Source organism: Balneola sp., assembly GCA_002694685.1.
Lineage (GTDB): Bacteria > Bacteroidota > Rhodothermia > Balneolales > Balneolaceae > Gracilimonas.
Genome location: NZMW01000002.1, coordinates 173014 through 259039, shown reverse-complemented (window position 1 = coordinate 259039; position 86026 = coordinate 173014). Strand labels below are relative to the sequence as shown.

Below are 86026 nucleotides of genomic sequence, written 5' to 3'. Positions count from 1 at the left end.
AGCTGACCCTACGCTCTTGGTCATTCTGTAAAAAGAATTGAACAAGCTCTCGCTCGCACAAACAATCTGATCTATACTTCATTCATGTCTAAGAACAAATGTCACAAGTATTTTTCGTTTTTGTGACAGAAACCAAAGATAAGATTAATTTTACTTAGATGTCAACTTTATCTTAATAAATCTTCAACTTTTTTTGACATCTTTTCGGGTATAGTCCTTTGGCAAATCTATACCCGAAAGAAAAAGCCTTTAAATACATTTAAAGGCTTTTTAAAATATACTGGTACCTAAATTATTTTTTTTCTTCAGCAGAATCTTCTGTTGCTTCTTCATCAGCAACTACGTTATCAGCTTCATTAGCTGAATCTTCAACTACTTCTGTATCTTCTGCTTTTGCAGGCTCTTCTTTCTTCTCTTTAGTAGATTTCTCGTCTACTGAAGTTGTAGGAGTGTTACTCTTTCCTGCACGTCGAGTCTTTTTCTTGCCGTCAGAAGCTGAAGAGCTTCCTTCTGGCTTAATGTCGTTATAATCTACTAACTCTACGATTGCGATCTCAGCGCCATCACCTTTTCTATAGCCGGCCTTGATAACACGAGTATAACCACCTGGGCGATCCTTACTCTTTGGACCTACTTCAGTAAACAGCTGCGTTACTGCTTCTTTATTCTGCAAAGAAGAGAATACTTGCCTTCGATTATGATGAGTGTCTTCTTTAGCTCTGGTAATTAAAGGCTCAACAAAACCACGAAGTTCTTTAGCCTTAGCAAGGGTTGTAGTAATTCTGTGCTCTCTTATTAAAGCCATTGCAAGAGATTGCATGGTGACTTTACGATGAGCAGCTGTCCTGCTTAATTTTCTACCTTTTATTCCGTGACGCATGATTTAAATTCCTTTATACTTAGTCCAAATATTTTGATACGTCCATCCCAAACTCAAGATTCTTCTCTTCGATAACCTCAACTAATTCACTTAGCGATTTCTTACCGAAGTTTCTGAATTTAAGAAGGTCTTGCTCATCGCGAGATACTAACTCTCCAATAGAATTAATGTTCGCTGACTTAAGACAGTTATAAGCACGAACGCTAAGATTGAGATCTTCAATACTTGTTCTCAACAGATTAGCAACTCGCTGCTTCTCAGCATCAACTTCTTCTTCTTCTTGTGTGAATGGCTCTTCGATTTCTTCAGTGATGAATTTCTCGATATGCTCTTTAAGAATTTTACCAGCAATGGTAAGAGCTTCTTTTGCATTAACGGATCCATCAGTTTCAATATCCATTACCAGCTTTTCGTAATCAGTACGCTGACCAACACGAACGTTTTCTACATTATACTTTACTGACTTAATAGGTGTGAAAATAGCATCGATAGGAATTAGATTTACATCTTCCTCTTCTACCGACATCTCTTCAGCGGGAACGTAGCCTCGCCCACGACCTACTTTAAGTTCAATTTCCAACTCAGCATCATCAGCAAGGTTGGCTATTACCAAGTCCGGATTCAGTACATCGTACTCAGCAGTAGCATCATCAATATCCTTCGCAGTTAATTCACCTTGTCCACTTTTAGAAATGTGAATTACACCAGAACTTTGCTCTACTTGCTTGAATCGAACTTCCTTAAAGTTAAGGATGATTTCATAGACATCTTCCTTCACTCCTTTAATACTTGAGTATTCGTGATCAACACCATTAATTTTAACGGCGTTGATAGCAATACCCGGAAGTGAAGAGAGCAGAACTCGTCGGAAAGAATTTCCTATTGTTACACCAAAACCTCTTTCAAGCGGTTGAAGAACAAACGTACCAAAATTGTCGCTGTCTTCAACAACGTTAAGAGTTTCAGGCATCTGAATGCTGTAATTGCTCATAATAAGATCTTAAACTTTTATAATTACTTAGAATAAAGCTCAACAATAAGCTGAACGTTTATATTTTCAGGTATCTCTTCCATAGTAGGAACATAAAGCATCTTACCTGATCTTGACTTCGGATCTGTTTCAACCCATTTGTATTTGTTTCTTGATGATCCGTCTAAAGCATCTTCTATAACAAGAAGGTTTCTCGATTTAGGACGAATTGAAACAACATCACCAGGACTCATTTCAAAGGAAGGAATATTAACTACTCCTCCATTAACAACAATATGCTTGTGTGTTACAAGCTGACGAGCCTGACGTCGGGTTCTTGCAAAACCCATTCTAAAAACAGTATTGTCTAAACGACTTTCTAATGCCTGAAGTAAATTCTCACCTGCAACGCCATCTTTGGCTGAAGCTGATTTAAACAAATTACGGAACTGCTTTTCGAGCAACCCATAAGTGTATTTTGCCTTTTGTTTTTCTTCAAGCTGAATAGCATACTCAGATTTACGATTAAATCTTGAGCGGCCGTGCTCACCAGGTCCGTAGGGCTTACGCTCTAAGGCTTTACTTGGTCCAAAGATTGGCTCTTTGAATCGTCTGGCTTTTTTCTGTTTTGGTCCTCTATATCTTGCCATTATACAATCTTCTTACAATTAAACTCTTCTTCGTTTCGGTGGTCGGCATCCGTTGTGTGGTAGCGGAGTACGGTCTTTAATGGAAGTAACTTCCAAACCTGAACTAGCCATTCCACGAACCGCTGCTTCACGTCCTGAACCAGGACCTTTTACAAATACTTCTACTTTTCTCAAGCCCATTTCGTGAGCTGTTTTGGCAGCAGTCTCGGCACTCAATTGCGCGGCATAAGGAGTATTCTTACGTGAACCCTTAAACCCTTCTTTACCGGCAGATGACCAAGAAACAACGTTCCCATCAGCGTCGGTTATTGTTACAATCACATTATTGAATGTAGCTTTAACAAAAGCCATCCCATTGGGATCACTTAGTTGTTTTTTCTTTTTACGCTTTGCAGCTAAAGATGCTTTTGGTTTTTTATTAGCCATGGGTTATCTCAATTTCTGTATTATTTAACGGCCTTCTTCTTACCGGCAACCGTTTTCTTTCTACCTTTACGTGTACGTGCGTTGGTTTGAGTACGCTGGCCTCTTACTGGAAGACCACGTCGGTGACGAACACCTCGGTAGCTACCAATCTCGATCAAGCGACGAATGTCACCATTCACTTCACTTCGAAGCGCACCTTCAACTTTATATTCTTCGTCGATAAGAGTACGTAGCTTACTTACTTCTTCATCTGTCCAATCCTGAACTTTGGTATCTTTATCGATATCCAAACCTTCAAGTATCTCAGCTGCTTTAGAGCGGCCAATTCCATAAATGTAAGTAAGGCTGATTATGCCTCTTTTTTGTTTTGGTAAATCTATTCCAGCAATACGTGCCATATAAGTACTCGGTTATTCGATTAGCCCTGACGCTGCTTATGGCGAGGGTTTTTCTTGTTAATCACGTAAAGTCTTCCTTTACGTCGTACAATTTTGTCGTCTGAACTTCTTTTCTTTACTGATGATCGCGTTTTCATGACAACCTCTTTATTTATATCTGTAAGTTATTCTTCCTTTAGATAAATCATAGGGCGACATTTCTACTGCCACTCTATCTCCCGGGAGAATTTTAATGTAATACATACGCATTTTACCTGATACGTGAGCCAATATCTCATGCCCATTATCTAATTCCACACGAAACTGTGCGTTAGGTAGTGCTTCTATTATTTCTCCATCTTGTTTTATCGGCTCTTGTTTAGCCATAATACAATATGTTGTTTTGATTTTTTTCCGAGAGCTCAGCAATATAATCAAAAGTGCTGAGAATTTCAGCCTTTCCTTCACGAATTACAATATCGTGTTCGAAGTGAGCGGCTAAACTCTCGTCGGCTGTAACTACTGTCCAGCCATCGTTCAATGTTTTTGTTTTCCAAGAACCCATTGTAATCATAGGTTCAACTGCGAGAGTCATTCCTGATCGGAGTCTCTCACCTTTTCCTTTTCTTCCAAAGTTGGGTACTGAGGGATCTTCATGCATTGCTTTTCCAATCCCATGGCCAACTAATTCTCTAACTACTCCGTAGCCTTCATCTTCACAGTGTGTTTGAATGGCATTCGCCAAGTCTCCCATTCTGTTACCATGAACGGCTTTTTCAATCCCTTTATAAAGAGATTCTAAAGTAGTTCTCAATAATTTCAAAGCTTCCTCATCACATTCACCAACTGCAAATGTGTAGGCATGATCACCGAAGTATCCATTCTTTTCAACTCCGCAATCAACAGAAACAATATCGCCTTCTTCTAATTTTCTTTTACCCGGGATTCCATGTACCACCTCTTCATTTACTGAAATACAAAGTGTGGCTGGGAATTGATTCCCTTTAGGACCATAACCTTTAAATGCAGGTCGTCCCTTTTCTTTAGCAATATATTCTTCTGCAATTCTGTCGAGCTTTCCTGTTTCAACACCTGGCTCAATATGTTTCCCAACTTCAGCCAGAGTCCTTGAGACAATAAGCGCACTTTCGCGCATTTTCTCAATTTCAGATTCGCTCTTCAGGTATATCATTTACGCTCTTCGACGTCCTTTAATTCTACCTGTTTTCATAAAGCCATCATAATGACGCATCATTAAGTGACTTTCAATCTGCTGGAGTGTATCTAATGCTACACCCACAATAATTAACAAACTTGTTCCTCCATAAAAGAGGGCAAAACCAGGAGTAATCCCGAACAGTCCTACTGCAATTGCAGGAAGGATAGCTACAAAGGATAAAAACAAAGAACCTGGTAGTGTAATCTTGGTCAAAATATTGTCAATGAACTCAACGGTTTGTTTCCCTGGACGTACGCCTGGAATAAAACCACCTTGTCGTTTCATAGTATCGGCCATTTCTTTTGGATTGATGGCGATAGCTGTATAGAAAAATGTAAAGAACACACACACGAAAAAGAATACAATCGAATAAGTGAGTCCTGTAAAGTCAACTGACCACTGCGTCAAAAACTGAACGGTTTGGTTATCCGGAAAGAAAGACCCAATGGTACTTGGTATAAACATGATAGACTGTGCGAAAATAATCGGCATTACACCTGCAGCGTTAACACGTAAAGGAAGATACTGAGTGGTACCGCCGTATACTTTACGTCCAACAACTCTTTTAGCGTATTGCACAGGAATTTTACGAGTTCCTTGTGTCAGCATTACAACAGCTGCAATCACAAGTATTAATGCAGCAACTTCAATAATTACTAAAATCGCGTTTGCGCTGGTAGTTACTTCGTTATAGAAACTAGCAGGCAGTGCAGCGATAATACCAATCATGATTATCAAAGAGATACCGTTACCAATACCTCGCTCACTAATTCTCTCTCCCAGCCACATTACAAAAACAGTACCAGCAGTTAGAACTACCATCGCTGTAATCACAAAAAAGAATTCATTTACAACAATAGCCTGGGGTGCAGTAGCCATCAGGTTTATAGAAAATCCGATCGCCTGAACCAAAGTAATACCTACAGTACCATATCGTGTTAAACGGGTGATTTTGCGCCTTCCTTCTTCCCCTTCACGTTGAAGCTTCTGAAAATAAGGTACCACAGCACCCATTAGCTGTATAATAATTGCAGCAGTAATGTACGGCATAATCCCCAGGGCAAATACACCAGCCCTCGAGAATGCTCCTCCCACAAATAAATCGAAAAGGCCCAGCAAACTACTGGCTGCATTTCCGGAATTATTGATAAGCTGGTTAGCATCAACACCTGGAAGTGTGATGTAACTACCTACCCGATAAACCATTAAGATTCCAACCGTATATAGAATACGATTCTTAAGATCTTCGATTTTGAAAATATTGCGGAAGTTTTCTATCAGACTCATTCGCCGTCTATACTATTAGTTTTGCACTAAAGTTAATGATCCACCAGCTTTTTCTACCTTCTCTGTAGCAGACTTGCTTGCGGCGTGCACTTCGATTTCAATTTTTTGTTCTAAATCACCACGTCCAAGAAGTTTTACAGATTCGCCTTCGCTAGCCAATCCTGCATTTATAATATCTTCCAGGGATATTTTGGTGTTCAATTTTCCGGCTTCAATAAACTCGCTTACAGTATGCACGTTAATTACACGGTGCTCTTTGCGGTTTATATTTGTGAAACCGAACTTAGGTACACGGCGTTGTAGTGGCATCTGACCACCTTCAAACCAAGCTCTTCTTTTAAAACCAGAACGTGAACGCTGTCCATTGTGTCCACGACCAGATTGTTCTCCGCGTCCTGAACCTTGACCACGACCAACACGCTTAGTGCCTTTCTGATTTGGTACCGGTGCTTTTAAATTACTTAAGTCCATCATCAATTCCTTTAGATATTATCCTTCAAATACTTTGTTGAGAGAAATACCTCTTCTCTGTGCAACTTCAACTGGATCAGTCAATTCTTTCAGTGCTGTAAAAGCTGCCTTAACCATGTTGTGTGGGTTTGAAGAACCCTGTGATTTAGACAGAATGTTGTGTACACCAGCTACGTCAAGAAGTGATTTAACGGCACCACCTGCGATTACACCCGTACCTTCAGCTGCCGGACGTAATAAAACTTTTCCAGCACCAGCTTTACCAACAATAGGATGGTAAATACTTTTAGTCTTTGTTAAAGGTACGCGGATTAGGTTTTTCTTGGCGTTATCAAATCCCTTTTGGATAGCATCAGAAACTTCGTTTGCTTTTCCAAGGCCATGCCCACAAACTCCGTTGCCGTCGCCAACTACTACAATAGCATTAAAGCTAAAACGACGTCCACCTTTTACAACTTTGGCAACACGATTTACGTGAACCAACTTCTCTTCAAGGTTTAGGTTTGCAGCAGGTATAGATTGTTTTCTTCTTATTTTAGGCATTGTTTATCCCAATTCAATTAAAAGTCTAATCCACCATCGCGGGCGCCATCAGCGGCGGCCTTTACGATGCCGTGATATTTGTAACCACTTCGGTCAAATACCACTTTATTAATTCCTTTGTCCTGAGCTAATTTGGCAATATCACTGCCAGCTTCTTTAGCATTTTCCACACCTGTATCAGCTTTTGATGCTGCAAGAGTGGTTCCTGCCATATCATCAACCAATTGTAGGTATGTGTACTTATTACTTTTGAAGATGCTAAGTCTTGGACGCTCGGCTGTACCTTTAATGGTAGACCGGATACGACGCTTGATCTTGTTTCTTCGCTCAGTTTTTTTCTGTTGTCTTTTATCCATTATTCAAATCCTCTATTTAGCAGCTGACTTACCGGCTTTACGACGAACTTGTTCGCCCAGATATCTGATACCTTTACCTTTATAAGGCTCTGGTTTTCTGAATGATCTGATTTTAGCTGAAACTTGGCCCACCATTTCTTTATCAACACCAGAAATGACAAGGATCGGATTTTTACCAGATTTGGTATCCACTTCCATGTCAACACCTTCAGGTGGTACAAAGAATATTGGGTGAGAATAACCCAGGTTAAGTTCTAACACATCACCGTTCATGGATGCGCGAAAACCAACGCCAATGATTTCTAATTTTTTTGTATAGCCTTCCGAAACACCTACTACAGCATTGTTAACTAGAGCTCTGAATAAACCGTGAAGAGCTCGGTGCTCTTTCTGATCTGTTGCTCTTTTAATGAGCAATTCATTCTCGCTTTTTTCAATACTGATATCAGGGTGAATACGGAGCGTATTGGTTCCTTTATCGCCTTTGAAAGTTGCAATGTTATCAGCGTTAATACTGAACTCAACTTTCTCAGAAATAGGTACCGGTAAATTTCCAATTCGTGACATAGTTCTAAAAACTGTTTATTAATAAATGGTGCACAAAATCTCGCCGCCTACATTCAGCTTGCGAGCTTCTTTATCGGTCATTACACCTTTTGATGTTGAAAGAATTACAATGCCCAAGCCGTTTTGAGAACGTGGAACATTATCTCCACCTTCATAAACTCTTAAACCGGGCTTTGAAAGTCGTTTCATGCTACGGATGACAGGGTGGCCATATGAATCATATTTCAGAAACAAACGGATCATTCCTTGTCTGCCGTCTTCAATGTCAATGTATTTTGAGATATATCCTTTGTCTGCCAGGATTTTGGTCATGGCTCGCTTCAATTTAGAAGCGGGAATATCTACTCTGCGATGCCCGGCTTGTTGGGCATTCCTAATTCGTGTTAAATAATCTGCAATAGGATCAGTCATCGATTCCTTAGTTAAATTTACCAGCTTGCTTTTCGAACGCCAGGAATCTTACCAGCTAAGGCAAGTTCACGAAATTTGATTCGTGATATTCCATATTTGCCAACATAACCACGGCTTCTTCCCGTGATACTGCATCTATTGCGAACCCTGGTAGGGCTAGCATCGCGAGGCAGTTTTTGAAGGCCTTCATAGTCGCCAGCTTCTTTGAGCTTACGACGTTTTTCAGCGTATTTTGCTACAGTTTCTTTTCTTTTTTTGTTACGTGCTATCCAAGCTTTCTTAGCCATAATACAATATCTCTTAGTTTCTCGTTACAAATGGCATTCCAAAATGCTTAAGCAGTGCATAAGCTTCTTCATCAGTCTCGGCGGAAGTTACAAATGTAACATCCATTCCGTGTACTTTTGAAACCTTATCGGTATCTATTTCCGGAAAGATTGTATGCTCTTTAATGCCGAGGGTATAATTACCCCGACCGTCGAAGCTTTTATCCGGTACTCCCTGGAAGTCACGAGTTCTTGGCAAGGCCAAGTTTACAAGTCTATCCAGAAATTCGAACATGATTCGCTGACGAAGGGTTACTTTACAGCCAATTGGCATTCCTTCACGAAGTTTAAAGTTCGAAATAGATTTTTTCGCTTTGGTAGTAACTGGTTGTTGACCAGTTATTGCAGCTACGTTGTCTACAACCGTATCCAAAATCTTTTTGTCGGTTATAGCGTCACCTACGCCTACGTTAATTACGATTTTTTGAAGTTTGGGTATGGCCATTGGGTTTTCATACTCAAACTCTTCGCGCATTTTATCGCGAATTTCATCTTTGTACTGTGTATATAATCTTGCTTCAGCCATTGCTATCTAATCTGCTTTATTTATCCAACATTTCGCCACTTGTCTTGGCATAGCGAACCCAACGGCCATTGCCGTCTTCTTCAATTCGCTTACGACCAACACGGGTAGGCTCGTCAGTAGAAGGATCAATAACCATCACATTAGAAATGTGAACAGCTCCTTCTCTTTTCAGACGTCCACCTTGTGGGTTGTCTTGGGTTGGCTTTTCATGATGGGTTTGCATATTAATTCCCTCAACGAGTACTCGCTCCTTTTTTGGGAAAACCATCAATACACGGCCTCTTTTTCCTTTATCGTTACCGGCAATTACTAAAACTTCGTCGCCTTTCTTAACGTGTAATTTCTTCTGTTTATTGAACCTGCGTGGCATACTCTAATTCCTTTTTTAAAGTACTTCCGGTGCTAGCGACACGATTCTCATGAAGCTTTTTTCACGAAGTTCTCTAGCCACTGGGCCAAAGATACGTGTACCTACCGGTTCTTGATCTTTGTTAATTATAACCGCAGCATTTTCATCAAAACGGATGTAACTGCCATCCTTTCTGCGGAATTCTTTTTTCGTTCTAACAATAACGGCTTTTACTACTTCGCCTTTTTTGACGTTTCCACCAGGTATTGCTGTCTTGACAGATGCGGAAATTAAATCGCCTACTCGTGCATATCGTCGTCTGGAATCTCCCAGAACTTTAATACACATCAGCTTTCTAGCGCCGCTGTTATCTGCTACATTTAATGTCGTTGAAGTTTGAACCATCGCTAATTCCTAATTCTCTTTCGTTACTTAGCTTTTTCGACGATTTCTACCAATCGCCATGATTTACGCTTTGATAGTGGTCGGGTAGACATAATATGCACCTTGTCACCGATGTTTGCTTCGTTATTCTCATCGTGTGCCATGTACTTAGTAGTCTTAGTAATATACTTTCCATAAATGGAATGCTTTACCTGACGATCTACTGCGACCGTTATGCTTTTGTCCATACGGTTACTAACCACATGTCCAACTCGTTCTCGTCTTCGGGCTCTTTCTGTTTGTGCCATAGTTTAAATCCTTTGCTTATTCAGCACTACTTTTTTCATTAATAACGGTTTCCAATCTGGCAACCTCTCTTCTGTGATTTTTAAGTCGTGCCGGATTTTCAAGTTGTCCGGTTACTGACTTAGAAAAACGAAGATTTTGTAGTACATCACGCTCATCTTTCAAGCGAGCTTGTAATTCAGTAATTGTCAAGTCTCTTAATTCGTGTGCCTTCATCTTATCCTCCCTGATAGTCTCTTCGAACTACGAACTTAGTTTTAATAGGTAGTTTGTGCGAAGCACGTCGAAGAGCTTCTTTTGCACTTTCCTCATCAACACCGCCGATTTCAAATAGAATTCGGCCGGGTTTTACAACAGCTACCCAGTGATCCAAAGCACCCTTACCTTTACCCATACGGGTTTCAGCTGGTTTGCTAGTCATTGGTCTGTCAGGAAAAATTCGAATGAAGGTCTGACCATCTCGTTGCAACGATCGTGCAATTGCGATACGGCAAGCTTCAATTTGGCGTGAAGTTATGAACTTCGGCTCAAGTGCTTTTAGTCCAAAATCACCAAAGTTAATAATGTGGCCACGTTGCGCATTGCCTTTCAGCTTATCGCGATGTACACGGCGTCTCTGAACTCGTTTTGGTTCTAACATCGTTTCTTATTAACTGTTTTTATTAAGATCTGTTTCTGTTTCTGCTGCGACGACGACTTCTTCTACCTTTGTCATCTCTGCCTTTTCCTCGGCCAGAGTCAGAGTCTTGTCGAGTCTGAGTACCTGGAGTCAAATCAACATCGCCAATAATTTCGCCTTTGAAAATCCATACTGTTACTCCAATTGAACCATAAATGGTGTTTGAAGTAGAAGCTGCATAATCAATATCTGCACGAATTGTATGTAGTGGAACTTGCCCTTCTTTGTATTGTTCAGTTCGGGCCATTTCAGCACCACCAAGTCGTCCGGCACAGCGGACTTTAATACCTTTAGCGCCCATTCTCATAGCAGATGCGATGGCAGTCTTCATTGCTCTACGGAATGAAACACGTGCCTGTAGCTGCTGTGCAATATTTTGAGCTACCAAACTTGCATCCAATTCTGGACGTTTAATTTCACTTACGTTAATCTGAACTTCTTTGCTGGTGATCTTCTTAAGCTCTTCGCGAAGCAATTCAATTTGCTCACCGCCTTTCCCAATAATAACACCGGGTCGGCTTGTTCTGAGCGTAAGCAAAATTCGCTTTGGGGTACGTTCAATAATAACGTTTGAAAGACCGCCGTTGCGAAGTCTTGTATGCAAATATTCACGAAGCTTTTCGTCTTCTATGATGAGTGCCGGTTGATTTTCTTCCGAAAACCAGTTGGAATCCCATCCTCGAATAATGCCTAATCTAAAACCAGTCGGATTTGTTTTTTGTCCCAAGGTATTGTTCGTTTATTCGTTTACACTTTCTTGATCACGCGGAGCCACTTTAACAGTAATGTGGCATGAACGTTTGTTAATACGATGAGCTCTACCCATCGGTGCTGGCTGAATTCTTTTCAGCGTTACGCCTTCATCAACATAAATCTCCTTAATAATAAGGTCTTCATTGTCGAAGCGCTCTTCCTGAAATTTATCTCTTAAATTCGCAGCTGCAGACTTAATTACTTTGATAACATCTTCTGCAGATGCTTTTCTAGTAAATTCTAGTCTCTTAATCGCTTTTTCTACTGTTTCACCACGAACGGCATCAGCAACAAGGCGTACCTTGCGAGGTGCTCTCCTCAAATGCTTTTGTATTGCTCGTGCTTCAAATACTGGAGTATCCATCTCTTAAATCCGATTAAATTATTTAGCTGCTTTCTTCAATGGGTGGCCACGGAATGTACGTGTAGGTGCAAATTCACCTAACTTATGGCCTACCATATTTTCAGTTATAAACACAGGGATAAATTGCTTTCCGTTGTGTACTGCAAGGGTTAATCCCATAAAATCAGGAGTAACCATAGAACTACGTGACCAAGTTTTGATCACTTTCTTGCTTCCACTTTCATTAGCTTCATCAATCTTACGCTGAAGCTTGTAGTAAACAAAAGGCCCTTTTTTCAGTGAGCGTGGCATACGTTATAATTATTTTTTCTTAGTTTTTCTTCTTCTTACGATGTACTTGGAAGACAATTTGTTACGATTCCTTGTCTTCTTACCCTTAGCGGATTGTCCCCAAGGTGAACGCGGATGTCCACCAGAAGCTTTTCCTTCACCACCACCCATTGGGTGATCAACAGGGTTCATTGCAACACCACGAGTTTGTGGTCTTCTACCTTTCCATCGGCTTCTACCTGCTTTGGCAATAGTCGTGTTCATGTGGTCAGGGTTACTTGTCTGCCCAACGGTTGCGTAGCAAGAACCTAAGATTAAGCGAACTTCACCAGATGGAAGTTTAATGCTTACATACTTTTCTTGCTTACCAAGCAACTGAGCACCAGTCCCTGCACTTCTGCAAAGAGTACCGCCTTGGCCAGGCTTCAATTCAATATTATGAATGAAAGTACCTGGAGGCATTTTCATCATCGGGAGTGCATTTCCTAAATCAGGAGCAGCTTTTTCTCCAGAGACAATGGTGTCTCCAACTTTCAATTTATTTGGTGCAAGGATGTATCGTCGTTCACCATCAGCATAAGCTACAAGTGCGATTCGTGCAGATCGGTTGGGATCGTACTCGATGGTTTGCACTGTTGCCGGCACATCAAATTTGTTACGCTTAAAATCGATAATACGATATCGGCGCTTGTGCCCTCCGCCTCTGTGGCGAGAAGTGATACGTCCATGTCTGTTACGTCCACCAGTATTATGTTTTCCAGCCAATAAAGCTTTTAAAGGCTTATCAGTTGTAATTTCATCGAATACAGGAGCAATCCTGTGTCGAGTTCCTGGTGTAATTGGTTTTAATTTCTTAGTAGGCATTATTCTCTAATCCTTAAATTTCAGCAAAGAAATCAATTTCGCCTTCTTTGACCGTTACAATGGCTTTTTTCCAGACCTTAGTTCGGCCTCCTTGGTAACCACTTCTTGTATATCTGCCTTTTGGTTTAGAAGGCATGATTAAAGTGTTTACTTTTGCCACTTTTACTCCTGGATAAGTTGCTTCTACAGCTTCTTTAATCTCAGGCTTTGAAGCGTTCTTCACTACTTCAAACGTATATTTTCCTTCTTCCTGAAGACGGCTTAATTTTTCAGTAATTACTGGTTTTATAATAACACTCATGCTGCGGCCTCTTCAGTTTTTCCTTCAATACTATTTTCAAGAGCTGTTAGCGCACTTTCCTGAATTACAAGCACATCTGCATTCATAATGTCATATGTGTTAGGCTTATAGCCTTCTAAAACTTTAACTCCAGGAATGTTGCGGGCAGACTTATAAATAATCATGTCTGTTTCGCCAGTCAGGATCAATGCTTTCTTACCGGAAACCTCAAGAGCAGATAACATATCAGCTACTTGCGAAGTTTTAGGCTCATCGTAAGAGAAATCTTGTACTATTACGATAGCTTCGTTTCCTGCTTTCAAAGTAAGTGCAGATTTGCGAGCAAGCTGACGAGTTTTCTTATTCATCTTGAAACTGTAATCGCGTGGTTTCGGTCCAAAAACCGTCCCCCCTTTTCTCAATAAAGGAGATTTAATATCACCACGTCGAGCATTACCAGTTCCTTTCTGGCGGTACATTTTCTTTGTACTACCAGTTACTTCACTACGCTCTTTAGTTTTAGCTGTACCCTGACGCTTGTTAGCCATGTGCCGACGAACATCTTCATAAAGAACAGTCTCGTTAGGCTCGATGGCAAAAATAGCATCGCTGAGTTCAGCTTTCTTACTGCTTTTCTTTCCGTCTATTTTATATATATCTAATTTCATGACTAGTTGTTAACAGACGCTTTGTTATGAATTTCTACGTATCCGCCTTTTGCTCCGGGAACAGATCCGGTAACCAAAACAACATTTGAGTCTTCCAGAATTTTAGCAATGCTAAGATTCTTAATCTTAACTCGCTCGTTTCCAGACTGACCAGCCATTCGCATTCCTTTGAATACTCTGGATGGGTCAGAAGCATTACCAATAGCACCAGGTGCTCTTAAACGGTTATGCTGACCGTGAGTAGCATCGCCAACTCCAGAAAAGTTATGTCGTTTTACAACACCTGTAAAACCTTTTCCTTTGGATATTGCCACTACGTCTACGGTGTCGCCAACACTAAATACATCACTAATGTTTAGCTCATCACCGACATCAAGTCCTTCAGGAATAAAATCTCTAAACTCTACTACTTGATGTTTTGGTGAAACACCTGATTTAGCGAAGTGTCCTTTTACGGCTTTACTTACATTCTTTGGTTTACGATCAAAAGCAGCTAACTGTACAGCACTATAGCCGTCTGTTTCTTCTGTTTTGATCTGGGTAATAGCACAAGGTTCAATTTCAATAACAGTAACCGGAATATTCCGACCAATGTTATCAAACACGCTTGTCATACCAACTTTTTTTCCTATCAAACCACTCATCGTGTTCGGGTCCTTTAAACTTTAATTTCTACATCAACGCCGGAAGGTAATTCCAGCTTCATCAACGCATCTACAGTTTGTGATCCGGTTGAAAGAATATCGATGAGGCGCTTATGAGAACGATACTCAAATTGCTCACGTGATTTCTTATCAACAAAAACGGATTTATTCACCGTAATGATGCTTTTACGAGTGGGCAGCGGGATTGGTCCCGATACTACCGCACCAGTAGATTTCACAGTCTGAATTATCTTTTCAGCTGATTTATCGATCAAATTATGATCGTATGACTTCAATTTGATTCTGATTTTCTGTTGTGTTGCCACGATCAGATCCTTAGTCTAAGATTTTAGTTACCACTCCGGCACCGACGGTACGGCCACCTTCGCGTATCGCAAAGCGTAATCCCTCTTCCATAGCCACTGGCTGGATAAGTTCTACACTTAGTTTCACATTGTCTCCCGGCATTACCATCTCAACGCCGTCAGGAAGCTGACAAGCTCCCGTCACATCGGTGGTTCGGAAGTAAAACTGTGGGCGGTAGCCTTTGAAGAATGGCGTGTGTCGTCCACCTTCATCCTTGCTCAATACATACACCTCACACTCAAACTGTTTGTGAGGAGTGATTGAACCTGGCTTACAAAGTACCATTCCACGCTGCAGTTGCTCCTTGTTAATACCTCGAAGCAGAATACCTGCGTTGTCACCGGCTTGTCCCTGGTCGAGCATACGACGGAACATCTCAATACCGGTTACCACGGTTTTCATCGGATCTTCTACGATCCCTACAATTTCAATTTCATCATTGAGCTTCAGCACGCCACGCTCGATACGTCCGGTGGCTACCGTTCCTCGTCCGGTGATAGAGAATACATCCTCTACCGGCATCAGGAATGGTTTGTCTACGTCACGCTCAGGCGTTGGAATCGTCTCATCCACCGCTTTCATCAGATCGATAATAGCTTGCTCGTGCTCGTCTTCGCCATTCAGCGCGCCAAGAGCAGAACCCTGGATTACAGGAATATCATCGCCATCAAATTCATAGGAAGACAACAGCTCACGAACTTCCAGCTCTACAAGCTCAAGAAGTTCTTCATCGTCTACCAGGTCTACCTTGTTCATAAACACTACAATCTCAGGTACACCTACCTGGCGGGCAAGCAAGATGTGCTCACGGGTTTGTGGCATCGGGCCATCCGTGGCTGCTACTACTAATATAGCGCCATCCATCTGAGCCGCTCCGGTCACCATGTTCTTCACATAATCAGCGTGACCCGGGCAATCCACGTGGGCGTAGTGACGCGCGTCCGTCTCATATTCTACGTGAGCCGTTGCAATGGTAATACCACGCTCGCGCTCTTCCGGTGCATTGTCAATATCTGCAAACTGTTTGGCCACACCACCATACGTCTTCGCCATTACGGTCGTAATGGCCGCCGTCAAGGTCGTCTTCCCGTGATCTACGTGTCCAATCGTGCCCACGTTCACATGGGGCTTATTCCGTTGAAAGGTCTCTTTTGCCATGATTACTTAATTTTATCTTAGTGTTTAATTTCTTTTATGTTTGACTTTCGATGATTTCCTGAGCAATTGCCTCTGGAACTTCAGTGTAGTCATGGAATTCCATCGAATATACTGCACGACCCTGAGTCGCTGATCTTAAGTCAGTTGAATAACCGAACATTTCTGAAAGTGGTACATGAGCTTTAACAACTGAACCTTCATTATTCGAGTCCATACTCTGCATAATTCCACGACGACTATTCAAGTCACCGATTACATCACCCATGTACTCTTCCGGGGTAATGATTTCTACTTTCATTACAGGCTCAAGAATTTTTGGCTTAGCTTTACGAGCTGAATTTCTGAAGCCAAGCTTGGCACATAACTCAAAACTTAATTGATCAGAATCAACATCATGGTAGGAACCGTCATAAAGACGAACACCGATGTTTTCTACTGAGTAGTTAGCCTGAATACCACCGCTGAGTGCTTGCTGGAATCCTTTCATTACTGAAGGAATAAATTCACGAGGAATATTACCACCTACAATTTCATTAATGAAAATAAATCCTTCTTCACGAGTAATTCGATCTTCATTACCATCGTAATCCTCAAAATCTTCAATTGGACCTACTTCAAAAGAGATATCGGCAAACTTACCACGTCCACCAGTCTGTTTCTTGTAGATCTCACGGTGATCAACTTTCTTAGAAATTGTTTCACGGTAAGATACCTGAGGAGCACCTACGTTCGCTTCAACTTTAAATTCACGACGTAATCTGTCAACAATGATCTCAAGGTGAAGTTCACCCATTCCAGCAATAGTTGTCTGACCGGTTTCATGATCAGTTTTAACCTGGAACGTTGGATCTTCTTCAGCTAATTTTTGAAGTCCTGTAGAAAGCTTTTCACTATCTGCCTTTGTCTTAGGCTCAACAGCCAATTTAATTACAGGCTCAGGGAAAGTGATTTGCTCTAAGATTACCGGGTGATCAGGATCACAAAGTGTATCACCTGTATGCACCTCTTTAATACCAATTACGGCTGCAATATCGCCGGCTTGGATATAATCTAAATCTTTTTTGTCGTTGGCATGCATCTCAAGCAGTCTACCAACACGCTCTTTATTACCAGTTGATGAATTAAAGGTATAAGAACCTTTTTCAAGTCGACCAGAGTACACTCTCACAAATGTTAACCTACCTACATAAGGATCGGTCATAATTTTGAAAGCAAGAGCTGAGAAAGGCGCATTTACATCTGGAGCCTTTTTAATCTCTTCTTCAGTTTCAGGATCAATACCTTTTACTGGAGGAATATCAAGCGGGTTAGGCATGAAGTCCAATACTTTATCAAGCAGTACCTGAATTCCTTTATTCTTAAGTGCTGTACCACACATTACCGGTGTGATATCTCTTGAAATAGTAGCCTCACGAAGCGCGTCAACAATCTCTTCTTCAGAAATCTCCTCTTCCATGAGGTATTTCTCCATAAGCGCATCATTCTGATCTGAAACAGCTTCGAGTAACAACATTCTGTACTCAGCAACTTTCTCTTTCAGGTCTTCAGGAATGTCAACTACTTCATAAGTAGCACCTAATGACTCATCATCCCAAACAATAGCTTCCATTTTGATAAGATCGACAACACCTTTAAAGTGCTCTTCCTTACCGATTGGAATTTGGATTGGTACTGGATGAGCATTCAATTTCTCATCGAGTTCCTTAACTACATTGTAAAAGTCAGAACCAGTACGGTCCATCTTATTTACAAAAGCCATGCAAGGCACGTTGTATTTATTAGCCTGACGCCATACCGTTTCAGACTGAGGCTGAACAGCTCCAACTGAGTCAAGCACAAAAACCGCACCATCCAATACACGCAAAGAACGCTCTACCTCTACAGTAAAGTCAACGTGACCAGGAGTATCAATAATGTTAATTCGGTGATCTTTCCAGATACAGTGAGTAGCAGCAGAAGTAATAGTAATACCACGCTCCTGCTCTTGCTCCATCCAGTCCATCGTTGCCGCACCGTCATGAACTTCACCCATTCGGTGACTTCTACCGGTATAAAATAGAATTCGCTCGGTCACGGTTGTTTTTCCAGCATCGATATGCGCCATGATACCGATGTTCCGCGTACGGCGAATCTTATCTAAAATTTTTGGGTCAGTTGCTGCTTTTGTATCAGACATAATACTTATTAATCAATAATCTCTTTTAGAATCTAAAGTGAGCAAATGCTTTGTTAGCGTCTGCCATACGGTGCGTTTCGTCTTTCTTACGAACTGCCCCGCCTTCATTGTTTGATGCGTCCATCAATTCACGCGATAGGCGAATCGACATCGACTTATCATTTCTGGAACGAGCTGCACGGATAATCCATCGCATCCCAAGAGCTGTTCCTCTTTCCTGGCGAACTTCAATAGGCACCTGATATGTTGCTCCACCAACACGGCGAGATTTAACCTCTACAACCGGTGTGGAATTCTGTAGTGCATTTCGGAATACATCGATTCCTGTTTCGCCAGTCTTNTCTTCAATAACTTCAAAAGCCTGATATACAATCTTGCGAGCAACATTCTTTTTACCGTCTCGCATCAGGTTATTTACGAAACGAGTTACGAGCTTATCCTCAAAAATTGGATCCGCTTGTACATCTCGTTTTTCTGCTGTTTTTCTACGCATGCTCGATTAATCTTAAATTCTTAGTGTTACCCTTTTGGCTTCTTGGTGCCATACAAGCTACGGCTCTGAGTTCTTCCCTCAACACCCGCAGTATCTAATGTTCCTCTAATAATATGGTATCGAACACCGGGCAAATCTTTTACTTTACCACCTCGGATCAATACAATACTATGTTCCTGTAAGTTGTGACCTTCACCCGGAATGTAAGCCGAAACTTCAATTCCGTTAGTCAAACGTACACGAGCTACCTTACGCAATGCCGAATTCGGCTTTTTTGGCGTAGTTGTATAAACGCGAGTACAAACACCACGCTTCTGCGGACAATTTTGTAGCGCAGGAGCAGTTGTTTTACTTACTTTGCTTTTTCTACCTTTTCGTATGAGTTGATTTATTGTAGGCACTGTTCAATTATTTGGTTATTGCCATCGAATCGAGAGCTTGCAAATATAGGGTACGATGAGGTATAAATGCAAAATATTTATAGAGATTATTTCCTATTTATTCCTACTCCATCACAAATACCCCCTAAGAGTTAAAAAGAACCACAAAATTCGATCTATAATTTATAGATCGATATATAACAATATATCAATTGAAATTAACTGATTTATCCGGATTGAGTTCAAAAAGGCTGGAAGCTTTAAGCAGCGAAGGCATTCATTCTGCAACCGATCTACTGAACTTTTTTCCCCGCCGTTTCCTAGATCGCAGTAATACCCAGAAAATAAAGCATCTTGCTGGTTCCGGTGAAGAAATAACGGTAGCAGGTAAAGTCACTACCATTAATATGGCGGGCTATGGCAGAAAAAAGAGGCTGGAAGTTACCATTAATGACGGCTCAGGTGATGTCAAGGGAGTCTGGTTCAGAGGCGTGGGTTATTTTAATAAGTTTTTTAAGAAAGGTGATTTTGTCGCTTTTTATGGAGCTGCAAAGAGATATGGCAGCTCCATTTCAATTGCTCACCCAGAAGTTGATAAGATCTCATCCGACGATGATCTCGATTCTTTTTCACGAATTTTTCCAATCTATCCGGGAAGCAAGGCTTTGAGTAAAGCTCGCATCACCAGCAAATTGGTTCAGAGCTGGATGGAGCAAATACTCAATAAACTAAACCCCGATGAATTTTTGCCGGATTCATTGATTTCTGAAATGAAGCTCCCTCAACGACCCGAAGCTTATCGCATGATTCATTTTCCAGAGACTCACAATGAACACAAAAAAGCCCTTAACCGCTTTAAGTTCGAAGAGCTGTTCTTGTTCGAGCTGAGTATGGAAAAAATCAACTACACGGTCAAAGAAAGAGCTAATGGCCATGTTTTTAATGAAACCGGAACTTATACCTCCACTTACTTCAATGAGATTCTGCCCTTCGAATTAACCGATGGACAAAAGTCTTCTTTAGGTGAGATTAAAAAGGACGTTCGCTCTGGCAAACAAATGAATCGACTTATACAGGGAGATGTAGGCGCCGGAAAAACCATTGTGGCCATTGGTGCAATGCTTATGGCTTTAGATAATGGATTTCAAACAGCTTTTCTTGCTCCGACAGAAATTCTGGCTGAGCAGCATTACCGAACACTTACTAATCAACTGAAAGGGCTGGATGTAAATGTCCGGCTTCTCATCGGTTCACAAAAAAAAGCATTACGCACAGACATTCTAACCGACATTGAAGGCGGAAACTGCAATATCGTAGTAGGAACACATGCAATTATTCAGGATACCGTTCGGTTTCACAACCTTGGCCTTGCGGTGATTGATGAGCAGCATCGGTTTGGGGTAAAGCAACGATCTGAACTGCTTAATAAAGGAAGTCATCCACATATGCTTGTGATGAGCGCGACCCCTATTCCCCGTTCACTCGCCATGACGGTTTATGCTGATCTCGATGTCTCTGTTATTAAAGATTTACCGGCGGGAAGGAAACCAATCCGAACGGCGATCCGGTCTCAAAAGAAAAGAGAGGATGTATATCGGTTTGTTGAGCAAGAAGTTAAAGATGGAGGGCAGGTCTATATCGTTTATCCACTAGTTGAAGAATCTGAGGCGTTAGACTTAAAAGATGCAACGGCCGGTTTTGAAAAACTCAAAAAGCAGTTCCCTGATTTCAAAGTAGGCCTCATCCACGGTCAGATGAAAACCGAAGAGAAAGATGGAGCAATGCAGGCCTTCATAAAAAATGAAATTCAGATTCTAGTCTCCACAACGGTTATTGAAGTTGGGGTTGATGTACCCAATGCATCTATTATGATTATTGAACATGCTGAGCGATTTGGTTTATCTCAACTGCATCAGCTGCGTGGGAGAATTGGCCGAGGCGAACGTCAAAGTTATTGCATCCTGATGCCGGATGTTAAAGTGAGCAAGTCCGGAGCAGTTCGGCTTAAAACCATGGAAGAAACGAATGACGGATTTCGAATCGCCGAGGCAGACTTAAAACTTCGCGGCCCCGGAGATTTCCTGGGCACCAAGCAAAGTGGCCTGCCTGATTTCAAATTTGCTGATATTGTTGAGGATCAATTCCTGCTTGGCCAAGCCAAAGAGAAGGCAATGGAATTATTAGGTGAAGACCCACAGCTTCAATCTCCCCAAAACAATTCACTGCAAAAAATATTCTCACCCTACTTTAAAGAAAAGGTCAAGTTTTATGGCATGGGATAATTCTTCAAAAGAAGTTCAAGAACTTGAAACGATTGTTTAAGTTTCACGTAGGTTGTTGAACTTCAGGAAATATGAATTCACTCTAGAATATTGAAGCGAGCACTGTTTACATATCATATCTACACGGCAATATTTCTTGTATTGCTAGTACCTGTTTCTACATTCGCCGGTACTGTAATCTCAGATACAACTAAAGGTGCTGTTAGCCAAACCCTTTCCCTTAATACAGCCGAAACCGAAAATCTGGAACCTTATATGACTCGCGAGTTTGTTCTAAGCGGGCCGGGTATTCTGAGAGTTTCTACACTTGCAGGTAATATTGAAGTTGAGCGAGTTCCAGACAGTAGCAATGTACGGGTTGAGCTCTATGTTGACCGTGGCTACGCATTTTGGTCCAACACAAAGAGCCTGGATAACTATCGAATTACAATGCTCCAGCGGGGAAATGAAGTTCTTGCATCTGTAGAACAGAAGTCAAAAGAAGCCGGCTTTTTCAGTGATCAAATGACATTTTCTTATAAGATTTATGTTCCTAAAACTATGTCTTCTGAAATAAGCACTTCCGCCGGTGATATACTAATCTCAGGAATGGAAGGTCAGCATATGATAAAAACGGGCGGCGGAAAACTTACCATAAATAAGATTAGCGGTAAGCTCGGTGCCTACTCGGCCAGCGGGAACATTGAGATTTCATCTTCTTCAGGGACACTTTATGCACAAACCGAAGCCGGTAAGCTATCTGTTCAAGATAGTCAGGGTGAGATCAGGCTTAAGACTAATGCCGGAGATATAACAGCGCAGCGTATTTCCGGATCTATGCTTGCCAGAACAAGTAGCGGTAACATTAGCGCTAACTTTCTTACTGTTTCTACGGGCATCAGCTTTGATGTAAACTCTGGGAATATTGACCTCACTATTCCAAAAAAAGGGTACGACCTTTTACTCAGAGGTTCAGACATCGAGATTTTTGATGGAGAAAACTTCTCTGGGACTCGAAATAAAACAGAGGTTCGGGGCGCTCTGCGAGGAGGCGGAGCCACTATCAATCTTATCACTAAATCTGGGGAAGTAACCTTAGATCTTGAAAACTAAGAATTAATTTTGGGGCTACTCTTCAAACATAACAAAAGAAACCGATTGGCGAGCTCTCTCCTCTTTGCTCTTACTGTCTTTTGCTGTTTTTATACTCCACAGAATGTTTCGGCTCAAAACTCCAAAGACGCGACACTCCTCACCCGCTCTCAACTTTCCAATGCAGATGGAATTATCTATATCACCGACTCCTGGAAGTTTCAGGTTGGTGATAACCTTAACTGGGCATCACCAAGTCTGGTTGACTCAAGCTGGCAAAATGTTAGCACCTACCTTGGTCCTTCCGAATTACCTTTCATAGAGTGGGAAGGCGTTGGGTGGTTTCGAATTCACTTTAAAGTTGACTCAAGCCTGGTGGACATTCCCCTTGCCTTACTAATTGAACAACATAATGGTGCCTCTGAAATTTTCCTGAATGGAGATCTCATTTATTCGTTAGGTGAGATGGACTCTTTCAACACAGAATTTTCTCCTTACAGAGATAGCCGCCCAAGGCCATTGGTTTTTTCTGATACATCAACACATGTATTGGCAGTTCGTTACGCAAACCCCAATGCGCAGACTTTTAATGATTATGGCTTTACGGCAGGCTTCCGGTTTTTAATCGGTAATCTGAATTTCCACATCAATGCTAAGCTTAATGAGACTTCAAGTACCCTTTGGACCAAGACATTTTACGCAGGGATACTGCTTGCCTTTACCATTATCCATTTTCTGTTATTTGCCTTTTATCCAGCGGAGAAGCGAAATTTATATTTTGCCCTTTTTACCGGTTTCCTGACCCTCCTCACTTTCACCCTTTTACAAGCTGACAGCACCACTTCTCCATTGTCAGCTATAACCTATTACCGTATTTCACTGATCGCCTGGCTTCTTACTATTATTTATGCTCTGCGATTTTCATACAGTCTTTTCTATGAAAAAGTACCGAGAGCATATTGGTTTTTCCTGGGAATAGGTATAAGCCTTGCCGTTGCCACCTGGTTTAACGCTCAAAACCTGGATGTATTCAGGGAGCTTTTTGTCGTTATCACTTTAATTGAAATTTTGAGGGTTCTTATTTCATCATCCTTCAAACAAAAAAGTGGAGTATGGATTATTGGAACCGGGTTGATCATATTTGTTGCCGGAATTATGTACACCGTTTTAGCTAATCTGAACATATTCTCCGGAGATCCTACTCTCGGAAACTTGTACGGTTCAGCTGGCCTAATTCTTGGGATGTCGATTTACTTATCAAGAGAATTTGCTCGTACGAATAAACGTCTTCAGCATAAACTTGTAGAAGTGAAGCATTTGTCAGAAAGATCGCTTCAGCAAGAACGCATCAACAAACAGAAAGAGATTGAGCGAAAGCTCCTAGAAGCTGAAAACACCCGAAAGTCCAATGAGCTGGAGGAAGCACGAACATTACAATTGTCAATGCTTCCCAAACATGTCCCCGAAAGTAACTATTGGGATATTTCCGTGTATATGGAGACAGCTCAAGAAGTAGGTGGAGATTATTATGACTTTGCATTCGATAAAAACGGGACGATGTCTGTTGCTGTTGGAGATGCAACCGGCCATGGTATGAAAGCGGGCATAATGGTTGCTACCGCCAAGAGTTATTTCCATACTCTGGTTAATGAGTATGACAACATTGAAATGTTGCATAGAATGTCTTCAGGTATTCAAAATATGAACCTGAAAATGCTTTACATGAGCATGCTTTTTCTAAAATGCGATAAGCATTCAGTTCAATATACAGCAGCCGGGATGCCACCGGTACTCCATTATGATTTAAAGACCCAACAAGTTTCAAGGCATCTTCAAAAAGGAATGCCCTTAGGTACATCTGTCAACTTCCCCTATCAGCAAAAAGACATTAACATAGATCCGGGTGACTCTTTGTTAATTATGAGTGATGGACTGATGGAGCTCTTCAACAAGAATCGGGAATTATTGGGGATAAATCGTATTGAAAAAGTATTTCGAGAAGCTGCCGAATTATCATCAGAAGAGATTCTAAAAGCCATTACTGATCTTTCCGAAGAATGGAGAGAAAACCATCCACAGGAAGATGATATCACTGTTATGATTTTGAAGGCAAAAAATTTCTCCGATAACTCATAACCTGCAACTTAGGTTATAATAAATCGTATGTTTACCTGAATTTTTTTTGGAAAACCTGTCATGATTTCAAGAGTCCTATTTTTTACTATTCTTTTCTCCCTGGCCGGGGTGTCTCTAACATTTGGTCAGTCTAAAGAAAGTGATCCTTTCAAAAACGATCCCTTCTTCTCTAAACCTCTGGATGAACTCCTTGGGAAGAATAAAGACGATGCTATTTCAGACACTACTTCTGTTTCCAATTCCAAAGATGAGGACCTTGAAATAAAAAGTTATGTGTCCCGCATTAATTCGGATGGTGTAGATTTTGGTGGAGCTCTTGAAGCAGGTCCCTATAATTCGAATTCTCTTTATGGTTCGTATCCCGTACTACCCATGATTCATTTTAATAGAGTGAATGGGTTTTTCCTTGGAATTCGTCAGGAACGTATGCAGTGGTACAACAAAAATGACCTTCTTGGCATAAGAAATATCAACCCTCACGGAATGTTAGGATATTCTTTTGGGCAAAATGAGTGGCAGTATGAATTAGGTTTGGAAAGATACGTTGGTTTTAATGACAGGATATTAATTGGGGCTGAATTCTATAACGCTACTTCTACTGACGATTATTGGCGAGCCGGCCTCACTGAAACATCACTTACTTCCTTTTTTGCCGGTTATGACTTCTTGGATTATTATAAACAAAAGGGTTGGGGAGCTTATACTTTATTCCGTACTGATCGCTTTTTTGAAGGAGGGCTTTCATACAACGAAGAACGTTTTAACAGTTTAGATAGAGCTTCAAGCTTTGCCATCTTTGGACCAAATGGACGTTACCGTAATAACCCGCCTATTGAAATCGTAAATGGCTCTCCTGTTGATACTTTAAACATCTCAAGTTTATCACTGTCGGGGGCATTTAATCCCAAGCAGTTATTACTTACCCGGCACTTCACATTTGGCTTGTCAGGAAAAGTAGAATTTGGCGATCCAGGGTTTGCCGGCTCTGATTATTCGTACACCAAATATACTGCCGAGCTGATTTCTTATTTGAACTTTGAACCGGGTGGCATCTTGAAATATCGACTTATGGCAGGTAGCATTACCGGGGATGCACCGCTAATGAAAGAATTCCAACTCGGTGGGCCAAGCACACTTAGAGCCATGCCTTTCAACTCTATTCCGGCAAATGGATTGAGTGGAAATAAGATGTTGTTAAGTAATGCTGAAATCCAATTCGGCTCTACCGATTACAGCTCCGGTGATTGGATTGACTTCGATGACTTCTACTTAAGCCTCTTTCTTGATTCCGGATGGGCAAATAATCATACCGGAGAAAATACCGAAATCATGGACGGCTTTTCTGAATTCAGCATTTCTGACCTCGAGCATAACGGAGGAATTGGTCTTGGTACCGACTCCTTCCGATTTGAATTAGCTTGGGATCTTCGAAACACCAGTCGGGCACCAGTGTTGTGGTTTAGGCTAAATCCTACTTTTTGATGATAGTAGTATTGAGTAGTGAGATATGAGATGATAGATTTAAGATGATAGGTGTAAGATTTAACTTCTGTACCCTAACACATCTTTTATCTCATGTCTCACTACTAACATCTAAATACTACTAAACTCCCGCCTTCTGCTTTTCAGCTCTCTTTCGGTCGTTATGGTCAAGATACGTTTTACGGATTCGCAGAGCTTTTGGCGTTACTTCAAGTAGCTCATCATTGTCAATAAATTCTATGCATTGCTCAAGGCTCAGCTTCTTAGCTTGACTGATTTTTACTGAATCAGCTGTTTGAGTGGCACGGTGGTTAGTCAGGTTTTTCTTCTTAACTACGTTAACGACCATATCATCGCTACGCTTATTCACTCCAACAACCTGGCCCATATAAACTGGATCACCGGGCTCTACAAAGAACTCACCTCTATCCTGTACTCCTTCAAGGGCATATCCCGTTACATCACCCTGCTCCAGTGCAATTAATGCACCACGGGTACGTCCGGGAATTTCTCCGGCGTAAGGCTCGTAGCCATCAAACTGCTGGTGCATAATTCCAGTACCACGGGTTTCGGTAAGCATTTCGCCACGGAAACCAATCAAACCACGGGAAGGAACTCTAAACTGAATTCGGTTATTCTCTCCTTCCTGGCTCATGGAAGTCATGATACCTTTTCGCTTTTGGAGGTTGTCAATAACACGGTTACTGAAATCTGTTTGCACGTCTACTACTACTTCTTCAACCGGCTCGTGTGTAACGCCGTCCACTTCTTTAAATAATACTTCAGGACGGGATACTGAAAATTCGAATCCCTCACGACGCATTGTTTCAATAAGAATGGCCATTTGGAGTTCACCACGTCCCGAAACTTTATAGATGTCCGGACTCTCTGTTGGCTCTACTCGCATTGCTACATTTGTTCGGGTCTCACGATATAGCCGATCTTTCATTTGATTAGAGGTTACGTAATCCCCTTCTTTTCCGGCAAAAGGCGAATTGTTTACCCGAAAGTACATTGCAATGGTAGGCTGATCAAGATCCACATACTCGAGTGGTTTCATATCAGAAGTATCGGTTAGTGTGTCCCCGATATTAACTTCCTCATACCCAGCTAAAGCAATGATATCTCCAGCTTGTGCATTCTCCACCGGTTCACGCTGAAGTCCATTAAAAGTGAATAGCTTGGTGGCACGGGCTTTTTCTTTAACTTTTCCCTTTCCATCCATCAATGCTACTTCCTGATTGATTTTGATGGTCCCTTGCTCAATTCTTCCGACCGCAATTCGTCCAACGTAGTCATTCCAATCGATGCTGCTAACCAGCATTTTGAATTTTGATTCAATGTCTTGCTCAGGAGCTGGCACATGCTCTACAATCTTATCCAACAATGGAGAAAGATTATCATTGTCGTCTTCCAACTCTTCTTTGGCAATACCATCTTTAGCAATGGCATATAGTACAGGAAAATCGAGCTGTTCGTTGGAAGCATCCAGCATCACAAATAGATCAAAAATTTCATCTAATACTGCATCGGGACGTGCATCCTTTCTGTCAATCTTATTGATGACAACAATTGGTTGGAAACCAAGACTTAGTGATTTCCTAAGTACAAATTTCGTTTGAGGAAGCGGACCTTCAGCTGCATCCACTAATAGTATAACCCCGTTAACCATTTTCAGAATACGTTCAACCTCACCACCAAAATCAGCGTGACCAGGAGTATCCACAATATTAATTTTTGTGTCTTTCCACTTAACAGCGGTATTTTTTGAACTGATGGTAATCCCGCGTTCTTTCTCTAAATCGCCGGAATCCATAACCCGGTCTTCAACCTGCTGGTTCTCTCTGAAAGTACCGCTCTGTTTTAGAATTTGATCTACGAGCGTGGTTTTGCCATGATCTACGTGGGCGATGATGGCGATATTTCTTAAATCTTGTGACATTAATTTGGGATATTTGGAATGAAATTCTCTTCTTGAATACAACTTGTGAAGTGTTACTCCACTATGTTTACAGAAAAGTTGCAAGCCTTAAAGATACGGCTATTTTGGTCAAATCCGTATTAATTAATTGAGAATTGTTTTAACCTAAAAGCATCATTTAATTCTTTTATGATATCATCTATACTTTGGCTCATTTTTGGACTCCTCCTACTAATCAAAGGAGCAGATTGGCTGGTTGACGGGGCTTCATCTTTAGCTAAAAAGTTCAATGTATCTGACCTGGCCATTGGGTTAACAATTGTAGCCTTTGGGACCTCCGCTCCGGAACTCGTGGTAAATGTGATGAGCAGTATTCAGGGGCACCATGAAATTGTGTTTGCTAACATAATAGGCAGTAATAATTTCAATCTGCTTGTTATACTTGGTATCTCCGGCTTAATCACTCCCCTTGTTGTGCAGTCGAGTACTGTTTGGAAGGAAATACCCCTTTCTCTTTTCGCTGCCATCCTTTTATATATTCTAGCCAATGACTTTTGGGCTGCAGATTCCTTCAGCGTTTCCCGTTTTGACGGATTCATCTTTCTCACGTTGTTTGTAAGTTTCTTGTATTACGTATACAAACAGCTTTCTTCTGATCCTTCCGAAGTCCCTTCAGAAAGCAAAACCTATTCCCAGCTAAAAATCTGGGGCTTTATTATAGTTGGACTGGCAGGATTGGTTATTGGTGGGCGATTGGTTGTCAATAACGCTATCGAAATTGCAACTGCTTTGGAAGTAAGTGAGAAAATCATTGGCTTGACGATCATCGCTGCAGGTACTTCCCTACCAGAGCTCGCCACATCTATTGTAGCCGCAACTAGAAAGAATGTAGACATTGCGGTTGGCAATATTATCGGCTCAAATATCTTCAATATCTTTCTGATCCTTGGAATAAGCTCATTGGTCAATCCTATTCAATACAATCCTTCGTTTAATTCTGAACTATATTTACTCGCTGCCGGAACATTATTCTTATTTATCGCGATGTTTACAGGAGAGAAAAAAAAGTTAGACCGATGGGAAGCTGGCGTTCTGTTAGTGATCTTTATTGGCTACACCATTTTTCTTATATCTAACGGACTTTGATAATAGCACTTCTCTGGTCGGCGCAAGTTAAGATAATACCCTTCACATCATCTACATCATATTTCTACATATTGGAATAACTTTTTATGCTAAAATTCTTGGATTATGCCACGACCAAAGTCAAAACAAGAGTTAGAAGAGCTTAGTAATGAGAATTTTTCAAGGCTATTAGGGTATATTTCTACCCTTTCAGAAGAAGAGCGAAACCAAGAATTTCCACCCGGAACTCTAAATCGCAACATACGCGATATACTAGCCCACCTTCATGAATGGCATTTAATGATGCTGAATTGGTATGAGATAGGTATGAGTGGCAAAAAGCCTGAGATGCCAGCAAAGGGTTATACATGGAAAATGACTTCTGAACTGAATCATGAGATTCAAAAGAAATTCAGTAGTACTCCATTGACTGAAGTTGAGTCTTTACTAAGAACGTCTTTTTCCAACCTTCAAAGCATTATTAATAAACACACAAATGAAGAGCTCTTTGACAAGGAAAGATATTCGTGGACCGGATCAACATCGCTGGGGGCATATCTGATTTCTTCCACATCAAGTCACTATGATTGGGCACTGAAGCTAATTAAGAAGTGCAGAAAAAATCTCTAAATAAAAAAAGGAGGGCATCGCTGCCCTCCCTTTTCTCTGAGGTTATAATTCTATTAATCCAGAAACGTAACTTTCCCTGTTTCTAAATCATAGAAGGCGCCGGCAATTACCACATCGCCGTTTCTTTCAAGCTCTGCAATTATAGAGCTATTCTCTCTCATCTCTTCAATAGTGTGTTTTACATTATTGTTGACGACCTCGGTCACGTAATCATCGTTACCGGTTGATCGGTCACCATCATAGTTTTCGGTCATTTCAACAGCAGGCTTAATCTTTTCAAGCATTGCAGTGATGTTTCCCATTTCTACTCCGTCGATAGCAGCTTTAACAGCACCGCAGCTTTTATGCCCAAGCACTACTACTACTTTAGAACCTGCAACAGCAGTTGCAAATTCGGCACTTCCAAGGATGTCTTCATTAACGAAGTTCCCAGCCACACGTGCTACAAAGATATCTCCAACACCCTTGTCAAAAACATTTTCAACCGGAACCCGGCTATCTACACAAGCAAGAACAATCGCTTCTGGATATTGCCCTTTTGCTGTGCCTTTTACCTGAGCCTGGTAATCTCTTGGAGTAAGGTCATTATTTACAAAACGCTCGTTTCCTTCTTTCATGCTTTGTAAGATCTCCTCAGGAGTTAATGCATCCCGAGTTTCACTTGTCATTACATCACCGAAAAGGTTTTCTTCCATCGTTCTGTCTTGTTGGTTTTCGTTATTTGTACATGCTGTAATAGCAAAAGCTAAAATTGCTATGGGTAATAAATTTCTTAAAAGATCTATGGTTTTCATGGTCCTGAATTATTCTTATTGGATATTTGAAAGCCATCAAAAGGATCAAAAAAACCTTATCCTTTCCTAAGTAATTATAAGCACGGATTGTGTTGCGTACTCTTATTTATAGGTACGTTAATACAATACCGGAAGCTATAATTCTAAAGATTGACGGCGATTTTAGACGGGTATTCAGGCCAAGTCTGGTGGAGGCGTTAAAACCTGAGATGTAAACAGCCGAAGGGTAAGAAATGGATTCGCTAAAAACTTTTTATCGGAATAGGAAATAACTGTATATCCCAGTTCATGCTCAATCTCATCTTCGCTCCCTGGTTCTTCTACAATGTCAGGTGTAGGTATGGAAGGTCCGGAAGCCATAACGGTGGCCGGATTCGCTGGTATTAACCAATCGAATTCATGCATCATCGAAAATGTTAAAAACAACATTGTCGAAAATACTACCAGCAATATGTATGGCTTTTGGGTTGTCATGATATATAATTTTACCACCTAACTCTGCCGTTTAATAAAGCGTTCCCAAAAAAATACAATCTTCAAAATTTCTCTAATGTCAAGAGCAGGAACGTTTTCAAGCTGCTACTAAGTTATGAAACCAGCGTTTAATTTTTTAAAAAATTTTGTCAATGCGATTATCAATTTTACTGTTTTTCTATCTTATTTTCACTGCCCAAACATCTCTTGCACAGTCCACCGGATCTATAGCAGGTGTTGTTACGGATGCTAAAACCGGGGAACCTTTGATTGGGGCAACTGTAATTTTGGAAGGCACGAACCTTGGCGATGCCACTGACAGAGATGGACGATACAGAATCTCAAATATCCCGGCCAACTCGTACAATATCATAGCTTCTTATGTTGGGTTTGTATCGCAGACAAAGTTTAACCTGGTAATACGTTCGGAAGGTAATGCAGACGTTAATTTCCAGCTAAATGAAGACGTAAATGAACTTGATGATGTAACCGTAACGCCAAACCCATTTCAAAAAGAAGAAGTAACTCCCCTCTCTATTCAGAAATTCAGTCAGGAAGAAATTGCTTCCTATCCGGGGGGAAATAATGACATCGCAAAAGTAGTACAATCTTTGCCCGGTGTTTCCGGATCAGTCGGAGGCTTTAGAAATGATGTAATTATTCGGGGTGGTGCTCCCAATGAGAATATCTATTTTCTTGATGGAGTCCCAATTCCCAACATCAATCACTTTTCAACACAGGGTAGTGCAGGCGGCCCTGTTGGCTTGCTCAATGTCTCCTTTTTTGAGGGAGTGACACTGACGGCCAGTTCGTTTGGCGCTGAATACGATAACGTACTTTCCGGCATCCTTCAGTTTAACCAGCGAAATGGAAATTCACAGGAATTTACTGGGAACCTAAGAGTCGGTTCAAGTGAAGCTGCGCTCACTGTGGAAGGCCCGCTTTTTAAAGGGGAGGAAGACCGGGCTAAAACCACATATATCGCATCTGTCCGCCGTTCGTATTTACAGCTACTCTTTCAAGCAATTGGCCTGCCTTTTTTACCGGACTATTGGGATTATCAGTATAAGGTGAATCACGAAATTGACCGATATAATAGAATCTACCTAACAGGTGTTGGCTCGATTGATGATCTTGCTATAAATGAATTGGATGACTTTGATCCCGAACAGGAAGCCACCCAAAACCAAATCCCCGTCATTACCCAAAATAGTAATACTGCAGGGATTGGCTGGAAGCGACAGTTCAAAGACAATTCCGGATTTATGGAAACCGTCATCAGCAATAATACGCTGGGCAACAGCTTTTTCCGTTATGATGATAACGTGAACGAAACCGGGCTTTATCTTAAAAATGAATCCCGCGAGACCGAAACTCATCTTCGGTATAACGCTACTAAATTTATGGGAAATTGGACGTATTCAACAGGTTTCCAGCTTATCAACTCTGATTATTCAAATGCTACTGAAGACTTGGTTAATAATCGACAGTTCGAAACCGATCTCAATTTCTTCCGATATGGAATATTTGCTCAAGCCTCATCGAATGCTTTCAACAACCGACTTACATTTTCTTTGGGAGCAAGAGCCGATGGTAATTCATTCAGCAACACGGGCAATGAACTTTATAGAACACTAAGTCCACGAGCGTCCATTTCCTATAAACTTACGGAAGATCAAAACTGGACAGCAAATGCCTCAGTTGGCCGATATTATAAAATTCTGCCTTACACTACACTTGGCTTTAAGGATAATAATGGCAATTTCACCAATAAAAATGCGGACTACATACAAAGCGATCATGCCGTATTAGGGCTCGAATATTTAATAAATAAATCTGCAAGAGTTTCGGTGGAGGGTTTTTTCAAGAAGTATGATGACTACCCAATATCCACCACCGACAGTGTATCGTTAGCTAATAAAGGCGGGGGTTTTGAAGTTTTTGGAAGTGAGCCCGTCATAAGTCAAGGAAAAGGCAGAACGTATGGCGTGGAGCTCTTATACCAACAAAAATTCACCGGAAAGTTTTATGCTGTAACAGCTTTTACGTTCTATAAAAGTGAGTTCACTAATCTGTTGGGCAACGATTATGATCCGGCAGTTTGGGATAATGGAGTTCTTATCTCATTACTGGGAGGTTACAAATTTGGCAATAACTGGGAAGTCAGCGGACGGTACCGTTACCTTGGGAAAGCCCCATATGCGCCGGTCGATCAGGAAGCCACGTTAGACAATTATCCGGCAGTTATTTTAGACTACAACCAATTGGGCTCTGTTCGCCTTGATCCCTTTAGTCAACTAGACATCAGAATTGACAAGAAGTGGAGCTTTACGAATGTTAGTCTCGATGTATTTCTTGAAATTCAAAATGTACTTGCCCAAACCGGCCCTTCCGAACCGCGCTATGGATTAGATAGAAATGAGAATGGCGAAATTATTACGCCCAGAAATTTGGTTCGTGTTGATTTGACTCAGGATGCCAGTGTCTTGCCCTCAATTGGTCTTGTGCTTAATTTTTGATATTTCCAGTTTCAACACATATTACAGCTCATCCGAATTTCAATAGTAAACCATACATACTACCATGGATCTTAAAATAGCCGAAAATCACTTTCTAATCTGTGGGGCTTCAAGTGGGTTTGGACGGGCAGTTGCAGAACGGCTGCTTCACGAAGGAGCTCATATTATAGCTGTTGCCCGCAGAGAAGAAAAGCTGGATGAATTGAAGAGTTCACATCCTGACAAAGTAGAAAAAGTGGTTGGGGACTTATCAGACCAACTAACGTTAACCGAAATTGAATCCTTAATTTCAGGACAACAAATTCATGGTGTTTTAATTAATGCCGGTGGACCTCCTGCTCTTTCAGCTATGGAAACTACGCTAGATCAATGGGATGAAGCTTATCAGTCTGTACTTCGCTGGAAAGTAGATCTTACAAAGAGACTTATTCCTCACTTCAAAAAAGAACAGTATGGTCGAATTTTATTTGTTGAAAGTCAGTCTATAAAACAACCCATTCCTTCTTTGGTATTAAGTAATGCATTTCGTGCAGCTGTAGCCGGCTTTGCCAAAACCCTTGCCCTTGAGATTGCAGAAACAGGAATCACCGTAAATATTATAGCACCTGGATCACACGAAACCCCTGCTATTGACCGTGTTATTAAGAAAAGGGCTGAGGACTCTGGAAAGAGTTTTGATGAGGTTAAAGCTGAACTCGAGAAAAGTATTCCTGTAGGAAGAATGGGGACCGGTGAAGAATTTGCTTCGTTGGCGGCTTGGTTGTTATCCCCTCATTCCGGTTATGTGACTGGACAGACCATTAGCCACGATGGTGGAAATATTCAGGGGCTTTTTGGGTGAGCTACTCAAAATAACCGCGCTTTTTCTAAGCTCATCCTTGTCGATGTTGAGTATTGTTGTCCTCGAATTACATAACATCTTTATCCCACATCCGACGCTTTCAGAATGGAGTACAAGCTCGTAATCAACCGCTCCGACGCAGAGCGTGCGGAGCGAGGTACAAGGTCATCCTGAGCGAAGGTATGTTGAATTAGAGTTGGGATGTGCTGTGCGAAGGATCTTTGCCACAAACCAATTGGTAAACATTTCGTGGCAAAGGTTCTCCACTCCGCATCCCCTGCGTTCAGAATGACACGGATTCAAAATGCAATTTTGGTCATTGGAATTTGGAGCTTGGGATTTAGTCCTTACTAACCCTCTAATTCAACACCGTGAAGTAGGCTACGGCTTTAGGCTGAAAACTTCGGAGCCGAAGCTGAAACTGCTCAGCTGTTTGCTCAATGTCCGGCGTTACAAAACCGGTTTCGTCTTCCAGTATTTTTGAATACGGTACATAAACTTCATAAGGTCTGACCTTCTCTACTTCAGCAAACTGCTCAATGGGAACATCGAACTTGATGGTAACAGACGAAGGATTGTAGTTCACATTTTGCCCTCTCGGAAGACCTCGGGTTCTTATATAAACCGTAGTTTCGCCCTCCGTAAATTCAGACACGTTTGCTTCATATGAGATCTGTGTTTCCGAGAGCTCAATCACTCCCTCAGAATCTTCCAGACCTAATACGGTAGAAATATCTTCTCTTACACCTGAAAGCTTCAGCGTATCCTGAACTTCCCATTCAGTGATGTCACTAATTTTGGATTGAGCCCCGGTTACTGTAATGCTGTCCGGACTAAATACCGGTTCTCCAACCAATCCATATCGGTTTTGAAAAGTAATGTCGGTATTAATTTTAACCGGTACTTTTTTAGACACCTTGGGCTCCATATTAACGGAAAGCAATAGGGGTTGTACTTTGGCAATATCTATATCCTGCAAATAACTAAGCCTTTGGCGCACCTGATCAAATAGATTGATCTCACTTTCTTCGATATTGATGACAACAGTCGGCGGGTCGTTGTATAAATTAAGCAATTGCCATCCATCCCCTGAAACCCCGACTTGCACAAACTCAGGAAGGTCTTCCGTCAGCGCCATGCTTTCAGGAATATTTCCTGGTTCCACCGGAATGTTGATATTAATGCTAAAGCTGCCGTTCAAATTCACAATAAACCACAGAGAAACAGCCATGATATAAGCTGCGATAAAGACAATGATTTTTTCACGACGGTTAAAACGCGCTTCCGTTTCCTCAGCACCGGGCTTGGTTCCGGGTATAAGAAAGTTCTTAATGCGTTTCACAATTTCGTTATCTGTGATTTCAGCCATAGCCGAATATAGATGCAGGATTAAGGTTAGTCAACTAGCTGCGAACAATGATATCTCCGATTACATCACCTTTCACTTTTGAGTTCAGCTTTTTGGCAATACTAAATCGATTTCCATGAATTTCGTGTCGCCACGATGGATGCTTAACGCGCATAACCAGTTTATTACCCTCAAAATGGAGGTCTTCCACTTCAGATGCCATCCTTTTACCAACAATATCTTCAAAAGCAGATAAAATCATCCCCTGCTTCAATTTCTTTTTCTGGGGAAATTTCTCCAGAAAATCTTCTAGAACAGAACTCAGGGATTTGGGCGGATCGAATCTCATTTTCTAACCTCGGTTATTTTTCCATCTTTCACTTCATAAAAACGATTATTCACCCCATCAAAGTCAACATAATCTTCAAAGGGAATGGGATTTGCTGAAGTTATAAATATTTGACCTTTATGTTGTTGAAGTGCATCGAGTAAAATTTCGGTTTTTTTAAGATCTAAATCACCGAATACATCATCCAGCATCAGTATAGGGAGATCGTCCAGCTCATCTGAGTAATAATGCAGCTGAGCCAGTTTCAAAGACAGCTTGAACAAACGGTGCTGCCCTTGTGAACCAAACCGGCGAAGTTCAAATTCATCCAGATAAAAAATAACCTCATCCCTGTGTGGACCTACTGAAGTGTACTCCCTATCTATTTCTTTGGGCTGAACTTTTTCCAGCTGTTCATAATACTCTTTCTCAATAGCTTTAACATCCGTACTGGGTTCGCAGAAGGTCTGGTACTCTAAATTTGTGGTCAAGTCCATTCCCGATACCATCGCATAATCTTTGGCGAGATACTCTTTCAGGTTCTCGAGTACTTCATGGCGCTTTGCTACAATTCGTGAGCCAACTTCCACGAGCTGGACATTCCATGGTTCTAAATACGCCTCCAACACTGAAACCGGGCCACGGTACTCCTGCAATAGCGAGTTCCGCTGTTTTCTGACTTTCCGGTACTCAATCAAATCACGGAGATAGGCGGGCGAAATCTGGCTTATGAAAGAATCGATAAACGAACGCCGCTCTGCAGGTCCTTCCAGCGTTAGCTTCTTATCATCCGGAGTTAGAGTTACAACTGGTACCATTCCAATTAAATCAGAAAGGCGTTCAAGTGGTGAATCATTTACGAAAATCTTCTTCCCGTCTCCTCTGGAGTATGAACAAGCTACATCAAACTCAGAACGAATCTGACCTTCAAAATGGCCATTAATCATAAAGTAACTCTCATCCTGATTAACCACATACATGTCGGTATTGGACACAAAACTTCGAGACATACACAGATAATGGATGGCATCAATCAGGCTTGTTTTGCCTGAACCATTCGGGCCTGTAATTACGTTGAGGTTCGGCGCCCAGTCCACCTTTGTGCTCAGGTGGTTTCTAAAATTTGTGAGTTCTGTGTGAGTATTTCGCATACGCTACATGGTACGCATTCTGAATGTTTTAAGCAGACCCATTTCCCATAAAAAGAGCCGACTTTTGCTAAAAAAGTCGGCTCAAAAAGTTACCGTAATTTAAGTATGTACTAAGTTAGAGCGATTTCAAACCCATTCCTTACAAAATATTTTTTGATCTACTTTGCGAGGATCATTTTTCTGATATAAGATGTGCCATTTACATCTAATCGGTACATATAAATTCCGCTCGAAAATGTAGATGCATTCCAAACTTCTGAGTAGGCTCCGGCTTTCAAAAAGCCCTCTTTTAATACTGAAACTTCCCGCCCAATTACATCAACGATACTTAGGCGGATATTAGCATTCTCTGCCAGCTCAAATTTAATGGTGGTCACGGGGTTAAATGGGTTGGGATAGTTTTGAGAGAGTGATACATCACTTGGCAATTCATCTCCTTTCTCATTAGCCACACTTACTCCATTTTTAGAACCCGGAGTACCGCCATAAGCAGTAGAAACAGCCCAGCTTTCGGGCAAGGCATTATCTGAATCAGCACTTCTCAGTTCAAGGGTATATCCCGTGCCGTCTGCTTCTTCCGGCCATGGAGCCTCATCATCATATTCAACTTGATCAACCAAAGCGCCGGACTGATCAAAAATCCGAACCTGATCACTTCCACCTGCAAGGCCAAAATCCATATCTCCCAGTAATGATTCTCCCAAACTCAGGCTGCTGTAAACAGCCTCAAAATCAGCTTTACTCTGGGTGACTACGAGATGCCCTCCCCCACTAATAATAGTATTTTCGGGAAACTCGAACTCGTGAGTATCATCTTCGTCTTTTAAAACCCACCCCCCAATATTTATCTCGCCAACCGATTTGTTGTACAATTCAACCCAATCCTGAGGATCATTTTCATCTTCGGCGTTGTACATTATTTCGTTGATAACAATATCTGTGTTATTAACCGTACTCTCCTCAAACTGTGCTGTAACTGAAGGCGCTTGATTTGACTGAACCTCAATCGTCCGCTCAGAAGAACTGATATCTCCCGTCCATCCTACAAACTTGTATCCAGGTTTAGGAATGGCTTTAAGCTTTATGGGCACATCCTGAAAATACTTCCCATTCCAAGGGTATGAACTTGGCTGGAGTCGATTAACCCGAACTACACCCTGCTCATCTCCCGACACATTTACCCTCACAATGTTTCTTTCACCAACCCCAAAGAATGAAGTGATATGGGATTCCACAAAGCCTTCACGGCGATCTGCAAATTCCCGCAGCACCTGAACGTTATTGTTCCAATTATCGATAGAGCCACCCCACCTCTGCTGATGCGCTGCCATCTCGTTTTCGATTTGCTCAGACAGTGAATCAATGACTGAATTTATAATTGGCGCGCTGAATGAATAATTCAACAAATCAGCATAACGGTTTATAAATTCATGTTGGAATGAATCGTTTTCAAGGAATTTCCTAAACATATAAGTGGACCAGGATGGATTTGGCCAACCGGGACCATTGGGGTCCGTTGCAAATTGAAGCATGTTTTGTTCGTAATTTTGTCCGTACATACTAAAACCAAAATCAGTGTCATAAATGATCCACCTCCATTGGGCACCATTCTTCCGTTCTCTCCAGTATCTCAGATTATTGCCGGGCCAATCAGTGTTAGAAAAGAAGGTTTGAGCAACCATATAGTCGATGTAGCTCTCCAATTCTACCTGCTCTGCAACTTCTTCATAATCAGCCTGAGATTGCATATTCGCATTCTGAAGGGCATTCATAAACTCGTTGTAAGCTTCGGTTCCGCCATGTTTGGCTTCGCCATTATTTTCAATCAAATCAATATCATCAATATCTACATCGTGATTTGAAGCTATGAAATGCTCATTGATCTTTTCTCTGATATTCTGAATGCCCCAGTATTCCCCATTGATGTACATCACTGCAGGTTCGTAGGCTTGGTAATCAATTTCCAGCCCTTCAATCAATGTTTTCATGAGTGCATCTCGAAACTGAGTGTTATTGAAATCGTTTCCTGAATTCCTCAAAACTATAGACTCAAACGTTTCAATTTCTTTTTCCCTGAACAAAGGGTACTCTAGTTCGGGAGTGCCGTAATCACCTCTAAAAAAAACAGACAGTGATTTCTGTGGCTGAGTACGGCTGCATCCACCAAACATTCTGGCCCCTGCATTTTCACCAAATGCACGATTTCCCTGCTCATCAAACAGCTCTATATGGATAGGGATCTCCCAATCCTGATTCCAGTTTGCAGGTCCGTTGCTGCAATTTCCTGTTATACCATTCGTGCCTTGCACATAAATCCCGGAGTCATCACTCCAAAGATTATCCGGGTCCGTTACTACTGAGATAACAGGAAGGTCATGGGTCCGATCAATGATGAACGTTTCGGTAACTACCTCGCTTGGAATTTTGCCATCCTCTACCGCTCTTAGGCGAATTGTAGTTGTTTCACTTATTGATATCGGGGATATCAGCACGCGCGATGAAGTTGTAGGAACAGACCCGTTTGTTGTATAGTAAACATCTCCGCCAGGATCAGAGCCTAATGCTACCTCTACACTTGATGAGTAAAATCCTCCTGACTTTGATAAACTAGGGACCGCAGTCCGAGCCTGAAAAAATTCACCTGAATTTTCTTCCATAGGACTTGGCGAAGTAAAAATTCCCCAGCCATTTTCTGCTTCACCATTCCGGCCATACGATTCTCCGGCTAACAGTTCCGGGACTTCAACCTGATCTACTACACTTCCCTCCGGACTCGTTAAAAACACAGTTTCTCCAGATGAACTGATTTTAAAATTTGTATGGGGATAAGCGATCTCAAAAGCGTCAAGTTTAGTTTCGGTAGCAACTCCTCTGGAATTATCAGGAGGATTCACATACGCCAAGCTTAAAAATGGAATCAGAGAAAGGTCGGATGATCCGGTATTAAAATTATGCACCTGTATGGCTAAAACATTCTCTCCAGGCTGGAGCAGACTTTTATAATCATCAAGGGAAATAGGTTCCAGTTCACCGCCTTTAGCCAATATTGGTTCTAGAAAAGTAGAAGAGCCGGCATCAAATGCTAATGGTGCAACTCCTTCTATATTTTGGCGTGAAACTTCCTCCCCGTTTAAATAAGCTACATACCCGTCATCGAAATCTATGTGCAATAGCATCCGACTTATATTTTCAGTATCGCTGATCGTAAACGGCGTTCTTGAAAATACAGACATAGTACCTGATGGAATCTCGGTGGCGTCATCCCCATCTCCAAAACCAATTCCAAAAGGTCCATTTTCCCAGCTTTCATCATTGAAATCCACATCTACCCAAGAGTTACTTACGATAGATGTAGGAATCAGATATTTAGTTTCATCATTTTCTCGGATGATTGTTTCCCAGAAAGCACTATAGCCTTTTCGGTCTTTATCGGAAGCATAAACCAGGTGATAAGATCCGGGTTCAATAATTACTTCGGGCATCTCCCATTTGAATAAATTTTCGGGATCATCAGAAACTCCGTATCCGGTTAAATCTACAGCCTCCGAACCGGAATTATAGAATTCAACCCAATCAGGGTTGTCTCCATCTTCATCAGCGATTCCTCCTGAGTTACTGGAAACCAGCTCGTTTATAACGACCTGACCAAAGCCAGACCCAACAGTGATAAAGAAGAATAGAGTATTTACCCAGAATAATTTGAAGCGAGATGATATGCTGATGTTCATTTCTAAAAAGGCTTATTAGGAACTTCTGTTACCTTAATATAGCCTAATTTCCTAAAAACAATCGGTAGAAAAATCCGCCCTTTCTTGACGAAATCTTATTGTTTGCCTTCGAACGATTAGCTTTTACTTTTCTATTTACCAAACACCTTTGGCATAATAATGACTCAACATTATCGCTTAAATATTTTTCAAGTATGGCTGTAAATTTCAGCAATGTATTCTTGAATACTATCTAAACCGATTTCAGCTTTCTTTTTCTTCTGAAGGCTGAAATTGAAGCGCCTACTCCTGCAGAAGCAAACAAGAGCCCGAATAGAATCACAAAGATGGAAATGGCCCAATTGAATATTCCTTTATCGATGATGGCTTCATTTGGATTATCGGGCTGATGCAAAACCTCTACATGTTCTCCTCTTCTGTAAGAGGGAGGGCTACTACCAACATCATGGGTAAACCTGATTGCTTTAAAAGTGCCTGCAGGCGAATATTCAACAATTGGGTAGTAGGTATAGCCATCATCACTGCTTCTTTCCTCAAGATCTACAACTACACCTGATGCCGGTACTGCTGTTTCTAGAAAATGGTAGCGTTCAACCCCCAGATATATTCCCAAAGCAACAACACCAAGGCCAACAAGGGTGAATATTGGACCGATAATCTTCAAGTCCCCTTTTTGATTCGTACTCACTTCCTGCATCCTGGCAGGCTCTCTTATTATTTCTTTCTCGTCTATCTCTTCCTTCTGATTGCTTTTTAAAACCTCGGTAAACTCATCCACAGAATCGATTCCTTTAGACTTCAAAACCCTTCGGAACGACAAAGCAATCAGCACAAATACACCCAAAGAGTACAGGACATTCCATATTGAAAAATTAAACATAGCCAGGAACACAGAGCAGAAAATCCCTCCGAAAACCATCAAAAATACCCCTACAAAATAAGGCATGTTTGATTTGAGGCGTGGCGTTTTACCTGATATATAAATTACTTCTACCGTCTCTCCGATTTGATATTGCGGACGCCCGGAACCATACCGACCCGTGAAATCACCAAAGTAACTTTCAACAACAGGTTGGTAGGTCTTGTTTCCCTTCGAGCCTTCTTTGACTTTAAATCCTGTTACTTTTCCAGTCGTCTCCAAAGCGATACGTACATACCTGATGTGATCAAATATCAGGTAAGCCCCGAGAAAGAGCACGAAGCTTCCGATAAGAAAAAATATGATTTCCATACCCACATTTAATAAAAGGGCATAAAAAAAGCCATCACAAAATGTGATGGCTTTGGAAGCTTAAAGACTTATGCTTTTATAATCCAAAAGCGTCATGCCCTAAGAAAATAGCAGAGTCGCCCAGTTGCTCTTCAATGCGAATCAACTGATTGTATTTGGCGATTCGGTCAGTTCGGCTCATAGAACCTGTTTTAATTTGACCTGCATTTGTAGCTACCGCAAGATCTGCAATTGTTACATCTTCCGTTTCTCCTGATCGGTGAGAGATAACAGCAGTATATCCATTTTTATGTGCCATCTCAATCGCATCCAGTGTTTCTGTGATGGTACCGATTTGGTTCACTTTGATAAGGATGGAGTTGGCAATACCACGCTCAATTCCAGTAGCCAGACGCTTGGTGTTGGTTACAAAAAGGTCATCACCAACAAGCTGTACTTTATCGCCTACAGCCTCTGTTAGCTTTTTCCATGCATCCCAATCATCTTCTGCCAGACCATCTTCGATGGAAATAATTGGATATTTATCTACCCATGTGCTCCAGAATTCAACCATGGCATCGGTATCTTTTTTAGAACCGTCACTCCACTTAAATTCATATAAACCGGTTTCAGAATTGTAGAATTCTGATGCAGCAGGATCCAGTGCAATCAATACATCTTCTTCAGGAACATATCCTGCTTTCTCGATCGCGGTTAAAATAACTTCAACAGCTTCTTCATTTGATTTCAGGTTCGGAGCAAATCCACCTTCATCGCCAACTGCTGTACTATATCCTTTGTCAGAAAGAACTTTCTTCAGGTTATGAAATACTTCGGCTCCAACCTGCAGTGCTTTGCTGAAAGATTCAGCTCCGGCAGGCATAATCATAAATTCCTGAAGGTCAACACTGTTATCAGCATGTGAGCCACCGTTAATAATATTCATCATTGGGAGCGGCATCACTTTGGCATTCACGCCACCAACATATCTCCATAAAGGCATTCCCAAATCTTCAGCCGCAGCTTTAGCACATGCCATTGAGACACCTAAAATTGCATTAGCTCCCAGCTTGGCTTTGTTCGGAGTTCCATCTAATTCAAGCAGCAGATCATCTAAGGCAACTTGATTAAAAACAGATCGACCACGGAATTCGTCCGCAATTGTTGTATTCACATTCTCAACGGCTTTAAGCACGCTTTTGCCGAGGTAGTAGTCTTTATCCCCATCGCGTAGTTCAACAGCTTCGTGTTCACCTGTAGAAGCTCCTGATGGAACAGCGGCACGGCCAACGGTACCTGTTTCTAAAGTTACATCCACTTCAACAGTGGGATTCCCCCGTGAGTCGATGACCTGTCTTGCATGAACGTCTTCAATAAAACTCATTATAATTTCTCCGATTTGTAGTTAGTGAGATTGATTGCTGAAAGGTACTGCGATTTAACATGTACTTAAAGCCATTTCGCCTGAAGTTTTGTAACTTTGTTGAAGATTTGATAAACATTTAAAACTTATTCTGCTTTGACACCACATCCCTGGGTTATTCTTTTTGATATTGACGGCACACTCCTTTCTGTTGACAGTAAACACACCCGAAGCCATCTTAGAAGAATCTTAGATGAACTCGAAATTCATTATCCGGATATGGAGAAGGATTCTTTTTCCGGCAGAACCGATCATGATATTTTTAACTCTTTTTTAGTTCACCATGATTTTGATGAATCCTTGTATAAGGAATACAAATCACGGTATCTGGAATACATGGAAAATGTACTGCTGACTAAAAAAGAATACGTGAATCGCATCGAGCATATTGAAGAAGCCTTAGAGTTTTTTTTTGAGGGTGATTTCATTTGTGGCCTTCTAACCGGAAATTATCCGCAGGCTGCACAGGTCAAACTTAAAGCGGCAGATATAAGCAGAGATTTTTCTTTTGGTGCTTTCGGTGAGTTTGAAAAAGACCGGAATAAACTTCCAAAAATTGCACTAGATGAGGTTGAGAGACTATATAATTTTTCTCCCGATCCTTCACGGTTTATAGTTTTAGGTGATACCCCGCGGGATGTAATTTGTGCTAAGAAATCAGGCATGAAATGTGTAGCTGTTACCACTGGTACATATACCCGGGATGAATTGGCTGAACATAATCCCGACGTTATTCTTGATAGCTTAGCTAATCCGGAAGAATGGTTTTCTCAGGTGAGTAATTAATAAAATTACCACATCCAGCCAAAGATGAAGCTGATTTGAGCGGTACCAAAATACTTCCTCGGGTCATTAGCTTTTTCAAGAGGTGCAAAAGAGTCAGGGCCAACCTGAACTTGGGTTGATCCCAATCCACATGGATTTGTTGGAGCCATCCCTATTCTGCTTAAATCAGGCTGACAAGGTTCTAACACCTGAATTCCATCGGCAAAGTAGTTCATTGAATATCCAAACTGAATGGTTGACAAGTTTGAGAAGTTTTCACCGAAATCTACTCCTATCACAAATTCCCCGCCTAAACCCCAATGAGTTTCAGATTCATCAAAGCCTGAGAATACATCATTAATTCGTTCTGAATAACCATAAATAGCTGCGTCATTTTCTCTGAACCCGTTTTCAGAACTGTCATTAAAGTAGGCGTACGATAAAGCAAAAGTAGGTCCTACACTCAAAGAACTGAATACCCGAAAATTATCAGAAATGTCTTCTGCAAAAAATCTTTTCTTCAAACCAATATGTAACGGAAATGCCACTACCCGCTGGTACTTTTCAGGCACGGTCTTAAAACCAAAGTAGTAGTCAATGAAGGTTTGTTCTGTAGGATCTTTGAGTCCTAAAATCTTCAAAGAGATGAGTGCTTCAGAGTAAGAGTTTAAGCCGAATCTAAATTGTCCTCCAGCGCCAAACCCAAAATCACTCAGAGAGAGGTTAATACCAAAACCAGTTTTATATCCTTCGTCAAATAGGTTTCTCGGGACTTCCTTTTTTTGCACCTGAGGCTCTCCAAATTGTGCAATAACTGGGTGCGACACTCCAATAAGCAGAAATAATAGAGTATACGTGATCAAATTTTTCATTAAAAAATCGGGTTTATGAGCGTTTTAAGTACATTATCTGCAACTAAAACGAAATTTTATTCATTTTCTTATTGCCTTAAAGCAATAACCTGTTATTTTCAGCACAAATTTTCGATCTATTAAACATTCCTTTAAAATAATTAATTCAAGCTACAAAGCATGAATTCACACACAACTTATTTTGTATTTGGGCCAACTGCAACGCTACGCAGAATGTCTTCTAAAATGTTCAAAGAGCATCCGCCTAAATTTCTATACGAATATTCACCTGAGGGTTCTTCAGAAACGATTTATGTAGCCGTTTATGAAGAATATGAAAAACAGATTAACTCAAGTGTTACACTTACTTGTATTGTTGAAAGCTTAGGCAAGCATAATAAAATTGTTCTTAAAAAGACTGGTGGACGCATGGGTTTCAGAGGCAGTTCACTTTCCGAAGAGCGTAACGTTGAATCTAACGTTATTGATTTTATTCTGGATTTCTCTAAACGTCATGGCTTAACGCTTCAGGAAGAACAGCCCCCAAAGCAAGCCGAGGAAGAATAATTCATGCCAAAAGTTCCTTCCGTATGGACGGTTCTTAGCATGTTGGAGTGGGCGACTAAGTTTTTTGAAGAAAAAAACGTAAAGTCACCACGAATGAGTATCGAGTGGCTCCTTGCAGATGTACTATCCATTAAACGACTGGATCTTTACCTGGAATACGACCGCCCTCTTTCCACTGCCGAACTGGATGAATTACGCCCAAAAGTTAAACGCCGCTCTCTTCACGAACCTCTTCAATACATAACCGGTGAAACCGACTTTCACCATGTTCACATCAAAGTTGAGCCCGGTGTACTAATACCGAGGCAAGAGACCGAAGAACTTGTTGCCTGGATTCTTGAACTATATCCCAAAGAAACAGAGCTTACTGTTTTAGATGTTGGAACAGGTTCCGGCTGTATTCCTATCGCTTTAAAAAACTCAAGACCAAATTGGAGCCTCTATGGTTCTGATGTTTCAGATACAGCTTTAGAGATTGCGAGAAAGAACGCATCATATAATGAAGTAGATGTTGAGTTTGCTAAGGATGACTTATTCCAGCCTTCTCATTTTTCTGACTCCAAATTCAATCTCATCATATCCAACCCTCCATACATCCTTCCTTCAGAAAAATCTAATCTTGACCAAGAGGTTAAAAACTACGAACCGGAGGAAGCTTTATTCTGTGATTCTACCCAAAAAATGTACGGAGCTATAGAGAAATTAAGTACACAATTACTGTCCAAAAATGGAGCTTTATTTTTAGAGCTTCATGAAGATACCGCTCAGGAAGTGCAGGAGCTATATTTGAATAATAATTGGGAGGTAAACTTAAAAAATGACTACGGTAATAAGCCAAGGTTTTTATTAGCAAAAAAACTTGACTAGGGTGATTTTTTTTATTGAAGAAGTCAACCCTATGATGTGGAATAAAAATGTGGAAAACTTGTGGAAAAATATTTTCCCTGTATTTTAATCCCATTAAAAAAAGGGCATTTCCTTGTTAAGGCAATGTTACGCGCTGTCAAGTAGAATTTTAGAATTATTTGGATAAAGTCATAAGTCACTGGCGCGCAGTCTTTTAAAAGTTATAAGTGAATGTGGATAACTTTTTGAAAACGCCCTAAAGTAGGTTTGACAAGTGTTCAATAAATTGGCATTTTCTCAGCAGTTCAAAATCGGGAATATTGTTTTTTTCTGTGGATAACTGGTTTTGATTTGATCTAAGAACAATAAGTATTTACCTCTAGGGGGATAAGGGAAATTGCACGAGCTTTCGGTTGAATCGGCATGGGAAAAGTGCCTAGATATTATTAAGGATAACATTAGCTACCAAAAGTATAAGTCATGGTTTGAGCCTATCAAACCAGTATCCCTTAAAGATGGAACTCTTACTGTTCAGGTACCCAGCCAGTTTTGGTACGAATGGTTGGAAGAGCACTATTATAATATGCTGCGCTCTACGCTCGCCAAAGTTCTTGGACCTGAAGGTAAATTGGAGTATTCCATTGTTATGGAAAAGTCGGATCAGTTTGAGCATAATCGCTCAGTGAGAATGCCCCAAAGACCAATGGGTCCTGTACAACCTCAAGAGTCGAGTGGATATCCTGAGTACCACCCTGAACGAATTGAAAATCCATTTGTAATACCGGGGATCAGAAAGACCAAGATAGATTCGAACTTAAACAACAATTATGTTTTTGAGCGCTTTATTGAAGGTGACTGTAACCGACTCGCCCGATCCGCCGCCATGGCAATTGCTGATAACCCCGGAAGTAATTCCTTCAATCCATTTTTTGTATATGGACCAACAGGTTTAGGAAAAACTCACTTGGTTCAAAGTATTGGTAACAAGATTAAAGAGAAGTTCGGGGATGAGAAATCAGTACTATATATATCTTCCGAGGCTTTTACGAATGAGTTTGTTCACTCTATTCGGAATAACCGAGCCAGTGAGTTCTCCATGTTCTATCGAAACATTGATGTGTTGATGGTAGATGACATTCAGTTCTTCAGCGGAAAAGAAAAAACTCAGGAAGAATTCTTCCACATTTTTAACGCACTTCACCAAGACGGCAAACAGATTATTCTAAGCAGTGATCGCGCTCCTAAGGACGTTCCTGATATCGAAGAACGGCTTATATCCCGCTTTGGTTGGGGACTTAGTGCTGACCTTAAAATGCCTGAATATGAAACCCGCTATGCTATCCTTGAACGCAAAGCGAATGACAACGGCATAGAAATTGACCCACAAATTATTGAGTTCATCGCTCATAACTTCAAATCTAATGTTCGGGATTTAGAAGGGGCTATCATCAAACTTTTAGCACACGCTTCACTACAAAGTATCGATGACATTGATTTAGCTATGGCCAAGCGAGTGCTCAAAGACATGGTCAAAGATTCCAACACACAGATCTCCATTGAGTCGATCCAAAATTATGTGTGTGATTACTTTGGTATTGATACCAATAAAGTCCGTGAGAAAACCCGGAAGCAGGAAATCGTTGAAGCGAGACAAATCGCGATGTATCTCTCCAAAAAATTCACCAAGTCTAGCTTAAAGACTATTGGACTACATTTTGGCGGGCGAGATCATTCTACCGTAATTCATGCCATTTCAACGGTTGAAGAGCGCATTTCTACCAGTGCAAAGCACAAGCGCATGGTTGAAGAACTTCATCAGCGTATCGAAGTCGCAAGCTTGTAATCATGGATTCCCTCTCTGTTAAAGGAATGAAATTTCATGGTCTGCACGGAGTTCAAGAACAGGAAAAAATAGAAGGCAACGACTTTGAGGTGGACGTAGTTTTCCAAGCTGACTTATCGAAGGCTGCCTCCACGGATAATCTGAAAGATGCCATCAACTACACCAAGGTTCAGGAAATAACCGCATCGGTAATGCATGGAGATTCGGTTGATCTCATTGAACGGCTCTGTTTCGATATTGGGACTAAACTTGCAAATCACTTTAAAGAAGCGGAAGAACTTGAAGTATGCGTTCGCAAGTTAAATCCTCCAATTAAGGCTCCTGTTGCTTATACCGAGGCGAGGATGTCATGGCCCAGGTAGTGATTGCACTGGGTTCAAATTTGAATGATCCTCATCAACAACTACAGAAAGCTTCAGCCTTTTTAGAAAACCTCTCGGATTCACAGCCCCAAAAATCCAGTATCTATAAATCGGAACCGGTTGGCCCTTCAGAAAATGATTTTCTAAACGGAGTGATTGTCATTGAAACCGACCTCTCTCCTGAAAAATTATTTGAGAAGCTTAAAGCTCAGGAAAAAAAACAAGGCCGTCCCTCCCGCTATCCCAAATGGACTGCCCGCACTATTGATTTGGATATTATTGCCTATGATAACTTGGTCATTGAAACAGATAGCCTTATCATTCCCCATCAGGAATACACCCGGCGTTTGTTTGTGTTATTGCCGCTAAGCGACGTTTTTCCTCAATGGAAAGATCCTAATTCCGCACAGCACATTAACGCACTCATTGAAGAAGCGCCGAGTCTCAAAATTGTTAAAACTACATTGAACTGGTAGCTGATGCCCAACTCTTATGATTTTATTGCCATTGAAGGTGTGATTGGAGCAGGTAAAACTTCTCTTGCCACTCTGTTGGCTGAGCGCCGGAACGCCCGCCTTGTTTTGGAAGAGTTTGAAGACAATGCTTTTTTGCCAAAATTTTATGAAGACCGTGAGCGATATGCCTTCCAAACACAGCTGGCTTTTTTAGCGAGCCGTTTTAAGCAGCAGCAAAATATGATGAGCCAGGATCTGTTTCATCAGTTTACGATTTCAGATTACATTTTTGACAAAGATCGCATTTTTGCACGGCTGAATCTCGATCAGGATGAGATGGCCCTGTACGACAACATTTTCAACATAATGACCGGGATTGCCCCACAACCTGACCTGATTATTTATATACAGTCATCCATTGAACGGCTCATGGAGAACATCAATAACCGTGGGCGCGATTACGAGCGAAACATAACCCCGGAATATCTGAAAGAGCTTAATGATGCCTACAACCATTTTTTCCACCATTATAACCGGGCTCCGTTAATTGTATTGAATGCTTCTGAGATAGATTTTGTCAATAATGAAGAACACCTTGCTTATATTGAAGAGCAAATTTTTGAAAAGCCGGTTCACACTAACACACACATTCATATTGCGCCTTGAGCCATGCTTAAGTTTATAGTTTTCAGCATAGCATTTTTCTTTGTGATAAGATATATCAACCGATTGTTCTTACCTTCCAGTAAGCGCCAACAAAATTTCAACCCATTTTCTGGATCGTCCAGAAACAGGGGAAAGAATTTTGATGAAATTGAAGAAGCCGAATACGAAGATCTTTCTAATAAAGACAACTAAACACACTCCATGAATTTCGAAGAGAAACTAAATAAAGGATTTGAATTACTACGCGAAAAAGACATCGATTATGCTTTGGACGTAGCACGAGAGTTGCAGAAAGAAGAACCCGATTCCCACGAAGCTTACTACCTGGAAGCTTTGGTTATGCAGCAGCTCAATCAGTGGAGCCATAGTATTGAAGCCATTGAAAAAGCAATCAAGCTCGATGATGACAACGCTCCGTACTACAACCTCCGCGGAAATGTACGCATGCAACTGGAAAAGCTTGACGGAGCAGAAGAAGATTTTGATAAAGCCATTGAGCTTAGCGACACCTCAGCTGCTCACCGTAACAAAGTTATGTTAATGTTGATGACTGACCGCGGCCAAGAAGCTATTCCTTATTTAATCGAGCGAATCAAAAAAGATCCAAAAGATGCCGAGAACTGGATCCTGATGGGCGACATGATTAACAAAGGCGGTCAACCTGATAAAGCTGCCACTTATTACGAGCAGGCGCTCAAGATTGATCCTGAGAACGATTATGCCAAGCGTCAGCTTGAAGGCGAAGACGAACTTTGAACAAGGAACACTCAAATCTGAATGTATTAATGCTCGATCAAGTCATCTCGCGGCGAAGGCCCGAGATCCGGATGGCAGAAAAGAATCACGTTACATTTATTACATCAAGATTCCTGCCTTCGCAGGAATGACTTTTTCACCTTGCTCCTGACGCTCTGCGTCGGAGTAAATGATAGATTATAAAACTAAAGGCTAAAGCGAATCGTCTTATGGTTGAATAAGAGCAATTCGCCTAAGCCTGACGTGAATATCTGAACGGATGTACACTCAGCAAAACCCATTCATTTATTTGGATGGGTTTTTTTGTGGAAATCCGTTGAACTTTGAAGCTTAAAAACGCTATATTTGTCGCCCTTGATTTACTACCAATGCTCACGTGGCGGAATTGGTAGACGCGCACGCTTGAGGGGCGTGTGACCTAACGGTCGTGGAGGTTCGACTCCTCTCGTGAGCACTTTTACCAAAGCCTGTTTCTTGAATAAAGAAACAGGCTTTTTTCTTATCTCTTAACTATTTGAACTCGTTGCTTTGCTCCCCGAAAGATTAAGATAGCACAGTGATGTTGGTGTAATTTTAGAGTGCTATTTATATAAATAATTTAATTCATAATTTATTCTATATTATAATAATTATTGCATTAATGATCCTTATTCATAATGTCACTAATTTTTTTTGTGAATAATTTTCAGCCCATCTACCTAGACTTGTATTACCTAGACTTAATATTTTATTCCAAAGCCAATCTAATATTCAATATTTATACTATTTTTATAATCAATATAACTTTATTGGAATATTTGAATTCACAGATGTGGATATATCTCAAATATTGTGGAAAAGTAATTGATTTATTTCTTGCCCAAACATCAATACCCGTCTATATTAAGAGTACTTCTTTAGGAGATAAGGTATCGGGATTAGTAATATTAATATTGTCTCTCATCTACGAAGGTTTCAACAACATTAAATACACTAACGAAGTACACAATGAAAGACTTAAAAATTTCTACCCTCACCCGTGATCAGATACTACTGATCAGCAACTATAATTCGATAAAGAGAGAATTGTACAAATATACCTTCAAACATTTCAAAATTGACAGGAAGTCAATTAGGAGGTACAGTTTTCTTGAAATCTGTGAACTGATGGAGACAACCAGTAAACTCCCATATAGTTTAATCAGGAATCTGAGATGTATTCACCAAATCAATGAAGAGTTCTTATTGGAAGAACACCAATCTGCTTACTCTCTTGGTGGAACAACTGGTTTTCTAGTTCAGGAAGCTTCTGATTACGTGAAGCCAGATAATTATGGAAAAAGTGAATTACTTGAAATACTACTCAAGTATGTACACTCCAGGTTGAAAAAATTGAATTCAAATAGATGATTAAAAAGGGGGTCAAATGATCCCCTTTTTATTTGTACAACCCCGCCAGCTCCCATTTAGCAATCACATCCTTAATCAAATTCCCAATTCGGGTGTTTACTCTGCTGAAGTACTCATCTGCCTGATCCTGATCAAACGTTGGGAAGCCCTGCCCTGCTTCATATAAACCAATGGATGAGGGAAACGGATAGGCTGACCATGTGCTCCCGCTCGGATAGGGCGTCGTCATTTCTTCGCCGGTGTATCTTTCGGGGTGAATGTGATCCGGGACTATAGCCTGCATGTATCCACTTTCGTTATTTCCGGCGTGACCTCCATTTTCACCAAACACCGCAAAAGTATCTTCTGAGGCTACACTCCACCAATTCACCACCAGAATCCGCACTTCCAGAGCCTGAGAAAGTTCAGTCGCTACGTTTTGCAAAATGGCTGTTTGTGGTCCGCCGTGTCCATTCAGAATAATAATGTTCTTGAATTTGTTCTTCGCCATACCCCGAATGATATCACCCACAAACCCCTGATACGATTCTTCGCTGATGGCAAAAGCCCCGGGGTAACCCGCCAGACTCCCGGTAACGCCATAATTTAACGTTGGGGCAATCATGGCGTTCACTTCATCTGCAAGCGCCTTAGCCATGGCTTCAGGTGCCAGGTTATCTGAGCCATTTGGAATCACTCCATGCGGTTCAAGCGTGCCAACCGGAAGCAGTACCGTTTCGATTTGGCTGGGAATAAACTCCGCAAACTCCATCCAGTTAATGAGATTCATTTCACGGGTAGTTGGTTCTTGCTGGGCGTCAGCATGTTGATTTAACATCAAAAAAGAGCAAAGGAAAAGATAAAGATACTTCATAACCGGGCTATTAAGTTTGTTTTCAATCTGATTTTAGAATGAACGCGTATTTTATGATGAAAGCAAAGCAATGGTCGGTATTCTAAGAAACGAAGTTTGGTAAAGTAATTGTTACTAATCGTGTAATAGAATTAAAACCAATGTAGTCTATTCAATGAAACCGTAATTAGATGGTAGATTGTCATGTTTAAATCATTATTTATCAGTGGACTTATTTTAGGTCTCTCAACATTATCATTATCAGCTCAGGACATGGATATGAATAACGAGAAAAATTTAGAGAAAGCAACTTTTGGCGCAGGATGTTTCTGGTGCGTGGAAGCTATTTATGAAATTGTAGAAGGCATAGAGCACGTGGAATCAGGCTACTCTGGTGGTCATATTGAAAACCCTTCTTATCGAGAAGTGACTTCAGGGCGCACCGGTCATGCTGAAGTTGCACGGATTCACTTTGATCCGAATGTAATTTCTTACGAAGAACTGTTGGAAGTTCTATGGCACACACACAACCCTACCACATTAAACCGTCAGGGAAATGATGTAGGTACACAATATCGCTCCGTGATTTTCTATCATAATGAAGAGCAGAAGAAAATTGCAGAAGCTTCTTTGAAGAAAACGGACGAATCCGATTTATGGGATGATCCAATTGTGACTAAAATTCAGCCGCTTGAAAATTATTTTGTAGCTGAAAATTACCACCAGAATTACTTTGAGAATAATCCCAACGCCGGTTATTGCTCATTCGTAATTGCTCCTAAAGTGAAGAAGTTCAAAAAAGAATTCAGTCACTTACTGAAAGAAACTGAGAAAGTGAATTAATTTTCTACTCAATCCCGTAAGTCCCGTGCTTTAGTAAGGTGCGGGGCTTTTTTTATATCTATTCTTTTTTTTGAAATTAAACCACGCAAGCTCTACTTAGTTAGTATAACCCCACCTAAGGCATCCGTGCCAAGTCCCTCATTCAATAACAGGTAATTTGCTAACGGCGATAGTTTAAATTGAGGAGGAGGATCTGTAATAATGAACCGAATAGTACGATCATCAACTTTTATGAGTCTGGCTTTACCATTTCTCGGGATATATCCGGAAGTAAAATCAAACTCCAAGATAGTACTTTCTATTTGTGTGGAGTTCTTCAATGTATACTGAGGTGTATTTCCTGTCAGGTCAGCACAATCGCTTGCCCCACCCAAAATTCTCCCATCGGTCATACAATGCCAGCCTCTAAATCCACTACCATCTTCAACTAGCTTAATGGTCATAACAATCTTCCCCTCGTTAGTAATGGTCTCAAAATTCCATTCTCCAAGCCAGCTGGACGTCGTATCTGTATTCAGTTTAAGATTTCCAATTTCAGTTTTTTTCTGATCTTTAGAGTTGTTATAAAATTCAGCTCCGAGAAATAGAGTTATCGTAATACATACTCCTATTAACTTCATCTACTATGCCTGTCTATGTTTTTTCTTTAAAGTTCTTGAAACTAACGGCTTGAGCAAAACAAAACCTGTTCTTTTTTTATTTAGTTACTACCTGTATTATAGGTTTCTTAAACTTTTGCTCTAACTATTCATGGAATGAAGAAATATTCGATTTTAATACTGCTCCTTTTCTCTGCTAATTTATCTTTAGCCCAGCATCAAGCAGACACTACTATGACTTTTGAGGAATATCAGCCTGAATCGACGCTGGTGGTTCCGGGCGAAGTGGTTGAAGAAGCCAAGTTTCCCTTTGTAGATATTCACAGCCACCTTTGGAGAATGGCTTCTATGAATTTAAGTGAAATAACTCAACAAATGGACAGCCTGAACATGAAAGTGCTGGTAAATCTCAGTGGCCGTTCCGGAGAAACATTGAAGGCCATGGTCGATGCCGCCCGTGAACAAGCCCCCGGTCGCTTCATCGTTTTCGCCAATATTGATTTTGATGGGATTGATGACCCTAACTGGACTGAACGTACCGTTGCTCAACTGGAAGAAGATTACAACAATGGGGCACGGGGCGTAAAGATATTTAAGAACCTTGGACTAACTGTTCAGGATTCTGAAGGAAACCGAGTCCAAACCGACGACCCCAGAATTGACCCTGTGTGGGCAAAAGCTGGGGAATTGGGCATGCCCGTCCTAATTCATACCGGTGAACCTGCAGAGTTTTGGGAACCTATTGACGAAACCAACGAGCGATGGTTGGAAATGAAACAGTTCCCAAGCCGCCACCGTGGAGACTCAACCCGCTACCCCAGCTGGGAGGTTGTTATGAATGAACAATGGAATGTATTCCGCAAACATCCGGAGACAACATTCATCAATGCTCACTTTGGCTGGATGGCAAACGACTTAGAACGACTTGGTGAGCACCTGGATGAATTTCCAAATGTATATACCGAGACTGCCGCTATCATTGCTGAATTAGGACGCCAGCCTCGTTTTGCCAAAGAATTCTTTATTAAATATCAGGACCGCCTACTGTTTGGGAAAGATACCTACCGCCCTGTTGAGTATTGGACATACTTCCGTGTATTGGAAAGCGATGACGAGTATTTTGACTATTTTCGAAGACGACACGCTTTTTGGCAAATGTATGGATTGGATTTGCCGGATGAAGTGTTACGAAAAGTGTATTACAAAAACGCCTTGAAGATTCTGCCCGATATCGATGAATCTTTATTTGAAATATCTAACTAACCTAAATTAAATTTGATAACCATGAAGAAACTAATACAACTTTCTTTTTTATTGGTACTGGCTACTTTTTTTGTAGCTGAAACAGCTGTTGCTCAAGACCGCAGCAACAGCAGTGCTCGTCCAAGCCCAAATGCTTCTGTTAGCCAAACTATTGGTACAACTGAAGTAACAGTAACCTATGGACGTCCCGGTTTAAAAGGACGAGAGCTCGAAACACTTGCTCCAGTAGGCAAAGTTTGGAGAACCGGTGCTAATGAATCTGCAGCTATTGCTTTTTCTGATGATGTAATGGTAGGTGGCGAAGAAGTTGAAGCAGGAACTTACTCTCTATATTCTCTGCCAAATGGCGATGAATGGACAATCATCCTCAACAATAAATTATCTTGGGGAACCCAGTATGATATGGGTGAAGATTACGTTCGGGTACCAGCTGCTGCAGTAAATAACGGAGCAACCATGATGGAGCGTTTTACCATCTATTTTGATACGCTTACTGACACAAAAGCACATTTAAACCTACATTGGGGAACTACTAAAGTTGCCGTACCGATTACTACTGGTTCTATGTAATTCAAGATTTCAGACTATAAAAAAAAGCCCCGCACATTCGTTTATGTGCGGGGCTTTTTTATGTTCATCAATTTCATAAATAAAAAAATGGGCAAGCGACCTATATCACGCCGCTACGACCAGATTACCACTGCTGCGTTCCCGCCCTGATGGAGTTCAAAGGGAGCTGGCTGTATAGGACTTGCCCAAGGCTTTTAAGATAAGGGTTATTGGGGTCCACTATCAAGATTAAATTCATAGAATATTTGCCAATTTATAATAGCCCACATAACTGATACTTGTTGTTAAGCAGTCCCATATTGTCGAAAGTATTGCGAAATATGCCATTTTTCCTTTTATGTGGAGCAGCTTGCCTGTCACTAGGACTGGCCTTTTGGTTTGGGATGAAAAGAATGGCCTCGGTAGTCATTCAGAAAATGTGTAACCAAGCTGAGAATTCAACTCCATCAGAGTAGTGTAATTTTCACCTTTCCAAGCCTCCCTTTTTTATCAAATGGGAGACATTTTAATTTTTAGAAACCTTTCGAAACTTCCCGTTTATTAAGGCTTAAGATTATTCATATCTTTGGGTTCAATTAACTATTCATTATGCCCGAATTATCTTTTTTTGCACTTCCCATCATTATTTTCTTTTCCCGTATCGCAGATGTTTCTCTCGGGACCTTACGCATTACCATGGTTTCCCGTGGCTATAAATGGCAATCGGCCTTACTTGGTTTTTTCGAAGTATTGATTTGGGTGATAGTTGTAGCGCAGCTACTCAATAACCTTAATCACTGGGTTAACTATATTGCGTACGCAGCGGGATTCTCAGCAGGTACTTTCATCGGCTTATACATTGAGGAAAAGATGAAAGTAGGTACTGTTTTAGTACGTATCATAACCCTCTATAAGGCAGGAGATCTCATTGAAGCCTTAAAGGAGGCCGGAGTAGCTGTTACAAGTGTGGATGCTAAAGGCGGCTTTAATGACGTAAAGGTGATTTTCTCCGTTCTAAAAAGAAAGAAACTGAATAATATTTTTGAGATCGTTAAAGACGTAGATCCTGAAGCATTTTTCTCAACTGAAGATGTGAAGTACTCTAATAAGCATCATGACCATCTGGTAAATCCCGATAACCGGAGCCCCATTGATCGGTTATTGAGAATTCGGAAAGGTCTTTAGCTCGGCTTACTAAATACAACGGATCAGAAACTATACCCGTAATAAAATAAATTCCTCTAAAACCGATAGCCAAATTTTATACCCGGCCATACAGGAATAAAGGCAAGTCCCTGTTGAAGAATTAAACCAGCTAAAACATCCCCTATTATCAGACCCTCTATCGCAAAATTAAATCCTTGTTCTCCGATAAACTGATATCCTAGTGGTATGAAGGTAAGGTGGTCCGTGCCAACTGTTTCTCCATAAAAAGCGAAGAGTAAACCCGAATTAAACGTCCATCTCCTATCAGAAAGTTCTCCCTTGGAATGAATTCGGCCACCTGCATGTACTCCAAACAACCCTCCCCCAGCCTCAAAACTCACCTTGTTTGAGACAAAGTAATCTGCTGAAACAGAAGCGAAAAGCGACGGGCCTCCGCCATAGAAACTTAGTCCAAAAGGTCTTTCTTCTCTTGGATTTTGTTGTGAGTAAAGCTGAGTTGAGAAAGCAATTATTACTAAAAACAGTAATCCGACCTTTACGTTTTTCATCATTCAGGGATTTTGAGTGAATCCTCTAAGAAAAGCTCAATTATACTGCGAGGGTTGGCTAATGTGCTTGAACCTAATTAAATAAAAAAAACTGAGAATTACTCACCATTAATAGTAACTACCAACCGTCTCGCCCCGCCATGGTTACGATGTTCACACAAATAAACCCCTTGCCAGGTTCCTAAATTAAATCGACCGTTTGTGATGGGAATAGAAACAGATGACCCAAGCAGCGAGCTTTTGATGTGGGAAGTCATATCATCGGTGCCTTCCAGCGTATGCTCGTAAAGAGAAGTGTCTTCAGGAACTGCTCTGCTAAAATGTGATTCAAAATCCCTGCGTACTGATGGGTCCGCATTTTCATTGATCGTCAAACCTGCGCTTGTATGCTGGATAAAGATGTGTGCCAGCCCGGTTTTTATATCCTTGATTTCAGGTACTTCCCGAAGAATTTCATCAGTTACGATATGATATCCTCTTGACTTCGGTGATAGCTTAAATTCTTTTTGAATCCACATGTTTTCGTTATTTGTGTATTCGTTAATCGATCCAACTCGATTAATGAATAACGATTAAACTAATTTGCTTCTTCCGCTTCCAGCTTATCTTCAAAAGGCTTGATGACTTCTTCCACATCTTTGGTGCCTTCGAAATACTCCAGCACTTGTAGCAAAACTTCGTCTACTAATACATCAGGGCAGGAAGCACCTGAAGTTAGGGCTACTTTTAGTGGGTTTTTATTGGATGGAAGCCAGCTATCTGTCTGCTTCATCTCTTTATCCCACTGATTGAAATGCTGGATCCTTTTAGCTGAAAGTTCCCCTTTGTCACGCACGTGATACGTTGGGAATTCGTGTTCCAAGATCTCTACCAGATGCATGGTATTGGAAGAATTATATCCACCAACAACTAAAGCAACATCAGCATCTGTTTCAGCTAAGGCGAGCGTTGCTGACTGATTTTCATTGGTCGCATAGCAAAGGGTATCAGAAGTTTCTGCAAAGTGATCAATGATATCTGCTTCTCCATATCTTTTGATGGCTGCTTCTTTTAGGATATCCATTACGCGCTGTGTTTCGGTAGCCAGCATCGTTGTTTGGTTAATCACCCCAAACCGGATCATATCTTCCAGTGGATTAAATCCTTCCGTAGATTTGTGACCAAAGTATTTTTCAAAATCAGAAAGCGGACGATCTTCGGTGAGAATATCTGCCAGAATTTGAGCTTCTTCGGGATTTAAAACTACAACAACTTCAGAATGATCAGCGCTGTGGGAAAATGTCGCCCGGGTTTCTTCATGCCGGTGTTTCCCGTGAACCACCAGGCTGTAATCTTTTTTACCGAGCTGCTTTCCACGCTTCCATACCTTCTCCACAAATGGGCATGTGGTGTTGTACTGATAAGGATCAATACCAACTTCTTGCAGCAGTTCCTGAATTTCAATGGTGGTTCCAAAAGCTGGAACAATCACAATATCTTCAGAACTAAGCGAAGAGATTGGAATGCGTTCAGTCCCATCGGTATCAAATAAAAACTTCACACCTCGTTTTAATAAATCCTCGTTTACGGTAGGATTGTGAATCATTTCGCTGAGCAGATAAATACTCTTATCCGGGTTTTCAGCTACTGTTCGGTAAGCAATATCGATGGCATTCTCTACACCATAGCAAAATCCAAAAAAGCGGGGGATGTAGAACTGTACCGGACCAAAGTCGAGTAAGGTCGGTTCCAGATCTTTTTTCATAGGATCTATGATCTTCGTCGCCTCCTTCACCTTTCGGATGATGGGCGATTGGTACATTTCCGGTATGTCGAATTTTTTTCTTGCCAATGTTCGTTATTCGTTTATTTCGTTAATCGTGTAATCGACTTCTGGCTCTTTAACATGGTCAGCCTTCGTTCTTTTTAGATAACCAATATATCCGTTGACAAGTTTGATTGCCCTTATTGTTTCTTTTTTTAATTCGGCAACTTCTTTCTTGTCAAAGTATTCTTCATCGAATCCGCATGACAAATGATCTATTAATTCGTACAGTGAACCTCTGGCTTGCCTGGAATATTGGATATTCTCCTGATAATGAAAACGACCATATCCTTCTGCAATATTTGCTGTTACTGACCGTGAAGCTCTAATCATCTGGTCTTTTAACTTAAATGTCTCTTCCTTTGGTAGTGCTTTACAAAGTGAAGAAATTCGTTTTCGTAAATCTCTTGAAACCTGCCAAACCAACAGGTCTTCAAAAGTGGCAATATCTTGTTTCTTATTTCCCAACTATTACACCATTAACGAATAACGAAATCAACGACTAACTAAGCACCAATAATTTTCTCAATATCTGCTCTTTCTTTAGGTACATCCGTGAGGTTTTCATAACCGTCATCGGTGACAACAATATCATCTTCAATGCGAATTCCGCCAAACTCGAACATCTTGGTCAATTTATCGGCATTTAGGAATTTCGATTGTGTGTCATCTTCAATGGCAGGAATTAGCAATGCAGGCACAAAATAACAACCGGGTTCAATAGTGATCACCATTCCAGGCTGTAAATCTCTGCGTGCTCTCAGGTACTGAATTCCAGGACGATCAATTCGCTCTACTCCTTTTGGATATCCACCCACATCATGCGTATCTAATCCAAGGAAGTGCCCCAAGCCATGAGGGAAGAATAAAGCAAAGATGTCGTTCTCCATCATATCATCAACCGAACCTTTTACTAAGTCAGCTTCTTTAAGTCCTTGCATAATAGTTCGGGCAGCATGGAGATGAAGATCTTCCATTTTGATTCCGGGCTCTACTTTCTCGATGCAAGAATTCAAGGCTTCCAGTACGCCATCGTAGACTCCGGCTTGCAGGCTTGTGAATTTACCGTTGGCCGGATAAGTTCTCGTGATATCTGATGCGTAGCCTTTGTACTCATGACCGGCATCCAGTAAAAATAAATCGCCATCTTTAATTTGGCTGGTGTTTTCTACATAATGAAGAATAGCTCCGTTTTTACCACTGGCGAAAATACCGTTGTAAGCATCCTGCTGCAGTCCATTTTCATACTGAATCTTAGTGAAAAGCGCCTTCATCTCATACTCATACATGCCCGGCTTAATCGCCTTCATTACTTCGGTATGTGCAAGGTTATTCACCTGAGCAGACTTCCGCATGTACTCCAACTCCTCGTCCGTTTTTAGCACACGGCAGTAGGTAAGTGCATCTTGTAAGGCTTCCACATCTGCTTCAAAGCCACGATTTAAATCTTCAATCAGCTCGGCATCGGCTTCATTCAGGCAATACACCTTCTCCGGTTTGATTTCATTCATCACCGTCAAAATTTCATTCCCATAATGGAGATGATCCGGACTGTATTGCTCATGATATGAATCTAACGATTTTACATATCCATGCCACACCGCATATTGTGCATCCCGCTTTGGTACAAATAAATGATAATCCTCTGTTTTAAGGTCCAGGATCAGTGCACATTCAGGCTCATTTACCCCCGTTAAATACCAGAAGTTTGACTCCTGACGAAAGGGATATTCGTAATCGGTTTCATTTCTATAGAGGATATCTGAACCCTGAATAAAAACGACTCCATTTTGGCCTTCATCAAATAATGAGAATAACTTTTCGCGATGTTTACTGTGCATCATGAGGATAAATTGTTGGTTAGTTTTAGGGTCTCAAGAATACCAAAATGCCCGACTAATATCGACTCTCAGCGTCAGGAATGTTGATTTAATAAATCATGCAGATCTGGAATCAAATCGGTCAGCGCATTTTCAAAACTAAAGCCGAGTTCAGCTTTTATATCAACTTTAGTTACACCTTTTGCAGAGTGAATTTCTGTATTGGGGCTTTCCTTACCTGCTATCAAATCGAGGGAGGATGAACTGAAAGCCACGTTGCTACCTTTCTGATTTAATATGGCATTGAGTCGTGTTCCACCAAATGGATTTGCTGAAATACTAAGCCCTAACTTCACATTTTTTTCCAGTCCAAATATTCGGTAATAATGCCCTAAGGAAAATTCAGGGGAATAATCATCAAAGCTCAGGTATTTTATGGGCTGATATGGAGCTTCAAATAAATCTACAACTGATTCAAGAGCATAAGCTTTTGCTTCCGGTGATAGCTCCTCACCTAAAAATCCCCGGTCTTCCCAATAGCTGAATTTTTTAACTGCCTCTTTTTGGGGTTGAAATAAATCCGGAATCTCATCTTGGTAAAGAACTTCCTCTCCTTCAACCTTGAACCAAAAATCTAACACTCCGTTACTCACCAAGAGATAAGGCGCACCCACTTTTTGATTATAACGGGCTATTTGAACTGCAGCTTTTTCGTCCAGTTTTATTTCCGGAGCTTTACACTCAACCAGTAACAAGGGTTCGAAATCACTGCCATAACAGATAATATCGGTCCGGGAAGAGGATTTGTCGCCGACTAGTTTTACAGGGCTCTCAAAGGAAATACGGGATGAAGATTGACCTGCTTCAAGGGTCAGGTAATCAATTAAAGCTAACCGAACCCGCTCTTCGGGAAGGTTGGCGAACGTCTTTTTCAGAATGGGGTTCCACAGCCTTTTCTGACCTTCGCGAAATCGAAACTGCGGAAAATGTGAGAGGGCTTTACTTAACAATGAGTAGAATTCTGGTTCAAACACATAACTATAATCTAACGTGAATTCGAAATACCCAACTTTGATACACTTTGAGATCCTTCGCGTTCAACAAATGTGTTTTGTATAGCTTTCTAAGCGCTCAGGATGACAACTTCAGATACTTTATTTCAAACTCACGTTAATCTAAGAAAAAACAACTTTCAGCACTCAGCTATCAGTTCTGTCATACACAGTTACTGAGAGCTGAAGTCTGAAAGCCAACAGCTAACTTACGCCTTAGCCTCTTCCTTATCAGCATGCAGGCTTCTCTTGATGAAGAACTGCTGAATGATAGAAAGCACATTGAAGATTAAGTAGTAAAGACTCAATCCTGCTGCAAAATTGTTGAAAATAAACAGAAGCATGAATGGGAAGATATACTGAAGCATCTTCATCTGCCCAGCCATTGGACTGCTTGCACCGCCACCGCTCATACCGCCGGTCAGCTTACTTTGAACCATCATGGCAGCCGTCATCAGCAATACAAAACCGGCAATGCTATCTCCAAGGAAAGGAACACTGAATGGCAGGCTAATAATATAATCAGGTGCGGAAAGATCAGCAGCCCACAAAAACTCTTCCTGACGAATGAGAATTGAATTCTGGAAATATCGCCAAAGCGTAATCAAAATTGGGAACTGCAGTAAGTTAGGCAAACAACCGCCAAGCGGGTTGACCTTGTTCTTCCTGTACAGATCCATCGTCGCTTTTTGCTGCTTCTGTGGATTGTCTTTGTACTTCTCCTGTATTTCCTTCATTTGAGGCTGTAACTCACTCATTGCCCCCATGCTTTTGTAACTCTTATAGGTAAGAGGAGACAGAACCAGCTTCACCAGCGAAGCAAATACAATAATGATCACACCAAAGTTGGAGATATAACCTGAAAGAAATTCAAAAAATGGAATCACCATCCAGCGAACAAATGGATCGGAGAACCAGCGTAACCAGCTCCACCCAACGTCCACCATATCGTAGGCATGCTCATCTACTTTTACGATTTCACGATATTTCATCGGGCCAACAAACAACTGGAATGAGGCTGTACCGTCTTGATCAAGATCTGCCCGGATAGAAGAAGTGTATCGATGCTCGGTGTTCTGATTATCAATAGCCCCGGTTACTTCTCCGGTTAGCATTGCAGCATCAGTTGGAGAAAGTGGCTTAATAAGTTGCGTAAAAAATTTCGTTTTGGTAGCGGCCCAGTCAATATTTCCGTTGATAGTTGTTTCTTCGCGACCGGCTTCGTCAAGCTTAAACTGCTCAAGTTCACCCCCGGCATAAACATAAGCGGAGGTTGCAAGTGCATCCTGAGTATGATCTTTTTCTGTGAATCGAAGCGGTGAGGTCCAGCCAAAATCGATACTTCGGCCGACTACATAATCCTGCAATCCAACAAACTGTATATCTACATCAATTTCATAGTTGTTACCATTCAATAAGTAGGTAACCACGACCTGACGGCCATCTTCCAGCTCAAGTTCATATCGAATTTCACGCTGTTCTCCCGATGAAACACGCATGGAAGAACCGGATGTCACCTGACGGAATAAAATGTTTTGAGTCTCAACATTGTAATTATCAGTTGAAAGGAATCCAATGTTGTAAGCAGAATGTGCTGTATCAGCGATTAACTGAACTGGGCGACCGTCCCAAGTGTCATAATCATTGAGGATAAAAGAATTGGGTCCGGCACCGCGGTTCGTGAAAGTGACGGTATAGAGGGGAGTGGCAACCTCAATTTCAGACTCTTCCGTGATAGTGCTGTTTGCGAAAAGACCTCTGACAACAGGCGCATCGTCTTGCTCCTCACTAATGGAAGGTTGTTGGCGCTCTTCAGGTTCATTCGATGCTTCCGTTTGGGCAATTGAATCCTGTCGGTTTTGCTCAATGAGGGCGAGGCTGTCTTGAGCAGCTTGTTCTCTTCGTTGATCTGCCAGTTGTTCTTCGGATGGCATCGTGAAATAGAACCATCCCAACATGAGTACAAAAATCAGGGCAAATCCGGTGGCGGTATTCTTATCCAAGAGTATAGATTTTAAAGGGGTGAATTTTTTGAAAGCAATTGATCGCGCAGCTTTCCGAGTAGTTCAGTGACGTTACGCTCGGCAGCGTCAAATGTTAGATTAGCGTGTTTTGCCATAAAAGCGTAGTGGAGTCCTATCTGTGCTATATCCGGCAAATCTGTAATAATGTGTTGATTAAGTCGATAAGCTTCGCGTAGAAGCCGCTTGGTGCGTGTCCGTTTAACGGCATTACCGATTTTTTTTGGAGCAATGAAGCCGACAAGAATATTCTTATCAGCGTCAGAATTCGTGGTATAGCGAAGAATTATATCCGAAGATTTAATAAGAAGTGAGGAGCTTGAAAACAGCTCCTCAAAATTTCGCCTGCCACGTAAGATGTGAGATTTAGATAATCTAAATCTGCGATCAGGAGAACCCGTAAGGTTACTTGGCTCCTTTCTTCTCATCACTAACGGTTAGCTTATGACGGCCTTTCTTACGACGGCTCGCAATAGTCTTGCGTCCGTTTTTAGTAGACATACGTTCTCTAAAACCGTGTTTGTTCTTGCGCTTCCTGTTACTTGGTTGGTACGTGCGTTTCATGAATTGGGATATTTTGTATTCAATTTCTTATCCGAAAAAGGCTTTAAATATAAGTAGAATCTCAGAAAAATCAGAACTATTATTTCATCTAAAATCTTGCCCGCTAAAGGAGTGTTTTGTATCGGAAAGTCTTGAAGTTTGGATCGCTGAAAATTGAAGATTCGTCTTCTAAACTTTTGTTTTGTTCTTTATCTCATTCCCTGTGTTCCGTGCCTGGATTGTCTCTGCTATTCGCTCCGACGCAGAGCGTCTGGAGCGAGGGGGGTGTTTGTTCAACGCTTTTAATTCTTCCAGCTTGATTCCTAATGCTCTGAATCGCAATGAGGAGAGATTGGTTATCGTTGGTTTGCCACACCCACACCCACACCTCGTTCCGCACGCTCTGCGTCGGAACGTAATAAGCCATGCGCTACGACACGGAGCGTCGGAGCGAGGTAGAAGCTACTTATACTGTATCCCTGCTTGGATTGAGCCTCGCCCGGTAACTATTCCCAGCCCTATACTCCGACCTCTCTAAATCTCTCCTTCTCAAGGAGAGACTTCTTCGAGACTATTCATGGTTTTTATCCCAAGACACCTACAGCGACGGGCCGAGATAGTTATTCACCCCCCTTTTTAATTCTCCTCGGCCTCGTTACGAACGCTCCACGTCGGAACGAAATAGGCAATGCGCTCCAACGCGGAGCATCGGAGCGAGGGTTTTTAGCTTATCTCTTCATTAGAATCCTGAACATCAATTCTTACTCAACTTCACGGACAAATAAGGAAACAGCGGAGCCTGATCTACACGCTGCAGGGTGTTGATGTCGAAGTTGAAGACGTTGTTTCGGTTGTAGGCATTAATGACTCCGGTTTCGGCTTTCATCGACCAGTTTTCTGAAATTTCAAAACTCCGGTTCAGAGAAACATCCATCCTATGGTAATATGGGAGTCGTTCGCCAAAGGGGCGGCTGTATAAGATGCGGGCATCACCGGGATCGGTTACCACGTTTTCATCGGGGACTCGAACGGAAAAATCATAGCCGAAAATCTGGGTGTAAGGTTTACCGGTTCCAAATTCCCAGCGCACATTCGCTTCAAAACCGGCAAATTTGTAGCCCACTATGGTATTCAGTTTATGGCGTTGATCATGCGCCGGTGAGTATTCAAAAATAGGCTCTTGAATCCATGCTCCTAAATTTCCGGAGGTGGCTTTGTAGGTTACTTTCGACCAGCCGTATCCCACCGAAACAAAAAATGGGTTCATCAGGTAGCGGGCGCGGATGTCAAACCCGTAACTGATTCCCTCCGCTTGAGCCGTTTCCAATTCAATGCGGGCTTCGGGTGTCCATTTTGAGACTAAGATATTTTGATAGGTTTTCACATAACCCTCCAGATTGGTTATAAATGAGTCCCCAAAACGCTGTTGATAAGCAACAATGCCATGCCATGAAGCCGGAACTTCATCCCCTTGCTCTACAGGCCGGATGGCGAGGAAGGTACTGCCAATATCCCGCTGATCGCTCGCCCCATAAAATAGCTGAACAAAACGGCCGGTAGCTAAACTCAGTTCCTGATTATCGGTTCCGTCCGGTTTCCAGGAGGCTCGCAGGCGCGGTTCCAACCCTCCATAATTATCCAGCGAAAGCTGAGCAGTTATTCCGGGCTGGAGCGTTAGGTTCTCGTGTAATTTCCACTGCCCTGAAACATAACTATGCAGAATAGGAATAAGTCGTTTCTCTGACTGAAGCCCCAAGAATTTATTATCAAGCTTCACATTATAGGTCTTAAAATTTACCCCAAACCCGTAATTGACAGGTATTTCCAGCGCTTCTTCGCGCAGGTTCACATTCATATATATCTGCCCGACTTCGGTAGAGCTGGTACTGGCGTTGGTTCCGGATTCTATATTTTCATAATTGGTGTAGCCCATGGTTACCCGAACCGGATAGTTCAGGTTATCCGTGAATAACAGGCAGCTTCCTCCCAAAACGGTATTCGTCCATTGGTTTCGCACGTTTTGAATGGGCACAACCTCTCCATCATCATAGGTATAAATTCCGGTAGCGCTGCAAGAAACGCCATCGCCCTGAACGGTATAGCGGCCTACCACGTCGGTGAATCGGATGGGAATTTCTTCCCCAATAATGGTGGGCGCCAAATCTTCGATGGTGGAATATCGCCCCATCAGTATAAACGACTGCTCGTCACTTTTAATGGGACCTTCGGCATGCATGGAAACCATGTATGGACTTACCGCGGCACTAGACTGGAATCTGCGGAAGTTTCCGGGACGGAGTTTTACGTCTACAATGGCTGAGGAAGCGCCGGTAAATTCGGCCCCATAACCGCCGGCATATAGATCTACGTTTTGAATGATTTCATCGGAAAAAGCCGAGAACAAGTTGGAGATATGAAACGGTTTCACAATGGGCAGGTTATCCACCAGTACGAGGTTTTGATCGGGCGTGCCGCCACGAATATATACATCCCCGCCACGGTCTCCCGTAGTTACAATACCCGGCTCTGACTGCATGTATGAAACCAAATCCCCATCCACCCCGGGAGTAGGGATTCTGGAAATATCTACATTTGAAATACGGCGAACTCCGGCTTCCCCGGTTGCCACAATCCGGTCGCCACGGACCACTACATCATCGAACTCGCCCACTTTTGTTTCCAGCTCAACCCGCAGGTTTTTTCGCTCGTCGGGTTCAAACTCAAGCTCTTCTGCATAGGGGGTGAAGCCGACGTAGGAAATTCGGAGTTCGTATTCCATGGAGGGATCGATATTACGAATCTCACAAAAACCGGAACTATTGGTTACACAATTGTAGAGCAGTTCGGCTTCATTCTGCAGATCATAAAGCAGCACATTGGCTCCTACCATGGGGCTTCCATCTTCTTCAGAAAGCACCACCGTGCGGAGCAGAGCATCCTGAGCAACCGCCTGAAATGATATCCCTCCCATAAAAACCAGACACACCATAACACCCTTGATGCCATTGTGTTTTATAAATGAGTAAACTGCTTTAATTAGGTACATAGGTTGTGTTTTGAATTAGTCTTCGACGCACTCGATTCCACATATTTGTGAAGTATCTATAGGAACCTCAAGCGTATCATAGTACACTGATCCGAACCGATTTGTATTCATGATATTGAGAGAGTCTTTGGTAATATCTTCGTAAAATCCAGGACCGTAGTGCTGATATCTCAGGTATAAATTGCTTTTTGTTAAAGTTCTGTAGCATAAAGCATTAATAGGTTCAAATGGTAAAATTTCTCTGATTTCATTAAAAGGTGAGAAAGTGAAAGTTACCTTTCGAGGCTGCTCATTCCCATTTGGCTCAAATATGTATTTTGGACCCCAGTCCCACACCGTATTTTTTGTAACCTCTTCGTTTCCTTGTACTAAGGGAAACCCAAAATAGACAACAACGGTACCTCCTTCCAGCGGATCCATTTCAAACGTAACGGGAAGATTGCATTTTTGATTGACCGGGGCTATTGATCGGGAGGACACCACCGGGGTAATCATAGCCAATGACAAAGAAGACCCATCCGAACGCTCTACCGTTACCCGGTATTGGTTATTAGGAATAATACCTTCATCATACTCAAAATTGTGGTGGTACAGGTCAAGGTGTTCTACCCGTTTGTCTTCCAGTACCGTTGTGGATCCATCTGCTTCATTAAAAAGTGTTACCCTGGCATCAATATCCTGAGTGGCTTCTGCCGTAAAGCGATCATTTAGCTCACGTACCCGAATATAATTGGGTTGTTCCCGGACATTCAGCGCTCCATAAATGGTGAAGTTCCCGGTTTCTTCATCCAACGGGTCAATGGTGTTTTCGCAGGAGATTAGGCCGAGGAAAATGATCAGTAGTATGAGGACTAAGAATTTATTCATCTCCCTCCCTCTTTTGTGCTTTGCTAAGGCATTCCGGACCACATCGCTGTAAAGTGTCAATAGGAACAGCAAGCGTGTCATAATAAAATGCACCAAATCGATGCGTATTCATGACATCAAGTGTATCCTTTGTTAATTCCTCATAAAAACCTCGGCCATAATGCTCGTATCTCAAAAAAATATTTCCGGTCTTAAGAACCTCATAGCATATATTTATTGGACTTCTGAAACGTAATATCTCTCTTAACTCACGGTAAGGTGAAAAAGTAAATGAAATTGTTTTTGGTTGTTCATAATCTTCGGGGTCTATTACATACTTTGGACCCCATCTCCACTCAGTATCTTCATCAATATTCTCGACTCTTAATGCATCTACTGGATAACCAAAATAAATAACTATTGTACTCCCCTCGAGTGGAGCTATCTCAAAATTAACTGGTAAATTACATTTTTGGTTTACTGGCTCTAAGTTAGGAGTAGGAATAGTTGGTGTCGTCATAGTTTGAGACCTTGAGACTCCATCCGAACGCTCTACCGTTACCCGGTATTGGGTGTTTGGAGTAATGCTTTCCACATATTCAAAATTATGGTGATACAGATCAAAGTATTCAACTATTCGATCTTCCAATACAGCAACTGAATCTGTTCCGAAATTATAAAGCAACACCCTCCCGTCTATTGGTTCGGTAGCTGCTTTTGTAAACGGTGCGTTAATATCCCGTACACGAATATAGTTTGGCTGCTCTCTAAGATTAAGAGCTCCATAAATAGTATAAGTCCCCGTTTCTTCGTCCAGCGGATCTAAACTGTTTTCGCAGGAGATTAGGCCGCAAAAAATGATCAATAATATGAGGATGGAAAATCTATTCATCTTCCTCCTCTCTTGACTGATTGGTGAGACAGTCCGGCGGGCACACGCGGGAATCATCAACCGGAATGGTGAGCGTATCTGCGTAATAACTTCCAAAACGCTGGGTGCTTTCGAAAGCATCAAATTCCCCTTCATAAAATTTTTCGTAAAACCCTTCACTAAAATGGCGGTAAACGATGTTGAATTCGGGAACTACTAAATCTGTACAGCGATAGGTTCCTCCTGTTTGCGGAGTCAGCTTCATGACATCAACCGGTGTAAAGGTATATACAGCTTCGGTACCCGGTTCTCCCTCATTTCTGAAGGTATAAATCCCCTGCCTGATGGTATCTGTAGGCACCGGGCGAGGAATAATCGCTCTGTATTCAACATAAAAAGCAATAGTGCCTTTATACATCGGATCAAAGGTTACCTCTATGGGCGTGTAGCAGTTTTGATTTATAGGTTCCGCTACGGCCTGGGGCTGCGAAGGACTGGTGGTATTCAGGAAAAGAACAGCTCCATCAGAACGGGTAACCGTGATTCTGTATTCTGTGTTTGGGGTGATGGGCTGCGCTGCTTTGAAATTATGCTGATACACGCCCTGAAATAATACGCGCTGATCTTCTAAGATCTCAGAAAAACCGGAATCCAGATTTTCTAACACCACCTCGGCATCAATTTCACGGGTGGCGTCTTCCGTAAAAGGCTGATTTAAATCATTGACCCGGATGTAATTTGTGTCGCTTCTTAAATCTAAAGCACCGTACACGCCAAAAATACCGTTTTCAGTATCCACGGGGTTTAAGGTGTTATCGCAGGAAAACATCCCTAAAAGCAGAATCACGAATATAAAGACTAAGAGTTTATTCATTGTCCTCCTTCTTAGGCTGCTTGGTCAGGCAATCCGGTGGACACACGCGGGAGTCATCAATAGGGATAGTCAACGTATCAGCATAAAAGGAACCAAAACGCTGGGTGCTTTCTAGAACATTAAACCTTCCTTCTACAAATTTTTCATAGAAGCCCTCACTAAAGTGGCGGTAGACGATATTAAATTCAGGTACTAATAAATCGGTACACCGGTATTTACCTCCTGTCTGAGGGGTTAATTTCATAATATCTACCGGGGTAAAAGTATACACCAAGGCTCCACCCGGATTATCTTCATTTTGTATGATATACCTTCCCTGCCTCACAGGTGGTGGTAATTCTGCAGCGACATATTCAATAAAAAACACAATGGAACCACTGTAAACCGGGTCAAATGTTATATCAATTGGGGTATAGCAATCCTGATTCAAGGGTTCAGCCAAAGGTTCCGGTTTTGAGGGTGTATTAGTGTTTAACACAACGGAAGCCCCATCAGATCGGGTGACGGTTAAGCGGTATTCCGTGTTAGGTTCTATGATTTGCTCAACTTCAAAGTTATGCTGATATACACCTTGGAAGAATTCCCTGCGATCCTGAAAAACTTCACTAAAGCCGGATTCCAGATTTTCAAGAGTTACCTCGGCGTCAATTTCACGTGTAGCATCCTCAGTAAAAGGTTGATTTAAATCTCTGACCCGAATAAAATTCGTTTCTTTATTCAGATCTAAAGCTCCATATACTGCATAAATACCAAAATCAGTATCGATAGGTTTTAGCGTATTATCACATGACAGAAAGAAAGAGATAAATAAGAGGCCGCTAAAGAAGAAAATTTGTAAAGAGCTTTTCTGCATGGTTTATTTAGTGTAACTGTATGAGACTTTAACCGTTAGATATTACTATTGCTATCACATGATCATGCGCCAGTTATGAGAATAATAAATTTAGAGGTTACGGTTATACAAAAAGCGTTCTTAAAATTTTATTTTAAGCGTATGAATACTTTTTTACATCCATTTTTATTGATGCTGATTCTGACCTTCACTATCCAAACCCGTGGGGTTGGGCAGAGTACTTCCGAAGATTCCCTTTTAACAGTCGCCCATTCCTATTTTGATCAGAGTGAAGAAAAGAAAGCATTGGCAGCCTATCAAAAAGTACTTAAAGCAAATAGCACCAACTTTGAAGCCCTTTGGCATACAAGCCTGCTATATGCACGGGTTGGCTATCGGTATGATTCGGAAGAAGAAATGATGAGCAATTATCAGGAAGCTCTTAAATACGCTGAAAAAACGATTCGGCTTTATCCAAACCAGGGTTACTCTCATTTTGTATATGCCATAGCCAATGGACGGATATCCGATTTATCGGATACTCAAACCCGGATTAAGAAATCACACGTGGTCAAAAAGCATTCCGAAAAAGCCGTTGAATTGCTTCCGGATTATGGTCCGGCCTGGCATTTGTTAGGACTTTGGCACAGTAAAGTTGCAAACATTGGGACGGCTCAAAAATTTGCAGCCGGGTTATTTTCTCAGGGTGTGCCTGAAGGAGCTTCCAACCAAAAAGCAGTGCAATACATGCAAAAAGCCATCAGATTAGATCCTGACCAAACCCTGCGGTATAAACTCGATTTAGCCCGCCATTATGAGCGTGCCGGTGAGAATGCAAAAGCTACTCAGACTTTAAAAGAAGTTCTTAAAATCACCCCTGAAAATTATATAGACGACTGGAATTTAGGGCAAGCCCGTGAGTTACTCTCTTCCTTACAATAAAGAATTCTAATCACAGCAGAATTCGGCAATTCGTTATCTTTCTTTTAATAAACTTAACGTGAGTTCAAGATAACGTACCTGAAGTTGTCATCCTGAGCGCTAATTGGTCTCATCATATTTTAACTTCCTATGAAAAAATTTTCAGCCCTAGTCCTGTTATTCGCTTTCACAGCTACTTTTTCCGTACAGGCTCAAATAAAAATTAATGAGATTGTAGCTTCCAACAGTGCTTCTCATGAAGATGAAAATGGCCAATCAGACGACTGGGTTGAAATTTATAACACCTCTGATGTCTCCATCAACTTTGGCGGCATGTATGTGTCTGATGATCCTGATGAATTCGATAAGTGGCAGATTCCAACCGGACAAAGTGCGGCAACGACTATTGCTCCCGGAGCATACCTCATCCTTTGGTTTGATGAAGACACCGATCAGGGCCCGCTCCATGTTGATACAAAATTGAGTGCAGGCGGGGAGTTTGTTATCCTGACTGATAAAGATGGCGTTACCCGCATCGACTCCGTTTCTTTCGGTGAACAAACAGAAGACATTGCCTGGGGTCGAATTCCTGATGGAACCGGTTCTTTTCAGTTTCTAACTCCAACACCGGGTGCCAGTAACTCAGGTGGCCAAATGCAGGATCAGGCAGAAGCTCCTGAATTTAGTTTAGAAACCGGCTTCTATGCAGGCTCGCAAGTTGTTGGCATTACTACCCCTTCTTCCAATGCGGAAATCAGGTATGAAGTTGGCGGCGCAGTTCCCACCTCAAACTCAACTTTGTATGAAGGACCTATTACCGTTGACAGTTCTTCGGTTATCCGAGCCATTGCCATAGCACCGGGGCTGGCCGCAAGTGATGTTACAACCAACAGTTATTTTTTTGATGAGAGCCACACCATTCCGGTTGTATCATTTGTGATGGAGCCTGATAGCCTCTTCGACTATGAAAAAGGAATGTATGTGATTGGTGACACCGCCGAAACTACCGGAAGCTTCCCGTATTTCGGAGCCAATTACTATGAAGAGTTTGAATATCCGGTTCACATAGAATACATCGCTGAAAATGGCGCTATTGAATTTGAGTTTTCTGCCGGAGCCGGAATGGCCGGTAACTTCAGCCGTGGATTTCATAAAAAATCATTCACCATCAATAATAACGCGGAGTATGGGATTGACGAACTGGAGTATGAGCTCTTTCCGCAAAATGATTACACCAATTACGATGGATTTCAGTTGCGCGCTGGGGCTGAAGAACGTTCACGCTTACTGAACGAGCTTATGTACACCATCAACTTGCAATGGGGGCACAAGAATGCCATGCAGGCTTATGAGCCTGTCATCCTCTACATTAACGGGAAGTATTGGGGGATTTATAATTTGCAAGAGCGCAAGAGCGATGATTTTGTGGAATCCCGCTACGGCTATGACGATATCGACATGATTAAGGACTATGATGATGTGAAGGACGGCAGCTATGACAATTATGAAGACCTTTTGGCCGTATTTCAAAATGAATCACTTAGCGAGCCTGAGTTTTTTGCCCTGGCTGATTCTCTCATTGACCTGGAAAGCTTTACGGATCACTGGGTATATCAGGTTTATACTTCTCACGGAGATCCTAACAACCTGCGCTATTGGAGACCTCAGGAAACAGGCGGAAAATGGCATTATATCTCCCATGATTTTGACTGGTGGAGAAACTTTGACGGTGAACCTGGAACCTATACAGATGTTTTCACTTCATACCTGGCGGAAGAACCTGCCGGATTCTGGCTGATTGGCCGCATGATCCAAAACCCGACTTATCGTGAAATATTCCTGAACCGTTTAGCCGATATGCTAAACACGGCTTTTGAACCCAGCTATATGATCGGGTTAATTGACTCCATTGACGCTGCCATCAACCCGGAAATGCCTCGCGATATTGACCGCTGGGATGATAACTGGGAAACCATAAGCGGCAAAAACAGAACCTATAGCATGGAATATTTCTACTACGGACTTGGTGCTGACGACTATGGCCTCGCCGTTCCTTATGTGCTCGACTATCCTGCTCGCATCTATGCTGAAATTAAAGATACCCTGCAAACTGATACTGTTTTAGTGACTCTTGCTCAATCTACTGAAGGCGCCATTCAGCTGAATTCTATTACGCCAGATATTTCCTCCGAGGATTGGTCTGGCATTTATTTTGAGAATACTTCCATCTCTCTGCAAGCAAGCCCGCAAGAAGGGTTCGAAGTTGATTCTTGGCTTGTAAATGGAGAAGTCAGCGGAACCGGAAATATGTTCAACCTCCCGCTTACCACAAACCCTGTTGAAATTGAAGCAACCTACCGGGCAGTAGAGAATGATGAAATTGTGATCAACGAGATTAATTATAACTCAAGCGATGAAGCCGAAGCCGGCGATTGGGTTGAACTTCATAATTATTCTACTACAGCTATTGATGTCTCTGGCTGGGTATATAAAGATGAAGATGACACTCATGAATTCATAATCCCCGATGGTGTCTCAATTTCCGCTAATGGCTACCTCGTTCTTTCAAACGACACCACAGCCTTCAAAGAAATACATCCCAACGTCACTTTTGTTAAAGGAGAAGTTGATTTTGGATTGGCTGGAGGCAGCGATCAGGTTCGGATTTATAATGCCAATGGTTCTTTGATTGATATGGTTGAGTATGACGATGAATCCCCATGGCCAGCCGAAGCAGATGGAACCGGATACACCCTGTCTTTAAAAGCTATTGATTCTGATAATTCTCTGGCTGCAAGCTGGGAAGCATCATCAGAGTTAGGTGGAACTCCCGGGGCTTCAAATGACGGCATCATCAACAGCAATGAGAAGAATAACGAAACCCCTCGGGCATTTACTCTAAATCAGAACTACCCGAATCCTTTCAACCCAACTACGAAAATAACGTTTTCATTGGCTAAAGCCGGGCCGGTACAACTCAGCGTGTATAATATGCTGGGACAGGAAGTCCAAAAGCTGGTTAATGAACCGATGAATAGCGGAGACCATACCTTTACTTTTTATGCCCGAAATTTACCAAGTGGTGTTTATATCTATCGCCTCACTTCCGGTAAACTTTCCGAAACTAAAAAGATGATTCTGCTGAAGTAAGTATTTGTTTACAGGCGTAGAGCGGACAGGCTGTCCGCTCTACGTTCTACTATTTAACATGACCCATAAAAACCCGACCTTGCTGTAGATATTAGATATCTATTCAGATCAAAATCCTGGCAGGTTATGTACCGAAATCTATTCATCTTTGTTCTTCTATCCGGTTTTATTATCTCATGTGGTCCAAGAGTTATAGTTGAGTATCAGGGGTCTTCCCCTATTGCACGGACTCCTTCAGATTTGGATAGCACTTCGCAAAATCTTTCTCAAGACAAAGAACAGCAACCTGAATACGTTATCGTGCATTCTATTCCTTTTCTTGAAGGAGGAAACAGAGCCTTAAGAAAGCAAATTGACTATCCAAAAGAGGCTATTGATAATGAAATTGAAGGGACCGTAAGTGTGCTCTTTACCATCAATAAAGACGGCAGCACCACAAACTTTGAACCGATCACTGAAATTGGTTTTGGATGTGAGGAAGCTGTAATCAAAGCGATACAGGAATCAACATTCCAACCCGGCCAAGGCAACAACCAAACAGCTGCACGCTATACCTGGCTCGTGTCGGTCGAGTTTAAACTATAGTCTGCTTCAGATTACTTAGTAGAGCGGACAGGCTGTCCGCTCTACGTTTTTTAAGTGATTTTTACTCCGGCTTCCAGTCTTTCATTCCGTCCCGGATTACTTCTGCAAGTCTTGATACCGGCACCCGCTCCTGACTCATATCATCACGGTAACGAATGGTAACCGTATCCTCACCTTCAGATTCCACTCCGTCAAAATCGACGGTTACGCAGAAAGGTGTACCTGCTTCATCCTGTCGGCGATAGCGTTTACCGATGGAACCGGACTCGTCATAGAGCACCGAAAATTCTTCCCGAAGATCTTCTTCAATTTTATAAGCCAAATCCTGCAGTTTATCCTTTTTGATAAGCGGGAAAATACCAACCTGAGTAGGTGCAATTTTTGGATTCATCTTTAGAACCGTTCGGGTATCGCCGTCTACTTCCTCTTCTCGATAAGCATCACAAAGTACCATTAGCGTAAGGCGGTCGAGTCCTACTGAGGTCTCAATTACATAAGGAACAAAACGCTCCTGATTTTTCTGATCGTAGTAATCCAGTTTCTTTCCGGAATGCTCTGCGTGCTGGGTTAAGTCAAAATCGGTTCGGTTGTGAATGCCTTCCACTTCCTGCCAGCCAATCGGGTATTTGTACTGAATGTCGGCAGCAGCCCGGGCATAGTGAGCGAGCTTGTCTTCCGGATGTGGAGCTGTTCGTAGGTTTTCCTCACGAATCCCCATGAACTTATGCCACTCAAGGCGTTTCTCCAGCCATTTTTCATATTCTTCTTCGTCAGTTCCCGGCTTCACGAAATATTGCATTTCCATCTGCTCAAATTCACGCATTCGGAATACAAACTGACGTGCTACAACTTCATTACGGAAGGCCTTTCCGGTTTGGGCAATCCCAAATGGAATCGATGTTCTGGACGTATCCATCACATTCTTGTAGTTCACAAAAATTCCCTGAGCGGTTTCAGGACGGAGGTAAACTCCATCTTCTTCTGTAGAGGTAGCTCCAAACTGTGTCTTGAACATCAAGTTAAACTGGCGTACTTCCGTCCAGTCAAATGCTCCGGATTCAGGTGCCCGAATTTCTTCTTCCATTATGATATCATAGAGATCTTCATTCACCCCCTTACGTGTTCCGGTTGTGTCCAGCAGTTCCTGAATGCGATTGGCTTCATCATCCTTATCATTGTCTCGCAGCTTTTGAATATGCTGCTCAATGATCATATCCGCACGGTAGCGTTTTTTGGACTGCTTGTCATCAATCATCGGATCGTTGAATCCGCCTACGTGACCACTGGCTTCCCATACCTTTGGATGCATGAAAATAGCTGCATCAACACCTACAATATTATTGTGGCGACGGGTCATTTCTTTCCACCAGGCATCACGGATATTTCGTTTGAGCTCTACACCGAGAGGGCCGTAATCATATACAGCACTGAGCCCACCGTAAATTTCTGAGGATTGAAAAATGAAACCACGAGCTTTAGCAAGTGATACAATTTTATCGAGACTGTCCAAATTCGACATGTGAGTGCTTTTAACTATTTAAAATCTTGTGAGTGCCCAAGATAAGCATATGAACATCGAATATGGAACTTTGAACAAGGAATTTTGAACGGTTACTCTTCTACTTCTTAATTACATCCAGATCCCTGCCTTCGCAGGGATGACAAAGTCTTCTTAGTTTTAGAAAATCACTCCACTTCAACCCTCCCGTCATTCCCGCGTAGGCGGGAATCTCATTGTTCACAGAAACTCACGATTATAGATCAAGGTTACTTCTGTGGAATGGATTATTTATGTTTGGGGTGATTATTCACGCACCCTCTGTTGTTGTCATCCTGAGCGCCCAAATTGTTTATACAGTGCTAAAGCTTAACGCGAAGGATCTCAAATTCTACTTAATTGATAGTGCAAATTTTGAGATCCCTCGTGTTCATGATTAGAATCCTTTGAGTAATATTTTGCACTCGGGATGACAACCAAAAGGAATTATATTTTCATACAAGAATTCATACATGTCAAATAACAAAGAGCCTAAACTTCCGAAACTCCCCCGAAAATCAAAGAAGCAAAAAGAGCGAGCGGAAGAAATTCTCAGCGAGTTGTATACCCATTATCCAAACCCGCATTGTGAGCTGGAGCATAAAAATCCTTTTGAATTGCTGATTGCCACCATCTTGAGTGCGCAGTGTACGGATGTTCGGGTCAACAAAACCACTCCTGCTTTGTTTGAAACATACCCAACTCCGGAACTGATGAAAGATGCCCCGCTGGAAGAGCTGGAAGAACTAGTGCGTTCCACAGGATTCTACCGAAATAAGGCAAAGTCACTCAAGGAGACTTCTACCATTTTGGTTGAGGAATTTGATGGAAAAGTGCCTCAGAATATGAAAGACTTACTCAAGCTCCGAGGCGCTGCCCGAAAGACAGCAAACGTAGTTTTGGGAAATGCTTTTAACATCAATGTCGGTGTGGTTGTTGATACGCATGTAAAGCGAATTTCTAACCGGTTTGGACTCACTAAAGAGAAAAAGAATACCAACAAAATCGAAAAAGATCTGATGGCATTATTTCCCCGTGAAAACTGGACGGATTTATCTCATCTGATGATTCATCACGGACGAAACGCCTGCAAAGCCCGGATTTCAGAAGCGCCAGACCATCCCCTCTGCAAAAAATACGGCAAGAATTGCAAATGCCAGAAAATGCGGGATGATTAATTTTAAATTTTCAATGCCTAAATGTTACATGTGATCTCAAAAACACATTCAACATTTAAAACTTAACATTTAGCATTTAATATTACTGTGAAAGATAAAATCTTTAAATCCTATACCGATCCCATCCCTCCCCTACGCTACGATGTGCAGATCATTCCTATTAAACAAAACGGGGAGACCTTTCTCTATTTTCAGGACCAGATGGGATATACTTCTTCCGACTTTGCCGTTCCACATTCTGCCCAATCGCTATTTTCACTATTTGATGGTAGCAGAAGTGTGGAGGACATTCTGGAATTCAGTGATGAGAAAATCACAAAGGAGCAGGTTTTGGAATATGTCCAGTTTCTGGATGAGAAGGCTTTGCTTCACTCTTCTTATTTCAAGGCACATGCTGAAATGAAGGAGAGTAATTACGAAGAATTCGGTGTTCACGAGAATATTACCGCAGGACTTTCCTACCCAGACGATGCCGAGGAGCTGGAGCACTTTCTGAATGAGGCTTTTGAGAAACTACCTGCTTCAGAACCCGTTGAATCTGCCAAAGCACTTTATGCTCCGCATATCGATTATCGTGTCGGGCTAAATAGTTACATAAAGGCGTTTTCCTCTATAAAGAATTTAAAGCCTAAACGGGTGATCATTCTAGCTACTTCTCATTATTCAGGCCTATATCCTGATCTATATGAAGAACACCCTTTTGTGATTTCAAATAAGGATTTTGAGATGGTTAATGGTACTGTGAAAGCTGACCGGAAAGCTATCCAAAAGATCGAAGACCAAATCAACAATGACGAAATTAGCTATGGGGTAACCTTCCAAGACCGGTCGCACCGGATTGAACACAGCATAGAGCTTCACCTCGTGCTGCTCAATCATTTATGGAATCATGACTTTGAAATAGTCCCAATTGTGGTGGGAAGTTTGGATGAGCTATTCTATAAATCCGATGGGTTTCAGGGTCAGCAAGTAGAAAATTTCTCAGGATTACTCCGCGATCTTTTTGGGAGTGATGAGGATACCTTCTTTTCGATCAGCGGAGATTTGGCGCACATCGGAAAGAAATTTGGAGATAATAGACCGGCAAAAGAACTGTTTGATGAAGTGCGAAGTTTCGATGAGTCTTTTCTTGATTTCGGAGCATCCGGTAACTCAGATAAAATCCTCAATTTGATGAGCAAGAAATACGACCCCTACCGAATTTGCGGTTACCCTCCCCTCTATTCTTTCCTCAAAGCTTTCCCCAACTCCTCCGGTGAAATCCTCACCTATGATGTTTGGGATGAGGAAGAACAAGACAGTGGCGTGAGTTTTGGGTCTATTCTATATTCTTAACCGAACCACCATCCGCTCCGACGCAGAGCGTTCGGAGCGAGGGTTACACTCAATGTTCAATGTTGAATATTGAATGTTCGTTATTCAGTTTTCTCACTCTTTGATTTCCATTTTTTCAGCGAAATAGGCACAGAAATCACGCATATCCCCCGAAATACGTTCGTCATTGGTTGCATTTTCGAGCGTATCTGCCATGGTTACCAAGGTTTGATGAAAGAATATTTTCATTTCATCTACGGTCATCTCTTTGGTCCAAAGATCCAGTTTCAGGGTATCTTTATTTTTGGCATCCCAAAGTGAAAGCAACATCGCCCGGCACTCCGCGGTGTCCCGACCTTTCAAGTCACTGGCATTCCAAATAATATCCGTCGGGATGTTTTGGTCATCTAATTCAACACTAATGTTGATGTCTTTTTTCTGCATATCAAAGTTGGTTTTGAATTCACCCTAAAACTAAGGGTTTCTGTATTGAATTGGGATTGTTTTTGCAGCCGTCATTGCATCAGGTTTTCCTTTAGGATTAATTTCATTCCGAAGCCAATTAATCCATATTTTCTATATCGCTGAATTATCCTAACTACAAAGACTTTCATCAAATTTGTTAGCACTCGAGAACATCACTTTACACTTGGGCGACCGTGAGCTTTTAGACGGCGTCAGTACGTTCATCAATCCCGGCGAGCGTATTGGACTTGTGGGCCCAAACGGCGCAGGAAAATCTACCCTCCTCAAAATCATTATGGGGATACAGGAGTGTGATGAAGGAAGCATTGCCCTTTCAAATGAAGAAACGCTGGGATATCTGCCGCAGGATGGCGTTGATCCAGACTTCTCCCTTTCTGTGATCGAGGAAGTGGAATCTGCTTTTGCCGAGCTCTTTGAACTGGAAGAGGAAGTCAACGAAATTCAGACAAAACTGGCCGAAGTTGACCATGAAAGCAAAGAGTATGAGCGGCTGATGGAGCGCTACGGACAACTTCAGACCAAATTGGAAACCTCAGGGTTATACGGTCTTCGGGCTGAAGTTGAAAAAGTACTAATGGGGCTCGGTTTTAGCGAAGAAGATTTTCACCGGAACACATCTGAGTTTAGCGGAGGGTGGTTAATGCGTATCGCCCTTGCAAAACTACTCCTCAGGCGTCCGACCTATCTTTTATTGGATGAGCCTACCAATCACCTGGATATTGAATCCCTTCAGTGGATGGAGAATTTCCTGAATACTTATGAAGGAGCAGTGGTTGTAGTTTCGCACGATAAAGCATTTTTGGATACCATCACCAACCGAACGCTATCTCTAAGAAGTGGTGAAATTTCTGATTATGCCGGCAACTATTCTTTTTATGAAAAAAAATGGGCTGAAGAGAAGGAATTGCTTCTAAACGCCAAGAAAAATCAGGAAAAGCAGATTAAGGAAACTCAGGAATTTATTGACCGTTTCCGATATAAAGCTTCAAAAGCTAGTCAGGTACAGAGTCGCGTTAAACAGCTCGAAAAGATGGAGAAAATTGAGCTGGAAGAAGAACAGAGTAAAGTCTCCTTCCGCTTCCCCGATCCTCCACGCAGTGGACAGGTTGTGATGAAGCTTGAAGATCTCCACAAAAGCTATGACGATCATCAGGTGTTTGATGGGATTGATTATGAAATTGAACGAGGGGACAAAATCGCGGTTGTGGGGCCTAATGGCGCAGGGAAATCGACGCTTATTCGAATTCTAGCCGGACTCGAACCTTTTCAAGAAGGAGAAAGGAAAGAAGGCCATAATGTGACGGTAAACTACTTTGCTCAGCATCAGGCCGACGAGCTCAATCCTAAAAGAGATGCTCTCGAAACCATGCACGATGCCGGCTCCGGTGAAAAAGAAAGTCGCCTTCGGACGATCTTAGGTTGTTTCCTTTTTCAGGGTGATGACGTTTTCAAAAAGGTAAAGGTGCTTTCAGGGGGAGAGAAAAGTCGATTGGCACTTGGAAAGATGCTGCTATCTCCTGCTAACCTTTTGATCTTTGATGAGCCTACTAATCACCTGGATATGAGCAGTAAGAATATTCTTCAGCAGGCTATTCAGCAGTATGAGGGGACGGTGGTTATTGTATCTCACGACAGGGATTTCCTCGACCCGATTGTAGATAAAGTGCTGGATGTGCAGCCGGGCTATATTAAAACGTATCTGGGAAATGTGTCGTACTATCTTGAACGCAAGAAAGAGGAAGACGAGGCTGAGTCAGCCGAGACCTCAACCCAAAAAGAAACTAAGGAAGAAGATTCTCAGCTTTCTCGAAAAGAGCAGCGCCGTATTGAGGCTGAACGCAGAAACGAACTTAGCCGGCGAACGAAACCCATCCGTAAGAATTTAGAAGCCGTTGAAAAGGAAATTGAACAGAAAGAGCTTCGAATCGCTGAGATCGAAGAGGAAATGGCTAAGCCTGATTTCTATGACGATGCCGAGAATGTGAAAAAATTCTCATTAGAATATGATCAGCTCAAAGCCGACCTTACAGACCGATATTCGAAGTGGGAAGAATATCAAAGCCGTATCGAGAAAGTTGAAGAAGAGCTCGAACAATCGACTAACTAAGATTTGTCATCCTGAGCGCTCGGTTTTTTATTTGATTTTGATGGGTATCGCGAAGGATCTCAAAATATATACATCTGGATTTAGCTTAGAGTTTGAGATCCCTCCTGTTTTAGGTTTCGATCTAAATTCAATGCTTAAGCACTCGGGATGACAACTTTACCTTTTAATTAGCTTTATTGATAGCATGAAATTTCAACATCTTTTTTTGTGGATCATTTTTTCTGTTGCTTCAATCGCAGCCTGTTCTTCATCTGAAAATGCTGTTTCTGATACTGAACAAGAGCCAACGCTTCAAGAAGAGGCTCAACCTGATGAACGCATTTCACTGAATATAAATGAAGCAGTTTATTTCGACTTCTTTAAATACGATACTACCTGGACCGGCGACCTTTTAGTGTACACTCTGAACGATGAAGGCGAGAAAGTAGTCCAATCTGAATACACTTCCGCTCAGGACTCTTCCTGGAATGACTTTGAGCTATTTGTCGATTTCTTAAAAATCTACGACCTCCCTCCCCAAAATGAAATTGAAGGCTGGGTTCCAGATTCAGGTCAACTCCCCCGACGAGTTTACAGCTTCGAAGTTTTTGACGGCGATACCACCCGCTCTTTTTCTTATCAAGATCCGGACAAAGATATTCGGGATTACTGGCAGGTACAGAACCTGCTCACCTTCGTGACTTTTATTCAAAATGATCTACGCTGGATTGAAGCGGAAGAGAACGCTGAATAGGGAACACTGAACATTCAATCTTGAAGTATTCTCTCCATATGAACGCTCCGACGCAGAGCGTCCGGAGCGAGGCTTACATTCAATGGTGACTTGTTTAACGATTCCATTCTAAGTCATTCCTGCGCAGGCAGGAATCTGGTTATCATTAAAGGCATAGAAACTTTTCTTACTACCATCCAGATCTCAGGCACTCGCTACGAGATGAAATTAGATTACCTTTCTGATCTTAAAATTTCTAAGTACTTCTTAGTTTGCGCTTCCTCTTTGAGTCTTTTCAAATCAGGATTTAGAACTTTTAATTCTTCTGAAATCAATTCTTGAATAACACTGTTATTAGCTTTTATGTTATCTAAATAATCTTCTTTCAAAGTTTTTAAATATGTGTCTAATCCTTGCTCAAAGTCTCTTTTGTTATTATACACTTGACTTAAATGGCCAAGCTCTTCAAAATCAAGAGACGCATTTATCAACTCCATGATGTTTATTAGTACAGACAATTTTGAAAGTAAAAGTGGATGATGAAAATCATTTTCAATTATTTTTTCTTGTAACAACTTTAAGTACTCTGTTGAAAAAAATAGAGTATTCTTCTTGTTAACTATCTTTCCCTTCTTTTTGCCAACATTAATAACTGTCTCAATATGGTTTTCTATCAAATCACTTTGACGAATAACAAGACTCAGTTCTTGACTAAGTCCCCAAATGAAATTCCCATACTTTTCTTTTTCTTCTTCCCTCTCTCTTACCTCTTCTTTCTTTTTGATTTTATTTGCATCAACCTTATTAAGAAAAAAAAACAAATAACGCCGATAGAGTCGCTAGAAAAGCACCTATTATTTGACCGATATTCTCATTCAACAGATCCATCATTTCGCAAAAATATGTTCTTTGTTCTGGAAAGCTTTGAATTCCAGCGCATTTCCTGAGGGATCGAGGAAAAACATCGTAGCTTGTTCGCCCGGTTCTCCTTTAAAGCGGATGTACGGCTCGATAACAAACTCGATATCGGCAGCTTTCAGTTTATCGGCCAGCTTTTGCCATTCGTCCATTTCTAAAATCACCCCAAAGTGGCGAACCGGTACGCCGTGCCCGTCAACGGCATTCATGGCAGATTCTTTGGCTTCATCCGGACTGAGGTGAGCGACTACTTGATGTCCCCACATGTTGAAGTCGATCCAGCTGTCAGAGCTGCGGCCGGTTTCGCATCCCAATAGTTCATGGTAAAAAGCATATGACTCTTTTAGGTCTTTAACCGGAAATGCAAGGTGGAAAGGATTCGTTGTGTTACTCATAATCTTGATTATCTTTTAAAATTCACGCTAATAATACCACACTCATGAAATCAAAGAAAATAGAATTTACCGGAAGTCAGGGCGACTCCCTTTCAGCAAAACTTGACCTCCCGGAAGGCGATGAACAAAAAGGCACGGTCTTGTTTGCCCATTGTTTTACCTGTTCCAAAAACCTAAAGGTGATGAGTAATATCACATCTATTTTAGCACAAATGGGCTTTGCTACTTTCCGGTTTGACTTCACCGGTTTAGGTGAAAGTGATGGGGATTTCTCAAATACCAATTTCTCTTCTAATGTGGATGATTTAGTAGCTGCTTACAAATATCTGGAATCTGAAGGGCACTCTCCCGCTATTCTTGCAGGACATTCTTTAGGTGGCGCGGCTGTCCTTCAGGCTGCTCATCAAATGGATTCGGTTAAGGCAGTGGCTACCATAGGCGCGCCGGCTCATCCCGCTCATGTCCGGGAAAACTTCAGTATGCATCTGGATGAAATTGAAGAAAAAGGCGAAGCTGAAGTTACCTTAGCGGGACGAAAGTTTACTATCAAAAAACAGTTTTTGGATGACTTAAAAGAAGCACGAATGTCCCGCTTTATCAAAAAATTGGATCGTGCGCTCATGATCTTCCATTCACCAATTGACAATACGGTTGGTATCGATAATGCCTCAATGATTTTTAATGCAGCAAAACATCCAAAAAGTTTTGTATCCTTGGACGAAGCCAGCCACCTGCTTTCTAACGATAAAGACAGCAAATATGTAGGTAAAGTACTAGCAACGTGGGCGGAAAAATACATCTAATTTTGGAGTTGAAACATGAATGAATCGATAGATGCGCTTCAGTTAAATCTGGGCACCGGCGGGCTGCATATAATGAATGTCTCGCTGGCTATCATCATGTTTGGCGTAGCTCTCGAGCTTACCGTCGATGATTTCAAGAAAGTAGCCAAAAACCCAAAGGGGACTATTTTGGGTTTAATTTCACAGTTTCTCTTGCTACCCGCCCTCACTTTTGTGTTAGTCCTTGTAATGCAACCCCACCCCAGTTTTGCTTTGGGTATGATGATGGTAGCCGCATGTCCCGGTGGCAACATCTCCAACTTTT

General features: G+C 41.7%; 94 protein-coding genes, 1 tRNA gene and 1 other RNA gene (1 of these 96 cut by a window edge). 32 read left to right on the top strand and 64 right to left on the bottom strand.

Features of this window, described 5'->3' with window-relative positions:
• Positions 1–292: 292 nt before the first annotated feature.
• The 33 genes from CL667_05065 to CL667_04905 all read right to left on the bottom strand — a co-directional run bounded on the left by CL667_05065 (position 293) and on the right by CL667_04905 (position 19164).
• The gene (locus CL667_05065; protein ID MAL17064.1) at positions 293–880 is read right to left on the bottom strand and encodes a 50S ribosomal protein L17; all 588 of its coding nucleotides are present in this window, start codon (positions 878–880) and stop codon (positions 293–295) included.
• A gap of 19 nt (positions 881–899) precedes the next feature.
• On the bottom strand, positions 900–1871 hold the full coding sequence (locus CL667_05060) for a DNA-directed RNA polymerase subunit alpha (protein MAL17063.1): 972 nt from the start codon (positions 1869–1871) through the stop codon (positions 900–902).
• Positions 1872–1894: 23 nt separating this feature from the next.
• Positions 1895–2500 (bottom strand): 30S ribosomal protein S4, encoded by a 606-nt coding sequence (locus tag CL667_05055; GenBank protein ID MAL17062.1) that lies wholly within the window; start codon positions 2498–2500, stop codon positions 1895–1897.
• Between the two features lie 18 nt (positions 2501–2518).
• On the bottom strand, positions 2519–2926 hold the full coding sequence (locus CL667_05050; protein ID MAL17061.1) for a 30S ribosomal protein S11: 408 nt from the start codon (positions 2924–2926) through the stop codon (positions 2519–2521).
• Between the two features lie 20 nt (positions 2927–2946).
• The gene (locus CL667_05045) at positions 2947–3324 is read right to left on the bottom strand and encodes a 30S ribosomal protein S13 (GenBank protein MAL17060.1); all 378 of its coding nucleotides are present in this window, start codon (positions 3322–3324) and stop codon (positions 2947–2949) included.
• 20 nt (positions 3325–3344) lie between these two features.
• A complete protein-coding gene (locus tag CL667_05040; GenBank protein MAL17059.1) occupies positions 3345–3461 on the bottom strand; it encodes a 50S ribosomal protein L36 in 117 nt (38 codons plus the stop codon).
• Between the two features lie 10 nt (positions 3462–3471).
• Positions 3472–3690, bottom strand: a complete 219-nt coding sequence (locus CL667_05035) for a translation initiation factor IF-1 (protein MAL17058.1) — start codon at positions 3688–3690, stop codon at positions 3472–3474.
• Positions 3683–4495, bottom strand: coding sequence for a type I methionyl aminopeptidase (map, locus tag CL667_05030; GenBank protein ID MAL17057.1), 813 nt, complete (start codon positions 4493–4495; stop codon positions 3683–3685). The genes CL667_05035 and map overlap by 8 nt, the downstream gene beginning before the upstream one ends.
• Positions 4496–5809: a preprotein translocase subunit SecY gene (locus tag CL667_05025; protein ID MAL17056.1), complete on the bottom strand. Its 1314-nt coding sequence runs from the start codon at positions 5807–5809 to the stop codon at positions 4496–4498.
• Between the two features lie 15 nt (positions 5810–5824).
• Entirely contained in the window at positions 5825–6280 is a 456-nt protein-coding gene (locus CL667_05020; protein ID MAL17055.1) for a 50S ribosomal protein L15, read from the bottom strand.
• An 18-nt stretch (positions 6281–6298) separates the two neighbouring features.
• Positions 6299–6823, bottom strand: a complete 525-nt coding sequence (locus CL667_05015; GenBank protein ID MAL17054.1) for a 30S ribosomal protein S5 — start codon at positions 6821–6823, stop codon at positions 6299–6301.
• Between the two features lie 17 nt (positions 6824–6840).
• A complete protein-coding gene (locus tag CL667_05010; protein ID MAL17053.1) occupies positions 6841–7179 on the bottom strand; it encodes a 50S ribosomal protein L18 in 339 nt (112 codons plus the stop codon).
• Between the two features lie 12 nt (positions 7180–7191).
• Positions 7192–7746: a 50S ribosomal protein L6 gene (locus tag CL667_05005; protein ID MAL17052.1), complete on the bottom strand. Its 555-nt coding sequence runs from the start codon at positions 7744–7746 to the stop codon at positions 7192–7194.
• Positions 7747–7764: 18 nt separating this feature from the next.
• Entirely contained in the window at positions 7765–8157 is a 393-nt protein-coding gene (locus CL667_05000; GenBank protein ID MAL17051.1) for a 30S ribosomal protein S8, read from the bottom strand.
• Positions 8158–8174: 17 nt separating this feature from the next.
• Positions 8175–8444: a 30S ribosomal protein S14 gene (locus CL667_04995; GenBank protein MAL17050.1), complete on the bottom strand. Its 270-nt coding sequence runs from the start codon at positions 8442–8444 to the stop codon at positions 8175–8177.
• A gap of 13 nt (positions 8445–8457) precedes the next feature.
• Complete coding sequence (locus CL667_04990) at positions 8458–9009, bottom strand: 50S ribosomal protein L5 (protein ID MAL17049.1); 552 nt, start codon at positions 9007–9009, stop codon at positions 8458–8460.
• 16 nt (positions 9010–9025) lie between these two features.
• Positions 9026–9379, bottom strand: coding sequence for a 50S ribosomal protein L24 (locus CL667_04985; GenBank protein ID MAL17048.1), 354 nt, complete (start codon positions 9377–9379; stop codon positions 9026–9028).
• A 15-nt stretch (positions 9380–9394) separates the two neighbouring features.
• Positions 9395–9763: a 50S ribosomal protein L14 gene (locus tag CL667_04980; GenBank protein MAL17047.1), complete on the bottom strand. Its 369-nt coding sequence runs from the start codon at positions 9761–9763 to the stop codon at positions 9395–9397.
• A gap of 23 nt (positions 9764–9786) precedes the next feature.
• Positions 9787–10050 carry a 30S ribosomal protein S17 gene (locus CL667_04975; GenBank protein ID MAL17046.1) on the bottom strand — a complete coding sequence of 88 codons (264 nt, stop codon included), beginning with the start codon at positions 10048–10050 and terminating at the stop codon, positions 9787–9789.
• A gap of 16 nt (positions 10051–10066) precedes the next feature.
• Complete coding sequence (locus CL667_04970) at positions 10067–10264, bottom strand: 50S ribosomal protein L29 (protein MAL17045.1); 198 nt, start codon at positions 10262–10264, stop codon at positions 10067–10069.
• Position 10265: 1 nt separating this feature from the next.
• A complete protein-coding gene (locus CL667_04965; GenBank protein ID MAL17044.1) occupies positions 10266–10688 on the bottom strand; it encodes a 50S ribosomal protein L16 in 423 nt (140 codons plus the stop codon).
• Between the two features lie 22 nt (positions 10689–10710).
• On the bottom strand, positions 10711–11454 hold the full coding sequence (locus CL667_04960) for a 30S ribosomal protein S3 (protein ID MAL17043.1): 744 nt from the start codon (positions 11452–11454) through the stop codon (positions 10711–10713).
• A 12-nt stretch (positions 11455–11466) separates the two neighbouring features.
• The gene (locus CL667_04955) at positions 11467–11844 is read right to left on the bottom strand and encodes a 50S ribosomal protein L22 (GenBank protein MAL17042.1); all 378 of its coding nucleotides are present in this window, start codon (positions 11842–11844) and stop codon (positions 11467–11469) included.
• Positions 11845–11862: 18 nt separating this feature from the next.
• Positions 11863–12135 carry a 30S ribosomal protein S19 gene (locus CL667_04950; protein MAL17041.1) on the bottom strand — a complete coding sequence of 91 codons (273 nt, stop codon included), beginning with the start codon at positions 12133–12135 and terminating at the stop codon, positions 11863–11865.
• A gap of 9 nt (positions 12136–12144) precedes the next feature.
• Positions 12145–12978 carry a 50S ribosomal protein L2 gene (locus CL667_04945; GenBank protein MAL17040.1) on the bottom strand — a complete coding sequence of 278 codons (834 nt, stop codon included), beginning with the start codon at positions 12976–12978 and terminating at the stop codon, positions 12145–12147.
• 13 nt (positions 12979–12991) lie between these two features.
• Positions 12992–13279: a 50S ribosomal protein L23 gene (locus tag CL667_04940; protein ID MAL17039.1), complete on the bottom strand. Its 288-nt coding sequence runs from the start codon at positions 13277–13279 to the stop codon at positions 12992–12994.
• Complete coding sequence (locus tag CL667_04935; GenBank protein MAL17038.1) at positions 13276–13926, bottom strand: 50S ribosomal protein L4; 651 nt, start codon at positions 13924–13926, stop codon at positions 13276–13278. Before CL667_04935 ends, CL667_04940 begins: the two co-directional genes overlap by 4 nt.
• 2 nt (positions 13927–13928) lie before the next feature.
• Positions 13929–14570: a 50S ribosomal protein L3 gene (locus CL667_04930; protein ID MAL17037.1), complete on the bottom strand. Its 642-nt coding sequence runs from the start codon at positions 14568–14570 to the stop codon at positions 13929–13931.
• A 14-nt stretch (positions 14571–14584) separates the two neighbouring features.
• A complete protein-coding gene (locus CL667_04925) occupies positions 14585–14896 on the bottom strand; it encodes a 30S ribosomal protein S10 (GenBank protein MAL17036.1) in 312 nt (103 codons plus the stop codon).
• 10 nt (positions 14897–14906) lie between these two features.
• Positions 14907–16094: an elongation factor Tu gene (tuf, locus tag CL667_04920; protein MAL17035.1), complete on the bottom strand. Its 1188-nt coding sequence runs from the start codon at positions 16092–16094 to the stop codon at positions 14907–14909.
• A gap of 34 nt (positions 16095–16128) precedes the next feature.
• Complete coding sequence (gene fusA / locus CL667_04915; GenBank protein MAL17034.1) at positions 16129–18270, bottom strand: elongation factor G; 2142 nt, start codon at positions 18268–18270, stop codon at positions 16129–16131.
• Positions 18271–18295: 25 nt separating this feature from the next.
• Positions 18296–18763 (bottom strand): 30S ribosomal protein S7, encoded by a 468-nt coding sequence (locus CL667_04910; GenBank protein ID MAL17033.1) that lies wholly within the window; start codon positions 18761–18763, stop codon positions 18296–18298.
• 26 nt (positions 18764–18789) lie between these two features.
• Complete coding sequence (locus CL667_04905) at positions 18790–19164, bottom strand: 30S ribosomal protein S12 (protein ID MAL17032.1); 375 nt, start codon at positions 19162–19164, stop codon at positions 18790–18792.
• 191 nt (positions 19165–19355) lie between these two features.
• On the opposite strand from CL667_04905, the gene CL667_04900 reads away from it, so the two are divergent.
• From CL667_04900 to CL667_04885, 4 genes are all read left to right on the top strand, one after another.
• On the top strand, positions 19356–21425 hold the full coding sequence (locus CL667_04900; protein MAL17031.1) for an ATP-dependent DNA helicase RecG: 2070 nt from the start codon (positions 19356–19358) through the stop codon (positions 21423–21425).
• A 90-nt stretch (positions 21426–21515) separates the two neighbouring features.
• Positions 21516–22517, top strand: a complete 1002-nt coding sequence (locus tag CL667_04895) for a hypothetical protein (protein MAL17030.1) — start codon at positions 21516–21518, stop codon at positions 22515–22517.
• Between the two features lie 45 nt (positions 22518–22562).
• Positions 22563–24632: a hypothetical protein gene (locus CL667_04890; GenBank protein MAL17029.1), complete on the top strand. Its 2070-nt coding sequence runs from the start codon at positions 22563–22565 to the stop codon at positions 24630–24632.
• Between the two features lie 60 nt (positions 24633–24692).
• The gene (locus CL667_04885) at positions 24693–26114 is read left to right on the top strand and encodes a hypothetical protein (protein MAL17028.1); all 1422 of its coding nucleotides are present in this window, start codon (positions 24693–24695) and stop codon (positions 26112–26114) included.
• 121 nt (positions 26115–26235) lie between these two features.
• On the opposite strand, the gene typA is transcribed toward CL667_04885, so the two are convergent.
• A complete protein-coding gene (gene typA / locus CL667_04880) occupies positions 26236–28056 on the bottom strand; it encodes a translational GTPase TypA (GenBank protein ID MAL17027.1) in 1821 nt (606 codons plus the stop codon).
• Between the two features lie 168 nt (positions 28057–28224).
• Here typA and CL667_04875 point away from each other — a divergent pair, with 168 nt between their 5' ends.
• Together CL667_04875 and CL667_04870 are read left to right on the top strand one after the other, a co-directional pair.
• On the top strand, positions 28225–29181 hold the full coding sequence (locus CL667_04875; protein ID MAL17026.1) for a sodium:proton exchanger: 957 nt from the start codon (positions 28225–28227) through the stop codon (positions 29179–29181).
• A gap of 105 nt (positions 29182–29286) precedes the next feature.
• Positions 29287–29790: a hypothetical protein gene (locus tag CL667_04870; GenBank protein MAL17025.1), complete on the top strand. Its 504-nt coding sequence runs from the start codon at positions 29287–29289 to the stop codon at positions 29788–29790.
• A gap of 53 nt (positions 29791–29843) precedes the next feature.
• On the opposite strand, the gene CL667_04865 is transcribed toward CL667_04870, so the two are convergent.
• Both CL667_04865 and CL667_04860 read right to left on the bottom strand, forming a co-directional pair.
• The gene (locus tag CL667_04865; GenBank protein MAL17024.1) at positions 29844–30584 is read right to left on the bottom strand and encodes a carbonic anhydrase; all 741 of its coding nucleotides are present in this window, start codon (positions 30582–30584) and stop codon (positions 29844–29846) included.
• 174 nt (positions 30585–30758) lie between these two features.
• Positions 30759–31013 (bottom strand): hypothetical protein, encoded by a 255-nt coding sequence (locus CL667_04860; GenBank protein ID MAL17023.1) that lies wholly within the window; start codon positions 31011–31013, stop codon positions 30759–30761.
• A 197-nt stretch (positions 31014–31210) separates the two neighbouring features.
• Between CL667_04860 and CL667_04855 the strand changes: the two genes are divergently transcribed.
• Positions 31211–33577, top strand: coding sequence for a TonB-dependent receptor (locus CL667_04855; GenBank protein MAL17022.1), 2367 nt, complete (start codon positions 31211–31213; stop codon positions 33575–33577).
• Between the two features lie 64 nt (positions 33578–33641).
• Entirely contained in the window at positions 33642–34418 is a 777-nt protein-coding gene (locus CL667_04850; GenBank protein MAL17021.1) for a short-chain dehydrogenase, read from the top strand.
• 358 nt (positions 34419–34776) lie between these two features.
• On the opposite strand, the gene CL667_04845 is transcribed toward CL667_04850, so the two are convergent.
• The 6 genes from CL667_04845 to CL667_04820 form a co-directional block, all read right to left on the bottom strand.
• Positions 34777–35787, bottom strand: a complete 1011-nt coding sequence (locus tag CL667_04845) for a hypothetical protein (GenBank protein MAL17020.1) — start codon at positions 35785–35787, stop codon at positions 34777–34779.
• Positions 35788–35821: 34 nt separating this feature from the next.
• The gene (locus CL667_04840) at positions 35822–36115 is read right to left on the bottom strand and encodes a hypothetical protein (GenBank protein MAL17019.1); all 294 of its coding nucleotides are present in this window, start codon (positions 36113–36115) and stop codon (positions 35822–35824) included.
• On the bottom strand, positions 36112–37245 hold the full coding sequence (locus CL667_04835; protein MAL17018.1) for a DNA replication and repair protein RecF: 1134 nt from the start codon (positions 37243–37245) through the stop codon (positions 36112–36114). The genes CL667_04840 and CL667_04835 overlap by 4 nt, the downstream gene beginning before the upstream one ends.
• 158 nt (positions 37246–37403) lie before the next feature.
• Complete coding sequence (locus CL667_04830) at positions 37404–40973, bottom strand: hypothetical protein (GenBank protein MAL17017.1); 3570 nt, start codon at positions 40971–40973, stop codon at positions 37404–37406.
• A 232-nt stretch (positions 40974–41205) separates the two neighbouring features.
• Positions 41206–42204 (bottom strand): hypothetical protein, encoded by a 999-nt coding sequence (locus CL667_04825; protein ID MAL17016.1) that lies wholly within the window; start codon positions 42202–42204, stop codon positions 41206–41208.
• Positions 42205–42280: 76 nt separating this feature from the next.
• A complete protein-coding gene (locus CL667_04820; GenBank protein ID MAL17015.1) occupies positions 42281–43567 on the bottom strand; it encodes a phosphopyruvate hydratase in 1287 nt (428 codons plus the stop codon).
• Positions 43568–43702: 135 nt separating this feature from the next.
• Here CL667_04820 and CL667_04815 point away from each other — a divergent pair, with 135 nt between their 5' ends.
• A complete protein-coding gene (locus CL667_04815; GenBank protein MAL17014.1) occupies positions 43703–44392 on the top strand; it encodes a hypothetical protein in 690 nt (229 codons plus the stop codon).
• A 5-nt stretch (positions 44393–44397) separates the two neighbouring features.
• Here CL667_04815 and CL667_04810 read toward each other — a convergent pair whose 3' ends face one another.
• Positions 44398–45243 carry a hypothetical protein gene (locus CL667_04810; GenBank protein MAL17013.1) on the bottom strand — a complete coding sequence of 282 codons (846 nt, stop codon included), beginning with the start codon at positions 45241–45243 and terminating at the stop codon, positions 44398–44400.
• A gap of 159 nt (positions 45244–45402) precedes the next feature.
• On the opposite strand from CL667_04810, the gene CL667_04805 reads away from it, so the two are divergent.
• The 10 genes from CL667_04805 to CL667_04760 all read left to right on the top strand — a co-directional run bounded on the left by CL667_04805 (position 45403) and on the right by CL667_04760 (position 52106).
• Positions 45403–45789: a hypothetical protein gene (locus tag CL667_04805; GenBank protein MAL17012.1), complete on the top strand. Its 387-nt coding sequence runs from the start codon at positions 45403–45405 to the stop codon at positions 45787–45789.
• A 3-nt stretch (positions 45790–45792) separates the two neighbouring features.
• Positions 45793–46656: a protein-(glutamine-N5) methyltransferase, release factor-specific gene (prmC, locus tag CL667_04800; GenBank protein ID MAL17011.1), complete on the top strand. Its 864-nt coding sequence runs from the start codon at positions 45793–45795 to the stop codon at positions 46654–46656.
• Between the two features lie 376 nt (positions 46657–47032).
• Positions 47033–48478, top strand: coding sequence for a chromosomal replication initiator protein DnaA (locus tag CL667_04795; GenBank protein ID MAL17010.1), 1446 nt, complete (start codon positions 47033–47035; stop codon positions 48476–48478).
• 2 nt (positions 48479–48480) lie between these two features.
• Positions 48481–48840, top strand: a complete 360-nt coding sequence (gene folB, locus CL667_04790; protein MAL17009.1) for a dihydroneopterin aldolase — start codon at positions 48481–48483, stop codon at positions 48838–48840.
• Positions 48828–49316, top strand: a complete 489-nt coding sequence (folK, locus tag CL667_04785) for a 2-amino-4-hydroxy-6-hydroxymethyldihydropteridine diphosphokinase (protein MAL17008.1) — start codon at positions 48828–48830, stop codon at positions 49314–49316. Before folB ends, folK begins: the two co-directional genes overlap by 13 nt.
• A 3-nt stretch (positions 49317–49319) precedes the next feature.
• The gene (locus CL667_04780) at positions 49320–49961 is read left to right on the top strand and encodes a deoxynucleoside kinase (GenBank protein ID MAL17007.1); all 642 of its coding nucleotides are present in this window, start codon (positions 49320–49322) and stop codon (positions 49959–49961) included.
• 3 nt (positions 49962–49964) lie between these two features.
• Positions 49965–50153, top strand: coding sequence for a hypothetical protein (locus tag CL667_04775; protein ID MAL17006.1), 189 nt, complete (start codon positions 49965–49967; stop codon positions 50151–50153).
• Positions 50154–50162: 9 nt separating this feature from the next.
• Positions 50163–50717: a hypothetical protein gene (locus CL667_04770; protein MAL17005.1), complete on the top strand. Its 555-nt coding sequence runs from the start codon at positions 50163–50165 to the stop codon at positions 50715–50717.
• Positions 50718–51087: 370 nt separating this feature from the next.
• A tRNA-Leu gene (locus CL667_04765) sits at positions 51088–51171 on the top strand.
• A gap of 533 nt (positions 51172–51704) precedes the next feature.
• A complete protein-coding gene (locus tag CL667_04760) occupies positions 51705–52106 on the top strand; it encodes a hypothetical protein (GenBank protein ID MAL17004.1) in 402 nt (133 codons plus the stop codon).
• Between the two features lie 28 nt (positions 52107–52134).
• Here the strand turns inward: CL667_04760 and CL667_04755 are convergent, their stop codons facing one another.
• Positions 52135–52959 (bottom strand): creatininase, encoded by an 825-nt coding sequence (locus tag CL667_04755; GenBank protein MAL17003.1) that lies wholly within the window; start codon positions 52957–52959, stop codon positions 52135–52137.
• 183 nt (positions 52960–53142) lie between these two features.
• On the opposite strand from CL667_04755, the gene msrA reads away from it, so the two are divergent.
• Positions 53143–53781 (top strand): peptide-methionine (S)-S-oxide reductase, encoded by a 639-nt coding sequence (gene msrA, locus CL667_04750; protein ID MAL17002.1) that lies wholly within the window; start codon positions 53143–53145, stop codon positions 53779–53781.
• Between the two features lie 92 nt (positions 53782–53873).
• Here the strand turns inward: msrA and CL667_04745 are convergent, their stop codons facing one another.
• Positions 53874–54401 carry a hypothetical protein gene (locus tag CL667_04745; GenBank protein ID MAL17001.1) on the bottom strand — a complete coding sequence of 176 codons (528 nt, stop codon included), beginning with the start codon at positions 54399–54401 and terminating at the stop codon, positions 53874–53876.
• Positions 54402–54536: 135 nt separating this feature from the next.
• Here CL667_04745 and CL667_04740 point away from each other — a divergent pair, with 135 nt between their 5' ends.
• Entirely contained in the window at positions 54537–55643 is a 1107-nt protein-coding gene (locus CL667_04740; protein MAL17000.1) for an amidohydrolase, read from the top strand.
• A gap of 21 nt (positions 55644–55664) precedes the next feature.
• Positions 55665–56213 (top strand): hypothetical protein, encoded by a 549-nt coding sequence (locus CL667_04735; GenBank protein ID MAL16999.1) that lies wholly within the window; start codon positions 55665–55667, stop codon positions 56211–56213.
• 86 nt (positions 56214–56299) lie between these two features.
• On the opposite strand, the gene ffs is transcribed toward CL667_04735, so the two are convergent.
• Positions 56300–56400: signal recognition particle sRNA small type (gene ffs / locus CL667_04730), an RNA gene on the bottom strand.
• Positions 56401–56801: 401 nt separating this feature from the next.
• Here ffs and CL667_04725 point away from each other — a divergent pair.
• Entirely contained in the window at positions 56802–57377 is a 576-nt protein-coding gene (locus CL667_04725; GenBank protein MAL16998.1) for a hypothetical protein, read from the top strand.
• Between the two features lie 56 nt (positions 57378–57433).
• Here the strand turns inward: CL667_04725 and CL667_04720 are convergent, their stop codons facing one another.
• The 14 genes from CL667_04720 to CL667_04655 form a co-directional block, all read right to left on the bottom strand.
• Positions 57434–57910: a hypothetical protein gene (locus tag CL667_04720; protein ID MAL16997.1), complete on the bottom strand. Its 477-nt coding sequence runs from the start codon at positions 57908–57910 to the stop codon at positions 57434–57436.
• Between the two features lie 95 nt (positions 57911–58005).
• Positions 58006–58425: a hypothetical protein gene (locus CL667_04715; protein MAL16996.1), complete on the bottom strand. Its 420-nt coding sequence runs from the start codon at positions 58423–58425 to the stop codon at positions 58006–58008.
• A 59-nt stretch (positions 58426–58484) separates the two neighbouring features.
• The gene (gene ispH, locus CL667_04710) at positions 58485–59708 is read right to left on the bottom strand and encodes a 4-hydroxy-3-methylbut-2-enyl diphosphate reductase (protein MAL16995.1); all 1224 of its coding nucleotides are present in this window, start codon (positions 59706–59708) and stop codon (positions 58485–58487) included.
• A 36-nt stretch (positions 59709–59744) separates the two neighbouring features.
• Complete coding sequence (locus CL667_04705; protein MAL16994.1) at positions 59745–60158, bottom strand: four helix bundle protein; 414 nt, start codon at positions 60156–60158, stop codon at positions 59745–59747.
• A gap of 59 nt (positions 60159–60217) precedes the next feature.
• Positions 60218–61555 (bottom strand): Xaa-Pro aminopeptidase, encoded by a 1338-nt coding sequence (locus tag CL667_04700; GenBank protein ID MAL16993.1) that lies wholly within the window; start codon positions 61553–61555, stop codon positions 60218–60220.
• A 71-nt stretch (positions 61556–61626) separates the two neighbouring features.
• Positions 61627–62619, bottom strand: a complete 993-nt coding sequence (locus CL667_04695; protein ID MAL16992.1) for a hypothetical protein — start codon at positions 62617–62619, stop codon at positions 61627–61629.
• A 173-nt stretch (positions 62620–62792) separates the two neighbouring features.
• Positions 62793–64586, bottom strand: coding sequence for a hypothetical protein (locus CL667_04690; GenBank protein MAL16991.1), 1794 nt, complete (start codon positions 64584–64586; stop codon positions 62793–62795).
• 11 nt (positions 64587–64597) lie between these two features.
• A complete protein-coding gene (locus CL667_04685) occupies positions 64598–65032 on the bottom strand; it encodes a hypothetical protein (protein ID MAL16990.1) in 435 nt (144 codons plus the stop codon).
• Positions 65010–65168: a 50S ribosomal protein L34 gene (locus tag CL667_04680; protein ID MAL16989.1), complete on the bottom strand. Its 159-nt coding sequence runs from the start codon at positions 65166–65168 to the stop codon at positions 65010–65012. The genes CL667_04685 and CL667_04680 overlap by 23 nt, the downstream gene beginning before the upstream one ends.
• 733 nt (positions 65169–65901) lie before the next feature.
• Positions 65902–68193, bottom strand: coding sequence for a hypothetical protein (locus CL667_04675; GenBank protein ID MAL16988.1), 2292 nt, complete (start codon positions 68191–68193; stop codon positions 65902–65904).
• 15 nt (positions 68194–68208) lie between these two features.
• The gene (locus CL667_04670; protein ID MAL16987.1) at positions 68209–69060 is read right to left on the bottom strand and encodes a hypothetical protein; all 852 of its coding nucleotides are present in this window, start codon (positions 69058–69060) and stop codon (positions 68209–68211) included.
• Positions 69053–69931 (bottom strand): hypothetical protein, encoded by an 879-nt coding sequence (locus CL667_04665; GenBank protein MAL16986.1) that lies wholly within the window; start codon positions 69929–69931, stop codon positions 69053–69055. The genes CL667_04670 and CL667_04665 overlap by 8 nt, the downstream gene beginning before the upstream one ends.
• Positions 69924–70784: a hypothetical protein gene (locus CL667_04660; GenBank protein ID MAL16985.1), complete on the bottom strand. Its 861-nt coding sequence runs from the start codon at positions 70782–70784 to the stop codon at positions 69924–69926. Before CL667_04660 ends, CL667_04665 begins: the two co-directional genes overlap by 8 nt.
• Entirely contained in the window at positions 70777–71637 is an 861-nt protein-coding gene (locus tag CL667_04655; protein ID MAL16984.1) for a hypothetical protein, read from the bottom strand. The genes CL667_04660 and CL667_04655 overlap by 8 nt, the downstream gene beginning before the upstream one ends.
• 141 nt (positions 71638–71778) lie before the next feature.
• Between CL667_04655 and CL667_04650 the strand changes: the two genes are divergently transcribed.
• From CL667_04650 to CL667_04640, 3 genes are all read left to right on the top strand, one after another.
• The gene (locus CL667_04650) at positions 71779–72558 is read left to right on the top strand and encodes a hypothetical protein (protein MAL16983.1); all 780 of its coding nucleotides are present in this window, start codon (positions 71779–71781) and stop codon (positions 72556–72558) included.
• A 129-nt stretch (positions 72559–72687) separates the two neighbouring features.
• Entirely contained in the window at positions 72688–75687 is a 3000-nt protein-coding gene (locus CL667_04645) for a hypothetical protein (GenBank protein MAL16982.1), read from the top strand.
• A gap of 126 nt (positions 75688–75813) precedes the next feature.
• Positions 75814–76272 carry a hypothetical protein gene (locus CL667_04640; GenBank protein ID MAL16981.1) on the top strand — a complete coding sequence of 153 codons (459 nt, stop codon included), beginning with the start codon at positions 75814–75816 and terminating at the stop codon, positions 76270–76272.
• Between the two features lie 61 nt (positions 76273–76333).
• On the opposite strand, the gene CL667_04635 is transcribed toward CL667_04640, so the two are convergent.
• Positions 76334–77791 (bottom strand): glycine--tRNA ligase, encoded by a 1458-nt coding sequence (locus tag CL667_04635; protein ID MAL16980.1) that lies wholly within the window; start codon positions 77789–77791, stop codon positions 76334–76336.
• A 491-nt stretch (positions 77792–78282) separates the two neighbouring features.
• Here CL667_04635 and nth point away from each other — a divergent pair, with 491 nt between their 5' ends.
• Both nth and amrB read left to right on the top strand, forming a co-directional pair.
• Positions 78283–78987 (top strand): endonuclease III, encoded by a 705-nt coding sequence (gene nth, locus CL667_04630; GenBank protein ID MAL16979.1) that lies wholly within the window; start codon positions 78283–78285, stop codon positions 78985–78987.
• 87 nt (positions 78988–79074) lie between these two features.
• Entirely contained in the window at positions 79075–80322 is a 1248-nt protein-coding gene (gene amrB / locus CL667_04625; GenBank protein MAL16978.1) for an AmmeMemoRadiSam system protein B, read from the top strand.
• 93 nt (positions 80323–80415) lie between these two features.
• Here amrB and gldC read toward each other — a convergent pair whose 3' ends face one another.
• Positions 80416–80745 carry a gliding motility protein GldC gene (gene gldC, locus CL667_04620; protein MAL16977.1) on the bottom strand — a complete coding sequence of 110 codons (330 nt, stop codon included), beginning with the start codon at positions 80743–80745 and terminating at the stop codon, positions 80416–80418.
• 175 nt (positions 80746–80920) lie between these two features.
• Between gldC and CL667_04615 the strand changes: the two genes are divergently transcribed.
• Together CL667_04615 and CL667_04610 are read left to right on the top strand one after the other, a co-directional pair.
• Positions 80921–82894 (top strand): ABC transporter ATP-binding protein, encoded by a 1974-nt coding sequence (locus CL667_04615; GenBank protein ID MAL16976.1) that lies wholly within the window; start codon positions 80921–80923, stop codon positions 82892–82894.
• Positions 82895–83078: 184 nt separating this feature from the next.
• A complete protein-coding gene (locus tag CL667_04610; protein ID MAL16975.1) occupies positions 83079–83627 on the top strand; it encodes a hypothetical protein in 549 nt (182 codons plus the stop codon).
• Between the two features lie 212 nt (positions 83628–83839).
• Here CL667_04610 and CL667_04605 read toward each other — a convergent pair whose 3' ends face one another.
• Positions 83840–84427, bottom strand: coding sequence for a hypothetical protein (locus CL667_04605; GenBank protein ID MAL16974.1), 588 nt, complete (start codon positions 84425–84427; stop codon positions 83840–83842).
• Between the two features lie 66 nt (positions 84428–84493).
• The gene (locus CL667_04600; protein ID MAL16973.1) at positions 84494–84919 is read right to left on the bottom strand and encodes a glyoxalase; all 426 of its coding nucleotides are present in this window, start codon (positions 84917–84919) and stop codon (positions 84494–84496) included.
• 44 nt (positions 84920–84963) lie between these two features.
• On the opposite strand from CL667_04600, the gene CL667_04595 reads away from it, so the two are divergent.
• Positions 84964–85722, top strand: coding sequence for an osmotically inducible protein OsmC (locus CL667_04595; protein MAL16972.1), 759 nt, complete (start codon positions 84964–84966; stop codon positions 85720–85722).
• Positions 85723–85737: 15 nt separating this feature from the next.
• Positions 85738–86026, top strand: the start of a protein-coding gene (locus CL667_04590) for a symporter (protein ID MAL16971.1). Its footprint extends 638 nt past the window's final position; only the first 289 of its 927 coding nucleotides appear in the window; it begins with the start codon at positions 85738–85740; its stop codon lies beyond the right edge, outside the window.

Excerpts from the sequence above, each read along its gene's own strand:
- CL667_04955 (MAL17042.1), bottom strand. The coding sequence starts at position 11,844 with ATGGATACTCCAGTATTTGAAGCACGAGCAATACAAAAGCATTTGAGG.
- CL667_04640 (MAL16981.1), top strand. The coding sequence starts at position 75,814 with ATGTACCGAAATCTATTCATCTTTGTTCTTCTATCCGGTTTTATTATC.
- folK (MAL17008.1), top strand. The coding sequence starts at position 48,828 with ATGGCCCAGGTAGTGATTGCACTGGGTTCAAATTTGAATGATCCTCAT.
- CL667_04595 (MAL16972.1), top strand. The coding sequence starts at position 84,964 with ATGAAATCAAAGAAAATAGAATTTACCGGAAGTCAGGGCGACTCCCTT.
- CL667_04935 (MAL17038.1), bottom strand. The coding sequence starts at position 13,926 with ATGAAATTAGATATATATAAAATAGACGGAAAGAAAAGCAGTAAGAAA.
- CL667_04865 (MAL17024.1), bottom strand. The coding sequence starts at position 30,584 with ATGAAAACCATAGATCTTTTAAGAAATTTATTACCCATAGCAATTTTA.
- CL667_04655 (MAL16984.1), bottom strand. The coding sequence starts at position 71,637 with ATGCAGAAAAGCTCTTTACAAATTTTCTTCTTTAGCGGCCTCTTATTT.
- CL667_04835 (MAL17018.1), bottom strand. The coding sequence starts at position 37,245 with ATGCGAAATACTCACACAGAACTCACAAATTTTAGAAACCACCTGAGC.
- CL667_04665 (MAL16986.1), bottom strand. The coding sequence starts at position 69,931 with ATGAATAGATTTTCCATCCTCATATTATTGATCATTTTTTGCGGCCTA.
- CL667_04965 (MAL17044.1), bottom strand. The coding sequence starts at position 10,688 with ATGTTAGAACCAAAACGAGTTCAGAGACGCCGTGTACATCGCGATAAG.
- CL667_04700 (MAL16993.1), bottom strand. The coding sequence starts at position 61,555 with ATGATGCACAGTAAACATCGCGAAAAGTTATTCTCATTATTTGATGAA.
- CL667_05000 (MAL17051.1), bottom strand. The coding sequence starts at position 8,157 with ATGACTGATCCTATTGCAGATTATTTAACACGAATTAGGAATGCCCAA.
- CL667_04685 (MAL16990.1), bottom strand. The coding sequence starts at position 65,032 with ATGAGAAGAAAGGAGCCAAGTAACCTTACGGGTTCTCCTGATCGCAGA.
- gldC (MAL16977.1), bottom strand. The coding sequence starts at position 80,745 with ATGCAGAAAAAAGACATCAACATTAGTGTTGAATTAGATGACCAAAAC.
- CL667_05055 (MAL17062.1), bottom strand. The coding sequence starts at position 2,500 with ATGGCAAGATATAGAGGACCAAAACAGAAAAAAGCCAGACGATTCAAA.
- CL667_04995 (MAL17050.1), bottom strand. The coding sequence starts at position 8,444 with ATGGCTAAGAAAGCTTGGATAGCACGTAACAAAAAAAGAAAAGAAACT.
- CL667_04875 (MAL17026.1), top strand. The coding sequence starts at position 28,225 with ATGATATCATCTATACTTTGGCTCATTTTTGGACTCCTCCTACTAATC.
- CL667_05035 (MAL17058.1), bottom strand. The coding sequence starts at position 3,690 with ATGGCTAAACAAGAGCCGATAAAACAAGATGGAGAAATAATAGAAGCA.
- CL667_04855 (MAL17022.1), top strand. The coding sequence starts at position 31,211 with ATGCGATTATCAATTTTACTGTTTTTCTATCTTATTTTCACTGCCCAA.
- tuf (MAL17035.1), bottom strand. The coding sequence starts at position 16,094 with ATGGCAAAAGAGACCTTTCAACGGAATAAGCCCCATGTGAACGTGGGC.
- CL667_04805 (MAL17012.1), top strand. The coding sequence starts at position 45,403 with ATGAATTCACACACAACTTATTTTGTATTTGGGCCAACTGCAACGCTA.
- CL667_05060 (MAL17063.1), bottom strand. The coding sequence starts at position 1,871 with ATGAGCAATTACAGCATTCAGATGCCTGAAACTCTTAACGTTGTTGAA.
- msrA (MAL17002.1), top strand. The coding sequence starts at position 53,143 with ATGTTTAAATCATTATTTATCAGTGGACTTATTTTAGGTCTCTCAACA.
- CL667_04770 (MAL17005.1), top strand. The coding sequence starts at position 50,163 with ATGAATTTCGAAGAGAAACTAAATAAAGGATTTGAATTACTACGCGAA.
- CL667_04650 (MAL16983.1), top strand. The coding sequence starts at position 71,779 with ATGAATACTTTTTTACATCCATTTTTATTGATGCTGATTCTGACCTTC.
- CL667_05065 (MAL17064.1), bottom strand. The coding sequence starts at position 880 with ATGCGTCACGGAATAAAAGGTAGAAAATTAAGCAGGACAGCTGCTCAT.
- CL667_04660 (MAL16985.1), bottom strand. The coding sequence starts at position 70,784 with ATGAATAAACTCTTAGTCTTTATATTCGTGATTCTGCTTTTAGGGATG.
- map (MAL17057.1), bottom strand. The coding sequence starts at position 4,495 with ATGATATACCTGAAGAGCGAATCTGAAATTGAGAAAATGCGCGAAAGT.
- CL667_04985 (MAL17048.1), bottom strand. The coding sequence starts at position 9,379 with ATGCCACGCAGGTTCAATAAACAGAAGAAATTACACGTTAAGAAAGGC.
- CL667_05020 (MAL17055.1), bottom strand. The coding sequence starts at position 6,280 with ATGGACTTAAGTAATTTAAAAGCACCGGTACCAAATCAGAAAGGCACT.
- CL667_04980 (MAL17047.1), bottom strand. The coding sequence starts at position 9,763 with ATGGTTCAAACTTCAACGACATTAAATGTAGCAGATAACAGCGGCGCT.
- CL667_04810 (MAL17013.1), bottom strand. The coding sequence starts at position 45,243 with ATGAAAAATTTGATCACGTATACTCTATTATTTCTGCTTATTGGAGTG.
- CL667_04930 (MAL17037.1), bottom strand. The coding sequence starts at position 14,570 with ATGAGTGGTTTGATAGGAAAAAAAGTTGGTATGACAAGCGTGTTTGAT.
- CL667_04860 (MAL17023.1), bottom strand. The coding sequence starts at position 31,013 with ATGTTGTTTTTAACATTTTCGATGATGCATGAATTCGATTGGTTAATA.
- CL667_04820 (MAL17015.1), bottom strand. The coding sequence starts at position 43,567 with ATGAGTTTTATTGAAGACGTTCATGCAAGACAGGTCATCGACTCACGG.
- CL667_04850 (MAL17021.1), top strand. The coding sequence starts at position 33,642 with ATGGATCTTAAAATAGCCGAAAATCACTTTCTAATCTGTGGGGCTTCA.
- CL667_04715 (MAL16996.1), bottom strand. The coding sequence starts at position 58,425 with ATGTGGATTCAAAAAGAATTTAAGCTATCACCGAAGTCAAGAGGATAT.
- CL667_04635 (MAL16980.1), bottom strand. The coding sequence starts at position 77,791 with ATGTCGAATTTGGACAGTCTCGATAAAATTGTATCACTTGCTAAAGCT.
- CL667_04945 (MAL17040.1), bottom strand. The coding sequence starts at position 12,978 with ATGCCTACTAAGAAATTAAAACCAATTACACCAGGAACTCGACACAGG.
- CL667_04845 (MAL17020.1), bottom strand. The coding sequence starts at position 35,787 with ATGGCTGAAATCACAGATAACGAAATTGTGAAACGCATTAAGAACTTT.
- CL667_04990 (MAL17049.1), bottom strand. The coding sequence starts at position 9,009 with ATGGCTGAAGCAAGATTATATACACAGTACAAAGATGAAATTCGCGAT.
- CL667_04975 (MAL17046.1), bottom strand. The coding sequence starts at position 10,050 with ATGGCACAAACAGAAAGAGCCCGAAGACGAGAACGAGTTGGACATGTG.
- prmC (MAL17011.1), top strand. The coding sequence starts at position 45,793 with ATGCCAAAAGTTCCTTCCGTATGGACGGTTCTTAGCATGTTGGAGTGG.
- CL667_04950 (MAL17041.1), bottom strand. The coding sequence starts at position 12,135 with ATGCCACGCTCACTGAAAAAAGGGCCTTTTGTTTACTACAAGCTTCAG.
- ispH (MAL16995.1), bottom strand. The coding sequence starts at position 59,708 with ATGTACCAATCGCCCATCATCCGAAAGGTGAAGGAGGCGACGAAGATC.
- CL667_05010 (MAL17053.1), bottom strand. The coding sequence starts at position 7,179 with ATGGATAAAAGACAACAGAAAAAAACTGAGCGAAGAAACAAGATCAAG.
- CL667_04885 (MAL17028.1), top strand. The coding sequence starts at position 24,693 with ATGATTTCAAGAGTCCTATTTTTTACTATTCTTTTCTCCCTGGCCGGG.
- CL667_04725 (MAL16998.1), top strand. The coding sequence starts at position 56,802 with ATGCCCGAATTATCTTTTTTTGCACTTCCCATCATTATTTTCTTTTCC.
- typA (MAL17027.1), bottom strand. The coding sequence starts at position 28,056 with ATGTCACAAGATTTAAGAAATATCGCCATCATCGCCCACGTAGATCAT.
- CL667_05005 (MAL17052.1), bottom strand. The coding sequence starts at position 7,746 with ATGTCACGAATTGGAAATTTACCGGTACCTATTTCTGAGAAAGTTGAG.
- CL667_04760 (MAL17004.1), top strand. The coding sequence starts at position 51,705 with ATGAAAGACTTAAAAATTTCTACCCTCACCCGTGATCAGATACTACTG.
- CL667_04600 (MAL16973.1), bottom strand. The coding sequence starts at position 84,919 with ATGAGTAACACAACGAATCCTTTCCACCTTGCATTTCCGGTTAAAGAC.
- CL667_05040 (MAL17059.1), bottom strand. The coding sequence starts at position 3,461 with ATGAAAACGCGATCATCAGTAAAGAAAAGAAGTTCAGACGACAAAATT.
- CL667_05045 (MAL17060.1), bottom strand. The coding sequence starts at position 3,324 with ATGGCACGTATTGCTGGAATAGATTTACCAAAACAAAAAAGAGGCATA.
- CL667_04825 (MAL17016.1), bottom strand. The coding sequence starts at position 42,204 with ATGGAAATCATATTTTTTCTTATCGGAAGCTTCGTGCTCTTTCTCGGG.
- CL667_04670 (MAL16987.1), bottom strand. The coding sequence starts at position 69,060 with ATGAATAAATTCTTAGTCCTCATACTACTGATCATTTTCCTCGGCCTA.
- CL667_04870 (MAL17025.1), top strand. The coding sequence starts at position 29,287 with ATGCCACGACCAAAGTCAAAACAAGAGTTAGAAGAGCTTAGTAATGAG.
- CL667_05025 (MAL17056.1), bottom strand. The coding sequence starts at position 5,809 with ATGAGTCTGATAGAAAACTTCCGCAATATTTTCAAAATCGAAGATCTT.
- CL667_04940 (MAL17039.1), bottom strand. The coding sequence starts at position 13,279 with ATGAGTGTTATTATAAAACCAGTAATTACTGAAAAATTAAGCCGTCTT.
- CL667_05050 (MAL17061.1), bottom strand. The coding sequence starts at position 2,926 with ATGGCTAATAAAAAACCAAAAGCATCTTTAGCTGCAAAGCGTAAAAAG.
- CL667_04735 (MAL16999.1), top strand. The coding sequence starts at position 55,665 with ATGAAGAAACTAATACAACTTTCTTTTTTATTGGTACTGGCTACTTTT.
- CL667_04740 (MAL17000.1), top strand. The coding sequence starts at position 54,537 with ATGAAGAAATATTCGATTTTAATACTGCTCCTTTTCTCTGCTAATTTA.
- CL667_04610 (MAL16975.1), top strand. The coding sequence starts at position 83,079 with ATGAAATTTCAACATCTTTTTTTGTGGATCATTTTTTCTGTTGCTTCA.
- CL667_04970 (MAL17045.1), bottom strand. The coding sequence starts at position 10,264 with ATGAAGGCACACGAATTAAGAGACTTGACAATTACTGAATTACAAGCT.
- CL667_04775 (MAL17006.1), top strand. The coding sequence starts at position 49,965 with ATGCTTAAGTTTATAGTTTTCAGCATAGCATTTTTCTTTGTGATAAGA.
- CL667_04840 (MAL17019.1), bottom strand. The coding sequence starts at position 36,115 with ATGAGATTCGATCCGCCCAAATCCCTGAGTTCTGTTCTAGAAGATTTT.
- CL667_04675 (MAL16988.1), bottom strand. The coding sequence starts at position 68,193 with ATGTACCTAATTAAAGCAGTTTACTCATTTATAAAACACAATGGCATC.
- CL667_04830 (MAL17017.1), bottom strand. The coding sequence starts at position 40,973 with ATGAACATCAGCATATCATCTCGCTTCAAATTATTCTGGGTAAATACT.
- CL667_04645 (MAL16982.1), top strand. The coding sequence starts at position 72,688 with ATGAAAAAATTTTCAGCCCTAGTCCTGTTATTCGCTTTCACAGCTACT.
- CL667_04755 (MAL17003.1), bottom strand. The coding sequence starts at position 52,959 with ATGAAGTATCTTTATCTTTTCCTTTGCTCTTTTTTGATGTTAAATCAA.
- CL667_04780 (MAL17007.1), top strand. The coding sequence starts at position 49,320 with ATGCCCAACTCTTATGATTTTATTGCCATTGAAGGTGTGATTGGAGCA.
- nth (MAL16979.1), top strand. The coding sequence starts at position 78,283 with ATGTCAAATAACAAAGAGCCTAAACTTCCGAAACTCCCCCGAAAATCA.
- fusA (MAL17034.1), bottom strand. The coding sequence starts at position 18,270 with ATGTCTGATACAAAAGCAGCAACTGACCCAAAAATTTTAGATAAGATT.
- folB (MAL17009.1), top strand. The coding sequence starts at position 48,481 with ATGGATTCCCTCTCTGTTAAAGGAATGAAATTTCATGGTCTGCACGGA.
- CL667_04745 (MAL17001.1), bottom strand. The coding sequence starts at position 54,401 with ATGAAGTTAATAGGAGTATGTATTACGATAACTCTATTTCTCGGAGCT.
- CL667_04680 (MAL16989.1), bottom strand. The coding sequence starts at position 65,168 with ATGAAACGCACGTACCAACCAAGTAACAGGAAGCGCAAGAACAAACAC.
- CL667_05015 (MAL17054.1), bottom strand. The coding sequence starts at position 6,823 with ATGCCTAAAATAAGAAGAAAACAATCTATACCTGCTGCAAACCTAAAC.
- CL667_04720 (MAL16997.1), bottom strand. The coding sequence starts at position 57,910 with ATGATGAAAAACGTAAAGGTCGGATTACTGTTTTTAGTAATAATTGCT.